Source organism: Azospirillum argentinense (genome assembly GCF_000632475.1).
Classification (GTDB): Bacteria; Pseudomonadota; Alphaproteobacteria; order Azospirillales; family Azospirillaceae; genus Azospirillum; species Azospirillum baldaniorum.
Map to the genome: position 1 here is coordinate 113,926 of NZ_CP007795.1, position 112,350 is coordinate 226,275.

At 68.9% G+C, this 112,350-nt stretch carries 99 protein-coding genes (2 of these 99 cut by a window edge); 33 read left to right on the plus strand and 66 right to left on the minus strand.

The genetic code is table 11. From position 1 onward, the window contains the following. The 4 genes from ABAZ39_RS23075 to ABAZ39_RS23090 all read left to right on the plus strand — a co-directional run. Nucleotides 1-156: the 3' end of an ATP-binding protein gene (locus ABAZ39_RS23075; RefSeq protein WP_040136124.1), read on the plus strand. Its footprint begins 1,119 nt before the window's first position; 156 of the gene's 1,275 nt are visible here — the last part of the coding sequence; the start codon falls outside the window, past its left edge; the stop codon is at nucleotides 154-156. Next, nucleotides 146-679: a response regulator transcription factor gene (locus tag ABAZ39_RS23080; protein WP_040136126.1), complete on the plus strand. Its 534-nt coding sequence runs from the start codon at nucleotides 146-148 to the stop codon at nucleotides 677-679. The genes ABAZ39_RS23075 and ABAZ39_RS23080 overlap by 11 nt, the downstream gene beginning before the upstream one ends. A 126-nt stretch (nucleotides 680-805) precedes the next feature. Then, nucleotides 806-1,159 (plus strand): hypothetical protein, encoded by a 354-nt coding sequence (locus tag ABAZ39_RS23085; RefSeq protein WP_014241891.1) that lies wholly within the window; start codon nucleotides 806-808, stop codon nucleotides 1,157-1,159. Between the two features lie 205 nt (nucleotides 1,160-1,364). Then, the gene (locus ABAZ39_RS23090; protein WP_014241890.1) at nucleotides 1,365-1,649 is read left to right on the plus strand and encodes an HU family DNA-binding protein; all 285 of its coding nucleotides are present in this window, start codon (nucleotides 1,365-1,367) and stop codon (nucleotides 1,647-1,649) included. A 93-nt stretch (nucleotides 1,650-1,742) separates the two neighbouring features. Here the strand turns inward: ABAZ39_RS23090 and ABAZ39_RS23095 are convergent, their stop codons facing one another. From ABAZ39_RS23095 to napE, 6 genes are read right to left on the minus strand one after another with little or no spacing between them, the layout of a single operon-like run. After that, on the minus strand, nucleotides 1,743-2,429 hold the full coding sequence (locus ABAZ39_RS23095; protein ID WP_040136129.1) for a cytochrome c3 family protein: 687 nt from the start codon (nucleotides 2,427-2,429) through the stop codon (nucleotides 1,743-1,745). Further along, nucleotides 2,426-2,908, minus strand: a complete 483-nt coding sequence (locus ABAZ39_RS23100) for a nitrate reductase cytochrome c-type subunit (RefSeq protein ID WP_014241888.1) — start codon at nucleotides 2,906-2,908, stop codon at nucleotides 2,426-2,428. The genes ABAZ39_RS23095 and ABAZ39_RS23100 overlap by 4 nt, the downstream gene beginning before the upstream one ends. 15 nt (nucleotides 2,909-2,923) lie before the next feature. After that, complete coding sequence (gene napA, locus ABAZ39_RS23105) at nucleotides 2,924-5,416, minus strand: periplasmic nitrate reductase subunit alpha (protein ID WP_040136131.1); 2,493 nt, start codon at nucleotides 5,414-5,416, stop codon at nucleotides 2,924-2,926. Nucleotides 5,417-5,460: 44 nt separating this feature from the next. Further along, nucleotides 5,461-5,775, minus strand: coding sequence for a chaperone NapD (locus ABAZ39_RS23110; protein WP_040136132.1), 315 nt, complete (start codon nucleotides 5,773-5,775; stop codon nucleotides 5,461-5,463). Beyond that, the gene (gene napF / locus ABAZ39_RS23115) at nucleotides 5,765-6,277 is read right to left on the minus strand and encodes a ferredoxin-type protein NapF (protein WP_040136134.1); all 513 of its coding nucleotides are present in this window, start codon (nucleotides 6,275-6,277) and stop codon (nucleotides 5,765-5,767) included. The genes ABAZ39_RS23110 and napF overlap by 11 nt, the downstream gene beginning before the upstream one ends. A 13-nt stretch (nucleotides 6,278-6,290) precedes the next feature. Beyond that, nucleotides 6,291-6,524 (minus strand): periplasmic nitrate reductase, NapE protein, encoded by a 234-nt coding sequence (gene napE, locus ABAZ39_RS23120; RefSeq protein ID WP_081863273.1) that lies wholly within the window; start codon nucleotides 6,522-6,524, stop codon nucleotides 6,291-6,293. Nucleotides 6,525-7,298: 774 nt separating this feature from the next. Between napE and oxlT the strand changes: the two genes are divergently transcribed. Further along, on the plus strand, nucleotides 7,299-8,627 hold the full coding sequence (gene oxlT / locus ABAZ39_RS23125; RefSeq protein WP_014241882.1) for an oxalate/formate MFS antiporter: 1,329 nt from the start codon (nucleotides 7,299-7,301) through the stop codon (nucleotides 8,625-8,627). Nucleotides 8,628-8,768: 141 nt separating this feature from the next. Further along, nucleotides 8,769-9,269 carry a hypothetical protein gene (locus ABAZ39_RS23130; protein WP_040136136.1) on the plus strand — a complete coding sequence of 167 codons (501 nt, stop codon included), beginning with the start codon at nucleotides 8,769-8,771 and terminating at the stop codon, nucleotides 9,267-9,269. Nucleotides 9,270-9,341: 72 nt separating this feature from the next. Here the strand turns inward: ABAZ39_RS23130 and ABAZ39_RS23135 are convergent, their stop codons facing one another. The 3 genes from ABAZ39_RS23135 to ABAZ39_RS23145 all read right to left on the minus strand — a co-directional run bounded on the left by ABAZ39_RS23135 (nucleotide 9,342) and on the right by ABAZ39_RS23145 (nucleotide 11,564). After that, nucleotides 9,342-10,064 carry a Bax inhibitor-1/YccA family protein gene (locus ABAZ39_RS23135; protein ID WP_040136137.1) on the minus strand — a complete coding sequence of 241 codons (723 nt, stop codon included), beginning with the start codon at nucleotides 10,062-10,064 and terminating at the stop codon, nucleotides 9,342-9,344. Nucleotides 10,065-10,124: 60 nt separating this feature from the next. Next, on the minus strand, nucleotides 10,125-10,589 hold the full coding sequence (locus tag ABAZ39_RS23140) for a hypothetical protein (RefSeq protein ID WP_040136139.1): 465 nt from the start codon (nucleotides 10,587-10,589) through the stop codon (nucleotides 10,125-10,127). A 426-nt stretch (nucleotides 10,590-11,015) separates the two neighbouring features. Continuing rightward, nucleotides 11,016-11,564: a sigma-70 family RNA polymerase sigma factor gene (locus tag ABAZ39_RS23145; protein ID WP_040137136.1), complete on the minus strand. Its 549-nt coding sequence runs from the start codon at nucleotides 11,562-11,564 to the stop codon at nucleotides 11,016-11,018. Between the two features lie 177 nt (nucleotides 11,565-11,741). Between ABAZ39_RS23145 and ABAZ39_RS23150 the strand changes: the two genes are divergently transcribed. Together ABAZ39_RS23150 and ABAZ39_RS23155 are read left to right on the plus strand one after the other, a co-directional pair. Further along, entirely contained in the window at nucleotides 11,742-12,026 is a 285-nt protein-coding gene (locus tag ABAZ39_RS23150; protein ID WP_014241890.1) for an HU family DNA-binding protein, read from the plus strand. An 86-nt stretch (nucleotides 12,027-12,112) separates the two neighbouring features. Then, nucleotides 12,113-12,301, plus strand: coding sequence for a hypothetical protein (locus tag ABAZ39_RS23155; protein WP_040136140.1), 189 nt, complete (start codon nucleotides 12,113-12,115; stop codon nucleotides 12,299-12,301). Between the two features lie 15 nt (nucleotides 12,302-12,316). On the opposite strand, the gene ABAZ39_RS23160 is transcribed toward ABAZ39_RS23155, so the two are convergent. The 7 genes from ABAZ39_RS23160 to ABAZ39_RS23190 form a co-directional block, all read right to left on the minus strand. After that, nucleotides 12,317-12,691 carry a response regulator gene (locus ABAZ39_RS23160; RefSeq protein WP_040136142.1) on the minus strand — a complete coding sequence of 125 codons (375 nt, stop codon included), beginning with the start codon at nucleotides 12,689-12,691 and terminating at the stop codon, nucleotides 12,317-12,319. Nucleotides 12,692-12,789: 98 nt separating this feature from the next. After that, nucleotides 12,790-13,521 (minus strand): helix-turn-helix domain-containing protein, encoded by a 732-nt coding sequence (locus ABAZ39_RS23165; protein WP_014241879.1) that lies wholly within the window; start codon nucleotides 13,519-13,521, stop codon nucleotides 12,790-12,792. 148 nt (nucleotides 13,522-13,669) lie between these two features. Further along, nucleotides 13,670-14,989: a four-carbon acid sugar kinase family protein gene (locus ABAZ39_RS23170; protein ID WP_040136144.1), complete on the minus strand. Its 1,320-nt coding sequence runs from the start codon at nucleotides 14,987-14,989 to the stop codon at nucleotides 13,670-13,672. Next, nucleotides 14,986-16,257, minus strand: coding sequence for a ribulose-bisphosphate carboxylase large subunit family protein (locus ABAZ39_RS23175; protein WP_040136146.1), 1,272 nt, complete (start codon nucleotides 16,255-16,257; stop codon nucleotides 14,986-14,988). The genes ABAZ39_RS23170 and ABAZ39_RS23175 overlap by 4 nt, the downstream gene beginning before the upstream one ends. An 8-nt stretch (nucleotides 16,258-16,265) precedes the next feature. Then, the gene (locus ABAZ39_RS23180; RefSeq protein ID WP_040136148.1) at nucleotides 16,266-16,805 is read right to left on the minus strand and encodes a VOC family protein; all 540 of its coding nucleotides are present in this window, start codon (nucleotides 16,803-16,805) and stop codon (nucleotides 16,266-16,268) included. A 44-nt stretch (nucleotides 16,806-16,849) separates the two neighbouring features. Continuing rightward, nucleotides 16,850-18,700 carry a TRAP transporter large permease gene (locus ABAZ39_RS23185; protein WP_051658581.1) on the minus strand — a complete coding sequence of 617 codons (1,851 nt, stop codon included), beginning with the start codon at nucleotides 18,698-18,700 and terminating at the stop codon, nucleotides 16,850-16,852. Nucleotides 18,701-18,778: 78 nt separating this feature from the next. Continuing rightward, nucleotides 18,779-19,834, minus strand: a complete 1,056-nt coding sequence (locus ABAZ39_RS23190; RefSeq protein ID WP_014241875.1) for a TRAP transporter substrate-binding protein — start codon at nucleotides 19,832-19,834, stop codon at nucleotides 18,779-18,781. A gap of 134 nt (nucleotides 19,835-19,968) precedes the next feature. On the opposite strand from ABAZ39_RS23190, the gene ABAZ39_RS23195 reads away from it, so the two are divergent. Then, nucleotides 19,969-21,054 carry a LacI family DNA-binding transcriptional regulator gene (locus ABAZ39_RS23195; RefSeq protein WP_040136152.1) on the plus strand — a complete coding sequence of 362 codons (1,086 nt, stop codon included), beginning with the start codon at nucleotides 19,969-19,971 and terminating at the stop codon, nucleotides 21,052-21,054. Here the strand turns inward: ABAZ39_RS23195 and ABAZ39_RS23200 are convergent. The 11 genes from ABAZ39_RS23200 to ABAZ39_RS23250 all read right to left on the minus strand — a co-directional run bounded on the left by ABAZ39_RS23200 (nucleotide 21,020) and on the right by ABAZ39_RS23250 (nucleotide 34,714). Next, the gene (locus ABAZ39_RS23200) at nucleotides 21,020-21,958 is read right to left on the minus strand and encodes a DMT family transporter (protein ID WP_063922713.1); all 939 of its coding nucleotides are present in this window, start codon (nucleotides 21,956-21,958) and stop codon (nucleotides 21,020-21,022) included. The genes ABAZ39_RS23195 and ABAZ39_RS23200 overlap by 35 nt on opposite strands. A gap of 196 nt (nucleotides 21,959-22,154) precedes the next feature. Beyond that, nucleotides 22,155-23,099, minus strand: a complete 945-nt coding sequence (gene kce / locus ABAZ39_RS23205) for a 3,5-dioxohexanoate:acetyl-CoA acetone transferase (RefSeq protein WP_040136154.1) — start codon at nucleotides 23,097-23,099, stop codon at nucleotides 22,155-22,157. Between the two features lie 57 nt (nucleotides 23,100-23,156). Continuing rightward, nucleotides 23,157-24,719: an acetolactate synthase large subunit gene (locus ABAZ39_RS23210; RefSeq protein ID WP_040136156.1), complete on the minus strand. Its 1,563-nt coding sequence runs from the start codon at nucleotides 24,717-24,719 to the stop codon at nucleotides 23,157-23,159. Continuing rightward, nucleotides 24,716-25,777, minus strand: a complete 1,062-nt coding sequence (locus ABAZ39_RS23215; protein ID WP_040136159.1) for a histone deacetylase family protein — start codon at nucleotides 25,775-25,777, stop codon at nucleotides 24,716-24,718. Before ABAZ39_RS23215 ends, ABAZ39_RS23210 begins: the two co-directional genes overlap by 4 nt. 147 nt (nucleotides 25,778-25,924) lie before the next feature. Then, a complete protein-coding gene (locus tag ABAZ39_RS23220) occupies nucleotides 25,925-27,154 on the minus strand; it encodes a Zn-dependent hydrolase (protein WP_040136161.1) in 1,230 nt (409 codons plus the stop codon). 27 nt (nucleotides 27,155-27,181) lie between these two features. Then, nucleotides 27,182-28,132 carry a ketopantoate reductase family protein gene (locus ABAZ39_RS23225; RefSeq protein WP_040136163.1) on the minus strand — a complete coding sequence of 317 codons (951 nt, stop codon included), beginning with the start codon at nucleotides 28,130-28,132 and terminating at the stop codon, nucleotides 27,182-27,184. Between the two features lie 10 nt (nucleotides 28,133-28,142). After that, the gene (locus ABAZ39_RS23230) at nucleotides 28,143-29,807 is read right to left on the minus strand and encodes an ABC transporter ATP-binding protein (RefSeq protein WP_040136165.1); all 1,665 of its coding nucleotides are present in this window, start codon (nucleotides 29,805-29,807) and stop codon (nucleotides 28,143-28,145) included. Beyond that, nucleotides 29,807-30,679 carry an ABC transporter permease gene (locus ABAZ39_RS23235; protein ID WP_051658434.1) on the minus strand — a complete coding sequence of 291 codons (873 nt, stop codon included), beginning with the start codon at nucleotides 30,677-30,679 and terminating at the stop codon, nucleotides 29,807-29,809. Before ABAZ39_RS23235 ends, ABAZ39_RS23230 begins: the two co-directional genes overlap by 1 nt. Beyond that, complete coding sequence (locus ABAZ39_RS23240; RefSeq protein ID WP_040136167.1) at nucleotides 30,676-31,656, minus strand: ABC transporter permease; 981 nt, start codon at nucleotides 31,654-31,656, stop codon at nucleotides 30,676-30,678. Before ABAZ39_RS23240 ends, ABAZ39_RS23235 begins: the two co-directional genes overlap by 4 nt. A 132-nt stretch (nucleotides 31,657-31,788) precedes the next feature. After that, nucleotides 31,789-33,399: an ABC transporter substrate-binding protein gene (locus ABAZ39_RS23245; RefSeq protein ID WP_040136170.1), complete on the minus strand. Its 1,611-nt coding sequence runs from the start codon at nucleotides 33,397-33,399 to the stop codon at nucleotides 31,789-31,791. Between the two features lie 40 nt (nucleotides 33,400-33,439). Next, nucleotides 33,440-34,714: a M20 family metallopeptidase gene (locus ABAZ39_RS23250; protein ID WP_081863276.1), complete on the minus strand. Its 1,275-nt coding sequence runs from the start codon at nucleotides 34,712-34,714 to the stop codon at nucleotides 33,440-33,442. A 275-nt stretch (nucleotides 34,715-34,989) separates the two neighbouring features. On the opposite strand from ABAZ39_RS23250, the gene ABAZ39_RS23255 reads away from it, so the two are divergent. Further along, nucleotides 34,990-35,988 (plus strand): LysR family transcriptional regulator, encoded by a 999-nt coding sequence (locus ABAZ39_RS23255; protein WP_040136172.1) that lies wholly within the window; start codon nucleotides 34,990-34,992, stop codon nucleotides 35,986-35,988. A 306-nt stretch (nucleotides 35,989-36,294) separates the two neighbouring features. Further along, nucleotides 36,295-39,129 carry a carbohydrate-binding domain-containing protein gene (locus tag ABAZ39_RS33325; protein ID WP_051658436.1) on the plus strand — a complete coding sequence of 945 codons (2,835 nt, stop codon included), beginning with the start codon at nucleotides 36,295-36,297 and terminating at the stop codon, nucleotides 39,127-39,129. A 76-nt stretch (nucleotides 39,130-39,205) separates the two neighbouring features. Here ABAZ39_RS33325 and ABAZ39_RS23270 read toward each other — a convergent pair whose 3' ends face one another. The 5 genes from ABAZ39_RS23270 to ABAZ39_RS23290 form a co-directional block, all read right to left on the minus strand. Continuing rightward, on the minus strand, nucleotides 39,206-40,546 hold the full coding sequence (locus ABAZ39_RS23270; RefSeq protein ID WP_051658437.1) for an O-antigen ligase family protein: 1,341 nt from the start codon (nucleotides 40,544-40,546) through the stop codon (nucleotides 39,206-39,208). Further along, the gene (locus ABAZ39_RS23275) at nucleotides 40,543-41,769 is read right to left on the minus strand and encodes a glycosyltransferase family 4 protein (protein WP_051658438.1); all 1,227 of its coding nucleotides are present in this window, start codon (nucleotides 41,767-41,769) and stop codon (nucleotides 40,543-40,545) included. Before ABAZ39_RS23275 ends, ABAZ39_RS23270 begins: the two co-directional genes overlap by 4 nt. Next, a complete protein-coding gene (locus tag ABAZ39_RS23280) occupies nucleotides 41,756-43,021 on the minus strand; it encodes a lipopolysaccharide biosynthesis protein (RefSeq protein WP_081863277.1) in 1,266 nt (421 codons plus the stop codon). The genes ABAZ39_RS23275 and ABAZ39_RS23280 overlap by 14 nt, the downstream gene beginning before the upstream one ends. Then, complete coding sequence (locus ABAZ39_RS23285; RefSeq protein WP_051658440.1) at nucleotides 43,018-45,312, minus strand: NAD-dependent epimerase/dehydratase family protein; 2,295 nt, start codon at nucleotides 45,310-45,312, stop codon at nucleotides 43,018-43,020. Before ABAZ39_RS23285 ends, ABAZ39_RS23280 begins: the two co-directional genes overlap by 4 nt. Before the next feature lie 131 nt (nucleotides 45,313-45,443). Then, entirely contained in the window at nucleotides 45,444-47,795 is a 2,352-nt protein-coding gene (locus ABAZ39_RS23290) for a GumC family protein (protein WP_040136174.1), read from the minus strand. Between the two features lie 549 nt (nucleotides 47,796-48,344). On the opposite strand from ABAZ39_RS23290, the gene ABAZ39_RS23295 reads away from it, so the two are divergent. The 9 genes from ABAZ39_RS23295 to ABAZ39_RS23335 all read left to right on the plus strand — a co-directional run bounded on the left by ABAZ39_RS23295 (nucleotide 48,345) and on the right by ABAZ39_RS23335 (nucleotide 58,739). After that, nucleotides 48,345-49,292, plus strand: a complete 948-nt coding sequence (locus ABAZ39_RS23295) for a UDP-glucuronic acid decarboxylase family protein (RefSeq protein WP_040136176.1) — start codon at nucleotides 48,345-48,347, stop codon at nucleotides 49,290-49,292. 76 nt (nucleotides 49,293-49,368) lie between these two features. Next, on the plus strand, nucleotides 49,369-50,967 hold the full coding sequence (locus tag ABAZ39_RS23300; RefSeq protein WP_051658441.1) for an undecaprenyl-phosphate glucose phosphotransferase: 1,599 nt from the start codon (nucleotides 49,369-49,371) through the stop codon (nucleotides 50,965-50,967). A gap of 49 nt (nucleotides 50,968-51,016) precedes the next feature. Continuing rightward, entirely contained in the window at nucleotides 51,017-52,096 is a 1,080-nt protein-coding gene (locus tag ABAZ39_RS23305; protein WP_040136178.1) for an NAD-dependent epimerase/dehydratase family protein, read from the plus strand. Further along, nucleotides 52,093-52,899, plus strand: coding sequence for a WecB/TagA/CpsF family glycosyltransferase (locus ABAZ39_RS23310; RefSeq protein WP_040136180.1), 807 nt, complete (start codon nucleotides 52,093-52,095; stop codon nucleotides 52,897-52,899). The genes ABAZ39_RS23305 and ABAZ39_RS23310 overlap by 4 nt, the downstream gene beginning before the upstream one ends. A 199-nt stretch (nucleotides 52,900-53,098) precedes the next feature. Further along, the gene (locus ABAZ39_RS33330) at nucleotides 53,099-54,343 is read left to right on the plus strand and encodes a glycosyltransferase family 4 protein (RefSeq protein ID WP_081863279.1); all 1,245 of its coding nucleotides are present in this window, start codon (nucleotides 53,099-53,101) and stop codon (nucleotides 54,341-54,343) included. Between the two features lie 86 nt (nucleotides 54,344-54,429). Next, nucleotides 54,430-55,509 carry a GDP-mannose 4,6-dehydratase gene (locus ABAZ39_RS23320; protein ID WP_063922714.1) on the plus strand — a complete coding sequence of 360 codons (1,080 nt, stop codon included), beginning with the start codon at nucleotides 54,430-54,432 and terminating at the stop codon, nucleotides 55,507-55,509. 27 nt (nucleotides 55,510-55,536) lie between these two features. Further along, nucleotides 55,537-56,544: an SDR family NAD(P)-dependent oxidoreductase gene (locus ABAZ39_RS23325; protein WP_051658442.1), complete on the plus strand. Its 1,008-nt coding sequence runs from the start codon at nucleotides 55,537-55,539 to the stop codon at nucleotides 56,542-56,544. Nucleotides 56,545-56,650: 106 nt separating this feature from the next. Beyond that, on the plus strand, nucleotides 56,651-58,087 hold the full coding sequence (locus tag ABAZ39_RS23330) for a UDP-glucose dehydrogenase family protein (protein ID WP_063922715.1): 1,437 nt from the start codon (nucleotides 56,651-56,653) through the stop codon (nucleotides 58,085-58,087). Between the two features lie 121 nt (nucleotides 58,088-58,208). Further along, entirely contained in the window at nucleotides 58,209-58,739 is a 531-nt protein-coding gene (locus tag ABAZ39_RS23335; RefSeq protein ID WP_081863280.1) for a helix-turn-helix domain-containing protein, read from the plus strand. Here ABAZ39_RS23335 and ABAZ39_RS33335 read toward each other — a convergent pair. Next, nucleotides 58,708-59,283, minus strand: a complete 576-nt coding sequence (locus ABAZ39_RS33335; RefSeq protein ID WP_247881755.1) for a response regulator transcription factor — start codon at nucleotides 59,281-59,283, stop codon at nucleotides 58,708-58,710. The genes ABAZ39_RS23335 and ABAZ39_RS33335 overlap by 32 nt on opposite strands. 986 nt (nucleotides 59,284-60,269) lie before the next feature. On the opposite strand from ABAZ39_RS33335, the gene ABAZ39_RS23345 reads away from it, so the two are divergent. Further along, nucleotides 60,270-60,965: a response regulator transcription factor gene (locus ABAZ39_RS23345; protein ID WP_051658444.1), complete on the plus strand. Its 696-nt coding sequence runs from the start codon at nucleotides 60,270-60,272 to the stop codon at nucleotides 60,963-60,965. A gap of 75 nt (nucleotides 60,966-61,040) precedes the next feature. Here ABAZ39_RS23345 and ABAZ39_RS33340 read toward each other — a convergent pair whose 3' ends face one another. Together ABAZ39_RS33340 and ABAZ39_RS23355 are read right to left on the minus strand one after the other, a co-directional pair. Beyond that, the gene (locus tag ABAZ39_RS33340) at nucleotides 61,041-61,799 is read right to left on the minus strand and encodes a response regulator transcription factor (protein ID WP_051658445.1); all 759 of its coding nucleotides are present in this window, start codon (nucleotides 61,797-61,799) and stop codon (nucleotides 61,041-61,043) included. 468 nt (nucleotides 61,800-62,267) lie between these two features. After that, nucleotides 62,268-63,782 (minus strand): right-handed parallel beta-helix repeat-containing protein, encoded by a 1,515-nt coding sequence (locus ABAZ39_RS23355; RefSeq protein WP_051658446.1) that lies wholly within the window; start codon nucleotides 63,780-63,782, stop codon nucleotides 62,268-62,270. Nucleotides 63,783-63,984: 202 nt separating this feature from the next. On the opposite strand from ABAZ39_RS23355, the gene ABAZ39_RS23360 reads away from it, so the two are divergent. Further along, nucleotides 63,985-65,781 carry a glycoside hydrolase family 15 protein gene (locus ABAZ39_RS23360; RefSeq protein WP_040136186.1) on the plus strand — a complete coding sequence of 599 codons (1,797 nt, stop codon included), beginning with the start codon at nucleotides 63,985-63,987 and terminating at the stop codon, nucleotides 65,779-65,781. Nucleotides 65,782-65,837: 56 nt separating this feature from the next. Here the strand turns inward: ABAZ39_RS23360 and ABAZ39_RS33345 are convergent, their stop codons facing one another. Continuing rightward, a complete protein-coding gene (locus tag ABAZ39_RS33345; protein WP_051658447.1) occupies nucleotides 65,838-67,133 on the minus strand; it encodes a BON domain-containing protein in 1,296 nt (431 codons plus the stop codon). Nucleotides 67,134-67,598: 465 nt separating this feature from the next. Between ABAZ39_RS33345 and ABAZ39_RS23370 the strand changes: the two genes are divergently transcribed. Both ABAZ39_RS23370 and ABAZ39_RS23375 read left to right on the plus strand, forming a co-directional pair. Further along, nucleotides 67,599-69,209 (plus strand): ribonuclease J, encoded by a 1,611-nt coding sequence (locus tag ABAZ39_RS23370; RefSeq protein WP_247881756.1) that lies wholly within the window; start codon nucleotides 67,599-67,601, stop codon nucleotides 69,207-69,209. Nucleotides 69,210-69,334: 125 nt separating this feature from the next. After that, nucleotides 69,335-69,664, plus strand: a complete 330-nt coding sequence (locus ABAZ39_RS23375; RefSeq protein ID WP_040136188.1) for a hypothetical protein — start codon at nucleotides 69,335-69,337, stop codon at nucleotides 69,662-69,664. Between the two features lie 30 nt (nucleotides 69,665-69,694). Here ABAZ39_RS23375 and ABAZ39_RS23380 read toward each other — a convergent pair whose 3' ends face one another. Then, nucleotides 69,695-70,024, minus strand: coding sequence for a hypothetical protein (locus ABAZ39_RS23380; RefSeq protein WP_014241827.1), 330 nt, complete (start codon nucleotides 70,022-70,024; stop codon nucleotides 69,695-69,697). 158 nt (nucleotides 70,025-70,182) lie between these two features. Between ABAZ39_RS23380 and ABAZ39_RS23385 the strand changes: the two genes are divergently transcribed. After that, the gene (locus ABAZ39_RS23385) at nucleotides 70,183-70,815 is read left to right on the plus strand and encodes a class I SAM-dependent methyltransferase (RefSeq protein ID WP_051658448.1); all 633 of its coding nucleotides are present in this window, start codon (nucleotides 70,183-70,185) and stop codon (nucleotides 70,813-70,815) included. A 40-nt stretch (nucleotides 70,816-70,855) separates the two neighbouring features. On the opposite strand, the gene ABAZ39_RS23390 is transcribed toward ABAZ39_RS23385, so the two are convergent. From ABAZ39_RS23390 to ABAZ39_RS34650, 3 genes are all read right to left on the minus strand, one after another. After that, the gene (locus ABAZ39_RS23390) at nucleotides 70,856-71,833 is read right to left on the minus strand and encodes a hypothetical protein (RefSeq protein WP_051658449.1); all 978 of its coding nucleotides are present in this window, start codon (nucleotides 71,831-71,833) and stop codon (nucleotides 70,856-70,858) included. Between the two features lie 156 nt (nucleotides 71,834-71,989). After that, a complete protein-coding gene (locus tag ABAZ39_RS23395) occupies nucleotides 71,990-72,178 on the minus strand; it encodes a hypothetical protein (RefSeq protein ID WP_040136190.1) in 189 nt (62 codons plus the stop codon). Between the two features lie 146 nt (nucleotides 72,179-72,324). Beyond that, on the minus strand, nucleotides 72,325-75,390 hold the full coding sequence (locus tag ABAZ39_RS34650; RefSeq protein WP_505436648.1) for a PAS domain-containing protein: 3,066 nt from the start codon (nucleotides 75,388-75,390) through the stop codon (nucleotides 72,325-72,327). Between ABAZ39_RS34650 and ABAZ39_RS36265 the strand changes: the two genes are divergently transcribed. After that, nucleotides 75,331-75,468, plus strand: coding sequence for a hypothetical protein (locus ABAZ39_RS36265; RefSeq protein ID WP_160174856.1), 138 nt, complete (start codon nucleotides 75,331-75,333; stop codon nucleotides 75,466-75,468). The two genes, ABAZ39_RS34650 and ABAZ39_RS36265, sit on opposite strands and share 60 nt — an antisense overlap. A 190-nt stretch (nucleotides 75,469-75,658) precedes the next feature. Here the strand turns inward: ABAZ39_RS36265 and ABAZ39_RS23405 are convergent, their stop codons facing one another. Continuing rightward, nucleotides 75,659-77,059 (minus strand): amidase, encoded by a 1,401-nt coding sequence (locus tag ABAZ39_RS23405; RefSeq protein ID WP_040136192.1) that lies wholly within the window; start codon nucleotides 77,057-77,059, stop codon nucleotides 75,659-75,661. Further along, entirely contained in the window at nucleotides 77,050-78,279 is a 1,230-nt protein-coding gene (locus tag ABAZ39_RS23410) for an MFS transporter (RefSeq protein ID WP_051658450.1), read from the minus strand. Before ABAZ39_RS23410 ends, ABAZ39_RS23405 begins: the two co-directional genes overlap by 10 nt. A gap of 29 nt (nucleotides 78,280-78,308) precedes the next feature. On the opposite strand from ABAZ39_RS23410, the gene ABAZ39_RS23415 reads away from it, so the two are divergent. Next, nucleotides 78,309-78,665, plus strand: a complete 357-nt coding sequence (locus tag ABAZ39_RS23415) for a hydroxyisourate hydrolase (protein WP_040136194.1) — start codon at nucleotides 78,309-78,311, stop codon at nucleotides 78,663-78,665. A 16-nt stretch (nucleotides 78,666-78,681) separates the two neighbouring features. Here the strand turns inward: ABAZ39_RS23415 and ABAZ39_RS23420 are convergent, their stop codons facing one another. The 5 genes from ABAZ39_RS23420 to ABAZ39_RS34655 all read right to left on the minus strand — a co-directional run bounded on the left by ABAZ39_RS23420 (nucleotide 78,682) and on the right by ABAZ39_RS34655 (nucleotide 85,569). Further along, nucleotides 78,682-79,497, minus strand: coding sequence for an ABC transporter permease (locus tag ABAZ39_RS23420; protein WP_040136197.1), 816 nt, complete (start codon nucleotides 79,495-79,497; stop codon nucleotides 78,682-78,684). Beyond that, nucleotides 79,490-80,380 (minus strand): ABC transporter permease, encoded by an 891-nt coding sequence (locus ABAZ39_RS23425; protein ID WP_040136199.1) that lies wholly within the window; start codon nucleotides 80,378-80,380, stop codon nucleotides 79,490-79,492. Before ABAZ39_RS23425 ends, ABAZ39_RS23420 begins: the two co-directional genes overlap by 8 nt. A gap of 268 nt (nucleotides 80,381-80,648) precedes the next feature. Further along, nucleotides 80,649-81,695 (minus strand): ABC transporter substrate-binding protein, encoded by a 1,047-nt coding sequence (locus tag ABAZ39_RS23430; protein ID WP_035679667.1) that lies wholly within the window; start codon nucleotides 81,693-81,695, stop codon nucleotides 80,649-80,651. A 43-nt stretch (nucleotides 81,696-81,738) separates the two neighbouring features. Beyond that, a complete protein-coding gene (locus tag ABAZ39_RS23435) occupies nucleotides 81,739-82,902 on the minus strand; it encodes an ABC transporter ATP-binding protein (protein ID WP_144243618.1) in 1,164 nt (387 codons plus the stop codon). Nucleotides 82,903-83,166: 264 nt separating this feature from the next. Further along, on the minus strand, nucleotides 83,167-85,569 hold the full coding sequence (locus ABAZ39_RS34655; protein ID WP_051658451.1) for a protein arginine N-methyltransferase: 2,403 nt from the start codon (nucleotides 85,567-85,569) through the stop codon (nucleotides 83,167-83,169). Nucleotides 85,570-85,778: 209 nt separating this feature from the next. On the opposite strand from ABAZ39_RS34655, the gene ABAZ39_RS23450 reads away from it, so the two are divergent. The 3 genes from ABAZ39_RS23450 to ABAZ39_RS23460 are packed head-to-tail and all read left to right on the plus strand — an operon-like array spanning nucleotide 85,779 to nucleotide 88,527. Then, nucleotides 85,779-86,957, plus strand: coding sequence for an OpgC family protein (locus tag ABAZ39_RS23450; protein WP_051658452.1), 1,179 nt, complete (start codon nucleotides 85,779-85,781; stop codon nucleotides 86,955-86,957). Beyond that, nucleotides 86,954-87,715 (plus strand): SGNH/GDSL hydrolase family protein, encoded by a 762-nt coding sequence (locus ABAZ39_RS33355; RefSeq protein ID WP_051658453.1) that lies wholly within the window; start codon nucleotides 86,954-86,956, stop codon nucleotides 87,713-87,715. The genes ABAZ39_RS23450 and ABAZ39_RS33355 overlap by 4 nt, the downstream gene beginning before the upstream one ends. Beyond that, on the plus strand, nucleotides 87,712-88,527 hold the full coding sequence (locus ABAZ39_RS23460) for an SGNH/GDSL hydrolase family protein (RefSeq protein ID WP_040136215.1): 816 nt from the start codon (nucleotides 87,712-87,714) through the stop codon (nucleotides 88,525-88,527). Before ABAZ39_RS33355 ends, ABAZ39_RS23460 begins: the two co-directional genes overlap by 4 nt. A 24-nt stretch (nucleotides 88,528-88,551) precedes the next feature. On the opposite strand, the gene ABAZ39_RS23465 is transcribed toward ABAZ39_RS23460, so the two are convergent. The 7 genes from ABAZ39_RS23465 to ABAZ39_RS23495 all read right to left on the minus strand — a co-directional run bounded on the left by ABAZ39_RS23465 (nucleotide 88,552) and on the right by ABAZ39_RS23495 (nucleotide 96,434). Continuing rightward, nucleotides 88,552-89,967 (minus strand): amidase, encoded by a 1,416-nt coding sequence (locus ABAZ39_RS23465; protein ID WP_040136218.1) that lies wholly within the window; start codon nucleotides 89,965-89,967, stop codon nucleotides 88,552-88,554. A gap of 31 nt (nucleotides 89,968-89,998) precedes the next feature. Beyond that, complete coding sequence (gene hydA, locus ABAZ39_RS23470; protein ID WP_040136220.1) at nucleotides 89,999-91,435, minus strand: dihydropyrimidinase; 1,437 nt, start codon at nucleotides 91,433-91,435, stop codon at nucleotides 89,999-90,001. A 157-nt stretch (nucleotides 91,436-91,592) separates the two neighbouring features. Continuing rightward, nucleotides 91,593-92,324 carry a maleate cis-trans isomerase family protein gene (locus ABAZ39_RS23475; RefSeq protein WP_040136222.1) on the minus strand — a complete coding sequence of 244 codons (732 nt, stop codon included), beginning with the start codon at nucleotides 92,322-92,324 and terminating at the stop codon, nucleotides 91,593-91,595. Nucleotides 92,325-92,341: 17 nt separating this feature from the next. Further along, the gene (locus tag ABAZ39_RS23480) at nucleotides 92,342-93,673 is read right to left on the minus strand and encodes an amidohydrolase family protein (RefSeq protein WP_040136224.1); all 1,332 of its coding nucleotides are present in this window, start codon (nucleotides 93,671-93,673) and stop codon (nucleotides 92,342-92,344) included. After that, nucleotides 93,670-94,452, minus strand: coding sequence for an ABC transporter ATP-binding protein (locus ABAZ39_RS23485; RefSeq protein WP_040136226.1), 783 nt, complete (start codon nucleotides 94,450-94,452; stop codon nucleotides 93,670-93,672). Before ABAZ39_RS23485 ends, ABAZ39_RS23480 begins: the two co-directional genes overlap by 4 nt. Nucleotides 94,453-94,455: 3 nt before the next feature. Beyond that, nucleotides 94,456-95,262: an ABC transporter permease gene (locus ABAZ39_RS23490; protein ID WP_040136228.1), complete on the minus strand. Its 807-nt coding sequence runs from the start codon at nucleotides 95,260-95,262 to the stop codon at nucleotides 94,456-94,458. Nucleotides 95,263-95,420: 158 nt separating this feature from the next. Further along, nucleotides 95,421-96,434 carry an ABC transporter substrate-binding protein gene (locus ABAZ39_RS23495; RefSeq protein WP_014241810.1) on the minus strand — a complete coding sequence of 338 codons (1,014 nt, stop codon included), beginning with the start codon at nucleotides 96,432-96,434 and terminating at the stop codon, nucleotides 95,421-95,423. Between the two features lie 224 nt (nucleotides 96,435-96,658). Between ABAZ39_RS23495 and ABAZ39_RS23500 the strand changes: the two genes are divergently transcribed. From ABAZ39_RS23500 to ABAZ39_RS23505, 3 genes are all read left to right on the plus strand, one after another. Further along, nucleotides 96,659-97,393: a GntR family transcriptional regulator gene (locus ABAZ39_RS23500; RefSeq protein WP_247881757.1), complete on the plus strand. Its 735-nt coding sequence runs from the start codon at nucleotides 96,659-96,661 to the stop codon at nucleotides 97,391-97,393. 581 nt (nucleotides 97,394-97,974) lie between these two features. Next, a complete protein-coding gene (locus ABAZ39_RS36610) occupies nucleotides 97,975-98,142 on the plus strand; it encodes a hypothetical protein (protein ID WP_175428837.1) in 168 nt (55 codons plus the stop codon). 161 nt (nucleotides 98,143-98,303) lie between these two features. Next, nucleotides 98,304-99,038: a proteasome-type protease gene (locus tag ABAZ39_RS23505; RefSeq protein WP_040136233.1), complete on the plus strand. Its 735-nt coding sequence runs from the start codon at nucleotides 98,304-98,306 to the stop codon at nucleotides 99,036-99,038. Here ABAZ39_RS23505 and ABAZ39_RS23510 read toward each other — a convergent pair. From ABAZ39_RS23510 to ABAZ39_RS23570, 12 genes are all read right to left on the minus strand, one after another. After that, nucleotides 99,035-101,152, minus strand: a complete 2,118-nt coding sequence (locus tag ABAZ39_RS23510) for a molybdopterin-containing oxidoreductase family protein (protein ID WP_040136236.1) — start codon at nucleotides 101,150-101,152, stop codon at nucleotides 99,035-99,037. The genes ABAZ39_RS23505 and ABAZ39_RS23510 overlap by 4 nt on opposite strands. Before the next feature lie 27 nt (nucleotides 101,153-101,179). Further along, the gene (locus ABAZ39_RS23515) at nucleotides 101,180-102,322 is read right to left on the minus strand and encodes a THUMP domain-containing class I SAM-dependent RNA methyltransferase (RefSeq protein WP_040136238.1); all 1,143 of its coding nucleotides are present in this window, start codon (nucleotides 102,320-102,322) and stop codon (nucleotides 101,180-101,182) included. A 203-nt stretch (nucleotides 102,323-102,525) separates the two neighbouring features. Further along, nucleotides 102,526-103,206, minus strand: a complete 681-nt coding sequence (locus tag ABAZ39_RS23520) for a GDSL-type esterase/lipase family protein (protein ID WP_040136240.1) — start codon at nucleotides 103,204-103,206, stop codon at nucleotides 102,526-102,528. Then, on the minus strand, nucleotides 103,203-104,414 hold the full coding sequence (locus ABAZ39_RS23525; protein WP_040136242.1) for a hypothetical protein: 1,212 nt from the start codon (nucleotides 104,412-104,414) through the stop codon (nucleotides 103,203-103,205). The genes ABAZ39_RS23520 and ABAZ39_RS23525 overlap by 4 nt, the downstream gene beginning before the upstream one ends. A gap of 120 nt (nucleotides 104,415-104,534) precedes the next feature. Further along, nucleotides 104,535-105,575, minus strand: coding sequence for an SIS domain-containing protein (locus ABAZ39_RS23530; protein ID WP_040136244.1), 1,041 nt, complete (start codon nucleotides 105,573-105,575; stop codon nucleotides 104,535-104,537). 49 nt (nucleotides 105,576-105,624) lie between these two features. Further along, on the minus strand, nucleotides 105,625-106,824 hold the full coding sequence (locus ABAZ39_RS23535; RefSeq protein WP_040136246.1) for a lipid II:glycine glycyltransferase FemX: 1,200 nt from the start codon (nucleotides 106,822-106,824) through the stop codon (nucleotides 105,625-105,627). Between the two features lie 70 nt (nucleotides 106,825-106,894). Further along, nucleotides 106,895-108,070, minus strand: coding sequence for an acyltransferase family protein (locus tag ABAZ39_RS23540; RefSeq protein WP_040136248.1), 1,176 nt, complete (start codon nucleotides 108,068-108,070; stop codon nucleotides 106,895-106,897). Between the two features lie 380 nt (nucleotides 108,071-108,450). Continuing rightward, a complete protein-coding gene (locus tag ABAZ39_RS23545; RefSeq protein ID WP_040136250.1) occupies nucleotides 108,451-109,191 on the minus strand; it encodes a beta-ketoacyl-ACP reductase in 741 nt (246 codons plus the stop codon). A 291-nt stretch (nucleotides 109,192-109,482) separates the two neighbouring features. Then, the gene (locus ABAZ39_RS33360) at nucleotides 109,483-110,061 is read right to left on the minus strand and encodes a hypothetical protein (protein ID WP_051658454.1); all 579 of its coding nucleotides are present in this window, start codon (nucleotides 110,059-110,061) and stop codon (nucleotides 109,483-109,485) included. Nucleotides 110,062-110,131: 70 nt separating this feature from the next. Continuing rightward, complete coding sequence (locus ABAZ39_RS23560; protein WP_040136256.1) at nucleotides 110,132-110,983, minus strand: DUF8581 family protein; 852 nt, start codon at nucleotides 110,981-110,983, stop codon at nucleotides 110,132-110,134. 96 nt (nucleotides 110,984-111,079) lie between these two features. Beyond that, the gene (locus tag ABAZ39_RS23565; protein ID WP_040136259.1) at nucleotides 111,080-111,541 is read right to left on the minus strand and encodes a hypothetical protein; all 462 of its coding nucleotides are present in this window, start codon (nucleotides 111,539-111,541) and stop codon (nucleotides 111,080-111,082) included. Between the two features lie 133 nt (nucleotides 111,542-111,674). Further along, nucleotides 111,675-112,350, minus strand: the 3' portion of a protein-coding gene (locus ABAZ39_RS23570; protein ID WP_051658455.1) for a ParB/RepB/Spo0J family partition protein. 182 nt of this gene lie beyond the right edge of the window; 676 of the gene's 858 nt are visible here — the last part of the coding sequence; the start codon falls outside the window, past its right edge; its stop codon occupies nucleotides 111,675-111,677.

Sequence of the window (112,350 nt, forward strand, 5' to 3'; positions counted from 1 at the left end):
CGGCCCGGCGGCGGGCTTGGCCTCTTCCTGGTGGTCAACGTGGTGCGCAAGCTGGGCGGCTCGGTCGCCGCGCGCAACCGCCCCGGCGGCGGCGCGTCCGTCACCATGACCCTGCCGCTCGCCGCCCTGTCCGCGGGAGAGAGCCATGGAGACTGACCGTTCCCTCGTGCTGGTGGAGGACGACGCCGCCTTCGCCAAGGTCCTGCGCCGTTCCTTCGAGCGCCGGGGCTATCAGGTCTACTGGTGTGACAGCCTGGACGGGTTGCGGGCTCTGCTGGAGACGGTGCCCTTCGCCTACGCGGTGGTGGACCTGAAGCTGGGCAACGGCTCCGGCCTGGAGTGCGTGCGTGAGCTGCACGACAACGACCCTGAGACGCGGATCGTCGTCCTGACCGGCTTCGCCAGCATCGCCACGGCGGTCGAGGCGATCAAGCTCGGCGCCTGCCATTACCTCGCCAAGCCGTCCAACACCGACGACATCGAGGCGGCCTTCGAGCGCACGGAGGGCGATCCCTCCATCGCGCTGGGGGCGCGGGCGACCTCGCTGAAGACGCTGGAGTGGGAGCGCATCCACGAAACCCTGGCGGAAACCGGCTTCAACATCTCCGAAACCGCCCGCCGCCTGGGCATGCACCGGCGCACCCTGGCCCGCAAGCTGGAGAAGAAACAGGTGCCCTGAACCGGCTTTCCCCTGTCCAGTCGGTCAAAGGATGCGCATGGCCGCTGGACAATGGCGGCCAGTCCGCCCATTTTTCACGGCCTGTTACAGTCGTGTGTCATACGCAGCAGCAAGGAGCAGTGTGAAGTGTCTCTTTCCACGTCGAGCAGCAGCCCCTCCGATCCGCGGACCGAGGCCCGCCGTCTTCTGACGGACGCCATCTCCACGTACCTCCAGTCGTGCAAGGATCTGGCTGCTGCGACCGAACGCGCGACCGAGACGAGCGGCAGCATCGACACCCAGGCTCGCCGCAAGGCTTACCAGACGCTGACCGAGCTGGGCGATCAGGTCCGTCTCGCGCAGCGCCGCCTCGTCACCGCGGCCAAGCAGGCCCGCCGGGTCATGCCGGTCGCCGAGATCGAGGAGGTCGCCAAGAAGCTGGACAAGCGCGACACCACGGAAAGCGCCGCCGTTCTGGTCAAGGCCGCCCTCGTCAACTGACATCGGGTGGGGAAGGGCTCGCCTGTTCGGCATAGACGAATCCGCCGGATTGGCGGGAATCGCCGACTTTTTGCGGGTCACAGCGTCGCGCCCGGTCGATTCCGATCGGGAGCATCTTGCGCGCCGCCGTCCGTCAGGGTACGTCAGAGGCGCCTGGAGCCCTGGAACATGCTGGGGTTCCGCCACGAACAAGGGGAATTTGGGAATGACGAAGGCCGATCTCATCGACGCGATCGCCGGCAAGCTGGGCGGCACGAAGGCCGACGCCGGCAAGGCGCTGGACGCGGTTCTGGAGAGCTTGCAGGACGCGCTGGTCAAGGGGGAGACGGTCAAGCTGCCGGGCTTCGGCCAGTTCGAGATCGCCGAGCGCGGCGAGCGCACGGGCCGCAACCCGCAGACCGGTGCGGAGATCAAGATCGCCGCCTCCAAGGCGCCGAAGTTCTCCGCCGGCAAGGCCCTCAAGGACGCCGTCAACGGCAAGGCCGAGTAAAGCGACGTTCCTCCCTCTCCCGCCCCGGGAGAGGGAGGGGCCCGTTGCACGGACACCCTCCCCCGGGAAGGGAGAGGGTGTTTCATCATCCGCTCAATGCGGGTTTGCCGGCCCCGGTGTGGCGTCGGCCAGCCAGCGGCCGAGCGGGTCGTCCGTTTCGCTGCCCGTATCGTTTGACGCCTCGCTCCAGCCCGGCGGGACGCCGTCCATGTTCGGAAGGCGGTGGGCGATGCCCTTATGGCAGTCGATGCAGGTGCGCTGCCCGCTGAACAGATATTGCTGATGGATGCGCGCCGCCCGCGCTCCCTGCTTGGTGATGTCCATCGATTCCGCGCTGTGGCAGTTGCGGCATTCCAGGGAATTGTTGGCCTTCAGCCGCGCCCATTCATGCTCGGCCAGCTCGCGCCGCTTCTCCACGAACTTGTCGCGGGTGTCGATGGTGCCGAAGATCTTGCCCCAGACCTCCTTTGACGCCTGCATCTTGCGGGCGATCTTGTCGGTCCAGTTGTGCGGGACGTGGCAGTCCGGACAGGTCGCCCGCACGCCGGAGCGGTTGGTGAAGTGGATGGTGGTCTTCAGCTCCTCGAACACGTTGTCCCGCATCTCGTGGCAGCTCGTGCAGAATTTCTCGGTGTTGGTGACCTCCAGGGCGGTGTTGAAGCCGCCCCAGAACATCACGCCGGCCAGGAAACCGCCCAGCGTCAGGAAGCCGAGGCTGAGGTAACGGCTCGGCCCCGCGATGATCCGCCAGGGCCGCAGCAGAAAATCGGGCAGCTTCATCGCCGGTCACCCCCGTCCGACGGGCGGCTGATGAGGCTGTCCATGTCCTTGAAGGTGTTCGGGACGATGGGCTGCGCCACGGTCTGGGGGACGTGGCACTGCGTGCAGAAATAGCGCCGCGGCGCCACCGCGCCCAGGGTCTGGCCCTCGCGGTCCACATAATGGGTGATGCTGATCATCGGCGCCTGGGTGGCCCCGGTGAACTGGCGGCTGTGGCAGGTCAGGCACTGGTTGTTGTTCAGGCTGATCTGATAATCGCGGATGTTGTGCGGGATGACCGGCGGCTGTTCCGGATAATTGCGGGCGACCCGCCGGTCGTCGGTGACGTCGGCGGGGATCGGCGGGGCCGGGTCCTCGTCGGTGAACTGGATCGGCGGACGGAAGGGCTCCCGGACCTGTCCGGTTCCCTGGGCGGCGAGCAGTGCCGGCACGAGGCAGGGCAAAGCCGCGGCCAGCGCGAGCATGAGATGGCGGCGCATGGTTGCGGTCCTCCCTCAGACGGCCACGATCTTGACGGCGCACTTCTTGAAGTCCGTCTGCTTGCTGATCGGGTCGGTGGCGTCGAGCGTGCATTTGTTGATGAGGCGCGCCGAATCGAACCAGGGCACGAAGACCACCCCGCGCGGCGGCCGGTTGCGCCCGCGCGTTTCGACCCGCGTGCGCATCTCGCCGCGCCGCGACATCACCTTGACCTCCGACCCGCGGCGCAGGCCGCGCGCCTGCGCGTCGTCCGGGTGCATGTAGACCAGCGCCATCGGCATGGCCTTGTAGAGTTCGGGAACCCGCATGGTCATGGAGCCGGAGTGCCAATGCTCCAGCACGCGCCCCGTGACCAGCCACAGGTCGAAGTCCTTGTCGGGCGATTCCGCCGGGGGTTCGTAGGGGAAGGCGAACAGGTTGGCCTTGCCGTCCGGGTTTCCGTAGAAGCGCACCCCCTCGCCCTTCGGGACGTAGGGGTCGAGCCCCTCCCGGTAACGCCACTTCGTTTCCTTGCCCTCGACCACCGGCCAGCGCAGCCCGCGCACCTCGTGATAGGTGTCGAAGGGCGCCAGATCGTGGCCGTGGCCGCGCCCGAAGGCGGCGTATTCCTCGAACAGCCCCTTCTGCACGTAGAAGCCGAACTCCTTCGACTCCCGGTTCTCGTAGGCGGGGTCCAGTTCCGACACGGGGAAGCGGTCGACGTTGCCGTTGCGGAACAGCACGTCGAACAGGCTCTTGCCGCGGAAGTCGGGGTTGGCGTCGAGAATTTCCTTCGGCCACACCTCGTCGGTGGTGAAGCGCTTGGAGAATTCCATGAGCTGCCAGAGGTCGGAGCGCGCCTCGCCCGGCGCGTTGACGAGCTGGTGCCAGACCTGGGTCCGCCGTTCCGCGTTGCCGTAGGCGCCCTCCTTCTCCACCCACATGGCGGCGGGCAGGATCAGGTCGGCGGCGGCGGCGGTCACCGTCGGATAGGCGTCCGACACGACGATGAAATTCTCCGGGTTGCGGTAGCCGGGGTAGGTCTCGTTGTCGCTGTTCGGCGCCGCCTGGAGGTTGTTGTTGACCATGATCCAGTAGGCGTTGAGCTTGCCGTCCTTCAGCATCCGGTCCTGTAGGACGGCGTGATAGCCGATCTTGCCGGGCAGCAGGCCCTTGGGGATCTTCCAGCCCTCTTCGACGTGGGAGCGGTGGGTGGGGTTGGTCACCTGCATGTCGGCGGGCAGCCGGTGGGCGAAGGTGCCGACCTCGCGCGCCGTGCCGCAGGCCGAGGGCTGGCCGGTCAGCGAGAAGGGGCTGTTCCCCGGCTCCGAAATTTTGCCGGTGAGAAGGTGGATGTTGTAGACCATGTGGTTCACCCACACGCCGCGGACGTGCTGGTTGAAGCCCATGGTCCAGAGCGACATGACCTTGACCTTCGGGTCGGCGTACATCTCGGCGAGCGCCAGCAGCCGTTCCTTCGGCACCTTGCTCAGTTCCGCCACCTTGTCCAGCGTGTAGTCGCTGACGAAGGCGGCGAACTCGTCGAAGCTCATGGGCTTGGAATCGGTCGGGTCCTTGGCGTTCGCGGCGCGCACCTCCAGCACGCTTTCGGGTCGCAACCCATAGCCGATGTCCTTCTGCCCCAGGCGGAAGCTGCAATGCTTCTCGACGAACTCCTTGTTCACCCGTCCGGTCTGGATGATGTGGTTGGCGATGTAGTTCAGGATGGCCAGATCGGTCCCCGGTTCGAAGATCATCGGGATGTCGGCCAGTTCGAAGCTGCGGTGCTCGAAGGTCGAGAGGACGGCCACCTTCACATGGATGTGGGCAAGCCGCCGGTCGGTGATGCGCGTCCACAGGATGGGGTGCATCTCCGCCATGTTCGAACCCCAGAGCACGAAGGCGTCGGCGTGCTCGAAATCGTCGTAGCAGCCCATCGGCTCGTCCATGCCGAAGGTGCGGATGAAGGCCACCGCGGCCGACGCCATGCAGTGGCGGGCGTTGGGGTCGAGGTTGTTGGTGCGGAAGCCGGCGCGCATCAGCTTGGACGCGGCGTAGCCCTCCCAGATCGTCCATTGGCCGGACCCGAACATGCCGACGGCGTCCGGCCCCTTCTCCTTCAGCACCCGCTTCCATTGGCGGGCCATCTCGTCGAAGGCTTCGTCCCAGGAGACCGGGCGAAACTCCCCGTCCTTGTGATACTTGCCGTCGCGCATGCGCAGCAGCGGCTGGGTCAGCCGGTCCTGCCCGTACATGATCTTGGACAGGAAATAGCCCTTCACGCAGTTCAGGCCGCGGTTGACCTCCGCCTGCATATCGCCATGGGTGGCGACGACGCGGTTGTCCTTGGTGGCGACCATGACGCTGCATCCGGTGCCGCAGAAGCGGCAGGGCGCCTTCGACCAGGTAAGCTGGGCGTCCTCGCCCGCCACCATGGATTGCTGGGCCATGGCGGGCAGGCTGATGCCCCCCGCCGTCGCGGCGGCCGCGACCGCCTGCGCCTTGATGAAATCCCGCCGGTCAAGCATGGGTTCCTCCCCCCTTTTTCTTGACGAATGTGAAATCTGGCGCGTCAACGCCGCGCCGTAGCGACCTCCTCCGCGGTCCGGGCCGCCATCGGCTCGGCGTGGTGGAAGACCATGACCGCCGACATCACGCCGGGCATCAGGTGGATCGCGGTCATGCGGTCGGCGATGCGGCCCTCGTGGGGGCCTTCCACGGTCACCACCATCCGGCCCCGCTCCTCCGCATGGACCTCCACGTCGCCCAGCGCGGCGACGGCGGCCCGCACGTCGGGGCTTCGCTCCGGCCGCAGATGGACGAGGATGGAGGCGATGTGCCATTCCACCGGTGCTTCGGCCGGCCGGTCTCGGGCTTCAGGGTGCATGGGCGGTCTCCGGTCCGGGTTGCAACGTGACGGCGTCGGCGGGGCAGGCGGCCAGGCAGGCGCCGCAGCCGGTGCAGGCGTTGTTTTCGACCACGGGGACCGCCACGCCGCCGGGCGCCAGGGCGAAGCGGATGGCCGATTCCGGGCAGGCGTCGCGGCAGCTTCGGCAGACGACGCGGTTTATGGCGAGGCAGGACGGTCCGATGCGCACAGCCAGTGTCCAAGGGCTGGCGGCGGCACGGTCGAAGACTGGTTCGGGGCAGGAATCGGCACAGGCCGCGCAGAAGCTGCACTCGCTCCGCCGGAAGTCGACCTCGGGAAAACCGCCGTCCCCCCGGCGGATGATCCCCTCGGGGCAGGCGTCAGCGCAGGCGCCGCAGCGTGTGCACAGGTCGGTGAAGCGTTCCGTCCGGGCCCAGGGCAGGCGCAACGGCGCCGGCTCGGCGCGCCGCCGTCCGCGAAGGAAGCCTCGTCTCCCTAAGTCGACCGATTCATCGGCCATGGCGCCGTCCCCCTCAGACCGGGGGCGGACCGGGCGGACCCATGATGAGTTGCGACATCCAGACCAGGAAGCCGTAGCCGCCCACGACGGCGACCGACAGGATTGGCCAGATCACCACCGCCAGAACAAGGAACATGGCGATTTCCCGCCGCTTCGCGCCGGGATCGGGCAGGGGCGGGCTGGCAGCGGCGCGCGAGGGGAAGCGGGCTGGGTCCGGTGACGAGTCCGGAGAATGGCGACGGCTCATGGTGGCTCCCGTTTTTGGCGGGCGATGGCGTTGCCGACAGCCGGGGAGACGGTCGGACACCCCAACAACAGGTTGAGCGTCGCTTCTGTTCCATGCGGCGGAGCGTGCGATGGGCACCGCCCTAGCGTGCCGTGGCCATGGCTTCGACATGGCGTCGCGGACGGATGATTCGCGATGCGAACATTTTTTTGAGGGGCCCCGGGATTAAGCGGGGCGCGGGATCGTAAACTGAGTGAAGAGGGGATAAGGAGGTCGGACGGCCTTGGTGTGATTTGGCTCTCCGGATTGTTTATTTCCGATTCGTACAGGGCATACAGATTGGATCGACTACGAGGTTGCTGATGATCTGAAGTTCTGTAAGATTGGAACAGCCGTTCTTGGTGTAACGGCTTCTCCACTGTTGTGATCGTAAGTGAAGCGAACTCATTCAGAGGCCGCGCCTGCTTTGGCGCGGCCTTTTTTTTGCTTTTTCAAAGTCATAGTACGAAAGATCGGCCCTGGGGATACTGGTTCTTCGCAGGGCATACCTGCAACGATAGTTGCAACAGCGAGGATTAATTGTGCTGTGATTCCTGAAACGGATGTTGTGTTCCGCTGATTGTGTGGTATACCAAGTACGAAATGCGGAACACCAAGCCTCTCCCAACGGTGGCGGTGGTGCTCCTGCCAAGATGCGAAGGGCACGCAAGCCCCAAAGAAAGGCAATGCGACAACAACCATCGGCCCCGCCCGGCTGAGTTGAGTGTTCGATCACCGCATTGGGGAGGAAGAGTAATGAGTCAGTCCATCGCTGCACCGCCTGGCGGCTCGCAGGCGCCCATTTCCGAAGGCGCGCGCTGGATGCAGATCGTCGTCGGCATCGTCTGTATGGTCGCCGCGGCAAACATTCAGTACGCCTGGACGCTCTTCGTGCCGGAAATCCAGGCCACCCATGGCTGGACCCGCGCTTCGATCCAGACCGCCTTCACCGTCTTCGTCGTCGTCCAGACCTGGCTGACCCCCATCGAAGGCTACTTCATCGACCGCTACGGCCCCCGCGTCATCGTCGCCTTCGGCGGCGTGATGACCGGCCTCTCCTGGATCATCGACAGCTACGCCGGCTCGCTCGGCATGCTCTATGTCGGTTCGGCCATCGGCGGCATCGGCGTCGGCTGCGTCTACGCCACCTGCGTCAACAGCGCCATCAAGTGGTTCCCGGACAAGCGCGGCCTCGCCGTCGGCCTGACCGCGGGCGGCTACGGCGCCGGTTCGGCCCTGACCATCCTGCCGATCGCCAACATGATCCATTCGTCCGGCTATCAGGCGGCCTTCTTCTGGTTCGGCCTGCTGCAGGGCACGATCATCCTCATCGCCGCCTTCTTCCTGCGCGCCCCGCAGAAGGATCAGGTGAAGGCCTCGACCAAGGTCCTGCAGTCCCGCCGCGACTATACGCTCAAGGAAGCGCTGCAGACGCCGGTCTTCTGGGTCATGATGGTCATGTTCATCTGCACCGTCTCGGGCGGTCTGATGGCGGTGGCCCAGCTCGGCGTGATCGCCCACGATCTGGGCGTGAAGGAAGCCCCGATCAGCCTGTTCGGCATCACCATGGCGGCTCTGCCCTTCGCGCTGATGCTCGACCGCGTGATGAACGGCATCTCCCGTCCGCTGTTCGGCTTCATCTCCGACCACATCGGCCGTGAAGCGACGATGTTCATCGCCTTCACCTTCGAAGGCATCGGCATCCTGATGCTCAGCCGCTTCGGCCACGACCCGATCATGTTCCTGATCCTGTCGGGCATGGTGTTCCTGGCCTGGGGCGAAGTGTACAGCCTGTTCAGCGCCACCTCGGCGGACACCTTCGGCACCAAGCATGCGGCGAAGATCTACGGCGTGCTGTACTGCGCCAAGGGCGTCGCGGCCCTGCTGGTCCCGCTGGGCAACCTGCTGATGGAAGCCACCGGCACCTGGGCGACCGTGCTCTACATCTGCGCCACCATGGACCTCATCGCGGCCTTCTGCGCCCTCGCGGTCCTGCGGCCCATGTTGCGCAAGCACCACGCCCGCAACGCCGAACTCGCCGCCCAGCAGGGCAGGGGTCCGGTCACGGCGGCGGCCAGCCCGTAACCTCCGCTTCAGCGGATCGACTGGAAGGGGACCACGCGCGTGGTCCCCTTTTCGGCGTTCCGGGCCGGCCTTGCGGAGCGGAACACAAACGTGAGGCGTGTCGATGGAGGGGGCATGGACAATCGACGGCGGGGGCAAGGAATGGCAAAGGACGACGGCAGTTTCCGGCTGGTGATCGCCTGCTCGCTGGGCGGGGTGGCGGTCAGCGTGGCCCTCGGCTCGCTGCTGCTGTCGCGTTGGACGCCCCGGACGGAGAACACGGTGGTCGAACGGGCGATCCACAACATGGACCGGGAGACCTGCGAGCGGGTGCTGCACTCCTTCACGCAGCCGCAGCCGGTGGGCACCCGCGTGCTGTGGCTGTGGGCGGAGGAATCGACGCCGGGCGTCTTCACCGGTGCGCCCTGGACGTCGCGGGTGACCGGGCCGGGCGTGCAGACGGCGGCGGCCGGGGCCGGGGCCGGGGCCGGGGCCGGGACGGGGGGAACGTCCGCCGGCCGCTCCCCCCGTCCCTACGCCTTCGACCCGGCGTCCCAGGTGGCGCCGGACGCGGCCTGCTCCTTCCCGAACAACTCCCTGCACATCGTGTCGGTGGAGTATCCGCCCAAGCCGGACGCCGCGCCGGCAACGGGCAAGCCGTAAAAAAGAAAAGGGCCGGCCGCGGGAAGCGGTCGGCCCTTTCTGGCAGGCGGTGCGCCGGATGGAAGCGCCGCCTTACTCCTCGCGGTTGCCCATGAGCTGGAGGAGCATCTGGAAGAGGTTGATGAAGTTGAGGTAGAGCGAGAGGGCGCCCATGACGGCGAGCTTGGTGTTGCCCTCGTGGCCGTGGCCCTCGGCGTACTCCTCCTTGATGCGCTGGGTGTCGTAGGCGGTCAGGCCGGTGAAGATGACCACGCCGATCACCGAGATCGCGAACTGCAGGGCGCTGGAGCCGACGAAGATGTTGACGAGGCTGGCGATGACGATGCCGATCAGGCCCATCATCAGGAACGAGCCCATCTTCGACAGGTCGGCCTTGGTGGTGTAGCCCCACAGGCTCATCGCCGCGAACATCGCCGCGGTGATGAAGAACACCCGCGCCACGCTGGCCCCGGTGAAGACCAGGAAGATCGACGCCATCGACACGCCCATCACCGCGCAGAAGGCCCAGAACAGCCCCTGCAGCGCGGCCGCCGACATCGCGTGGAAGCGGAAGGACAGCACCATGATGAAGGCCAGCGGCGCCAGCATCACCACCCACTTCAGCGGGGTCGTGAAGATCGGAACGTACAGCGCCGGCGTGCTCGCCACGAACAGCGCCACAAGCCCCGTCACGCCAAGGCCGAGCATCATGAAGTTGTAGACCCGCAGCATGTGCTTGCGCAGGCCCTCGTCGAACGCCGCGCCGTAAGCCGGCGCCGCGCTGCCGAATTGGTTGCCGTAGAAGGGTCCGCTCATTGTCTCACCATGTCCTTCGGATGCTTATCGTTCGGATGCTTGTCGTTCAGTGCGTCTGCTTCAGAACCAGGCCATGCGGGCGTCGCGGGCATGGGCCAGGATTTCCTTTTCCGGCTGCTCGCCGCACAGCGCGTAGACCGTCGTCCCGACCTGCCAGTAGGCGACCGAGACGTTGCCGATCCGCTCCGCCTGGGGTTCGGTGACGGCGAAGCGGTCGACCTCGCTGGCGAACAGCGTGATCAACTGCGACCCGCCGTGGCGGTAGGCCGCCTGCACCGCGACCCCGCCGTCCCAGGCCACCGTGCGCAGCCCGTCCGGCGCCTGCCCGATATCGAGCTGCGGGATCGGCACCGCGACCTCCGGGTTGGCGGGGGCGAGCCGGTTGACCAGGGATTGGGCGGCGTCGGCGAAGGGCTTGAAGTCGATCCCGCTGTGCAGCGCCTGCTGGTGGGTCTGCGCCGCGATGGTGATGTAGTGGGTGGCCGCGTGCGCCGTGGCGACGGGGTTGACCGACAGGGACGACACCGCGCTGTGCGCCGTCCAGCCGAGCCCGACGAGGCAGAGCGCCGCGACGGCCCGCCGTCCGCGGCCCGAGCCGTTGGTCGGCCCGCGCCCGCGCCCGGTTCATCAGCTCCGCCGCCGGGCGGCGCCACAGCGCGCCCCACTGCTTGCGCCGCGGCAGCGGCGCGCCGGCGCCGACCGCCGGCTGGGCCGCGGCGGGAGCCGGGGAAGCAACCGGTTCGGGCGCGGCCATCTCCGGCTCCGCTTTCTCAACGGCCGGGCCGGCTATGAACAGGCGGATTTCGTCGCGCACCCGCATGTCGTGCATGACGCGGGCGGCCTCGTCCGGATTGGCCTCCAGGTAGGCTTCGACCTCGATGCGGCGCTGCGCGTCGAGTTCGCCGTCCACATAGGCGTTCAGGTCGATGTCGCTGATCGGTTCGTTCATCGTCATTTCACCACGCGCAACGGGGGGCGCTGGACCCGGTCTGATGGGTTGCGGTCGGACTGGTCTGACGCTGGCTGGCGCCCGCCGCCCGTCTTGGCCCGCAGCGCGTCGCGCGCACGGCCCAGGCGGGACATCAGGGTGCCCACGGGGATGCCCAGGCACTCCGCGGCGTCCCGGTAGGACATGCCGTCGAGCGCCACGAGCACCAGGGCCTCCCGCTGTTCGACCGGCAGGGTCATCAGGGCCGCGATGGTCTGGCCCAGATGAACGTGGCTCAACTGCGCGGGCGGGGAGCCTTCCTCCGCCATCGAGCTGAGCTCGCCGGTCGCCTGGCGTTCGGCCTGCTGGCGCCGCCAGCGGTCCACGAAGGTGTTGTGGACGATGGCGAGCAGCCACTTGCGCAGGTCGCGCCCGTCCGTGAAGGACGACGCCCCCTCGATGGCCTTGACGAGCGCCTCCTGGACGAGGTCCTCGGCCTGATCGGGGTCGCGCATCAGGACCAGGGCGTAGCGCCTCAGAACGTCCAGATGCTGTCCCAACTCGTCTTTCATCACCGTCCCGGATTGGTTCTTCACACTCGGCATACGGATCATGCCGTGGCTTAATCCGCTCCGGGGGAAAAAATCGCCACGGGATTGGCTTGCGCGCGGACGCAGGGCGGAGTAGGTCAGAAGCGCCTGGAGCCCTGGAGAATGCTGGGGTTCCTCCATGAACAAGGGGAGTAGGGAATGACGAAGGCCGATCTCATCGACGCGATCGCCGGCAAGCTGGGCGGCACCAAGGCCGACGCCGGCAAGGCGCTGGACGCGGTTCTGGAAAGCCTGCAGGACGCGCTGGTCAAGGGGGAGACGGTCAAGCTGCCGGGCTTCGGCCAGTTCGAGATCGCCGAGCGCGGCGAGCGCACGGGCCGCAACCCGCAGACCGGTGCGGAGATCAAGATCGCCGCCTCCAAGGCGCCGAAGTTCTCCGCCGGCAAGGCCCTCAAGGACGCCGTCAACGGCAAGGCCGAGTAAGCCTTCCGCAAGGACGATCCTTGTATCGGATGAAGGGGCGGCGGCAACGCCGCCCCTTTCGTCTTTCCAAATTTCTTGGTGACGACATGAGCAGCAACAACGTCTATCGCTGGATCAAGGTCGAAGGACAGTGGGAGCCGGCGCAGCAACTGGCCGATGGCTCCTATATGCCGATCGGCGACATCGTGCCGCTGTCCGCCCGCAGCGTGAAGGTCGGCCCGGTGATCGAGCCGCCGCCCCGCAACGCCGCCCCCAAGGACGACGTCGGCGAATAGGGCTGACGCCCGGTCCTACCCGGTCGTCCCGACCTGGTCGAGCATGGCGCGGACAGCGCCGATCGCCGCCTGGAAGCTGAAGGGCTTGTGCAGGACGCGCAGGCGGTCCGACTCCGGGTGACAGAGGGCGCCGCTGTCGGCGGTCATGACGATCACCGGCAGGGCGGGCCGCCGCGCCCGCGTCCGGCGAATCAGTTCGTTGCCATCCATCACCGGCATGCGCAGGTCGGTCATCAGCAGCGACGCCGGGCCGCTTTCCAGGGCGGTGATGGCTTCCAACCCGTTGTGGGTCAGCGTGACGCGCAGCCCCTGGCCTTCCAGCGTGTCGGCAAGGGCCAGGGCTTCGAGGCGCTCATCCTCGGCGACGAGGATGTGGGGAACGGACTCCATGGTTCGGCCTGACAATGCAACGCAAAGGGAGTAAGGGGTACGTTGCGGCCGGCCGAATGGATTTCCCTTGATTGCGGAGGGGGATCAGGCGTCGTGGTTCAAGCGCACTCGGCCAGCTCGGCCAGGGCTTCCGCGTCCAGCAGCTCGACCCGGCCGCCATCCAGGATGCGGATCAGGCGCGAGGTCTTGAGCTTGGTGAAGCCGCGGGACACGGTCTCCGTGGTCAGCCCCAGATGGTCGGCGATGTCGCAACGGCTCATCGGCAGGGCGATGGCCCGGCCGGCACCGGCTCGGCGGCTCAGCGCCAGCAGGAAGCTGGCCAGTTTCTCCAGCGCCGACTTGCGGCCCAGCAGCAGCATCTGGTCCTGCGCCGCCACCAGCTCGGAGGTGGTGACCGACAGCAGCCGGCGGGCCAGGGCGGGCTGGGAGTCCAGCAGGGCGTCGAGCTGGCAGCGCGGGATGCGCTGGACGGTGGAGGCGGTGATCGCCTCGGCGGAATAGAGATAGCGGTCGGCGAAGGCCAGCCCGACCATGTCGCCGGCCTGGAGGAAACCGATGATCTGGCGGCGCCCGTCCGGCAGCAGCTTGTAGAGGCGGATCATGCCGTCGACCACCCGGAAGACGGCGTCGGCGGCCTCGCCCTCGGCGAAGATGGACTGCTCGCGGTCGAACACCCGGAACTGGGCGATGGCGGCCAGCGGGTCGATGTCGTTGGCGGCGAAGCCAGCGGCGGGACGGGAGGGGGCGACACGCGGCATCGCCATCACGGCGGCCTGATGGCCGTGCGGAACACGCGTCGGCTGGGCGGCGATGGCGGTGTGAGCGTGCATGTCGGGCCCCTCGGCGTTCGTGGAAGCGGCCCGTCCCCGTGGGGCAACCGCTCGATGAGCCGAAGTTATGCGCTGCGGGGTACCCTGTGCAGTTCGGTCTTGTACCTAAGGGGCTTTGCGTACGTAAGACTACCTAGGGGGCGGACGTTCACCCCCCACCCACCAGCCGTTCGAACAGATCCTCCGATCCCATCTGCCCGCCCTTGAGCATCAGTTCGACGCCGTCGGTGGGCGGGTGGGCGCTGTGGGTCAGGCTGACCGTCACGCCGGGGCTGAGCGCCGTCCGGTAGGACAGGCCCCACAGGCCCAGCGCCTTCACCGCCTTGCTGGAGGTGTCGCCCCCGGCGATGCCCATACGGCGCAGCGGCACCGCGCGGGCGACCGAAGCCACGAAGTCCGCGGTGGCGTCGGCGATGGCGGCGGACTGGGCGGTGTCGGGTGTCTCGCCCTCCGCCGGGGCGGTCCACACCAACACGTTCCGCCCCTGGCCCAGGAGGCTCGCGATCTCGCTCCGCAGCCGCTCGCGGTAGGCGTCGTCGTGGCAGAGGGCGCCCGCATCCGCCGGCATCCGGTGGAAGGAGGAGGCCGCGGCGATCTGCTTGCGCGTGACCGGCGACAGGCTGCCGGCCAGCACGAAAACCGGCCCCTCGGCCGGGGCAAGGGGCGCGTCGCCGACCGCCTCGTCGCGCTGCCATTGGGTGGCCAGCGCCTGGACCACGCCGCTCGGCCCGACCGCCAAAAGGGGCGAACGCCGCGCCCGCTCCCAGATCAGCCGCCCGACGGGCGCCAGATCGGCCGGCTGGGCGATGTCCAGCAGGACGGCGGGCGCGCCGCCCGCCACCATCCGGTCGAGCTTTTCGTCCAGCGTTCCGGCGTCCAGCCCGTAATCCGGGTAGTGCAGGGCGCCCATCCCCTCCAGCCCCTGCGCGGAGAGGTGGAGGCGCAGGTCGGCCTCCGTCATCGGCGTCACCGGATGGGCCTTCATCGTCGGGTGGCGGTCGATGCGGTGGACCGTCCCGCCGGTGCCCGCCGCGGCGAACAGCGTGCTGAACAGGCAATAGCGCCCGATGTTTGGCTGGCCGCCGACCACCGGCAGGAAGCGGTTGGGGAAGAAGGGCCGCAGGGCCGCCACCGCCGCGCCGATGCTGCCGATCTGCGGCGCGCTGTCGAAGGTCGAGCAGCATTTGTAATGCATCACCGGTACGCCGAGCCCGGCGAAGAAGCGCCCCACCGGCTCCAGCTCCGCCCGCAGGGCCTCCGGGTCCATGGTGCGCGACGCCCCGGCGATCCCCAGCGCGTCCAGCGGGCCGAGCCCGGCCAGCCGTTCCGCGTCGGGGATTTCCAGAAGCAGCACCGCCCGCTGCCCGGCCTTCGCCAGCGTGGCCAGCGTGTCGGTGGCCCCGGTGAAGTCGTCTCCGTACCAGCCCAGCCGGGGGCCGAGCCGGGGCAGCGGGTGCGCCACGGTCATTTGGGCGCTCCGAAGAACTCCAGGGCGCGCTTCAGCTCCGGCCGGGTCGCGGCGGCGTCGGGCAGGGTGACGCCCTCGCGCACCGCGGTCCAGGCTTGGCGGATGCTCGTCACGCCGGCGGCGGGGCCGTCCGGGTGGGCCATGATGCCGCCGCCGGACATGAACAGCAGGTCGTCCGTCCCCATCGCATCCCAGGTGACGGGGACGGTCCCCGCCCACTGGCCGGAGGAGAAGGCCGGCATCACCGCGTCGTCGCAGCCCTCGGCCAGCGGGGCGAGGCAGGACTTGGCGCCGTCGATCACCTCGGCGTCGGGCTGGGCGAACTTGCCCTGAAGGCCGTGGACGTGCATGTGGTCCACCCCGGCGAGCCGCCACAGCGTCTGGTAGGCGTCGAAGCCGATGCCCAGGCTGGGGTGACGCGACAGGGCGCCGAAGCCGTTGCGGTGCCCGTGCAGCACCAGCCCGCTGTGGCGGCGCAGCGTCTGCACGGCGGAGAAGCCGCACCAGTTCAGGCTGACCATCACGCAGCTTCCGCCCTCGCGCTCCACCAGATCGGCATGGCGGCGCATGGCGTCCGTCTCGTCGCTGATGTTGAAGGCGACCATGACGTGCTTGCCGGTGCGGTCCTGGTGGCGGCGCACCCGGTCCATCACCGCCGGCACGCGCTGGGCCAGCGGGGCGTGGATCGGATCGGCGCAGATCTCGTCGTCCTTGATGAAGTCCAGCCCGGCGGCGCAGAGCGTGCCGACCAGTTCGCCGGTCTCTTCCGCCGACAAGCCGAGGTTCGGCTTGATGATGGAGCCGACCAGCGCCCCGCGCTCCACCCCGGTCAGCCGCCGCGTGCCGGCCACGCCGTGCCGCGGCGCGTCGAAGCGATTGCGGTACGCGGCGGGGAGGCGGACGGAGTCGAGCCGCAGGCCGGTAACCTCGCCGAGGTCGAACAGGTTGCCGGCCACCGTCGCGGCCAGCGTCGGCAGGTTGGCGCCGACGTTGCCGGTGGGGAAGCTGATGGTGATGCGGGCGCGCCGCCACGGTCCGGGCCGCTTCTGCCGCTCCAGCCACGTGTTCGGCAGGCTGGGGGAGGCGACGGGTTCCAACTCCTCCACCCGCTCCACCACGGCGCGGGCGCGGGCGCGCAGGTCGTCCGTCTCGCCGTGGACGCGGGTGAAGGTGCCGCAGGACTGCTCCCCCGCCATGACCTCCGCCACCTTGGCGGGGTCCAGCGGGGTTTCGATCAGGTAGGTCGCCTCGAAGCGGTCGGAGTGCATGGCGAGACTCACAGCCGGCTGAGGTCGGGGAAGGGCCGGACCGGATCGCGGCCGTCCCAGTCAAGGGAGGCGTTGCGGATCAGGTCGAACATCTTGCCCTTCGGCCCGGCGACCTCCGACAGCTCGATCACCGTGCCGGGATGGTACTCAGTGTCGAAATAGACGAAGCGGCCCTTCTCGCCGACCTCGCCGCTCATCACCGGTTTGAAGCCCTGGCCGGTCAGCCGCTCCAGGTCGGCGTCGTAATTCTCGGTCCAGTAGGCGACGTGCTGGAGACCGGTGCGGCCCGCCTTCAGGAAGTCGCGGTACATGGACGGCGCGTCGTTGCGGGTCTGGATCAGCTCCATCTGGAGCGGGCCGGAGTTGGCGAGCGCCACCGAGTTGTGAACCTCGTACCGCTCCCCGCGGTAGGTGTAGTTCCTGATCGGAACCCGCTCGTTGTAGAACCACGGGCCGATGCCCAGGGTGCTGCTCCAGTAATCCATGGCGGCTTCGATGTCGTCGACGACGTAGCCAGCCTGCCGGATCTGGCCGAAGAATCGGCTCATGAAGGAACTCCTGATTTTATCGTTATGAGGGGACCGGCGGGGCTTCAATAGGGAAGGAAGCCGGTGGAAATCCACGGAATGGCGGCGACCACGATCAGGCCCACGAGAAGGGCGGCGACGTAGCCCCAGATGTGCTTCAGACCTTCGTCCGGGCTGACCTTGCTGATGGCGCAGGCGCCGTAGTAGCCGACGCCGAAGGGCGGGGCGAACAGGCCGATGCCCATGGCGAAGATCACGACCATCGCGTAATGCACCTCGTGCACCCCGGCGTCGCGGGCGATGGGGAACAGCAGCGGGCCGAACAGCACGATGGCGGGAATGCCCTCCAGAACGCTGCCCAGGATGATGAAGGCGACGATGGAGATGGCGAGGAAGCCGTAGCCGCCGCCGGGGATGTCGGCCATCCACAGGGCCAGCGCGCGGGAGAAGCCGGACTGGGTCAGGCCCCAGGCCATGGCGGTGGCGCAGCCGACGATGAAGATGATCGCCCCGGTCAGCGACGCCGTCTCGATCAGCATCGGCTTCAGCCGCGCCCAGTCGAACTGGCGGTAGACCAGCAGCCCCATGAGGGTGGAGTAGGCGATGCCGATGGTCGACACCTCGGTCGCCGTCGCCACACCTTCCACCACCGCGGCGCGGATGACGAAGGGCAGCAGGATGGCCGGCAGGGCGGCCACGGCCAGCCGGGCGATCTCCGACGCCGGCGGGCGGCGGATGTGGCTCAGATCCTCATGGCGGTAGCGCCACCAGACGACGGCGCAGAGCGCCGCACCCAGCACCACCGCCGGCAGCAGGCCGCCCGCGAACAGAGCCGCGATGGACACGCCGGTGACCGAACCGATGGTGATGAGGACGATGGAGGGCGGAATGGTCTCGGTCTGCGCGCCGGTCGCCGACAGCAGGGCCACGAGGTCGCCCGGAGGTGCGCCGCGCTTCTTCATTTCCGGGAACAGCACCGGCGCGATGGCCGCCATGTCGGCGATCTTCGACCCGGAGATGCCCGACACCAGATACATCGCCCCGATCAGCACGTAGGACAGGCCGCCGCGCACATGGCCGAGCAGGCTGGCGAGGAACTGGATCATGGCCCGGGCCATGCCGGTCATCTCGATCAGCAGGCCGAGGAAGACAAACAGCGGCACGGCCAGCAGGATCAGGTGCGACATGCCCTCGTCCAGCCGCCCGACCATGACGAGCAGCGGGGTCGAGGTGGTCAGCGCCAGATAGCCGAAGGTGGCCAGCGCGAAGGAGAAGGCGATGGGAACGCCGCCGAACACGCAGGCGGCGACCACGCCGACGAAGAAGATGACGAGGTTGGCTTGCCCCAACGGCTTCAGCACCGGACCGGCCAGCCAGAAGGCCAGGGTCACCGCCGCGGTCAGCGCGACCGCCGCCAGGGTGATCCGGAGGTTGCGCATCCGCATCAGCCGGATCAGCGCGACCACGGCCATCAGCCCCAGCCCGGTCGGCAGGGCCGCCGCGCGCCAAGCGTTGCTGATCTCCAGCGCCGGGGTGACGATGAACTGCTCCTCCATGGCGTAGTCCAGGGCGGGGTGCAGGATCATCGCCAGGAAGGCGATAGGGGCCGTGATCGCCAGCGTCTCCAGCAGGGCGCGCGGCGTCGGGCCGACGCGGCTGACCAGACCGGTCATCCGCATGTGCTCGCCACGGCGCAGCGCCACCACGGCGCCCAGCATGGACAGCCACAGGAAGAGGATGGAGGCCAGCTCGTCCGACCACACCAGCGGCGCGTGGAAGACGTAGCGCGCCGTCACCCCGGCCAGCAGGATGGCGATCTCGGCCAGAACGATGAGGGCGGCCACACCCTCCACCGTCGCGGCGAGGCCGCGGTCGAGCCGATCGGTCCAAGAACCGCCGGACGCGGCCCCTGGCATGGCGCCGCCCTCGTCGAGCGCCGTCGCGTGGTGAGACAAAGCCGCACCCTCCCTTCCCGTGTTGTCCACAGCCGTTCGTTAGGCGAGCTTGCCGACGGCGCCTTCCAGCAGCGCCCAGGCCTCATCGCCGAAGCGGCCCTTCCATTCGCCGTAGAAGCCGCTGTCGCGGAGCTTGGCGCGGAAGCTGTCGGGGGACGGCTGGTTGAAGGCCAGGCCCTTGGACTGGAGGTCGGCCTGCACCGACTGGTTCAGCGCCTTGATGTCCTCGCGCTGCTGGACGCCGGCGTCGTTGATCGCGGTGGAGACGATCTTCTGCAGGTCGGGGGGCAGGCCGCGCCACGCGCGCCCGTTGGCGATGAACCAGAAGCCGTCCCAGATGTGGTTGGACAGGGCGCAGTACTTCTGCACCTCGTACAGCTTGGCGACCTGGATGATCGGCAGCGGGTTCTCCTGCGCGTCGACGATGCGCGTCTGGAGCGAGGAGTAGACCTCCGAGAACTGCAGGCTGGCCGGGGCGGCGGACAGCGACTTGAACATGGCGATGCTGAGCGGGCTGACCGGGACGCGGATCTTCAGCCCGTCCATGTCGGCGGCGGTCTGGATCGGCTTGGCCCCGCTGGTCATCTGGCGGAAGCCGTTGTCCCACATCTTCTCGAAGGCGTGCAGGCCGACCTTGGAGATGGCGCCGCGCACATGCTCGCCCAGCTTGCCGTCCATGGCGGACCAGACCTGCCCGTAATCGGCGAAGGCGAAGCCGACGGCGTTGATGGCGGCCACCGGGACCAGCGTGGCGATGACCAGCGCCGAGGGCGTGAAGAAGGTGATGCCGCCGCTGCGCACCTGCGACAGCATGTCGGTGTCGCCGCCGAGCTGGTTGTTCGGGAAGATCTGGATGTCGACGCGGCCGTTCGTCTCGCGGCGGATGCGCTCCGCCGCCTCGTGCGAGCGGACGTTCAGCGGATGGGTCAGCGGCAGGTTGTTGCCGTACTTGAAATCGAACTCGGCGGCGCGGGCGATGCGCGGCGCGCCGATCAGGGTGGCGGTGCCGGCCCCCGCGGCCAACCCGGCAACCATTCCGGCGGCCGGAGTGGCGGCCAACGCCTTGAGCATCGTGCGGCGCGAGAGCGGGTTCATGCTTTCCTCCCAGGAAACGTTGATGTAGTTTGATGTTCGACGGTGATTGTTGGTTGGACGGTATGTGCGCGAATGGCCTGTGTCAAACGCGAATGATGATGTGATTTGATGGGATCGGAGGGTTTTGAGCCGTGATGCAGGATGATGCGGACGCCGTCGCCGCGCCCCCCGAAAACTCCCGCGGGCTGCCGCGGATCGCCGACATCGCCCGGCTGTCCGGAGTCTCGACGGCCACCGTGGACCGTGTGCTGAACCACCGCCCCGGCGTGCGCCCGGCGACCGTGCAGCGCGTGATGAAGGCGGCGGCGGAGCTGGACTACATCCCGGAATCGGACCTCGGCGCGGCGCTCGGGCCGAAGCCGGTGCGGCTGGCCTTCCTGCTGCCGGACGGGACGAACCGCTACCTGACGCGGCTCGGCCAGCTCATCCGCCAGTCGGAGGCGGCGCTGGCCCCGCTGGGCATCCGCGCGCAGGTGGAGTTCATCAAGAGCTTCAACCCCGACCTGCTGGCGCGCAGCCTGCTCCAGCACTGGCGCAAGGTCGACGGGGTGGCTTTCATGGCGCTGGAGCATCCGGCGGTGCGCGAGGCGGTGAACGAGCTGGCGGCGCGCAACGTGCCGACCGTGACGCTGATTTCCGACGTGCAGAATTGTCGGCGGGCCGCCTATGTCGGGCTCGACAACCGGGCGGCGGGGCGGACGGCGGGCTACCTGTTCGCGCGCTTTCTCGGCGGGCGCGTGGGCAAGGTCGCGATGATCGCCGGCAGCCTCAGCTACCGCGCGCACGAGGACCGTGAGCTGGGATTCTTGAACGTCCTAAAGGAGATGGCCCCGGCCATCGAGGTGGTGGGGCTGCGCGAGGCCCACGACGACGAGGCCAAGAGCTACCGGCAGACGCGTACCCTGCTCAGCCACCACCCCGACCTCGCCGGCATCTACACCATCGGCGGCGGGGCGGAGGGCGTGGCCCGCGCGCTGAAGGAGGCGCGGCGGGAGCGCGAGGTGGTCTTCATCGGCCACGGCTTCACGCCGGAGACGCGCGCGCTGCTGATCGACGGCACGATGGAGGCGGTGATCACCCAGGACCCGCGCAGCGCCCTGATGAGCTGCGCCGCCGTCTTCGCCAACCTGCGCGCCGGCCGGGAGGCGATGCACGGCGTGGAGCCGCCGCGCATCGAGGTCATTTTCAGGGAGAACCTGCCCCCCGCGGCTCCGCCGTGACCGGCGCCGGGGTGGGCACGGGCCGCTTGTCGCGCACCATGACGACCAGCAGGACGGCGCAGAGGATCAGCGCCAGCGCGGCGTAGGTGCGCAGCGGCGGCGTCTCGCCCAGCACGACGATGGCGCCGGTCACGCCGATCACCGGCACGATCAGCGAGCTGACCGAGGCCTGCGCGACGCTCAGCCGCCGCACGATGGCGAACCACAGCAGATAGCCGCCGACCATCGCCACCAGGATGTGGAAGACCAGCGCCACCAGCACGCGGGGCTCCAGCGCCAGCGTCGGGGCGGGGTCGAGCGCCAGCGCGAAGGGCAGCACCACCGGCAGGGAGATGGCGAACTGCCAGCCGGTGATGGCGTTCGGCCCCATGGTCCAGGCCGTCCGCTTGATGAGGACGTTTCCCAGCGCCCAGCTCAGCGCGCCGGTCAGCATGAAGGCGGGGCCGAGCGGCAGGGCGCCCAGCCGCAGCAGGTCGGGGCCGAGCAGAACGGCCAAGCCCGTCAGCCCGCAGGCCAGCCCCATCCACTGGCGCGGCCCCGGACGTTCGCCCAGGATCGGAATGGCCAGCAGCGTCGCCCACGCCGGCATGGTGTAGGCGATGATGGCGGCGCCCGAGGTCGCCATGTTCATCTGCCCGAAGGCGGAGCAGATGTTGAAGCCCGCCATGTTCAGCAGGGCGACGGCGGCCAGCGGCCAGCGCTGCCCGCGCGGCACGGCCAGCGATTCCCCGCGCGACCGCGCGTAGGCGAACAGCACCGCCGCTCCCACGGCGAAGCCCAGGCTGCGTAGCGTCCAGGGCTGGATCTGGGTGAGGATGATCTTGACGGCGGGCCAGTTCAGGCCCCAGCAGACGCTGATGAGACCCACCAGCGACAGATCCAGCGCCCGAGCGCGGCTTATCATGGCATGGGATTCCGGGTGTGGGGTGGATGCACGACTTTCACGATTGAAATTCCCTCTCCCCTCTGGGGAGAGGGTTAGGGTGAGGGGGATGCGCGTGGCGGAACGTCCGGCAAAAGCGCAACCCCCTCACCGGCCCTGCGGGCCACCCTCTCCCCGGAGGGGAGAGGGTTAAACGGGGCGGATGTGAAAACCCCGGTCAGAACGTCACCGCGTCGCCACCCTTCAGCGACAGCATGGCGCGGGCCTCGTCCGGCGTGGCGACCTCAAGGGCCAGCCCCTCGATCAGCTTGCGGACCATGGCGACCTGCTCGGCGTTGGAGGTGGCGAGCCGGCCCGGACCGGCCCACAGATTGTCCTCCAGCCCGACGCGCACGTTGCCGCCCAGGGCCAGCGACTGCGTGGCGATGGGCATCTGGTTGCGCCCGGCGCCCAGCACCGACCACACATACTGGTCGCCGAACAGCCGGTCGGCGGTGCGCTTCATGTGCATCACGTCTTCCGGATGCGGGCCGATGCCGCCCAGGATGCCGAACACCGACTGCACGAACAGCGGCGGCGTCACCAGCTTGCGGTCCAGGAAATGGGCCAGCGTGTAGAGGTGGGAGATGTCGTAGCACTCGAACTCGAAGCGCGTCCCGTTGCCGGAGCAGGTCTTCAGGATGTGCTCGATGTCCTTGAAGGTGTTCTTGAAGACGAGGTCCCGGCTGTTCTCCAGATAGGTGCGCTCCCAGTCGTGCTGGAACACGCTGAAGCGGTTCAGCATGGGGAAAAGGCCGAAATTCATCGAGCCCATGTTGAGCGACGCGACCTCCGGCTGGAATTGCGCGGCGGGGCGCAGCCGGTCCTCCACCGTCATGGCGGCGCTGCCGCCGGTGGTGATGTTCACCACGGCCTTCGTCGCCTGCTTGATGCGCGGCAGGAAGCGCTGGAACAGCTCCGGGTCCTGGGTCGGGCGGCCGGTGTCCGGGTCGCGAGCGTGCAGGTGGACGATGGCCGCGCCGGCCTCCACCGCGGCGATGGCCTCCGCCGCGATCTGGTCCGGCGTCACCGGCAGGTGCGGCGACATGCTGGGCGTGTGGATGGAGCCGGTCACCGCGCAGGTGATAATGACTTTGCGCGCGCTCTTCTTGGGCGTCGTCATGCTGTCCTCCCTTATCTCCCTCGCCCCTTGAGGGGGCGAGGGAAGTGTTGTTGTTCGTCAGATCACCGCTTCGATCAGGAAAGGGCCTTTGCGGGCGAAGGCGGTCGTCAGCAGGCGGTTGAAGCTCTCCGCGTCGGCGGCCTGTCCACCCTCCACCCCCATGCCGCGGGCGAGCGCCACCCAGTCGAGGTCCGGGCGGCCCAGCTCCGTGCAGTTGCGGGCGTTCGGCCCCATGTCGCGGAAACCGAGGTTGCCGAGCTCCCATTGCAGGATGCCGTAGCGGCGGTTGGCGAAGATGATGGTCACCACGTCGGCCCGCTCGCGCGCCTGGCTCCACAGGGCCTGGAGCGTGTACATGCCGCTGCCGTCCGCCTGGACCGTCACCACCTTGCGCTCGGGGCAGGCGATGGCCGCACCGAGCGCCAGCGGCATGCCGATGCCGATGGCCCCGCCGGTGATGGTCAGCCAGTCGTGCGGGCGCGCCCCGGCGCAGGCCGTGTAGACCATCGGGCTGGAGGAAATGCCCTCGTCCACCACGATGGCGCCCTCCGGCAGCAGGGCCGCCAGGGACTGCCCGACGCTGTCGGCGGTGAGATCGTCGGTCGCCGGTTCGGGCAGGGCGAGGGGCTGTACCGGAACGGGCGTCCCGGCGGCGCCCACCGCCTCGACCAGCCAGCGCAGGGCGGCCAGGGCGTCGGCGCCCGGCGGGGCGACGGTGTGGATGCGGCAATCCTCCGGCGCCAGACGGCTGGGCTTGTCCGGGTAGCCGAAGAAGCCGACCGGCTCGCCCGAGCCGATCAGGACGACGTGCTTCGCCCCGGCCAGCGCGGCGATGCCGAGGTCGATGGGGTAGGGGAAGCGCTCCACCGTCACGCGGCCTGCCCCCCGCTCGATGCGGGTGGCGCCGGTGTGGGCGTAGAGTTTGGCGCCGGTCGCGGTGGCGATCTGCCCAGCCAGGGCGAGCCCCTCCGCCCGCGTGGCGCGGCCGTTCAGCAGGATGACCACCCGCTCGCCGCTCCGCAGGGCGTTGGCGGCGGCGCGCAGGGCGTCGGCATCCGGGGCGGCGGGGGCGGGCGGCGCCACGATGATCGGGTCCGCCGGCGCCGTGTCGTCCCAGGAGGAGTCCGACGGCAGGATCAGCGTCGATACGCCACCCGGCGGGGTCAGCGCGGCGCGGATGGCCTCCGCCGTGTCCGCGGCGACCGAGGCCGCGTCCGGCACCGTGCGCACCCAGGCCGACATGGGCGTCGCCAAGCCCTCCACGTCGGAGGTCAGCGGCGCGTCGACGCCGCGGTGCCACGTCGCGTGGTCGCCGACGATGTTGACCATCGGCACGCAGGCGCGCCGGGCGTTGTGCAGGTTGGCGAGACCGTTCGCCAGCCCCGGCCCGAGATGCAGCAGCGTCGCCGCCGGACGGTCGGTCATGCGGGCGTAGCCGTCCGCCGCCCCCGTCGCCACCCCTTCGAACAGCGTCGGGACGCAGCGCGCGCCGGGCATCGAGTCGAAGGCGGCGAGCGCGTGCAGCTCCGACGTGCCGGGGTTGGCGAAGCAGGTGTCGACGCCGTTCGCCACCAGCGTCCGGACCAGAATTTCCGCGCCCGGGATTTCCGCGCCGATCATCGTGCCGCCTCCGTGAGCCCGCCTTCGAAACCGTCCAGGAAGCTGGCGAGATTCACCGCCAGCGCGTCGCAATCGTAACCGCCTTCCTGCACAACCACGGTCGGCAGGCCGGCGCCGGCGATCTTGCGGCCCAGCGTGGCGAAGCCCGGCGTCGTCACTTTGAAGAAGGCCAGCGGGTCGCCGACGTAGGTGTCGAAGCCCAGCGACAGCACCAGCGCCTCCGGCCCGAAGGCGGCGATGTGGGTCAGCGCTCCGTCCACCGCGTCGAGGAAGGTGGACTCTTCGGTGCCCATGGGCAGGGGGATGTTCAGGTTGCTGCCCAGCCCGCGGCCCTTGCCGCGCTCGTGCGCGTAGCCGGCGAACCAGGGGTAGAAGTTGTTGGGATCGCCGTGGATCGACACGACCAGCACGTCGTCGCGCTCGTAGAAGATGGCCTGCGTGCCGTTGCCGTGATGGACGTCCACGTCGAAGACGGCGACGCGCGGCGCGCGGCCCTGCTGGGCCAGCACCGGCAGCATCGCCTGGGCGGCGACGGCGGCGTTGTTGATGTAGCAGAAGCCCCCGGCCATGTCGCGCGAGGCATGGTGCCCCGGTGGACGGCACAGGGCGTAGGCCGCGCGCTCCCGACCGCTCGCCACCATCAGCGCCGCGTGGACCGCCGTGTCGGCGCCGCCGCAGACCGCTTCCCAAGTGCCGGCGCCGATCGGGCAGGCGGTGTCCGCCATGTGCCAGCCCGCCTGACCGACGATGCCCGTGGGATACTCGGCCATGTCGGTGTTGCGGTGGACGTTGGGAACGATGACCTCCGACGCGTCGGGGAGGGCCGACCAGCGGGCGTGGGCGGTTTCCAGGAAGCGCAGGTAATCGGCGGAATGGACCGCCGCGCGCGGGCCGGCGCCGTAGGACGGCGGCTCCTCCACCGTCGCGCCGCGCGCGCGTAGGGAGCCGACGAGCGCCTCCGCCCGTTCCGCCTTCTCCGGCGAGGGCTTCGGCTGGCCGCGCACCAGGAAGGTCGGCGGACGATGGCGCAACTGGGCCTCGGCAAAGACGTAGCGCATGGACAGGCTCCCGGAGTGAATTGATCCCCTCTCCCCTCTGGGGAGAGGGTTAGGGTGAGGGGGATGTGCGTGTCGGACCGTTCGGCAAAAGCGCAACTCCCTCACCCCGGCCCTCTCCCCAGAGGGGAGAGGGGGAAAAGACAGATGTTACCCAGCTGTCGCCAGAACCGCGTCGGCCAGCACCGCGCAGCCGGACGCGGCGTGTTCGGGCTTGATGTTCTCCGCCTCATTGTGGCTGAGGCCATTCTCGCAGGGGATGAAGATCATCGCCGTCGGCACCTTGCGCGCGACATAGACCGCGTCATGGCCGGCCCCGGACACGATGTCGCGGTGGCTGAGGCCGCGCCGCTCCACCGAGCGGCGGACGTGGCCGACCAGCTCCGGCGCGAAGGGCGTGGTCGGGAAGGCCCAGAAGTCGGTCAGTTCCAGAGTCAGGCCGCGCTTGTCTGCGATGGCGGCCAGCCGCTCGCGCAGCATGGCGTCCATACGGGCCAGCGCGTCGGGGTCCGGGTTGCGCAGGTCGATGGTGAACCAGACGCGGCCGGGAATGACGTTGCGGGAGTCCGGGTGGACCTGGACGCGCCCGATGGTCGAGCAGGCGTCGCCGCCAACCTCCAGCGCGATGGCCTCCACCGCCTCCATCATCACGGCGGCGCCGGCCAGCGCGTCGCGGCGCAGGCGCATCGGCGTCGGCCCGGCGTGGGATTCGCGGCCCGTCACCGTCGCCTCGTACCAGCGCTGGCCCTGCGCGCCGGTCACTACCCCGATCTCGACGTCCTCGGCCTCCAGCACCGGGCCCTGCTCGATGTGCGCCTCGAAATAGGCGCCCATGGCGTGGCCGGTGACCGGGACCTCGCCCTTGTAGCCGATGCGCGCCAACTCGTCGCCCAGGCGGACGCCGTCGGTGTCGCGGATGTCCAGCACATGGTCGAGCGTGAAGACGCCCATCGCCACGCCCGACCCCAGCATCGGCGGGGAGAAGCGCGCGCCCTCCTCGTTGGTCCAGACGATCAGGTCGATGGGGGCGTCCGTTTCGATGCCCTGGTCGTTGAAGCTGCGGATGACCTCCAGCCCGGCCAGCACGCCGTAGATGCCGTCGAAGCGGCCGCCGGTCGGCTGGGTGTCCAGATGACTGCCCATGCAGACGGCGGGACGGTCGGGGTTGCGGCCCGGACGGCGGGCGAAGATGTTGCCCACCTCGTCCACCGTCACGGTGCAGCCGGCCTCCTCGCACCAGCGCACGAAGAGGTCGCGCCCTTCCTTGTCGAGGTCGGTCAGCGCCAGACGGCACAGACCGCCCTTCGGCGTCGCGCCGATCTTCGCCAAGTCCATCAGGGTCCGCCACAGGCGGTCGCCGTCGATGCGCAGGTCAGACATGGTCCCTATCCCGATCCCAATTCCGAATTATTGTTGAGTCTCAGCGCGAACCGCGGTCAGCAGCCCGGTCACCGTGGGCAGGCTCAACCCCGCCCTGTTTGCCAATTCCAGCGGTGCGTCCAGCACCGCTTCGATCTCCGCCCGCCGGCCCGCCGCCACGTCGGCGCGCAGCGCCGGACGGATGCGGCCCGGATGCTGGGCCATGGTCCACACATCCTCGACCTTCGCCGTCGCCGGGTGGCCGAGCGCCGCCGACAAGGCCAGCACTTCCTCCACCACCGCCGCGAAGCCGGGCTGAAGGGCGTCGTCGTGGGCGATCTCCTGCGCCGTCTTCCCAGTGGCGAGGCCGAGCAGGCCGAAGGCGAAGGGCGCCAGCAGCGCCGTCCACACCTCCGCCCGGATGTCCGGCACGGCCAGCGCGTTGAAGCCGCCCGCCCCGAACAGAGCCGCCAGATCACGGACTCCTTCGTTCCCCGTTGCCGGTCCGAGGGCGAGCCGCAGCCCGCCGAGATGCCGCAGATAGCCGGGGGTCCGCCGCTCCACCGCCACGCGGGCGACGGCACCGACGATGCGGTCCGCCGGAATGGCGTCCGACAGCAGCCCCATTGGATCGACCACAGCCAACGGGCCGCCGATGGCCTCATCCGCCGGATACCACCAGGGAATGCCGCCGACCACCGGCACCAATCGCGTCTTCGGCCCCAGCAGGGGAAGCAGCAGGTCCAAAACCTCGGTCAGCAGGGGGGAGGGCACCGCCAGCACGACCACGTCCTGCGGGCCGAGGGCCAGCGTGTCGTCGGTCACCAGGGGCCGCACCGTCACCGGACGTCCCGAGGGGCCTTCGACCGTCAGCCCGTCGCGCCGTAGCGTGTCGAGCGTCCGCCGCCGGGCGACCAGCGCGGCCGGCAGCCCGGCGGCGGTCAGCCGCGCGGCGATCAAGCCGCCGACCGCCCCGGCCCCGATGACGGCGACCTTCATGCCCGCCCCGTCAGGCGCTGGTGCGCAGGGCGGCCGACCGCCGCGTCACCGGAACCACGTCCTCCGGGATGGTCCAGCCCTTGCCGGGGATGGCGTCCAGCAGAGTGCGGGTGTAGCTGTGCTGCGGGTTGCCGAACACCTCCTTCGCCGGGCCGATCTCGACGATGCGGCCTTTCTGCATGACCGCGATGGTGTCGCAGATCTGGGCGGCGATGCGCAGGTCGTGGGTGATGAACAGCATCGACAGGTTCAGCCGGTGCCGCAGATCCTCCAGCAGGTCGAGCACCTGCGCCTGCACCGACACGTCGAGCGCCGACACCGGCTCGTCGGCGATCAGCAGCTTCGGCTCCAGCGCCAGGGCGCGGGCGATGGAGATGCGCTGGCGCTGCCCGCCGGAGAACTCATGCGGGAAGCGTTCCGCCGCCGAGGCGTCGAGCCCGACGAGTTTGAGCAGCGCCTTCGCCTTCTCAAGCGCCTTGTGGCGGTCCTCGCCGAAGGCCACCGGCCCCTGGGTGATGATGTCGCCCACAGTGTGGCGCGGGTTCAGCGAGGCGTAGGGGTCCTGGAAGACCATCTGCACATGCCGCCGGTAAGGCCGGAAGGCCGGGCGCGACAGCGACAGCAGGTCGACCCCTTCGAACAGGATCCTGCCCGAATCCGGCTTGATGAGGCCGACGATGGAGCGGCCCAGCGTCGACTTGCCGGAGCCGGATTCGCCGACCAGCCCGACCGTCTCGCCCTGGTGGATGGTCAGCGACAGGTCGTCGCCCGCCACCACCTTGCGCCCCGGCGTGAAGAAGCCGCCACCGAGGTGGAAGGTCTTGCACACCTTCTCCGCCGTCAGCACCGGCTGGCGCGCGCGGGTGAAATCCTCGCGGTGCTCGATCAGGTGCGGAACGGCGGCGATGAGCTGGCGGGTGTAGGGGTGCCGCGGGTGGTTCAGCACCTCCTCGGCGGTGCCGATCTCGACGATCTGGCCGCGCTGCATCACCGCCACGCGGTGGGCGATCTCCGCCACCACGCCGAAGTCGTGGGTGATGAACATCACGCCCATGCGGCGCTTGGCCTGGATGTCCTGGATCAGCTCCAGGATCTGCTTCTGGGTGGTGACGTCGAGCGCGGTCGTCGGCTCGTCGGCGATCAGGATGTCCGGCTCCACCGCCAGCGCCATGGCGATCATCACGCGCTGGCGCTGGCCGCCCGACAGGCGGAACGGGTAGCTGCGGCGCAGATGGTCCGGCTCCGGCAGGCCGACCGAGGCGAGAAGCTCCACCACGCGCGCCCGGCGGGCGGCGCGGTCGAGCGTGGTGTGGTAGCGCAGGACCTCGTCGATCTGGTCGCCGACCCGCATCAGCGGGTTCAGCGCCGTCATCGGCTCTTGGAAGATCATGGCGATGCGGCCGCCGCGCAAGCTCCGCTGGTCGCGCTCCGGCAAGCTGAACACGTTGGTGCCCTGGTGACGGATCTCGCCGGAGGAGACTTTTACCGCCTTGGGCAGCAGGCCCAGCACGGCGTGCGCGGTCATCGACTTGCCCGACCCGGACTCGCCGACCACGCAGAGGATTTCCCCGGGCTCCAGCGTGAAGGTCAGGTCCTGGACCGCGTGCGGTCGGTCGGCGCCGCGCGGCAGGTCGATGGTCAGGTTGCGGACGTCGAGGAGAGGCGTCTCGGTCATCAGGAACGGCCCTTTCGCGCCAGCTTGGGATTCAGCGCGTCGTTAAGCCCCTCACCCACCAGGTTGAGGGCAAGCACGGTCAGAAGGATCGCGATGCCGGGGAAGAAGCTCATCCACCAGGCCTGACGGATCACGGTACGGGCCGCACCCACCATGTAGCCCCAGCTCATCAGGTTCGGATCGCCAAGCCCGAGGAAGGAGAGGGAGCTTTCCAGCAGGATCGCCGTCGCCACCATCAGCGACGCCGACACGATGATCGGGGACAGGCTGTTGGGCAGGATCTGGCGCCAGATGATCGTCATGTTCGACTGGCCGGTGGTCACCGCGGCGTGCACGAACTCGCGCGAGCGCAGGCTCATGAACTCGCCGCGCGCCAGCCGGGCCAGCGGCGGCCAGGACACGATGGCGATGGCCAGCACGATGGAGGTCAGCGACGGCGTGAAGATCGCCACCAGCACGACGGCCAGCACGAAGTTCGGGATGGTCTGGAACAGCTCGGTGAAGCGCATCACCAGATCGTCCACGCGTCCGCCGTAGAAGCCGGAAACGGCCCCCAGGAACACACCGATCAGCACGGCGACGGCGGTCGAGGTCAGCCCGATCAGCAGCGACACCCGCGCCCCGTGGGCGATGCCCGCCGCGATGTCGCGGCCCAGCGTGTCGGAGCCGAGCAGCGCGTCCTCCGACAGCGGCGGCTGGAAGGGCATCGCCGTCATGTCCCACGGGCTGTCCGGGTACAGCACGTCGGCGAAGGCCGCCATGAGGACGATCAGGGTCAGGAAGGCCAGCCCGATCACCGCGCCCTTGTTGCGGGCGAAGGCGCTCCAGAAGCCGGACCCCTTGCGGGCGGGGGTGATGGCCGCGGCGGTCATGGCGCCACCTCGATGCGCGGATCGACGAGGGAATAGATCAGGTCGGTCAGCAGGTTGAACACCACCACCACCACCGAGGTCAGAAGGAAGATGCCGAGCAGGACCTGATAGTCGCGCTGCAACACGGCCTCGAAGGCGAGGCGCCCGATGCCGGGGAGCGCGAAGACGGTCTCGATCAGGATGGAGCCGCCGATCAGGTGGCCCGCCTGGAACCCCGCCACCGTGATGACGGGCAGGATGGCGTTGCGCAGGATGTGCACCGACACGATGCGCCATTCCGGCAGGCCCTTGGCCCGCGCCGTCTTGACGAAGTCCATGTCGCGCACCTCCAGGATCGAGGCGCGGGTCAGCCGGGTGTAGACGGCCATGTAGAAGAGGCCGAGCGTGGTCACCGGCAGCACGAGGTGTTTCGCCCGGTCGACGAAGGCGTCCCAGCCGGTGTAGCCGGCGCCGATGCTCTCCGTGCCGAAGGCGGGCAGCCAGCCGAGATTGACCGAGAAGAGGAGGATCAGCATCAGGCCGATCCAGAAGATCGGCGTCGCGTAGGCGGTCAGCCCGACCACGGTGATGGCGGTGTCCGACCAGGTGCCGGCGCGCATCGCCGCCAGCGTGCCGAGCGCTACGCCGCCCAGCAGGGCCAGCACGAAGGCGGTCAGCGTCAGCGACAGGGTGACGGGCAGGCGGTCCATCAGCAGGTCGAAGACGGGGCGCTGCTGGCGGTAGGAATAGCCGAGGTCGGCCTGCACCACCTTGGACATGTAGGTGCCGAGCTGCTCGTACAGGGGGCGGTCGAGGCCGAACTGCTGGCGGAGCTGTTCGACGAACTTGGCATCGGCGGCCCCGGCCTCGCCCGCCATCACCGCGGCGGGATCGCCGGGCGCTGCGTGGACCAGGAAGAAGTTGAACACGGCGATCGCCAGAATGACGAAGACCGCCTTCACCAGCCTCTGTGAGATGAATAGGGCGATGCGGGGCATACTCTAAATCTCCCTCTCCCCTCCGGGGAGAGGGTCGGGGTGAGGGGGTTCGGCAATTGCCGAACTCTCCTGTGTCCCCACGACCCCCTCACCCTAACCCTCTCCCCAGAGGGGAGAGGGGACTGAGGGACGTTACTTCTTGACCATGTAGACGCTGTCGTAGCTCTCGTTCACGCCGATGGCGGTCGTGACGGCGTTCTTGAAGCGCTTGTCCACAAAGGTCGGGAACTCCATCTCCAGCAGCCAGGCCACCGGCACGTCCTCGACCAGGATCTTCTGGACGGCGGAGTAGAGCTGCTGGCGCTCCTCGTCCTTGTTGGTCTGGGCGGCCTGGGCGAACAGCTTGTCCACCTCGGGGTTGGAGTAGCCCATGGTGTTGGAGAACATCACGCCCTTGCGGATGTTGTCCGAGATGTAGGTGCGCGACACGCCGAGCGCCGGGTCGCCGTACTGGTAGACGAAGTTGAAGGTCAGATCGTAGTTCCAGTTGGACACGCGGTCGTTCCAGCCGGCGACGTCGGTGGTCTCCAGCGTCACGTCGACGCCGACGCGCTTCATCGCCTGCTTCACATACTCGCCGAGGCGGGTCCAGGTCTCGCCGTAGGGCATGACGAGCAGGCGGACCTTGGCGCGCGTGCCGTCGGCGCCCTTCTTGTAGCCGGCCTCCTCAAGCAGCGCCTCGGCCTTCTTCGGGTCGAAGTCGTACTTCTTGACGTTGGCCTCGTGGAAGCGGGTGACCGAGTTCACCGGGCCGGTGGCCGGGCGGCCGAGGCCGAACCAGATCTTGTCGCGGATGAACTTGCGGTCGATGGCGTGCATCATCGCCTGCCGGAAGCGCTTGTCGTCCAGCGGCTTGTTGCGCGTGTTGATCTCGATCCAGGACAGCGGCGCGAAGAACTCGTAGCCCTTGGTCGTCATCTCGACGTTGGGCAGGCCCTTCAGGCGCGGGACGTCGAAGCTCTCGATGTCGTTGAACTGGGTCTGCTGGACGGTGCCCTGCTCCAGCGCGACGGCGCGCGAGGCGGCGTCGGGGATCACGCGGAAATAGATGTCGTCCAGATAGGGCTTGCCGGCCTTCCAATACTCGTCGTTGCGGACGAGATGGATGTAGGAGCCCTTGACCCATTCCTTGAACTTGAAGGGGCCGGTGCCGATCGGGGCGGCGTTGGCCGGGTTGGCCTTGAAGTCGGTGCCTTCATAGATGTGCTTCGGCATCATCGGGGCCGACGACACCTCGAAGCCCTGAAGGAACGGGCCGAACGGCTCCTTCAGCGTGAACTGGACGGTGTAATCGTCCAGCGCCTCGATCTTCTCGCACTTGGAGAAGGTGGCGCGGGCGCGCGGGTGGGTCTCCATCAGGAACTTGGAGGTGGAGAAGACCACGTCGTGGGCGGTGAAGGGCTTGCCGTCGTGCCACTTGGCGTTCTTCACCAGCTTGAAGGTGTAGACCTTGCCGTCGGGCGAGACTTCCCAGCTTTCCGCCAGTTCCGGCTGCGGCTTCAGGTCGAAGCTGAAGGTCAGCAGGCCCTGGTAGATCTTGCCGGCGACCGTCTGCGTCGGACCCTGCTGGTTGAGGCCCAGCACCAGGATCGGCGGTTCCGGCTGGACGATGATGTTCATCGTGCCGCCGCGCTCCTGCGCCGCGGCGACGCCGGGCACGGTCAGCGCCAGCGGCGCCGCCAAGGCGGCGGCCAGCGCCGCGGCGGTCAGGGTTTGGCGAAAATGACGCAAACGATTGCTCATGTCTGAAGCCCCCTTATTGTTGATTCTCGGCACGCGACCGTTATGGATCGATGGATTCGAGGCCGCACCAGTCGGCCATGAACAGGGCGAGCACGGCGGTCACCTTCGCCACGCTGTCGAGCGAGACGGACTCGTCGATGCCGTGGATGCGCTCCGCCTCCGGGCCGTAGCAGGTGGCCGGCGTGTCGCCATAGAGCAGGAAGTTGCGGACGTCGGTGGTGCAGGTCTGGGCCAGCTTCGGCGCCGGGGTCCCGAAGATCGACCGGTGGGCGGCGTCCAGCGCCTCCAGCATCGGGTGATCGGGGTCCAGCGTGCAGCCCTCGGCCTGGAAGCCGCGGAAGATGACGCGCGCGTCGATCCCTTTGAGGTCGGAGTCGCCGCGGCAGGCCTCGGCCACCGCGCGCTCGATCTCGGCGCTGACCTCGGCGGCGGCGCGGCCGGGCGGGAAGCCGAAGCGCAGCTCCATCCGGCAGCGGGTGGGGACGGAAGACGCCCACTCGCCGCCCTCGACGTGCCCGACGTTCAGGGTGTAGGGGTGGTGATGGTGCGCGTAGGCGGGATGCCGCCCGTCCGGGTGGTTCCAGGCCGACTCCAGCGCCTTCAGATGCTTCAGCACGCGGAAGGCCGCCTCGATGGCGTTCAGCCCGGCGCCGGTGTCCAGCACATGGGCGGGGCGGCCGGTCACCTCCAGCTCGCAGCGGATCACGCCGATCTGGGCGATCTGGAGCGTGTGGTTGAAGGGTTCCGGGATCACCGCGGCGTCGGCCTTGTAGCCGCGGACGACGCAGGCGAGCGCGCCGTTGCCGGTGCATTCCTCCTCGACCACCGACTGCAGATAGACCGGGGCGGCGGGCTGGACGCCCAGGCTCTGCAGCGCCTTGAAGGCCATCACGTAGGCGGCGATGCCCGCCTTCATGTCGCCGGCGCCGCGCCCGTAGAGGCGGCCGTCGCGGACCACCGGCTCGAAGGGCGGGGCGGACCACAGCTCCTCCGGTCCGGTCGGCACCACGTCGATGTGGCCGTTCAGGATCAGCGACTTGCCGGTCGCCCGCCGGGGCTTGTGGACGCCGACGACGTTCTCGCGGCCTTCGTAGGAGATCAGCGAGGGGGACCAGCCGGGCTGGGCCTTCAGCGCCTCCTCGTCGATGGCGAAGCGGTCCACCTCCAGGCCCATGTCCCGGAAGACCCGTTCCATCAGATCCTGCGCCGGGCCCTCCTGCCCCAGCAGGCTGGGGCTCCGGACCAGATCGGACAGCAGGCTCACTCCGTCCTCGCGCAGCTTCGCCACCGCGCCCAGGATCGCATCCCGGTCCACGGCTGCAATGCTCCGCCCACCTTCGTGGGATGCGGGCATGACGACTCCGTTCTTACCACTCCGCCGCGCAGTCGTCCGTGTGGGTCGGCAAATCACCGGGAAGAAACCGGGATGATTTCGACTTTCGGACTATGACCCTGGTTTTGCCCGGTTGGGCGAAGCCGGGGATCGACCGCTGACGACAGGCGTATTACAATTCAGCTTCTCATCCTCCGCCAAATCGATAATCCTCATTGCCGACATAAGCAGGATTTATGGCGATGGGTTTTCCCCCGATGACGGCGCGCGACCTGGAACGGCTGGGCCACCAGTTGGACTGGAACCTGCTGCGCACCTTCATGGTGATCGTGCAGGAGCAGGGGCTGACCCGCGCGGCGCAGCGCCTGGGACTGACCCAGCCGGCGGTGTCCCAGGCCCTGAAGCGGCTGGAGGACCAGATGGGCCGCTCCCTGATCGAGCGCGGGCAGGGGCGCTTTCGGGTGACCGAGGCCGGCGAGATCATCTACGCCGAGGTGCTGGAGATCTACGGCAACATCTCGCGCTTCGCCGTCCTGATGCGCGACATCCGCGAGGAGATTTCCGGCCACATCCGAATCCTGCTAGCCAGCCGAATCCAGTCGCTGCTCTTCGACGCCCTGCTGGAGCGCTTCCACGCCACCCACCCGCAGGTGACCTTCCGGCTGGACGTGATGGCGAGCGCCGACGTCCACATGGCGATCCAGCAAAAGACCGGCTCGCTCGGCCTCTGCCTGATGCGGGAGCCGCCCCCGCTGGTCGAGCACGCGCTGTTCGCCCGCCAGATCTACCGCCTCTATTGCGGGCCGCGGCACCATCTGTTCGGCCGCACCGGTCTGACGCTGGGCGATCTGCGCAGCGAGGGGTTTGTCTCCTTCACCTCTGACCAGATCGGCGGGGTGCTGTCGCCGCTGGCCGTCTTCCGCGCGCAGGAGGGGATCGAGAGCCGGATCGTCGGCGCCTCGGTCAATCTGGACGAGGTGCGGCGCATGATCTCCGTCGGGCTGGGCATCGGGCCGCTGCCCCGCCATGTGGCGGAGCGCGACGTGCGCGACGGCCTGCTCTGGCCCCTGCCGCCGGAGGAGGGGGTGGCGCCGGTGGACATCCATCTGCTGTGGAACCCCGCCGCCAAGATGAACCGGGCGGAGCGCGCCTTCATCGAGCATTGCCGCGCCGCCGTTGCCGCCATCCCGCTCAACCTGCGTTTCGATCCGGTGGCGGTGAGCGAGTGGGTCGACCGCCAGTTCGGCGGCGACTGATCCTTCCGCGTTTTTGATATTCCCAGGGGCTTGCGCCATCATCCAGCGGATAACGCGGCGCGGCGCTTGCGAGCTTGCAAGCGGTCGCAAGCAAAAATTCCCATTGTCTTCTCCGCTCTTCGATAAACGGAAGATTCCTTTTTGAAAAACAGAGACTTCCTGGAGTCTTCGCAAAAAGATGCCGGGAATCTCACAAAAATGCCCCGCCAGGAACATTCCTCGAATTGGTAGTAGGTGCATATGCCAAAGGGCGAAACCGCCAAAAAACTCATATCAGCAGATAACACCTCAAGAGAGCATTGACATATGGCCAACCTGTACGGACCGAAGACGCTGACGGCCCCCGCTGGTGCGATCGTCATAGCACCCGGCGCCAACATCCAGTCCATCGTCAATGGTGCTCCCGCTGGCGCGACCTTCTGGTTGCAGCCGGGCGAGTACCGTCTCCAGTCGATCACCCCCAAGGACAACCAGACCTTCATCGGGGCCGAGGGCGCCGTACTGAACGGGTCGAAGCTGCTGACCGGCTTCACCCAGGAGAGTGCCGGACGCTGGGTCATCGGTGGGCAGACGCAGCAGGGCGAGCGCCGTGAAACGGACAAGGCCAGCCCCGATGCGATGCGTGGCGGCTACCCGGACACCGTCTATGTCGACGACAAGCCGCTGACCCCCGTTGACGCGTTGTCGAAGCTGAAGGCGGGAACCTTCTACTTCGATTACAACGCCGACAAGATCTACATCGGCGACAACCCGGCGGGGCACAAGGTCGAGGCCGGAGTGACGGCCCATGCCTTCAGCGGCACCGCCGACAACGTGACGATCAAGAACCTCGTCATCGAGAAATACGCTCCGCCGGTGCAGCACGGCGCCATCCAGGGCGACGTGGGCTGGACCATCCAAGACAACGAGCTGCGGCTGAACTACGCGGTCGGCGCCACGGCGCAGGACGGCAGCAAGTTCATCGGCAACTATGTCCACGACAACGGCGAGATGGGCCTGGGCGGCGCCGGGGCCAAGATCCTGGTCGAAGGCAACGAGGTCGCGCGCAACGGCGCCTGGTCCGGCATCGACGTGTTCTGGGAGGGTGGCGGCACCAAGTTCGCCTACACCACCGACCTCGTGGTCCGCGGCAACTATTCGCACGACAACACGGGCTTCGGTCTGTGGACCGACATCGACAACGTCGGCGCGCTCTATGAAAACAACGTCGTGGTCGGAAACAGCGGCGGCGGCATCACGCACGAGATCAGCTACGACGCCGTCATCCGCAACAACGTTCTGGTCGGGAACGGATTCAAGCCGCAGGCCGAGGGCTGGCTGTGGGGGGGCTCGATCCAGATCCAGAATTCCCAGAAGGTCGAGGCCTACGGCAACAAGATCGACATCACCGGGGTCAAGGGCGCCAACGGCATCGTGATGATCCAGCAGGATCGCGGCGCCGGGGAATTCGGCACCTACACCACCACGAACAACAAGATCCACGACAACATCACCGTTTCCAAGGACGGCAACGGCCAGTCGGGCGGCGTGGCGGACCACAACGAAGCCGGCATGCTCAATGGCGGCAACGTGTGGGACAACAACACCTACTACATGCCGGACGGCGACCGCTGGCGCTGGGGCGACTTCCCGGAAGGCGACAACTGGTCCGCCTACATGAACGCGACCACGCAGGACGAGCATTCGACCCTGTCCCAGGCCTACCCCTCCACCGCCGGCTGGACGACCGTCACGCCCACCAGCCCGACCAACCCGCCGGCTCCGACGCCGCCCCCTGCCGCAGCCGACACCACGCCGCCCACGGTCAAGGTGACCATCGCCGACACCAGCGTGACCAAGGGTGAGGCGCCGCTCGTCACCTTCGCCTTCAGCGAGGCGGTGAAGGATTTCGCGCTGGCCGACACCACGGTGAAGGGCGGCACGCTGAGCGGCTTCAAGACGGTGGACACCTCCACCTACACCGCCGTCTTCACCCCGTCCTCGGACACGAAGATCACCGACGCCAACGTGGCGGTGAAGGCCGGCAGCTACACCGATCTCGCCGGCAACGCAGGCAAGGCCGGGGCATCCGCCGGCTTCGCGGTGGACACCACGACGACCACGCCCACCGTCCCGACGACGCCCACGGCCAGCGTCACGACGATCAAGGTCAACGCCTCCGGCTCCGCCGCGGGCGGGGTGAACGCGCATTTCAAGCTGCTGGTGGACGGCAAGGCCATCGGTGACGCCACGGTCGGCACGGCGGCGAAGGATTACAGCTTCACCACCAACCTGACCGCCGGGCAGCCGCACAAGGTGCAGATCCAGTACGACAACGACGGCTTCGTGAATGGCCAGGACCGCAACCTGTTCGTCAACAAGATCACCATCAACGGCACCGCCCACAACCCGACCGACGGCATCGTCACCTACGACAAGGGCGCCTTGGACGGCAAGGACGTGGTCAAGGGCCAGTCGTCCATGTGGTGGGGCGGCACGCTGGTGGTCGATGCCCCCGCCAAGGAGTTCCCCGCGGGCGGCACGCTGGCGCAGAGCGGTCCCAGCACGACGACGATCACCGTCAACGCCTCCGGTGCGGCGGCCGGCGGGGTGAACGCCCACTTCAACCTGCTGGTCGATGGCCAGAAGGTCGGCGAGGGCGTGGCCGGCACCGCGGCGAAGGACTACAGCTTCACCACCAGCCTGTCCGCCGACCAGGCGCACAAGGTGCAGATCCAGTACGACAACGATGCCGTGGTGAACGGGCAGGACCGCAGCCTGTTCGTCAACAAGGTCACCATCAACGGCAAGGCGGTCCTGCCCACCGACGGCATCGTCACCTACGACAAGGGCGCCTTGGACGGCAAGGACGTGGTCAAGGGCCAGTCGTCGATGTGGTGGGGCGGCACGCTGGTGGTCGACGCCGACAAGAGCTTCTTCCCCTCGGCCACCCCGGTCGGCGAGGCCGCGCCCCTGGCGCTCGACGCGGGAATGGACAGCGTGTGGAGCCACGTCGCGGCCCAGCAGGCGGCGGCCACCGCTCCGGCGGCCGTGGCCGACATGCCGGTCGCCGCGAACAGCCTGTACGGCGTCGCCCTGGCCGATGCCGGCTACGACCCGCTGCTCGACCACGCCGACCCGTCGCTGCTGCACGCGGCGTAAAGCGCTGATCCGATCCAAGGGACGGATGGGAAGGGGCGGGGGCCGCAGGCTCCCGCCCTTTTCACGCTCAGGAGAGTCATGGCGGCGCCCGTCCGCCCGTCCGGCCTTCGATTTCCGTGCGGTGGATCAGACCGGCGGCGATGCCCGTCCCGAACAGGACCCAGAACCAGATGCCCAGCATCGGGCCTTCCAGCGCCACGTCGAAGGACGCGTTGATGACGATGGACAGCCAGTAGCAGAGCAGGAAGACGAACAGCCGTGCCCAGGCGCGGTCGCCGTGCCGGCGGGCCAGCAGGAACGCGCGGACCATGAAGGCCACCCAGCTTCCCAGCATGGCCACCCACAGCAGGAAGCCGGGAACGCCGGACCGTGCGAGAATCGTCATGTGCGCGTTGTGCGGGCTGCGCAGCACCTGCGCCTCCTCCTCGTCGATGACCTGGAAGCCGTCATCGTCGGCCAGATTGATGCCGAACCCCTTGCCGTTCCAGAAATAGTCGCCGTGAACGGTGTAGTTGACGATCTTGTCCCACCACATGATGCGCCATTGCTTGGTGCCGTCCAGACCGGCGGTCTCGGCGGAGCCCGCGATGCTCATCAGGTTGGTGGCGATCTGGTCGACCGACAATTTCCGCGACGACACCTCGATTTCCACATTCAGCAGGGCCGCGATGGTCACGATGGCCGCGGCGATCATCAGCAGCGGGGCGAGCTGGCGGCTGCGCGGCACCATGGCCAGGGCGATGCACAGCGGCACGACGATGGCGAGCGTCCCGCCACGGCTGTGCGCGGCGACCATCGCGATCCCGACCACCAGCAACGCCAGCTGCACCGGGCCGAGGCGGCGGAATCCGAGCAGGACGAACAGCGCGATCCCGGCGAAATGCACGCCGACCTCGCCCGGACGCAGGCTGATCAGCGGGACGTTGTAGCGCGGCCAGATGGGAATCTGCGACTGGAGCAGCTGGTAGCCCGGATAGACGATCGGCATGATCGACACGAACAGCACCGCGAAGCTGCCATAGGCCAGCACGAGGCGGCGCAAACGCTCCGGCTCGTCGTACAGCACGACGACAATGATGAAGGCGAACAGGCCGTACATGACGATCACGCTGTCGCGCAGGGCGTCGAAGCTGTAGAGGCCGAGGAACGGGATGGTGCGCGCCAGGACCCAGACGATCAGGATCGCCAGCAGCGTTCCCGGCAGGCTGGACAGCGTTGCGACGATGCCGCCGGTCCGCAGCATGACCAGCAGGCCGGTCAGCAGAAGGATCTCTCCGATGAAGAGGGGCGGCATCCCGATGTAGGCGAATCCGCGCCCGGCCAGGGTGTAGCCGAGAAGGACCACCATCAGGAAGCCCAGATAGAGGTCCGCCGCCCGTGTCCGGCTGCGCTTGGGGGTGGAGAGGACGGCGCTCATGACGGGCGTCCATAGCCGGCGGCGCGCAGCCGGGCGGCGATCCGCCCCCAGTCGCCGATCGCCACGACCATGCGGTGCGCGTTGGCCGCCATGTCCAGCCAGATGCCGGGGCCAGCCCGCTCGGCCTGCGCCAGCGCGTCGGCCACCGCCCCGGCCGTCAGGTCCGGGATGCCGAAACCGGCGCGGTGACCGTCCACATAGGGGACGAGACCGGTTTCCCGCGTCACGATCAGCGGCAGGCCGGACAGGGCAGCCTCCAGGCAGCCGGTGGGCATCACGTCGTAGCGCGAGGTCAGGACGAAGTAGTGCCAGCCCGCCATCATCGCTGCCTTCTCCGGCCCGAAGACCGGCCCGTGGATGCGGATGTCGGTGCCGAGGCCGTGGGCCTGTGCGCGCCGCTCCAGCTCGGCGCGGGCTGGGCCGGACCCTGCCAGCTCCAGCACCCCGCGCCCGCCGGCCCGGCGGTAGGCGGCGAAGCCGTCGATCAGCAGGTCCACGCCCTTGTGGTCGATCTCGTAGCGCGCGCAATAGCCGAAGGTCAGCCGGTTCCCGTCCGGGGCGGCGCGCGGAACGGCGGCGGGAAGGCCGCCGCGCCGCGCCGACCAGGCGGTGTTGGGCAGGAGGCGGACGGCGGCGCCGGGGGCCACCCGGCGGACGATGGCCGCCTCGTCCTCCGTGATGGCGTGGACGAAGCGGGCGCGGGCGAGGGCGGGGCCGTCGACGACGCGCAGCCACGCGGCGGGCAGGCGCCGACGCACCCGGCCCGCGCCGTCATAGACGTGGGAGCACTGGCCGTGCAGCGTCACGCCATAGGCGACGCCGCGCCGGTGGAGCCCGCGGGCGAGCGCCGCGAACAGAGGCTTCACGGCGCCGTGGATGTGCACCACCGTGTCCGGCCCGGCGCCGTCCAGCAGGCGGTCCAGCGTCGCCCCCGCGATGGTAAGCGACCGTCCGGACAGCCGCGGTCCGCCGAGGGGGAAGCGCTGCGCAGGACAGTCCGCCGGAATGCCGGTCAGGGCGTCCGGATCGTCGGAGAACAGGAACAGCCGGGCGTCGTCGCCCATGGCGCGCTGCTCCGCGATCAGGCAGCGCACCACGTTGTGCAGCCCGTTCGCCGAGGAGGGGTGGGCGATGGCCGGCTGGATCACGACGTGCCGGAGGTCGAGCGGGCGCAGTCCGGTATCCTCGAAGGCCAGTCCGGCGCTGCCGTCAGCGGGCGACATGGGCGGTCCTCGTCTTGGAGAGGTAGTATTGGGCCGCGCCGACGCGCAGCACGCTGGAGAAGAGCAGGGCCATGCACACCCCGGCGACGCCGTACATCGCCGCCAGCGGCCCGACCGCCGCGAACACGGCCAGCGTCCCGACGACGTTCACCACGAGCGCGAACTGGCTGCGCTGCACGCCGTAGAAGTAGGAGCAGACCATCTCCGCCAGATAGCCGGTCAGCGCCCCGATGGAGAGCAGGCGCAGCGGCAGTTCCTGGTCCGCGTAGGGCGAGGCCGTGCCATAGACGATGTGCAGCACCTGATCGGGGATCAGCAGGGCGAGGCTGTAATAGACCAGCAGCGGTGCCGCGCCGATGACGACGTAGCCGCGGATCGCCAGCCACGCCTTCTCGTCCGGATGAGGGGCGCCGCCGCCGTCCGGCATGGCGCTTCGTCCCCTTGCGGCAACCTGCGGGACGAGGTTGCCCATGCCGATGATGATCGGGTTGGCGATGTTCACCAGATTGACCACCGCCTGGAACGCGGCGGTGGAGGCCATGCCGTCCATCGCCGCCATCAGCCAGACGAGGCTCTGCACCCGCAGCATCAGGAACAGGTTGTTGGCGAGCGCCCAATGCCCGATGGACCAGAAACGGCGGCACACCGCGGGCAGATCCGAGAGGCCGCCGAAGCCGGGGCGCAGTATGGAGAAATGCACGACCGCCCCGGCCAGCGCCGGTCCCGTCATGGCGACGAACACGCGCTCCAGCGTCAGATGGCCGCCGAGCGCCATCAGGTTCAGCACCACCACCTGGCCCAGATAGGTCAGGCTGTCGCCCCACAACGCCTGATCGTGCTTCAGCCCGGCCATCAGCCCGCGCCGCCCGATCTCCTGCACCTGCCAGACGATGAAATAGAGCACGGTCGGGCCGATCATCTCCGGCATGCCGAGCCCATAGCCGACCAGGGCCAGCAGCCCGGACAGGGGCAGCAGCGATCCGGCGGTGAGCAGCACGGCGCTTCCCGCCAGGGTCCGGCGTTTGGTCGGGTCCAGCACGGTGCCGTCCACCGAGAGCGGGTATTGGATCAGGCTGACGTTGACGACCTGAAGCGCCAGCAGGACCGACAGGAAGAAGACGAAGGTCCCGTATTCCTGCGACGGGAAGGTCCGGGCGAGCTGGATGTTGATGGCGAACATGCCCAGGCTGACCACGCCCTGGTCGGCGAGGGTCCAGAAGCTGCGGACGAGTGACGCCGGGATCATCCTCATGCGCTGCCGACCCGTGTCGTCTCGGTGGGGGCGGGCAGGGGAGCGGGCTGACGGTCTTCATTGGCGGGCCGTGCGGCGGCTGGTGCGGCTGGGGCGGTGCGCGGCACGTCGCGGTAGGCCCAGCGCAGATAGTCCGCGGTCAGCGCCATGCCGTCCTCGAAGGTGAAGCGGGGCTCGTAACCGAGCAGGCGCCGCGCCTTGGTCAGGTCGATGAGCGCCTTGGCCTGATAGAGCGCCAGCTTCTGCGCGTCGGGCAGCCAGAGCTGGTTGCGGCTGACCTTCTTCTTCAGGAAGTAGTGGACCATCACGAAATGGCGCAGCCGCGGCGGCAGGCTGTCGAACCCGCCCTGAAGCACCCGGCGGGCCGGGCGCCAACGCACGATGATCTGGATGATCTTCTTGGGGTCCTGAAGCACCATGGCGATGTCGCGCCGCAGGCTCTTCATCTCCTTGCGGATGACCGCGGCGGGTTGGAAGCGCAGGCTGTCCACGCCCAGCGCCTCCTGGAAGCGTCCGAAGACGGCGGCCCAGGGCGGGGCGTCGGGGCCGGAGATCACGAAGCGCTCCCCGATGGCCTGGGGGCTGCGGGTCGCCGCGATCATCGCGTCCACCAGATCGTCGATGTAGACGGCGTTGCACAGCCCGCCTTCCTGCGGCAGCACCACCGTGCCGCTGAGCAGCATCTCGGCGGGGGCGTTCGTCCAGGGCTTGCAGAAGGGGCCATAGACGATGGAGGGCTGGAGCACCACCCCCGGCAGGCCGCGCTTGTGCGCCGCGTCGAGCACCATCTTCTCCAGGTCGAGCTTGTTCTGGACATAGCTCCAGGCCCGGTCGCCGTCGCGCGTCTCCTCCGACAGCGGGCCGTCCGGCAGCGGTTCGTAGACCGAGAAGGTGCTGAGATGGACGAAGCTCTCCACCCCGTTGGCGAGGCTGGCGTCGATCAGCGCGTTCATCCCGTCGATGTTCTGGCGGCGCGACCGCACGTCGTAGGCGCAGTGGAAGACCCAGTCGGCGCCGGCCACCGCCTTGCCGATGGCCTCGCGGTCCAGCAGGTCGGCGCGGACGATCTCCACCGGGAAGCGGGCCAGACGCACCGCCTGCGCGATGTCGCGGACGATGCAGCGGACCTTGGCGCCATGCTCCAGGCACAGCCGCTCGACCAGCCGCCCGCCGATGAAGCCGGCGGCGCCCGTCACCACCACGGTCGGGCCATCGGTGCGGGGACCATCGGTGCGGGTAGCGGTGGCGGGCGCCGGACCGTCCACCCAGGGCAAGGCCAGCGGCTTGCGACTGGCGTAGCAGCGCTCGATCAAGGCGGTGGAGGGCAGGGCGTCGCGCCCGCCGACGGCGGCCGGGCGCCCGTCGCGGATGGCGTCGGCGAAATCCTTCAGCTCCGCCTGGAACAGGTCGCCGAAGATCTGCGGCGGGATGTGGTTGGCCGAGAAGCCGTCATGGACGAAATCGAGGATCTGCGGCACGTCCGAGGCGATCTGGTTCTCGTAGAGATGGACCTCGACGCTGCCCTTGGTGCCGTGGACGCGGATGGTGTTGCGCAGGGCGCGGGTGCGGCTCAGCTCCAGCGTTCCGGTGGCGCCGGACGCCATGGTCAGGGACAGCCGGCAGTCGGATTCCAGCCCGCCGTGGCTGTCGTCGCTGTAATCGACCTCCGCCGCCGCCCCGAACCACCACAGCAGCAGGTCCAGCGTGTGCGACCCGGTGTCGAGCAGCACGCCGCCGCCCGCCCCGTCGCGGCGCAGCATGGCCGGCGAGCTGATGCCCCAGTTGTAGACGAAGCCCTCCCGCGCCTCGAAGCGCAGGACACGGCCGAGCTGGCCGGTGTCGATCAGCGCCTTCAGCCAACGGACGCCGTTGACGTAGCGGCGCATCAGCCCGACCGCGAGCACGCGCCGGCGCTCCTCCGCGGTTTGCACCATGCGCTCGGCGTCGGCCAGCGTGACGGCCAGCGGCTTTTCCATGAAGACGTGCTTCCCGGCCTCCAGCAGGCACTGGCCGACCGGCGCGTGGACCATCGGCGGGGCCGCCACCAGCGCCGCGTCGAACTGGTCCGCCGCCTCCCGCCAGTCGGCCACGGCGACGGGGGCGCGGCTGCGGCCGAGCATGGCCTGCACCGCCTCCAGCCGCCCCGGCGTGGGATCGACGAGCACGCTTGGCCGCCAGCCCAGGCGGAGCAGCGCCGGCAACAGGTGATGGCTCACGATGCTGCCGCAGCCGATGATGGCAAGCCGCGGGAACTCGGCGTTGGTCATGGAATCCTCGCTTTTGGCTGACATCCCCTCTCCCCTCCGGGGAGAGGGTCAGGGTGAGGAGGATGCGCGTGTCGGAGCGTTCAGCAGCGGCGCACCCCCATCACCGGCCCATCGGGCCACCCTCGCCCCGGAGGGGAGCGGGCTGAAATGGAGGGCTAGGAATGCCGCGCAGGCGCGTGCAGGGCGTAGTAGTAGGTGTCGTCCTTGTGGCCGTACTTGACGTGCTTGGACGCCACAACCCGCGACAGCACGACGCCGCCGACCGCGCTGTCGACCGACTTCAGCTTGTTGAAGCCGGCGGTCACGGTGTCGAGCGGGGTGTGCTGCCAGCGGACGACGTAGATCACGCTGTCGGCCAGGAAGGACAGGGCCAGCGCGTCGGAGAACAGCATCACCGGGGCTGAGTCGATCACCACCACGTCGTAGTTGTGGCGCGCCCATTGGATCAGGTCGCTCATCGCCTGGGAGCTGATGCGGTCGTGCGCGTCGGGGGTGCCGACGGCGTTGCCCAGGACGCCGAGGTTGGTGGTCTCCTGATGGATCAGGTCGTCGATGCCGACGCGGCCGTCCAGCAGGTCGGCGACGCTGCCTTGCGGCTGGTAGCCCAGCAGCTTCGCGATGGAGGGGCGGCGGAAGTCCGCGTCGATCAGCAGCGTGTTGAGCCCCAGCCCGGCCAGCGACCGCGCCAGATTGGCCGCCAGCACCGACTTGCCTTCCTTGGGAATGGAGGAGGTGACGAGCAGCACCTTGGGCGGCGTTCCCCGCTTGCGCGGCATGCAGGCCATGGTGCGCACGGTCTGGATCGCCTCGCGGAAGGCCCCGATCTCGCGGGCACGGCGGCTGTCGGGGTGAAGCGGCAGGTTCCACGTCGCCTCGTTGCGGGGAAGCGACGGGACCATGCCGAGGCAGGGCACGCCGGTCGCCCGCTCCACCTGGGAGGGCGTGCGCAGGCCGGAACTGAGCCGCTCCAGCAGCAGCACCAGCGCCACCGCCAGCGCCGTGGAGCCGACCAGCCCGACGCCCAGCGACATGCGGAACTGCGGGAAGGCCGGGCGGATCGGCGGCAGGGCCGGAGCGCTGAGATGCGCGTCCAGCGCGCCGGTGTTCTTCAGCGCCATCGTCTGCTCGTAGCGTTCGGCGAGGCTGCGGTAGAGCGTGCGGTGGGCGTCGGCGGCGCGCTCCAGGTCGCGGAGCTGGATGCCGGTCGCCTCGATGCCCTTCTGCTGCTCCTGCAGGTCGGCGATGCTCTTGAGCAGCGTGGCCTCGCGGATGCGCGCCACCTCCAGATCGGCGTCCAGGCCCTTCTGGATCTTGCCCACCTCGTCGCGGATGCGCGCCTTCAGCTCGCCGATGCCGCGGCGGAGATTCACGATGTCCTGATGCTTGTCGCCATAGACCTGCTGGAGTTCGGCCAGCCGGCGCTCCAGCATCGCCTCGGCCTCGCGCAGCTTCTGGATCAGCGGGGAGGCCAGCACCTCCGGGATCGCCGCGGCGTTGTTGGCGGCGGTCTGCTCGCGGGCCTGGCGCACGCGGGCCTCGGCCGCCGCCTTCTGCGCCTGCGCGGCGGTCAGCTGGGTGGCGAGTTCGTTCATCTGCTGCTGGACCATGTTGCGGCCGTCCGGCGGCAGTTCCAGCAGGCTGTTCTCCTTGCGGAAGCTGCGGATGGCCTCCTCCGCGCCGCGCACCGCCTCGCGCGCCTCGATGAGCCGCCCGCCGAGCCACTGGTTGACCCGCTCGGTCAGGTCGCGGTTCATCTCCGTCCGGTAGTCCAGATAGGCTTGGCCGAAGGCGTTGGCGATGGCGGCGGCCTTGGCGGGATCGACCGACGACGCCTCGATGATGATGGTGAAGGACCGGTCGTCGTTGCGCGCCTCGATCCGGCGCAGCAGCGTGTCGATGGTCAGCAGGCGGGCTTGGTTCGGGTCGCCGGCGTTGGGGCTTTCCTCGGCGCGGAACAGGGCGGTCGCCTGCTGCACGATCTGGCGCAGCACGTCGTTGCCCTCCGGCGGCAGCGCGCCGACGCCGGCCTTGGTGACCCGCTTCAGCCAGTGGTCGTCCGCGCCGTCCGCCGCCTTGAGCGTCGGGTTGAATTCGGGGTCGTTGATCAGGCGGAGCTTCTCCACCACCCGCTCCGCCAGGGCGCGCGAGCCGACGATGGACACCTCGCTGCGCACCGCCGGCGCCTCGGGCGTCAGGTTGGACACCACCGACTTGAACTCCGCCAGCTCGACCCGCCGGGAATCGAGCTGCACCATCGCCGTGGCCCGGTACATCGGCTTCAGCGACTGCATGACGTAGGTGATGGTCGCCGTCCCCAGCAGGATGATGGTGAGCAGCAGCAGCTTGCGCCGCCACAGCACGGCCAGCGAGGCGAAGACGGTCGCCTCCTGCCGGCTGCGGACGTCGGAGGACTCTGCCGCGCCCGATTGCAGAAGACTGTCCGGAAGGACGCTGGCGTGCGCTTCGTGGCCTGGAAGCGTCCCGCCTTTGCCGATCGAAGAATTCACGTCGTCGCCCCTTTCGTCTTGCTGGCTGGCGGTCCGGCCCGGGATGGGCGTGGCGGATGGCTGCAAAAGGACGCGCTGCGGCCTTTTGTTTTCTTTGGAGATAACCGAGAATCCGGCTGTCTTTTAAAGACCAGGGCCGAATGGGCCGTGATGTTCCGCTGCTGCGACCGTTGTCGGACAGACTTCGAGTACCGTGAATGGCGCCGCGCAACAATTGAAAAAAAGAAGGCCCATCCGTCTCTGTGCTTACGACGGCGACCGTCATAAATAATCATACCCTGTACCCCGTCCGCGTGTTTGACGGTCAACTCCGCGCCGGTCACAGTTTGCCGGGTGCAGCGGAGCCGGCTCAGGCTTCAAAAACGCCGCGCATTTCCAGACATGATCGTCCATTTCCGCTTAAAGCCGGAGTGTCCATCCGCTTTTCATGGCGACATGCGGCGCTTCGTCTCTGGATTTTAAAATATTCGCGGAAGCGGATCGGCGCGCTATCTCCGCGTGCCGCCGCCGTCTGGGCGAATTCCCCGGTCAACTCCATGGAGAGGCTCAATGACGTCTACGACTGAGCGCGTTCTTGTGACAGGCGGCGCCGGGTTCATCGGATCGCACCTGTGCGAGCGTCTTCTGGCCGCCGGGAAAGAGGTCCTGTGCGTCGACAACTATTTCACGGGTGCGCGTTCGAATATTGCGCATCTGCTGGACAACCCGAGGTTCGAGGCGGCGCGCCACGACATCACCTTCCCCCTCTATGTCGAGGTGGACGAGATCTACAACCTCGCCTGCCCGGCTTCGCCGGTGCATTACCAGTTCGACCCGGTGCAGACCACCAAGACCAGCGTGCACGGCGCCATCAATATGCTGGGGCTGGCCAAGCGGGTGAAGGCGACGATCCTGCAGGCCTCGACCAGCGAGGTCTACGGCGACCCCTTCGTCCACCCGCAGCGCGAGGATTATTGGGGCAACGTGAATCCCATCGGCCCGCGCGCCTGCTACGACGAGGGCAAGCGCTGCGCCGAGACGCTGTTCTTCGACTACAACCGGCAGCACAAGGTCGCCATCAAGGTCGCGCGCATCTTCAACACCTACGGGCCGCGGATGAATCCGAACGACGGGCGCGTGGTGTCGAACTTCATCGTCCAGGCGCTCAAGGGCGATCCGATCACCATCTACGGCGACGGGTCGCAGACGCGGTCCTTCTGCTACGTCGACGATCTGGTCGAGGGTCTGCACCGGCTGATGGAAACGGACGGGACGGTGACCGGCCCGATCAACCTCGGCAATCCCGGCGAATTCACCATCCTGGAGCTGGCGGAGACCGTCATCCGGATGACCGGATCGCGCTCGCGGATCGAGCGGCACCCGCTGCCCCAGGACGATCCGCGGCAGCGCAAGCCGGACATCACCAAAGCCCACGCCTACCTGAAATGGATGCCGCACGTGCCGCTCGAAGAGGGGCTGGAGCGCACCATCGCCTATTTCGCCAAGACCTATTTCTGAGCGCGGCGACGCAGCCGGCAGCGCCGCCGCATCGCTGGGGTGCGGCGGCAGGGAATGGGCCAACAGGGAACGGCGGATGTTCGAACTCCCTTCACGAGACAGCTCGGCGAAGCCGGATTACGGCACGCGCGTGGGGATGGCCTTCCAAGGCCCGCGCCCGGAATCCGCCTCGCCGGTCGCCGCGGCGGCCTCCGCCCCCGCCCTGCTGTGCGGGCTGGTGGCCGCGGACGCGCTGATGGTCGTCGGGACGGGGCTGGCGGCGGAGAGCATCGCCGCCCGTCTGTTGCGGGCCGCCCCGGCCGATCCGGCGCTGTTCGCAGACGCGGTTCATGCTTCCGCGGGCGTCTTCAACGCCGCGGTCGGTCCATTGGCGGTGCTGTCGCTGATGTGCTTCTACAGCGCGGGCTGCTACCGCAGCCTGCGTCCAAAGGCGATGCGGCGGACCATCGGTTCGCACGCCGGGCCGCTGTTCGGGGCCTGGACGGCAGCCTTCCTGGTGCTCGTCCTGATGCTTGGCGTGACGGGGGATCTGCGGCGGCTGGACACGGCGGCGGCGGGGACGCTGTGGCTGTGGTACGGGCTCGGCCTGTTCGGGCTGACCGCGCTGCGCAGCCTGCTCCTCCGCATGGCGCGCGACTGGAATCTGGCCGGCGGCTTGCGGCAAAGGACCCTGCTGGTCGGCACCAACGATCTGGCCTTCGAGTGGCTGGACCGGCTCCAGCGCGCGGAGGGGGCGGGCTATCAGGTGATCGGCGCGGTGTCCACCGCGGCGGACCGGCCGTCATCCGTGAACGCTCCGCCCCTGGCCACTGCCCGGTTGGCCGGGGTGCCAGTGCTGGGTAGCGTGACCGGGTTGGTCGAGCAGGTGCGCAAGAACCGCATCGACCTCGTGGTGGTGGCCCTGCCCTGGAGCGCCGAGGCCGAGATCACCGACATCCTGGAACGGCTGCGCGTCCTCGCGGTGGACGTCCGTCTGCTGCCGCACCGGCTGATCGCCCGCACCGCCGGCCTGTCGGTCGATGCGACGGCGGGCATACCGCTGCTGGGCGTCATCCATCACCCGCTGGCCGGCTGGCGCGGCGTGCTGAAGCGGTCGGAGGACCTGCTGATCGGCGGCGCGGCGCTGGCCGCGCTGGCGCCGGTGCTTCTGCTGGCCGCGGCGGCGATCAAGCTGGAAAGCCCCGGCCCGGTGCTGTTCCGCCAGAAGCGCTTCGGCTTCAACAACGAGGAATTCGAGATCTGGAAGTTCCGCACGATGCACACCGACCGCGGCGACCAGTCGGGCGCGCAGCGGACGGTGCGCAACGATCCGCGGGTGACGCGCGTCGGGCGCTTCCTGCGCCGCACCAGCATCGACGAGCTTCCGCAGCTCTTCAACGTGCTGCGCGGCGACATGTCCATCGTCGGGCCGCGGCCCCATCCCGTCGCCATGAAGGCCGGGGACGTGCTGTACCACGAGGCGGTGGAGAACTACGCCTGCCGCCACCGCGTCCGTCCCGGAATCACCGGATGGGCGCAGGTGAACGGGCTGCGTGGCGAGATCGACAACCTCCACACCGCCGCCCGCCGCGTCGAACACGACCTCTACTACGTCGACAACTGGTCCCTGGGGCTGGACGCCGAGATCATGGTGCGCACCGCCCTCCTCCTTTTCTGGGACCGCAACGCCTACTGACGAACCTCCCTGCTGAACCAACAAACAAACCGCGAAGGAGTTTGACGTCATGTCCGTCGCCCTTGTCACCGGTTCCTGCGGATTGATCGGGTCGGAGAGTTGCCTGCATTTCGGTGCGCTGGGAATGGACGTCGTCGGCATCGACAACGACATGCGGCGCACCTTCTTCGGCGACGAGGCCTCGACCGCGTGGCAGCGCCAGACCCTGGAGCAGACGCTGCGCCAGCGCTACCGCCACCACGCCATCGACATCCGCGACGCCGCGGCCATCGATGCGCTGTTCGAGCGGCACGCTTCGGCCATCTCCCTGATCATCCACACGGCGGCCCAGCCCTCGCACGATTGGGCGGCGCGCGACCCGCAGATGGATTTCTCGGTGAACGCCAACGGCACGCTGAACATGCTGGAGGCTGCGCGGCGCCATTGCCCGGACGCGGTGTTCATCTTCACCTCGACCAACAAGGTCTACGGCGACACGCCGAACCGCCTGCCGCTGATCGAGACGGAGACGCGCTACGAGATCGACCCGGCGCACCGCTACGCCGGCGGCATCGCCGAGGACATGTCGATCGACGCCACCCTGCACAGCCTGTTCGGCGCCTCCAAGGTGGCCGCCGACGTGCTGGTCCAGGAGTTCGGCCGCTATTTCGGGATGAAGACGGTGTGCTTCCGCGGCGGTTGCCTGACCGGGCCGAACCATTCGCCGACGCAGCTTCACGGCTTCCTGGCCTATCTGATGCGCTGCGCCGTCACCGGAACCCGCTACGACGTGATCGGCTACAAGGGCAAGCAGGTGCGCGACAACATCCACAGCAACGACCTGATCGCCGCCTTCCAGGCGTTCTACGACGCGCCGCGCAGCGCCGAGGTCTACAACATCGGCGGCGGACGGGCGAGCAACTGCTCCATCCTGGAAGCGGTGGCGCTGTGCGAGGAGATCACCGGGCGCCCGATGGATCTGGCCTTCAAGGAGGCCAACCGCATCGGCGACCACATCTGGTGGGTCAGTTCGCTCGACCGGTTCCGCTCCCATTACCCGTCCTGGGACATCCGGCACGACGTGCGCAACATCCTCACCGACATTCATGACAGCAATCGGCGCCGCTGGCGCGTGGAGGCCGTGGCATGATCGACCATGGGAAAAAGGAAGTGCTCGGCGTCTACGTCAACGCCGTCGATTACGAGGCCGGCGTGCGCGCCATCATCGACGCGGCGGAACAGCAAAAGCCCTTCGCGGTCAGCGCGCTCGCCGTTCATGGGGTGATGACGGGGGCGCTCGATCCGGAGCACCGCTACCGCCTGAACGCCATCGACCTCGTGACGCCGGACGGCCAGCCGGTGCGCTGGGCGCTGAACCGGCTGCACGGCGCCGCCCTGCCGGACCGCGTCTACGGCCCGAACCTGATGCTGCGCACCTGCGCGGCGGCGGCGGCGAAGGGCCTTCCCATCTACCTCTACGGCGCCACGGCGGGGCTGCTCGACACGCTGACCACGGCGCTGACGGAGCGCTTCCCCGGTCTGATCATCGCCGGCGCCCGCCCGTCCGCCTTCCGCACGCTGAGCGCCGAGGAGCGCGCGGCGGTGGACCGCGAGATCATCGACTCCGGCGCCCGCATCGTCTTCGTCGGGCTGGGCTGCCCGCGCCAGGAGACCTGGGTCTACGAGCACAAGGCGGCGCTGTCGATGCCGCTGATCGCGGTCGGCGCCGCCTTCGACTTCATCGCCGGGAAACAGCCGCAGGCGCCGATGTGGATGCAGAATAACGGCCTGGAATGGCTGTTCCGGCTGTCCACCGAGCCACGGCGGCTGTGGCGGCGCTACGTCATGCTGAATCCGGCCTTCCTGTTCCTGCTGGCCTGCCAGGCGGTGCAGATGCCGCTGGTCCGCAGCGGCCAGGCGCGCCGTCCGAAAGGAGAGCTTCGATTTGGCTAGACGGTGATGGTTGTTTGGTGGTTGCCAAATAAAAGAGCCGTTATTAAAAATGAAACTTCTTCCGATGCTGTGATTGTGTGGCGCCGTTTTTAAAATGAAACGGCCTTGCGTCGGCGGATTTTCCTGAACGACCTCGGAACAGCGCCGTGAACCGCGACCGATGCGGCCCGCGCTTCCATGACAGTCGAGGATTCCTGCGATGAGCCTGAAGATCCTGTCGGCGATCGTCGTGCCGCCGCATCTGGCGGTCAGCGGCGCCAGCAAGGCGGCGGAGAAGCTGAGCGTCGCGCTGCAGGCGCACGACCGCATCGACATCGCGAACATGGGCATGGCGAGCCGGGTCCCGATGGACCTGAGCAAGCCGGGCGAGCGGATCGAGGTGCGGACCTCCAGCCCCTTCGCCGGGCTCGATTCCGTCCTGCCCAACCGCGCGAAGACCTTGTTCTACCAGTCGAGCATCCCGGCGCTGATCCGCCACGGCTCCTACGATCTGGTGCACATCCACAACCCGATCCCGGCGCTGGAGATGATGCGGGTGGCCCGCGCCTGCGTGGCGAAGGGCGTGCCCTACGTGGTGTCCACCCACGGCTTCGTGGAGATCGGCAACCCGGCGGCCTTCCGGCGCATGGACGCGGCGCGGCGGCTGGCCTGGGACCTGCTGATCGACCGCCCGGTGCGCTACGTGGTGCGCAACGCCGCGGCGATCTGCGCGATCTCGCCCGTCGATCTGCCCATCGTCCGGGGCTTCGGCTTCACCGGGGACGACATCGCCGTCATTCCCTACGGCGTGGACCGCCCGAACGACTGGGGCACGCCGATCGCGGCGGACCAGGACATCCACCGCAAATTCGGCATTCCGGAGCGGGAGGAGGACGGCGGCCCCGTCACCGCCTTCTTCCTGGCCAACCACACGGCCAACAAGGGGCTGGCCGTGCTGCTCGACGCCTTCGTGGGGCTCTCGATGCCGTTCCGCCTGATCGTCGGCGGCGAGAAGCGGGACTTCGTCGATTACGAGGCGTACCAGCGCCGCTGCGGCCCGGGCCAGACCATCCACCTCACCGGCAATCTGGCCGAGGCGGAGGTCGCCGCCATGTTCCGCCGCTCCGACCTGTTCGTCTTCCCGACCCTGGCCGACACCTTCCCCAACGTGATCCTGGAGGCGATGGCCTTCGGCGTCCCGGTGGTGACGACCCGGGTCGGCGGCATCCCGCATCAGATCGATGACGGCTGCGCGGTGATCGTCGAACCGGGCGACCCGCTGGCCCTGCGCGCCGCCGTCGAGGAATTGGCCGCCGACCCCGAGCGGCGGGCGCGGATGGGCCGCCATGGCCGCCTGCGCGCCACCCAGCGCTTCGACTGGGCCGCCGCTGCCGCCGACACCCACCGGCTCTACGAGGCGGTGATCCGCCGCCCGGCGGGCGCCGCCGTCCTCAAGGCCGCCTGAACCCCGTCCAACGCCCTTTGTCCAACGCCCTTTGCCCAACACCCCCTGCCCAACCGGTAAAAGCCGCAGCAATGGAGAAGACACCTATGGAAGGCAAAACGCTCGTGACCGGCGGGGCCGGCTTCGTCGGCTGCAATCTGGTCAAGAACCTGCTGGAGGACGGTCGCGACGTCGTCGTCCTGGACGCCCTGCTGCGGCCGGGCAGCGAGCGGAACGCGGCGTGGCTGCAAACCCTCAACGCCGGGTCCCGCCTGACCTTCATGAAGGCCGACGTGCGCGACTTCGCCGCCGTCAAATCCTGCATGGCCGGGGCGGAGGAGGTCTACCACCTCGCCGGGCAGGTGGCGGTGACCTCCTCGCTGGACGATCCGCGCACCGACTTCGACATCAACGCGCTCGGCACCTTCAACGTGCTGGAGGCGGCGCGCCGCATGAAGACCCCGCCGAAGGTGGTCTTCACCTCGACCAACAAGGTCTACGGCGGGCTGGAGCATGTGGCGGTGGAGCAGACCGGCAGCCGCTACCGCTTCGTCGACCGCCCGCTCGGCGTTTCGGAGGCGGAGCCGCTGGACTTCCACTCGCCCTACGGCTGCTCCAAGGGGGCGGCGGACCAGTATGTGCGCGACTACGCCCGCATCTACGACCTGCCGACCGTCGTCTTCCGGATGAGCTGCATCTATGGCCCGCGCCAGTTCGGCAACGAGGACCAGGGCTGGGTCGCGCATTTCATCATCTCGGCGCTGGCCGGGCGGCCCATCCACATCTACGGCGACGGCATGCAGGTGCGCGACGTGCTGTTCGTGGAAGACCTCGTGCGCGCCTTCCGCCTCGCCACCGAGAAGATCGAGGTCAGCCGTGGGCAGGTCTTCAACATCGGCGGCGGGCCGGAGAACACCATCTCGGTCTGGCGCGAATTCGGGGAGATGCTGTCCACCCTGCGCGGCGAACCGGTGGAGGCCGACTTCTCCGACTGGCGGCCCGGCGACCAGCCCTGCTATGTCAGCGACATCCGCAAGGCGGAGCAGGTCCTCGGCTGGCGCCCGCAGGTGGACCGCGACACCGGCATCCGCCGCCTGTGGGACTGGGCGGAGCGCTATCTCGCGCAGAATGGCCTGCCCACGGACCAGAGCCAGGTGGAACCGGGCCGCATCGCCCTCAGCGCGTAACCCGATCCCTGTGCGGTGGAGGAACCAATGAACGTTCTTGTAACGGGCGGGGCCGGCTTCATCGGCTCCCACATCACGCACCGCCTCGTGTCGCTCGGCCACCGGGTGACGGTGATCGACAACGAGTCCACCGGGCTGCGCTCGAACGTGCCGGCGGAGGTCCGCTACATCCGCGGCGACGTCACCAACCCCGCCGACCTCGACAAGGCGTTCGAGGAGGTGCCCGACGCGGTGATCCACATCGCCGGGCAGGTGTCGATCATCCGCGCCTTCAGCAACCCGGTCGGCGACCTGCGCACCAACGTGGAGGGGACGGTGAACGTCCTCCAGCAATGCGTGGAGCGCGGGGTGAAGCGCCTTCTCTACGCCAGCTCGATGAGCGCCTACGGCAACGCCGAGGTGGTCCCGACGCCGGAGGACACGCCCTGCTCCCCGGTGTCCTACTACGGGGTGACGAAATACGCGGGCGAGCGCTACGTGCATCTGACGGCGGCGCGGAACGACCTGCCGGGCGGTCTGGCCGTCACGTCGTTCCGCATGTACAACGTCTACGGGCCGCGGCAGGCGGTGGACAACCCCTACCAGGGGGTGCTGGGCATCTTCCTGGGCAACATCATCCGCGGCGAGCCGATCCACATCTACGGCGACGGCAAGCAGACCCGCGATTTCGTCTTCATCGACGACGTGGTGGACGCCTGGGTCGGCGCGCTCGACAACCCGGCCAGCCACGGGAAGATCTTCAACCTCGGCAGCGGGCGGCAGACCAGCATCAGCGAGCTGGCCGACCTCGCGCTGGGGGCGCTCGGCCGGACGCGGGCGGACCATCCCGTGCTCCACCACCCCGAGCGTCCGGGCGAGCAGCGCAGCGTGCAGGCGGACGTGACCTACGCCGGGTCGGTGCTCGGCTGGGCGCCGCGCACCCGGCTGGAGCAGGGGCTGGCCGAGACCGTGCGCTGGGCGCTGCGCGAGAACGGCCGTGAGGACGGGCTGGAAAGCGGACCGGGTAACGGCGTGGCGGAGCGTGCCGTGGCCTGACGGCCGATTTTCAAGTCGGCCATTTTCGAGCCGGCCAGGGATGGCTTCGGCAACGCCATTGACAGGGATGGCTTCGGCAACGCCATTGAGAAACAGGAGCGGAACAATGCGGATCGCGGTTGTGGGGACCGGCTATGTCGGCCTCGTGTCCGGCGCCTGCTTTGCCGAATTCGGCATCGATGTGTGCTGTGTGGACAAGGACGAAACGAAAATCCAGCGCCTGAGGGGCGGCGAAATCCCCATCTACGAACCCGGCCTCGACGTCCTTGTGGCGCGCAACATGGCGGCGGACCGTCTGTCCTTCACCTCCGACCTCGCGGTCGCCATGGAGGGGGCGGACGTGGTGCTGATCGCGGTCGGCACCCCCTCCCGTCCCGGCGACGGCGGGGCCGACCTGACCTACGTCCACGCGGCGGCGGCGGAGATCGCGCGGACCATGTCCCGCTACACCGTCATCGTGACCAAATCGACCGTGCCGGTCGGCACCGGGCGCCAGATCGCCGCCATCGTGCGGGACATCAACCCGCGCGCCGAGTTCGACGTGGTGTCCAATCCGGAATTCCTGCGCGAAGGCTCGGCCATCGGGGACTTCATGCAGCCCGACCGCGTGGTGATCGGCGCCGAGTCCGACCGGGCGCGGGCGGTGATGGATGCCCTTTACCAGCCGCTGATCCGCGCCGGGACGCCCTTCGTGCGCACCGGCATCGAGACGGCAGAGCTGACGAAATACTCGGCCAACGCCTTCCTGGCCTTCAAGATCACCTTCATCAACGAGGTGGCCGACCTGTGCGAGCGGGTGGGGGCCGACGTCCAGGACGTGGCGGCGGGCATGGGGATGGACGGACGCATCGGGCGCCCGTTCCTGAACGCCGGGCCGGGCTTCGGCGGCTCCTGCTTCCCCAAGGACACGGAGGCGCTGGTGCGCACCGGGCGGCAGCACGGCGCGCCGGTCCGGCTGATCGAAACGGTGGTGGACGTGAACCGGGCGCGCAAGCGGCTGATGGCCGGACGGATTCTCCAGGCCTGCGGGCCGGACGCGGCGGGAAAGCGGATTGCCGTGCTGGGCATCACCTTCAAGCCCGACACCAACGACATGCGCGAGGCGGCGAGCCTGGAGATCATCCCGCTGCTTCAGGAGGCCGGCGCCACGGTCCATGCCTACGACCCCGCCGGCATGGAGGAGGGGCGCCATCTGCTGCCGGACGTGGTCTGGCACGATGATGCCTATGGCCCCCTCGCGGAGGCGGACTGCGTCGCCATCCTGACGGAATGGAACGAGTTCCGCGCGCTGGATCTGGGCCGCGTGCGCAGCCTGATGCACCGTCCGGTGATGGTCGATCTGCGCAACGTCTATGCCCCGGCGGCCATGGCGGCGGCAGGGTTCCATTACTGCTCCGTCGGGCGGCGCGACGTGCGTCCCGATGCGGCGAAGCGGCGCAAGGCGGCGGAGGCCATGCTGCTCAGCAACGGTTTCGCGGGCGACGCCTGTGTCCTGCCCTTCTCCGGACAGCTTGCGGCAGCCGCATCCGACCTCGCGGATTGACGCGGGCGCGACGCCCGCCGACTCCGGCCACGCACCGGTGCCTTGAACGGACCGTCTCCACCCCGGCGGCGGTCCGGCACGGGATGCCGGTTGGGATCTCCCGATTCCGAAAGACGCAGCCATGATTGGCTTGGACGCGCTGGCCGACAACCGACGAGACGTCATGCCCCGTGTGCCCCCCGGCGCACGGGGCGGCTCCCGTTCTCCCCGTCCGGATGTGCGGACCGGCGGGCGGGCGCCGATCACGGTGTTGCTGATCGACGACCGCTCCCTGTTCGGCGAAAGCCTCGCCGCCGCCATCAACGCCTTCGCGCCGGACGTGGCGGTCAGCCATCAGCGCAGCGCCGCGGCCCTGGCCGATCTTCCCGCCGTCTTGCGCGGCGCCGACGTGGTGCTGGTGAGCATTGGACGCGCCGATCCGGCCAAGGGCGGCATCGGCCAGCTTCTCGGAGCGCTGGCGGGGGGCGGTTCCCATCCTCCCGTCGCGATCCTTGCCGACCGGCCCGGTGCGGCGGTGGCCGACACCGCGGCGCGTCTCGGGCTGCGCGGGGTGCTGAGCGGACGGATGCCGCTGGCCGAGGTGATCGCCGCCCTGCGGCTGATCCACAGCGGCGGTACGGTCAGTCCCGATCCCGGCCGCAATCCCGGCTGAGCGCTTGCGGAACGGTGGGGTCGGCCAGCCGCCAGGCCTTGCGCACGGCCTCGGCGCGGTTGGAGGCGCCAAGGGCCCGCAGGATGCCGCGCACATGGACCTTCGCGGTGTTCTCGCTGATCCCCAGCTCCTGCGCGATGACGCGGTTCGATTTCCCTTCGCGAAGCCGTTGCAGCACCCCGCGCTGACGCGCGGTCAGCGCCGCGCCGCCGGATGGCGTGGGCGGATCGTCCTCCGTGGCCTCGCGATTCTGAAGCAGGCGGTGCAGGAAAGGGGAGGGGAAGAAGGTGCCGCCACCCGCGACCAGGCGCAGCGCTTCCCGGGCGACGGCGAGGCCGACGCTGGTCGGCAGACACCCCCGGACGCCCAGCCGGCTGGCTTCCAGCGGCAGGTCCGCATCCTCCCCGTCGGATAGGACGAGCAGCGGCGTGCCGCCGAAGGCGCCGGCGAGGCCGCGCAGCGTCGTCAGGACGCTGCCCCCGGGCGGGGTCAGGCTGGCGACGTTGCACAGCACGACGGCGGGTGCGGAATCTTCGGCGAGCACCGCCTTGGCCTCGTTCAAGGACGCCGCGGTTCGCACGCATAGGGACGGGTCGCGCAGCCTGAGGCCGGCGGACAGGCTTTCACGGGTCAGAGGTGTTTCATCCAGCAACAGGGCCGCGATGCCCCGGTGCCCGTTGCTTGCCGGACCGAGAGCGTATGCAGCGCCACAGGACGATGGAGCCGCCTGCCCGTTCGATGCCATGAAGCCTGTCTCCCGACCCGATTTCCAAGTCTGATGCTGCACTGCACCCTTGATGGCGTCAACGTCAATCCCGTGTTCAAGTAACCACGTCGGCCTGCCCTTTTACCTCCTATTTGACATGTTTCCTTTCGGTTTCCGTGTATTCGGGAGAGGGGACGGTGGCGGACATCCGGAAGCGCACTGTCCTGCTTCGATGGACTTCCTATTGGTCAGAGCGTGCCGCGTTCCGACTTGCGCCATTCGGGCCTGTTCTTTCGGTGCAAAGGAGAGGGCGGGGCGCTGGCGATCGTACCCGGCGTGGCGGCGGGACGAGGTGAAACATGCGCTCTACTCCGCCCCCATCCTCACAAAGGTGTACGAAACCTGCGAAGCAGGGCGTTACGGGCGCCGGAATGGGTACGGAATAAAACGCCGACCCGCCGCAACCTTGCATCGAAGTGCGTATTTACCGGGCCGACTGTTCTGGTAACGTTGAAAACATCAAATGCAAACTGCGCAAGCATTCCTGATGATCTTCCAACACAAACAATCCATGTGGTCGGCAGGGAAAGGCGCTGAAAATGAAAAAAGTGAAATCTTCCCGAGTATCCGCGAGTGGACGCGCTCACCCGAAAATTGAACTTCCTCTCATCGGCGATGACGGATTGCGGTCCGCAGTCCCGGTTTGAAGAGATGAGAAGAATGGACGTTTGACCGAAAGGGGAATGCGGATGACGACGGACATCAAACAGCAATCTGAGGTTGCTGCGCGGGGGGTTGCTCCAGGGATTGCCACAGGCATCGCCGTGGTCCTGGCGGACCCGAACAGCCTGACGCGGGACTGCTTCTCGCTTGGCCTCGGCACGCTGTGCCAGGACATGACCGTGCGGTCGGTGGCTTCGCTGAGGGACGCCGCCGGCGTGCTGGCGCGGGACGGGCGGACCGAGGTCGTGTTGTGCAACATCGGTGCGCAGGCGGGTTTGAACGACGTGATGTGCGCGTCCATCCGCGACGCCGTTTCGGCCTGTCTGCCGGTGCCACTGGTGATCATCTCGGACCGCGACGACGGCGGGATGATCCTGGAAAGCCTGCGCCTCGGGGTGCGCGGCTACATCGTGCCCAGCCTCGGGCTGGGGGTCATGCTGGAGGCGATCCGGCTGGTCGCCGCCGGAGGGACCTTCGTGCCCGCCACCTCCCTGCAATCGCTGATCGCGCCGGTCCCGGGCGGCATCGCCGTTCCGCAGACGCCGCCAGGCGCCTCCATGCCGGTGACCGACCGGATCGGCGGGCTGACGCCGCGGGAAATGGCCGTGCTGACCTGCATGCGCGAGGGCAAGTCGAACAAGCTCATCGCCTACATGCTGGGCATGTGCGAGAACACCGCCAAGGCCCATGTGCGCAACGTTCTGAAGAAGCTGGGCGCCACCAACCGGACGGAGGCCGCCTTCATGGCGCACGCCCATCTGTCCCGCGGCGCGGCCCTGGAATCGAACCAGCCCTGACCGGTTGATTCCGTGATGGAGCGGTGCGGGAACCAGCCGCGCCGTTCTTTTGCGCGCCGTTCTTTTGCGTTGGGCTCAGTTGTCCTCGCGCATGACGCGGCACACCGCTTCCGTCCGGTTGGTGGCGCCGAGCCGCCGCAGGATGTTCCGGACATGCACTTTGACGGTGCTTTCCCGCATTCCCAGCTCGTGGGCGATGACCTTGTTCGGCTTGCCCTCCTGGAGGCACTCCAGAACGGCAATCTGGCGCGGGGTCAGTTGGGTCAAGTGAGGCTTGCCGTTGACCTCCGGCGCCGGGACGGAAAAGGCGGCGTGGAGCGCCGGGTCTGGCACCCCGGTCTGCTCGATGATCAACCGGTGCAGGATGGGTGCCGGAACGAAGATGCCTCCCGCCGCGACCATACGGATCGCCTCCAGCGCCATGGTCAGGCCGACGGTGGTCGAGATGTAGCCTTGGGCGCCCTGGCGGATGGCTTCCAAAGCGGTCACCGTCTCGTCGGAATCCGACAGCATGATGAGCGGAATGCCGTCCAGCACATCCAGAAGTTCGGCCAGCCTCGGCCGGAATTCCGGATCGGAGGCGAGCCGTCCGCTGAAATTGGCCAGCGCCACGTCCGGTGCCCCATCCTGCCGCACCACACTTTCCAGGTCGGCGACGGACGCCGCCGTCAGCACCCGCACCCCCCGTCCGCACAGGTTCAGGCTGGTGGACAGGCTTTCCCGTGTCAGCGGCGTTTCGTCGTGCAGGATGGCGGTAACGACCGGATCCTCACCCAGGGGCCGCGCGCCTCCGGACATCCGGTAATAGGACCCGAACGAGCCAGGATCGTTCATCGGGGCAGCGGTCAAGGGATTGGCGGCCAGAAGGTGATTGGAGGCGTAGGATGTGACCGATGGAGCGCGGCGGAAGGCGTTAGGCAGGCGCGTTCCGTCTTTGCACGGCAACATACAAATCTCCCTCAGCCATACGCCATGGACACGCCGTCCCGTCGAACCGCCCAGGATCGTCGCAAAGGCCGCCGCGGGCCTCGCCGGATGCGGAGACCTTGGCCCTATTCGATCAAGTGAACCGGATCAAGTGGGAAGGCGATGCTGCAAGAGGTCTGTACGACCGCTTCGAGCCTATAACATCGCAGCCTGTTTTGACGGTCAATCGCAAACAAGATCATAATACTGTGCGCGGATATCCGCAAAGTACCTCCAAATTAGTAACTTTTTCAAAACTGTAACAGTGATGAGAAACCTGTGCGTGATGGCTTGATTGCCTCTTTCTCTTTATGGAAGAATTGGCGGAAGGAAAGATCATCGAGCATTGTCCATAGGAGCCATGGAAGGGCAGCTCAGCGGCGTCTTCTGTGGAATGCCGGCGTTGACGACACCGCCCACTTCCTGGCCTTGGGCGCGGATGGCGTTCCAGTCGGCCTCCGCGTCGTTCCAGAACCAGACGCGCTCCCCCAGTTCCACCAGATGGTAGCGGTTGCCGTAGAGCCGGTTGCCGGCGGCGACCACGGCGTTGTCGGCGTTCACGTCGGTGACGGCGCCGATGCGCGCGTTGGTGTTGCGGATGACGATGCGGTTGTCGAAGATCTCGTTGCCGACGGCGGGGGTGTAGGGCGCGCGGTCCTGGGACACCACCGTCACCGCGTTGCCGTATCCGCCCGGCACGTCGATGTCGTTGCCATAGACCTTCACGCCCCGCGCGCTGGAGATCAGGATCTGCGCACCCCAGAACCAGCCCTGGCCGCGCTGCCCGTTGTCGGCGACCCGGTTGTTGCGGATCACCCCGTCGTAGCTGATTTCGTAGGTGATGCCGTTGTCGGCGTTGCCGAAGACCAGATTGTCCTCAATCACCAGTTGGTGCACGTCGATGTCGGCCCAGATCCCGGCGCCGATATTGTCGTGGACGCAATTGCCGCGGATCAGTCCGCCGCCGCCGGATTCGGTGATCTTGCCGCCGCCGCCCTCCCAATAGAAATCGACCCCGGCATAGCCGTTGCGGGCGATCTCGTTGCCGGCGATCAGAAAGTTCGTCCCGGACCCGGAAAAGCCGGCATGTCCATTGTCGAGGAGGCGGTTGTCGAGGATGCGGCTGCCGTTGCCGGCGTTGACGCCGACACCGTGGTTCAGGCGCAGGACGCTGTTGCGGACGGTCCAGCCGGGGCCGAACTCCGCGTCCACAGCGGCGGCCTGGACGGGCGCGGCGTATTTCTCGATGGTCAGCGCCTGGATGACGACGCCGGACGCCGTGCCGCCGAAGGCGCGGGGGGTGACGCTGGTCTCGACGATGCGCCCGGTGGGATCGTCGCCGATCACGATCTCGTCGGCGTCATAGTCGAAGAACCAGCGCCCCGGCCCGACGGCGGACCGGCTGCCCACATGCAGCATCGGCGCGTCGTCGATGAACAGATCCTCCGGATGGGCGCAACGGGGAAAGCCGGAGCGGCAGAACTCCGCCGCGTTGACCCGGCCCTTCTGGGTCTGCCCGCGGGCGATCCAGACGGGGCCGCGGTGGACGAAGGCGCGGTGGACGAAGGCGGTGAGCCGCCGCGCTCCGCTCAGCACGGCGCCGGGGGCGCCCTCGAACCGGTTGTCGTTCTTCGGAACGATGGACTGCAAACGATGGATGCCGGCCTCCAGCCGGAAGCGCGTGCCGGGGGGATGGCGCTCCACCGCCGCCTGGATGTCGGTGCCCGGCCGCAGGGAGACGGTGGGAGGCTCTGCCCCCGTTGCCGTCATCGGAAGGCAGGTCAGGAGAATCGCCGCGAGGCGGGCGGGGCGGGGGGCATGCCGCCGGGGCGTGGCGCGTCCTGTGTCCATGATGGCCTCGATGCGTCGTCCTGCGGCAGGGGGTTGCGGCGTCGTCCTGCGGCGGCGGACGGAAACGCTACCACGCTGGTCCGGCGGCCAGAATCGTCAAACCGGACGATCGACCTTCGTCAGCCCGGCGACGCGGACGGAGGGAACCGGAGCGGGCGCAGGCCGTTGCCAAAGGGCACCCCCAATCGTTCGAGAGCGTGCCATGGCCTCCCGCATCGAGGATTACGCCCTTCTGGGAGACTGCGAGACCGCAGCCCTGTTGTCCGTCGAAGGTTCCATCGACTGGCTGTGCTGGCCGCGCTTCGATTCCGACGCCTGCTTCGCAGCACTCCTGGGCACGCCGGAGAACGGGCGCTGGCTGCTGCGCCCGAGCGACCCCGACGCCCGCACGACCCGGCGCTACCGTGGCGACAGCCTGATCCTGGAGACGGAGTTTGAGACGGCGGAGGGTGCCGTCACCATGATCGACTTCATGCCGCCGCGCGGGGAGGCGTCGGACATCGTGCGCATCCTGCGCGGGCGGCGCGGGCGCGTCGCCATGCGGATGGACCTGACGCTGCGCTTCGGCTACGGGCACGTCGTGCCATGGGTGACGCGGATCGGCCCGAACACGCTGCGCGCCATTGCCGGGCCGGACATGGTCGTCCTGCACACCAGCGCCCCGATCCATGGCGAGGACATGAGCACCGTCGCCGACTTCACCGTGGCGGAGGGCGAGAGCGTCAGCTTCGTGATGATTTATTCCCCCTCCCACCTGCCGCTGCCGGAGCCGGTCGATGCCGAGCAGGCGCTGGCCGAGACCGAGCGCTTCTGGGCGGAATGGAGCGGGCGCTGCACCTACAGCGGTCTCTGGCGGGACGCGGTGATGCGCTCGCTGGTCACCCTGAAGGCGCTGACCTACCGGCCGACCGGCGGCATCGTCGCGGCGCCGACCACCTCGCTTCCCGAACAGCTCGGCGGGGTGCGGAACTGGGACTACCGCTACTGCTGGCTGCGCGACGCCACCCTGACCCTGCTGGCGCTGATGAACGCCGGCTATCTGCAGGAGGCGCGGGACTGGCGCGACTGGGGCCTGCGCACCATCGCCGGCAGCCCCCAACAGATCCAGATCATGTACGGCATCGCCGGGGAGCGCCGTATGCTGGAATGGGAGGTGCCCTGGCTGCCGGGCTACGAGGGGGCGAGCCCGGTCCGGGTCGGCAACGCCGCGGCCCCCCAGCTCCAGCTCGACGTCTATGGCGAAATGATGGACGCGGCGCATCAGGCGCGGATGCGCGGCATCGAGATCAGGCCGGAAGGTTGGCAGGTCCAGTGCGCCCTGCTCGATCACATGGAATCGGTGTGGGACCAGCCCGACGAAGGCATCTGGGAGGTGCGCGGCGGCGCAAAGCACTTCACCCATTCCAAGGTGATGGCCTGGGTCGCCGTGGACCGCATGGTGAAGAGCGCGGAGAAGTTCGGCCTGGACGCGCCTTTGGACCGCTGGAAAGCGTTGCGCCAAGCCATTTTCGACGATGTCTGCGCCAAGGGCTATTCGAAGGAGCGGAACAGTTTCGTCCAGCATTACGGCGCCAGCCACGTCGACGCGGCTCTGCTGATGCTGCCGATGCTCGGTTTCCTGCCGGTGGACGATCCCCGCATCCAGGGCACCGTCGCCGCCATCGAGCGGGAACTGCTTCAGGACGGGCTCGTCATGCGCTACCGGACGGAGAGGACCGACGACGGGCTTCCCGACGGGGAGGGGGTGTTCCTCGCCTGCTCCTTCTGGCTGGCCGACATCTATGTGCTCCAGGGGCGGCAGGCGGAGGCCGAGGCGCTGTTCAACAGGCTGCTCGCCCTGCGCAACGATCTGGGCCTGCTGTCTGAGGAGTACGACACGACGGCGAAGCGGCTGGTCGGCAACTTTCCGCAGGCCTTCTCGCACATCGCGCTGATCAACACCGCCTTCAACCTGACCCGCGTGGAGAAGCCGGCGGAGCAGCGGCGGGACGGGGACTGACGGAACAAAGAAAAACCCTCCCGCCGGTGAGGGCGGGAGGGGCGCGTTGGTCACGGTCAGCGGGTGGTGCTGCCGGAGGTGCTGGTGCGGCTGGTGCTGTCCGTGGTTCCGGAGGTTCCGCTCATGCCGGTCCCGGAGGTGCTGGAGGTTCCGGACGTGCCCGTCGTGGACCCGCTCATGCCGGTGCTGCCCATCCCCGAGCCGCTCATGCCAGTGCCGGAAGACCCGGTGCCGCCGAGCCCGGCCATCGCCGACGCCCCGGCCGTGGTGCCGGTGCCGCCGAAGGTCCGCTCACGGACGCGCAGGTTGTTCTGAACGTGGCGGACGCCGGAGATGGTCTCGGCCATGTCCTCGGCGCGGCGCTTGGTCCGGCGGTCGCCCACCGTTCCGCTCAGCGTGACCTCGCTGTTGCTGACGGTCACGTCGATCTCCGACGCGTCGATGTAGGGATCGTCGGTCAGCCGGTCGTTCACATCCTCGCGGATGCGGTCGTCGGAGCGGGTGTAGCCGCGCGGCCCGCGGCCCCGATGGTGCTGGGCGCCGGGATCGTCGTTGCGGGCGTCCATGCGGCGGCGGCGTTCGGCGTCCTCGTCGCCGAACCAGGAGGCCATCTCGTCGCCCGCCCGTTCGAAGAAGCCGCGCTCCTCGTTGCGGCCGGAGCCGCTGCCGCCGCCATAGCCCATCCGGCCGTAGTCGCGGTTGCCGTAGTCACGGCTGCTGTAGTCCCGGTTTCCATAGCCGCGGGAGCCGGACCCGTACTCCATGCCGCCGTAATCGCGGCTGCCATAGTCCCGGCCGCCGTAAGCTCCGCTGCCGTAATCGGAGCGGCCGAAGCCGCCGCGGTAGCCGAAGTCCTGGCCGTAGTCGCCACGGTCCTCATAATTCTGGCGATCATCGCGGGAGCGCCAGTCGCGCTGTCCCTGGCCGAAGGAGCCGCGGGACCCGTAATCGCGGCCGTAATCGGAGCGGCCGTAGTCGCGGCTGCCGGAGCCTTGGCCGTAGTTCTGACCGTAGGAGCCTTGACCGTAATCGCCCCTGCCTTCCTGTTGGCGCCAATAGTCACGGCCATAGTCATAGCCTTCGCGGCCCTGACCCTCGTAGCCGTAGCCGGGCTGGCGGCCACCGCCGCCCATCATGCCGGAGCGGCCGGACTGACCGGATCCGAATTGGCTCGAGCCGGACTGGCCCCAATTCGACGGACCGAACTCGTCACGGTCACGGTTCTGGCCACGGTTCTGATACGAACCGGCGCCCCACTCGCGGCTTTCGCCGCGTTGGCGGTCGCGCTCCCACCGGTCGTCGTCGCGGCGGGCGCCCTGGTCGTTCCTCCACCTGGATTCATAGTCGGACATGGGATGCTCCCCATTTGGACAGTGCCCGTTCGCCGGGCGTCCGCAAACAACAGGGAAGGCGGCGAAGGATCGCGGGCCGGCGGTGGCTTTGCCATGTCTTTGGCGATGCCTTTTGCCATGCGCCCCGCACAGGCCAGCCAACCGGGGCGTCATCGGGCGCCCCCTTGAACGCCGCGGCGAAGGAAACATATGTGCAACACCGCCGGCGGTTGGCCGTAACCTTCGGGTGACCGACCGGCGAACCCCCTTCCGGGTCGTGATTCAGCGGTTGACCAGCGTCGTCATCTGGATTACTGGCTCGAACACCGCTCTCCCTGGCCGGTTCGGCCGGCTGCCTCGACCCGTCCCCACGGTCCTGGCGCCGCCGATGGCCGGGGAGACCCCCGAGATCCGCATCGACACGCGATGCACGCCCGTCCGGCAGCGTTGAATGCCGGCTGAGATGTTGTGAAGCAAGAAGGACGTATGACGTTTGATAACAAGCGCCGCCGCGCGGCGCCCAAGGGCGGCAACCGCCCGAACTCGAATTTTGGCGGCAACCGCCCGAACACGATTGTTGGCGATGTGCGCAGCGGCAAGTCCGGCGGCCCGCGTTTCCAGAAGAACCAGAACCCCAAGCCCTACGAGCGCCCCAAGGTGACCCGTCCGCCGGGCGCGCCGGTCCCCGGTCCGGTGCCGGGCCATGATGAAATTCTGTTCATCCCGCTCGGCGGCTGCTCGCGCATCGGCATGAACATGGCGCTCTACGGCCATGCCGGGAAGTGGCTGATCGTGGACGCCGGCGTCGCCTTCATGGGCGACGAGGCGCCGGGCGTCGACAGCCTGATGGCCGATCCCTCCTTCATCGAGGAGCGGATGGACGAGGTGGTCGGGCTGGTCGTCACCCACGCCCACGAAGACCACATCGGCGCCATCCACCATCTGTGGCCGGGGCTGGAATGCCCGATCTACGCGACCCCCTTCGCCGCCCACGTCATCCGTGAACGGCTGAAGGAGTCCGGCGGCCTGCGCCACGCCCGCATCCGGGTGTTCGAGCCGGGCGCCTCCTTCGAGATCGGTCCTTTCGGCATCGAGACCATCACCGTCACCCACTCGATCCCCGAGCCGGTGTCGGTGGCGATCCACACCAAGGCCGGCACGGTCCTGCACACCGGCGACTGGAAGTTCGACCCGCACCCGCTGGTCGGCCCGACCATGGACCTGGACGCGCTGAAGCGGCTGGGCGATCGCGGCGTGCTGGCGATGATGTGCGACAGCACCAACGCCAACGTCGACGGCACCACGGGGTCGGAGGCGAACGCCCGCGCCGGCCTGATCGAGGCCTTCGCCGGGCGCAAGGGCGCCATCGCGGTGACCGGCTTCGCGTCCAACGTCGCCCGCATGCAGGCGGTGGCGGAGGCTGCGGCGGCCCACGACCGCAAGGTGGTGCTGGTCGGCCGGTCGATGCTGCGCATGGAGAAGGCGGCCCGCGCCAGCGGCTATTTGGAGAAGGCTCCGGAGTTCATCTCCATCATGGAAGCCTCCTGGACGCCGCGCCGGAACCTCGTCTTCCTGTGCACCGGCAGCCAGGGCGAAGAACGGGCGGCGCTCAGCCGGCTCGCCCGCGACGGCCACCGCGACCTGTGGCTGGAGAGCGGCGACACGGTGATCTTCTCCGCCCGCGCCATCCCCGGCAACGAGGTGGTGCTGGCCGACGTGCAGGACCATCTGAAGGCCAAGGGCGTGACGGTGGTGACCCCCGCCGACGCGCCGGTGCATGTGTCGGGCCACCCGAAGCGGGACGACCTGATCCGCATGTACGACCTGATCCGCCCGCGCTTCTCCGTGCCGGTGCACGGCACCATCGAGCATCTGGAGGCCCACGCCCGTCTCGCCCGCGCCTGCGGCGTGGAACGGGCGCTGGTTCCGGAGGATGGCGACATCCTGCGGATCGCGCGGGAAGGCACCGCGGTGATCGGCCATATGGAGGCCAAGCGCCTCGCCAACACCGGGCGGGAACTGATCCCCTGGACGGGCCTGCCCGTCGCGGAGGATGCGGACGCTCTGACCGAAGCCGTGGAATCGATGGCCGCCTGACGCGGCCATCCTTCCTCACCGCCACCATTCATCGGGCCACGAATCACCAGAAGGGGGATATCCGCCCTCCGTTCGCGCGCACCAGGGGCCGGTTCACGGCCCTGTTTTTTCTTGGAGAGTTGCCCATGGCTGGCTATCCCGCCGACCGGCTTTCCTTTCCCGACATCCTCGACCCGGTGCTGGAAGCGCCGGAGGGGGACGACACCGCCCTCGACCGCGCCATCAACGAGGTGGCCGAGGCGCTGGCCGACAGCGGGACCCTGATCGTCGATGCCCTGGGCCAAGCGGCCTATGGCGTGACCGACGAGGAGGCCGTCCTCGGCCTGATCGACACCTACATCCGCGTCCTCCTGCATCTCGGCGAGGTGGAGGAGGCGGCGGACATGGGCGAGGTGATCGAACGCATCCAGAGTTTCCAGCGCCGCCGCAAGCGCCGCGGATCGCGCGCCTCCTGACGCCACCCTTTTCTCAGACGGGCTCTTTCCTCAGGTCGGCGGGACGGTTCCGCCGGTCAGCCAGCGGGTCGCCAGGGCGCGCAGCCGCGCGGTCTGCTGCCGCTGGCGGTAGACGGACACGGCGTAGCCGATCCCGATGAAGCCGACGATCACCACCCAGAAGCCGAACAGATAGCGCCAGTCCGCCCCGGCGGTCAGCAGGACCAGCAGGACCAGCGTCACCACCCCCGCCACCACCCCGCCGATGATGCGCATCCGCAGGAAGGCGGCCTCGTCGCTCTGTTCGAAATCCTCGGCCAGCGCCTGGATTTCCAGTCCGGCCTGACGGCGAGCCTCCGCCGCCGGGTTCAGCGCATCCATGCCATCTCCATTCCGTTTGTCGGGCCGTCTATGGGCTTCGAACCCCAGGCGCGATGATCCGTCACATTCGCCTGCTATGAAAGGAAGAACAGGCGAAACGCGCTTCCGGCCATCGGCGCTCACGGCGCTTGCGGGCCGCTTCGGGGGAGTCTCGAACCATGCAGACCGGCCCAACCGTGCAGACCGGCTATGTGCGCACCTACGAACGCATCGCCCCGCTCTACGACGCGCTGGATCTCGGTTACGAGGTGATGTGGAAGCGGCGGCTGCGCCGGGGCACCTTTCACGGCCTGTCCGGGCGCATCCTCGACGCCGGGGCGGGCACCGGCTGCAACATCCCCTTCTACCCCGCCGGCGTCCGCGTGACCGCGGTGGACGCCAGCCAAGCCATGCTGGCCCGCGCCGCCAAGCGGGCAGAGAAGCTGGGACGGGCGGTGGATTTCCAGGTGCTGGATCTGGCCGCCACCGGCTTCCCCGACGGCCATTTCGACCATGTGGTGGCGACCTTCGTCTTCTGCGTCCTGCCGGAGGAGCTTCAGCTGCCGGTGCTGCGCGAGATGCGGCGCATCCTGAAGCCGGAGGGAACGCTGCGCATCCTCGACTACACCCAGTCGGAGCGCTCGGCGGCCCGGCTGTGGATGCGCGTGGTGTCGCCCTGGCTGAGCTTTGCCTTCGCGGCCCGCTACACCGCCGGCTACGAGGGTCATCTGCCGCAGGCCGGCCTGGGGGCGGTGGACAGCCGCTTCGTGATGGGCGATTGCGTGAAGCTGGTGGAGGCCCGCGCGGCCTGAACCGGCGGGCCGTCCGTCACCCGGTCAACAGATCAGTCGGTCAGCCGGCGCGCCGCTGCGTGTGGGCCTGCTTATGGGCCGGGCCGCTGCCGAAATGGTCGAGGGCCTGGGCAAGCGCGTCGTCGAACACCTCCGCCTTCTCCGTGAAATAGTCGAAGTAGCCGTAATGGCGGCGCAGCGGCAGTTCGGTCAACGAGCGGATGCGGTAGGCCGGGTCGTTGAGCGTGCCGCGCTCCATCAGCTCGATCACCCGGCGCAGCCGCGCGACCTCCGCCTTGTAGGAGTTGGCGAACCACTGGCGGATCTTCCAGTTCTCCACCTCCAGCTGGTTGCGCGGCACCGGCCCGATCCAGGAAACCGGGAAGGGCGCGGCCACCGTCACCTCGTCGAAGCCGTGCAGTTCCGACAGGATGATGCTGCGGTGATAGGCCCCGTCGATCAGCCCGCCGGGGGCCTCCTCGAAGCCATAGAGATAGAGCCAGAGGGCGCTTTCCACCGCATCCGCGGTGATGTCCTCAAGCCCGACCTCCCCGGCCATCAGGCGGCGGGCGGCGGCGTTGCCGTGCAGCAGCCCGTTGCCGGAGCGGAAGTCGTAGGTGTTGAAGACGACGCCGACCTCGGCCTCGTTCAGGGTGCGGGCGATCTCGGCCACGGTGTCGCGGTCGCGCACCGGGGCGTATTGGCGGGCCGGCATCAGCCGCTCCAGCACCGCCGAGGGCGACAGCGGGACATCCAGCCAGCGCCGCGCGTTCTCGCCCAGCACCGGGCGGAACACGCCCTTGTGCCCGAACAGGGCGGTCTGCCAGGCCTGGAGCAGCCCGCCGGACGCCCCCCGGTGTTCGAGAAGCAGGCGGCGCACGTCCTCGCCGCGCAGCCAGGCGGCCAGCACGACGATCTGCCCGGAGGTCACCGTAAACAGGTCGGGCATCCGCTCCAGGCGGTCGAGCGCCGTCAGCACGCCCGCGCCGTGCAGGTTGAATCCACCGAAGCCGCCCAGAGCGACCGCTTGTTTCCGCATGTTATAAAACTCCAACCAAAGAACAATCGGCCCGCACGGCGCCGCTGTCGCGGACCGCCGCCGGGCGAGCCCCGCTGCCGCATCCCGCAGACGGTCTGCCGGGGGCGGCGGGGCGTTGCTGCCGCTGTGTCAGGGAAAAACGAAGGCCGTCCGTCGTCAGCCGGCGGCGCGGCCACCGTCCAGGCGGTGGGGATCGAGGTCAGCCGTCCGCCCCTTCAGAAACGCGGCCAGCCGGCCCAGCAGGGACCGGAGATGGTCGGCGCGCATTTGTGCGGCCTTGCGGCGGATGAGCTGCAGGTCGCGTTCGGAGGGAAGGGCGGACGCGAAAGTCGAAGGCGTGTTCATAAGGGACCTCCTCAAAGGATTGAGAAGGCGTCTCCCCCTCGGGAAAGGGCTTATCGTTATGTTGCAGTGCACAATATGGGGCAGGGCCACTGCCCCGTCAAGGCTGGTCCGCTTTTTGTCCACCGTCCCCCGGTCTCCGCAGGCGCTCAGTCCCCGGTCTGGCTCAGCGGATCGTGGTTCAGAAGGTCCTGGATGGCGCTTTGCAGCTGCCGTGGCGTGATCGGCTTGCGCACCACGGCGAGCCCAAGCGCCGCCGCGTCGCGGTCGCAGTCGGTGCCGATCTCGCCGGTCAGGATGATGGCGGGGACGGGCGATCCGACCAGCCCACGGATCTGCACGATGGCGTCCGTTCCGATCCGGCCGTTGCGCAGCCGGTAATCGGCGATGATCAGATCGGGCCGGCGGTCCAGCCCGCGCAGCCGTTCCAACGCCTGCTCCGCGGAGCCGGCCACCACGACCTCGTACCCCCATTCCTGGAAGATGGTCCGCAATCCCATCAGGACGATCACGTCGTCCTCGACCAGAACGGCCAGACGTCCATCACCGGACGGGGCGGCCTCGGCTTCGGGAACGGGAAGGGAGACGGCCGGGGCGGCGGCGCGCGGCGCCTCGATGGAGAAGACCGAGCCATGGGCCGGTTCGGAGCGGACCGACACCGGATGGTTCAGCAGCCGTGAGAGCCGTTGCACGATGGCCAGCCCGAGCCCGAGCCCCTGGCTGCGGTCGCGTTCCGGGTTGGCGACCTGATGGAACTCCTCGAAGACCTTGGTCTGCTGCTCCGCGGAGATGCCGATGCCGCTGTCCTGCACGGTGATGCGGACGCTGCCGTTCGACGCCTGGCAGGACACGCGGACATAGCCCGTCTCGGTGTAGCGGATGGCGTTCTCCACCAGATTGCGGAGCATCCGGCCGAGCAGCAGCCGGTCGCTGCGCACCGCCAGCTCCGGGGCAGGGTGGACGACGGCGAATTCCAGCCCTTTGCTGGAGGCGATGGGGGCGTAGGCCGCCTCGATCTCCTCCAGCATCGGGCGCAGGGGCAGTGTGACGATCTGCGGGGTGATGACACCGGCATCCAGACGCGATACGTCCAGCAGGCTGTCGAGAAGGTTCTTCAACGTCTCCAGCGCGCGTTCCAGCGAGGCCAGCGGGCTGCGGCCCTTGTCGGGATCGACGTGGCGTTGCAGGACACCGGCGAACAGCAGGGCGGATTGCAGTGGCTGGCGCAGGTCGTGGCTGGCCGCGGCCAGGAACTTCGATTTTGAGACGTTGGCTTCGTCGGCCTTGGCCTTGGCGTCGCGCAGGGCCTCCTCCATCGCCTTGCGCCCGGTGATGTCGATGTTCAATCCGCTGAGCCGGACCAGACGGCCACCTTCGTAGACGGGGCGCCCGATCGCCATGATCCAACGAACCCCGCCGCGCGGATGGAGGATGCGGAACTCCCCCCGGTAGTCGGAGCGCCGGGATTCCAGCACGTCCTCCGTGACCCGGCGCACCAAGTCCCGGTCGGCCGGGTGGACCAGTTCGAAGAAGCTGTCCTCGCCGGGCCTGAAGTTGTCCGGAGTGACGCCGTACAGCCGATACATGCCGTCCGACCAGGCCAGCGTGCGGTCACGCAGGTCGAAATCCCAGATGCCGGCCTCCGACGCGGCCAGCGCGATGGTCAGCCGCTCCTCGCTGCGGCGCAGCGCCTCTTCCAGCGCCTTGCGTTCGGTGATGTCGAGGTTCAGGCCGCTGAAATGCAGCGGCACGCCGTCCGGGCCATAGCTGACGCGCCCGATCGACGAGACCCAACGGACGGCGCCGCCGGGCTGAATGATGCGGTATTCAAGCCGGATGTAGGCACGCCGTTCGGCGAGCATTTCCGTCTGGGCCCTCAGCGTAGCAATGTCGAAATCGTCGGGATGGACCACAGACCGCCAAACGGCGCTGGTCGCCTCGTGCACGGCCGGGTCCAGGCCGAAGATGCGGAAGGTTTCCTCCGACCAGTGCCCCCGGCCGGTCGTCAGATTCCAGTCGAAGGAGCCCGCCATGGCCGATTCCAGGGCGAGGCTCAGCCGATCCTTGCTCTTGCGCAGATCGTCTTCGGCTTGGCGCCGCCGCGTGATGTCGAGAAGATAGACCGACATGCCGTCCGCGTTGGGAAAGGCCCGCATCCAGAACCAGCGTCCGGTGCGCGCACCCTGGAACTCGGCGTCGGTGGGCATCTGCTCAGCCATCGCCTGATGGGCCTGATGCCACAGCGGCGTGTCCATCAGTTCCGGAAAGGCGTCCCACAGCGACTGGCCGCGCAGGTCGCGTCCCTGGGCGACCAGGGAAACCGCCTTGTCGTTCAGGTAGGTGAAACGCCAGTCACGATCCAGCTCAATCACGCCATCCACCGTGCTGCCAAGCACCGCCGCCATGCGCAGCGCGTTGCTGCGCGCCAGCTCATGCGCGCGCAGGAAGCGCCACAGGCTCCAGCCCGCGATCAGTCCGGCAAACAGAAAAAGCCCGGCGAAGATGACGAGCGTGCGCCGTGCCGCCGCGTTCACCGGCCGCATGGATTCGTCCTTGTCCAAGCTGACATGGACGTAGAGGTTGGGGACACCGGCGGCCAGCGGGGACACCGCCGTGATCCGCATCCGGCCATCCGGCCCGGGTTCCTCGACCACTCGCCGCTCCCCCCGGTCCAGCAGGGCCCGATAGGGCGTGTGCAGCGGTTTGCCGACGGTGTCCGGCATTTCGGGCTGGTGTGCCAGGACGATGCCGGAGCGGTCGGCGATCACCACCTCCGCGTCGTCCGGCAGGCTCTTTTCACGAAGGAACAGAGTCAGCCAAGTGGTGTCGAGGAGCACCGCGACCACCCCCGTCGGAACGCCGTTCTCGTCCTTGTAGGCCAAGGCGAAGGGGATGGAGGGGCGTCCCGTGGTGCGCGAAGTCAGGGTGGCTCCGTTGGTCTGCTCCTCCGTGGCCAGTGCCTCCTGCCAATAGCTGCGGTCGGCGACCGAGAAGCCGCGCGCCTGCGGTTCGGTGGAACACCAGATGGTCCCGGACCGGTTGCTGACGCTCACCGCCAGATACGGGGGAAACTTCGCCTTGATCCGAAGAAGTGTGTCCTGGCAGGCCGCTGGAGACAGTTGCCCTATCCCCATCTCTGTAAGAGCAACCAAAACGTGTTCGATGTCGTCGGCGATGCGCTGCTGCTCGGATTCGACCTGATCCAGAAGCTGCATCGACTCCGTGCGGATTTCCGCTTCCCGGGACTTGCGCAATTCCAGGATGTTGTGCACTTCAAAGGCGATCAGCGGTAATGCAACCACAAGGAAAAGAATCGACAACCGACGCGCCGACCATCCAGGCCGCTGGTCCGGCTCGCTGGTCTTCACCCGTATCTCCCTACTCCACCCTTCTGCGGGGAAAGACTGCCAGAATACGATGGTAATTGAAACAGGCTGTCCGTTCTATCCCGGTGCCCAGTTCTCTTTTTCTTGAAAAAGGCTGTTACAGCATGGGTGGCGTGTAACCGCAGGTGGCCTCCACCGCGGCGGCCAGCCGCAGCACCGCCGCGTCGGACAGGCGCGGGCCGGCGATCTGGAGCCCCACCGGAAGCCCGCCGCTCTCCGTCAGCCCGCAGGGGACGGAGCAGGCCGGCGCGTAGCAGTGGTTGAACAGCGGCGTGAAGACGGCGTGGCCCCGCGGCGTCACCGGGCGCCCGTCGATGGTGGCGGGGCCGAGCCGGTCGAACGGCCATGCGGTGACCGGAGTCGTCGGGCAGACCAGCAGGTCGTACCGCGCGAACAGGGCGGCCAGCGCGCGGTATGCCTCCTCCCGCAGATGCAGGGCGCGGGCGACCTCCGCGCCGCTGGTGCGCAGGCCGGCGTCGATCTGCTGCCCGATGTCCGGGTCGAACAGGTCCGGAGTCGCGCGGAAGCGCTCGCCGTAGAGCGCGGCGAGGCCGGCGAACTGGAGGGGCATCAGACCGCTTTCCCCGGCCCCGGCGGGCCAGACCGGGTCGGCCTCCTCGACGATGGCCCCGGCGTCGGCGAGGCGGTGGACGGCGCGCTCGACGCAGGCGGCGACCTCCGGATCGACCGGGGCGTCCAGACCCAGCCGCCGGCTGTAGGCGATGCGCAGGCCCGCCGGGTCGGGATCGGCGGCGGCGCGGGCGAGGGAGCCGGAAAGGACCACCGATTGCGGGTCGCGCGGGTCCGGCCCGGCCAGCGCGTCGAGCATCAGCGCCACGTCGGCGACGGAGCGGGCCATCTGGCCGATCACCGAGTTGCCGAACACCGGCTCGGCGAAGCCGACGGGGTGGGGGACGACTCCGGCCGAGGGCTTCATGCCGACCACCCCGACATGGGCCGCCGGCCGGCGGGTGGAACCGCCGCCGTCGGTGCACAGCGCCAGGGGTGCCAAGCCCGCCGCCACCGCGCTGGCCGCCCCGCCGGAGGAGCCGCCGGGCGTCAGCGCCACGTCCCAGGGATTGCGGGTCGGGCCGTGCAGCAGATTTGTCGTCACCCCCTTGCAGGCGAACTCGGAGCAGTTGGTGATTCCCGCGAAGACGGCGCCTGCGGCGCGCAGCCGGGCCACCGCCACCGCGTCTTCGGGTGCCACGAAGTCCTCGAACAGCCGCGATCCCTGGCGGACCGGCTGGCCGCGCACCCAGATGTTGTCCTTCACCGTGAAGGGCACGCCGAGCAGGGGCAGCGCCTCGCCCCGCGCGGCGCGTTCGTCGGCGGCCCGCGCCTCCGCCCGCCCGGCCTCCGGGTCGAGATGGACGATGGCGTTCAGCCGCGGATTCTCCGCCGCGATCCGCTCCAGCAGATCGTCGTAGAGGGCGACGGCGCTGACCTCGCGGGTGGCGACCTGTTCGGCGGTCCGGCGGGCGCTCATCATGCGCATGGGGTATCCTTGGCGGCGGTGGCAAGGTCCGGGGTGGGGGCCGGCGGCAGGGGGATGACCAGCGCCGCGGTGCCGGCCAGCGCGGCGGCGGCGGCGGCCAGATAGCCGGCGGAATAGCCGAAGCCTCCGGCGACCAGCAGGCTGAACAGCGCCGGCCCGGCGACCAGCCCGGCGTAGGCGATGGCGAGCATGCCGCCCGTCGCCTCGCCCGCCCGGCCCGGCGGGGCGAGACGGGCGACCTCCGAGACGAACAGGCCGTTCCAGCCGCTCGCCGACAGGCCGAAGGCCGCGCAGACGGCCAGGAAGGCGGGCACCGGCCAGCCGGGGGAAGCGATGGCGACGAGGGCGGCGGCCACGCTCATGGCGACGCCCAGCCCGGCGAGGATGACGCGGGGCGGCGCCCAGCGCGTCGCCACGAGGCCCCAGCCGACACGCCCGACCAGCCCGGCGCCCTGCGCCACCGCCAGCGCCGTTCCGGCCAGCGGCAGGCTCCAGCCCAGGCCGGTCACCGCGAAGCTGACCAGGAAACCGTTCAGGCAGAGCTGCATGGCGGAGAAGGCGCAGACCGCCATGGCCAGCCGGCGCAGCGCCGGTTCCCCGGCGACCAGATCGAGCGCGCGCTTCAGCGTGCCGCGGCCGGCGGGGCGGGGAGCGGCGCGGTCGTCGCCGTCGTGGCGGCGGGCCAGCGGCTCCAGGACGAGCGCCAGAACGGCGGTGGCCCCCGCCACGACCAGCAGGCTGGCTTGCCAGCCGACGGACAGGACCAGCAGCGGCACGGCGAATCCCGCGGCCATGCCGCCGAACTGGTTGCCGGTCTGGCGCAGCGAGAAGACCAGCGGGCGTTTCTCCGGCGGGGTCAGACGGGACAGCAGCTGCGTGCTGGCCGGCGTCTCCGGCCCGAAGGCGAAGCCCAGCGCCAGCGCCCCCAGCAGGAAGGCGACGGGAAGGGCGCTGGCCGACAGCAGCGCGGCTCCGGCGGCGGCGAGCAGGCAGGCCTGGCAGGTGCGGATCGCCCCCCAGCGCGCGATCAGCCCGCCCGCCCCCAGCGACGCGGGGATGGCGGCGGTGAAGACGACCGCGGTATAAAGGCCGAGAAGCCCCGGATCGACCCCAAGGTCGGACGCCGCCTGCGGCGCGATCACCGGGATGGCGAAGAGACACAGCCCGACGAACGCCTGAACCGCCGCCATGGCGATCAGAGGCAGCAACCAGACGTTCATGGGGACTCCAAAAGGAAAGGGACGGGCCGATGGCGGGCGGGATTTCGTTGCATGCGGTGGATGTGGCGCGCGGGGTGCCCGCCGAGGGGATGCGGGTGGAACTCTATGCTTTGCGGGACGGACAGCGGGACAGGCTAGCGGAAAGCCGTTTGTGTGCCAATGGCGCGCTTGACCATCCGGTGGTCGGCGGCGCGGGCGTGACGGCGGGCGTCTACGAGGCGGTGTTCCACATCGGCTCCTGGCTGCGCGCGCAAGGCGTGGGTGCGGCGGAACCGGCCTTCATGGAGGAGGCGCCGTTCCGCTTCACCGTCACCGACGTGGCGCAGCACTATCATCTGCCGCTGAAGTTCACCCCCTGGGGCTATTCCCTGTTCCGGGGAGCATAAGTTTCGGGTCTTGGGCTTAGCGGAGCTGGCGCGACAGGCCGGCGACGCGTTCCATCACCACCATCGCCAGGACGGTGACGGCGATCAGCACGCCGGACACCGCCGCGGCGCGGACGTCCAGGCTGTTCTCCAGGATCTGCCACATGCGGATGGGCAGCACCTCGTTGCGGGCGTCGGCCATGAACAGCGACACCGGGATGTTGTCGAAGCTCGACATGAAGGCGATGAAGGCCCCGGCGCCGATGCCGTTGCGGATGGTCGGCAGCGTCACCCGGCGGAAGGTGTAGAGCCGCCCGGCCCCCAGGCTCTCCGAGCTTTCCAGGAGCGCCGGGTCGAGCTGGGCGAGGCTTGCCAGCGTGGTGCGCAGGACGTAGGGCACGCTGACCACGATGTGGCCGATCGCCAGCGTCAGGAAGGACAGCTCCACCCCCGCCGTGCTGAAGAACACCAGCGAGGCGAGGCCGAAGGCCAAAGCCGGCAGGACCAGCGGCGACATGAACAGCGCGTCCAGCCCACGCGCCCACGCCCGCCGGCTGCGCCCGATGGCGAGTGCGGCGGCGGTGCCCAGCACCACCGACACGGCGGTCACGACGGCGCCCAGCTTCAGGCTGACCAGCGCGGCGTCCTGGAGCTGCCACGCGTCGATCAGCGAGGCGTACCAGCGCAGGCTGTAGGACGGCGGCGGGAACTTCAGCGAGTAGCCGTCGGTGAAGGAGGTGACGAGCACCACCAGCGTCGGCGCCGCCAGCAGCAGCAGCGCCGCACCGGCGAGCGTGCCCATGACGAGTCCGAAGGAGGCGCTTCCGAGGGTCGGACGCTGCATGTCAGGCATGGACGTACCCCTTGCTGGCGCGGCCCAGCAGGTTGAACAGCATCACCACCCCCAGCACCGACACCATGAAGACGATGGAGATGGCGGCGGCGAAGGGCCAGTTGTGGAGCGTGATCGTCTGTTGATAGATGTATTGCGGCATGAACAGCATCTGCCCGCCGCCGACCAGCGACTGGGTGATGAAGGCGGTGACCGCGGCGGCGTAGGTCAGCAGGCACCCTGCGACGATCCCCGGCAGGCTCAGCGGCAGCGTTACCTTGAGGAAGCCCCGCCACGGCCCGGCGCCCAGCGCCGCCGAGGCGTCGAGCAGGTTGGGGTCGAGCCGCGACAGGGTGGTGATGAGCGGTAGCACCATCAGCGGCATCTGCACCTGCACCAGCGCGGCGACCAGACCGCCTTCGGTGTAGAGCAGGCGCAGCGGCGTCTCCGCCAGACCCAGCGACAGCAGCAGGTTGTTGACGATTCCGTCGCGCCCCAGAATGACGATCCAGGCGAAGGTGCGGACAACGACCGAGGTCAGCAGCGGCAGGATGATGACGAGGATCAGCGCCGACTGCATCCGCGGCCCGCTGCGCGTGTAGAGCCAGGCCAGCGGATAGCCGAACAGCAGCGTCAGCGCCGTGACCTTCACCCCCAGCAGCAGCGTGCTGCCGAGCACGGCCAGATTGAAGGCGTCGCTGAAGAGGCGGATGTACTGGTCCAGCCCGAACCGCGTCATCTCCGCGTCGGCGTAGAGGCTGACGGCGACCAGCAGGAGCAGCGGCGTTACGAAGAACACCGCGAAGAAGGCGGCCAGCGGCAGCGCCAGCGTCCATTCCCGCCCGATGCGGGGCCGTGCGGCGGTCGCGGGTCCGGCAAGGCCGGGGGCGGTGATGGCGGTCATGGGGTGAAGTCCTGTGGGGGCAACTGCAGTCTTAGTCCCCTCTCCCCTCCGGGGAGAGGGTTAGGGTGAGGGGGTTGCGCATGGGGGTATGTCCGGCAAAGGCGCAACCCCCTCACCGGCTCTCAGCGGATGCCGTAGGCATCCGCCTGCCGCCGTCAGCGCTGGCTTTCAGCCAGCGCGAGAGGCCCTGCGGGCCACCCTCTCCCCAGAGGGGAGAGGGCTAAGATGGTCAGCAAGGGGGAGGCCGGGAGGGGGCCCGTTTCCCCCCTTACACCTTGATCTCCTTGTTGAACCGCTCGATCCAGCCGGCGCGGTTCTGGTTGATCACCGACCAGTCGTGGAACACGAAGGACGCCTTCAGCTCCTCCTGGTCCTTGGCGATCATGCGGGCGATGTCGCCGTCCATCTGCACCTTGGAATTCGTCGGGATGACGTAGAAGGGCGCCTGCATCAGCTTGGTCTGGACCTCCGGCGCCATGGCCGATTCGATCAACGCCGCCGCCAGCTTGGCGTTGGGCGAGTTCTTGGTGATGTGGGCGGTGGTCAGGAAGGCGATGGTGCCGGTCTTCGGCTTGGCGAATTCCACCGGCACGCCGCGGGCGCGCAGGATCTGGATGGCGTTGAAGTTGCCCGGCGAGATGTCGATCTGGCCCTGCTGGAACAGGGTGGCGAGCGCGCCGGGGTTGGGTGCCACGGCGCCGAGATTCGGCTGAAGCTCCTTGAGCGCGGCGAAGGCCGGCTCGATGTCGTTCTCGCCGCCGCCGCGGGTCTTGGCCAGCTCGACCATGAAGGCGGTGCCGAGCGTGGAGTTCATGTTGGTGATGCCGACGCGGCCCTTGTACTCCGGCTTCCACAGGTCGTCCCAGCTCGTCGGCGGGGTCTTGACCTTCTCCGGGTTGTAGGTGATGCCGACCGCCTGGAAGAAGATGCCCGGCCCTTCGGGAAGCTGCGCCACTGGCAGCAGATCCTGGTAGTTCTTGCTGTCCGCGACGGGGAAGGGGGCGGCCAGATCCTGGCCGATCACCGACAGGCGCGGGCCGGGGTCCATCAGCATTACGTCGATCGGCGGGTTCGCCTTCGCGGCGGACACCTTGGCGATCATGTCCACCGACAGCATCGGGTCCAGCGCGATGTCGGCGTTGCCCGTGGCCTTGCGGAAATGCGGGACGATGACGTCGCGGTGGGCTTCCTCCCAGCTTCCGGTGAAGGTGGCGAACACCAGCTTGCGCGCCTGCGCCCAGCTCATGCCGGGGAACAGGGACATGGCGCCGAGCGTGAGGCCGGCGGCGAGAATCTGGCGGCGGTCGAGGGTCATCGGCAGGCACTCCAGGGGGGAGGAGGAGAAGAGGGGGAATGGATCAGGCGCCCGCGGGAACGGCGAAGGCGCGGCAGGTCTGGGGGGAGACGGGTTGCAGCCGGACCGGCGTGCCGGGGGCACGCAGCGCGGCGCCGGCCACGCGCGGCTCGGTCACCTTCACCTGCCCGCCGTCGGCGGTGCGCACCTCGTAGACGACCACGGGGCCGAGCGGCAGGGCGAGTTCCACGGTGCCGGCGATCTGCTGGGGCGCCGCCTCGGTGGCGAGCCGCAGGTTTTCCGGACGCACGCAGAGGATGGCCGGGTCGCCGGCGGCCAGCGCGGCGTCGGGCGTGACGGCGGTCAGAACGGTGCCGGCCTCCAGCGCCACCTCGGCGACGCTGCCGGAGGCGCGGACGACGCGGCCCCGCAACTGGTTGGCGCTGCCGACGAAGCCGTTGACGAACAGCGTGCCGGGACGGTCGTAGACGTCTTCCGGTGTGCCGAACTGCTCCAGCTTGCCCCGGCTCAGCACGGCGATGCGGTCGGCCATGCTCAGCGCCTCCTCCTGGTCGTGGGTGACCATGATGGTGGTGATGCCGAAGCGGCGCTGGAGCTGCTTGATCTCGATCTGCATGTCCAGCCGCAGGTTCTTGTCGAGCGCGGCGAAGGGCTCGTCGAGCAGCAGAATGCTCGGCTGGATCGCCAGGGCGCGGGCCAGCGCCACGCGCTGCTGCTGCCCGCCGGACAGCTGCTTGGGGAAGCGGTCGCGCATGGCGTCCAGCTTCACCAGACTGAGCATCGCCTCCACCCGCGCCCGCACCGCGTCGCGGGCGGCCCCCCGCGCCTCCAGCCCGTAGGCGACGTTCTGCGCCACCGTCATGTGCGGGAAAAGGGCGTAGTTCTGGAAGACGATGCCGACGCCGCGCCCGGCGGGCGGCAGGCTGTCGACCACCCGGTCGCCGATGACGACGCGGCCCAGCGTCTGCGCCTGGAAACCGGCGAGGATGCGCAGCAGCGTGGTCTTCCCGCAGCCGGACGGCCCCAGCAGGGCCACCAGTTCGCCCGCCTTGATCTCCAGCGTCACGTTGTCCACGGCGGTCGAGGCGCCGAAGCGGTGGGTGATGCCGTCCAGCGTCACCGCGACGCCCGCGGGCTTCGCGGTGGCCTCCGTGGCGGGCTGCGGGGGCGGTTGGTGGTGCGAACGGGCGGATTGGAGTGCGGCCATGGGGCGTATCCTGGTGGGGCGCACCGGCGGGGACCCCCCGGTGGCGCAGCGCAGGACACAAGGAGAGCAACCCACGTGCCATTTCGGCCGATTCGAAGGTGAGCCGGACCCGAACCCCCGCATACCCTGGTGTTCGCCCGGAAAGGGCCGCTCGGGCACGGCGCAAAGCTGGGCAGACTGCCCGCTGAATATGCCTAAAATTTCAGCGAAGCCTTGGTCTTGACCATGGTGCCCGATGTCTGGGCAAAGAGGGCGCCGCCGGGATCAGACGAGTCGGGCGACCTCGCGCCAGGACTGACCGGGCCCGGTGACCGGCGGCAGGTCCGGCAACGGGCAGGGGCGCCCCTCCGGCAGACCGAGCAGATTCAGGGACACCACGCGGGGAAAGGCGTTGAACGGATTGCCCGCATGGTTGTCCGGGTCGTAGATCGGCACGAGGTGCCACCACAGCCGGTAGCCGAGGCCCTGAAGCGTGGCGATCAGATCGGCGGAATGCTCCTCCCAGTCGTTCTCCAGATAGAGCGCTGGGCGGAAACGGGCGATGCTTCGGGCCGCACCCTCGACCACCAGAGCCTCCATGCCCTCCACGTCGGCCTTCAGCAGGGCCAGCCGGTCGAGGCCGAGGCAGTCGATCGTCTCGACCGGCACCGGCTCGCCGCTGAGGGCGCCCAGGCTGACGGCGCCGAAGTTGCCGGACCGGCCATAGTCGGGGATCGGAACGGTGATCCGGCCGGGCGCGTTGCCGACCGCCGCCCGATGGAGGACGACGTTGTGGAGACCGTTGGCGGCGAGGTTGTGCGCCAGCAGCTCATGCACCACGCGCTGCGGCTCGAAGGCGTGGACGCATCCGGTGGGGCCGACCATCCGGGCCAGCGGGACGGTGTGTGCGCCGATGTTCGACCCCGCCTCGACCACCACGTCGCCGGATCCCACCAGCATCGCGGCGAGGCGAGGCTCGGCGTCCGAATATTCGCCGTAGAGGGCGAGGGAGCGCCCGATGTAGGTGTCCTTCGCGAAGAAGCGCATCATCCCGTGCCGTCCGGGCCGCTCGGCGAGCATGGGCCGCCCGGGCTGGGCCGGCAGGATGACGACCTCCGGCGGAAAGTCCGGCCGTTCCGCGGCCACATGGGCACCGTCGCCGGGCTGCAACTGCAGCACCTTCGCCCCGACGTGCGACGACACGGGATCGTCCGGGGCCGGCGGGAAAGGCTGTCCCACCCCCGGATGGACGCTGTCATGGACCAGCACGCGCCCCTGGATGCGCGGCCACACCCAGCCCGCCAGAAAGCGCTGGTCCTGCCAGCGGTCGGCCTTCCGGTCGGCGGCGGCGTCGATGGCCGGCGCCAGCGGCGGCAGCCGGCCGGCCATGCCGCCCCACATCCCGGCCAGGATCAGGTCGGTGTGCAGCACATGGTCGCGCATGATGTGGAAGGGCAGGCCGGACGCGATCCAGGCGTCCACGGCGGCCTTCTCCCGCGCGGTCGGGCGGGAATCGCAGTCGCGGCAGAGGAAACGCGCCACCGTCGGGTCGTCGGCGACGAGGAAGCGCCAGAACAGCCCGTGCGACGGGCCGCTGCCCGCCGGCATTTCGACCGTCTCGGCGCCGAGCCGCGCCAGTTCGGCCAGAACCGGGCGGGGAACCGAATCGTCGTGGTAGAAGCGGCAGGTCCAGCCGGGAAAGACCGCCGGCATCGCCCTGGCGTTGGCGAGCGCGCCCTGCGTGTAAATCTCCCGCGTCCCCCACAGGCTGAAGGCGACGATGTTGCGGGTCCGGGCGCCGTCGGGGCCGGGCGGGGTGTCGGGCGGCGGGACCTCGGCGGCGGCCCGCGCCAGCTTGAGGGCCAGAGCCTCGATGGACCACAGGGCAGCTTCCGTCGGGTCGCGCCGCTCCAACACCTGGACGAGGGCGTCGCGCACCGTGACATGAGCGGGGTCCAGACGGGCGCCGCGGCGGAGAACGGTCAGCGCCTCGTCCGTGCGGCCGCTGCGGCTCAGGGTGATGCCCAGATTGTGCAGGGCGAACCCCTCCGCCGGGGCGAGGCTCAGCGCCCGGCGGTACATGTCGGCCGCCGCCTCGAAGCGGTTGGAATCCAGAAGCGCGGTGGCGAGCAGGAAGGCCGGTTCGGACTCCGCCGGGCTCAGAGCGACGGCGCTCTGGAAATCGGCGAGGGCGAGACTTTGCCGGAACTGCCGCAGATGGTCCTGCCCGCGCTGCTGATGGAGCAGGGCGAGCCGCCCGGTCAGGTCATCCCGCTCCGGGGCCAGGGCGCAGGCGTGCCGCAGGGCCGCGATGGCGGCGTCCGTATCGCCGGTGTGATGCCTGGCCATGGAAAGGAAGTACCAGGGGTCGGCGGCGTCGGGCGCTAGGGCCAGGGCCGGACGCAGGATCGCCCCGACCGTGACCCACTGCTTCGCCGCGATCAGCGCCTTGGCATGGTCGATGCGGTAGGCCGCGGTGCCGGGAGCCTCCCGGACCGCGCGGTGCAACCGGTCGAGCGCGGTGTCGAGACGGTTCGTCTGGCAGGCGAGCACCCCCGCCAGATGCAAGGCCGCCGCGCATCGCGGGTCGACCTCCAGGATGCGGCTGTAGATGATCTCGGCTTCGGCGAGGCGACCGGACGCATGGTGATCGACCGCGATGTCGAGCGCTTCTTCGATGGTCGCCATTCTGGGTCCTTCGCTTGACCGGCAGCGGACTGGTGCGGTGGGACGGAACCGGTTGCGCGCGGTGATAGCACAACATGCGGTGTTGCGCATGGGGCGTTCGCCCGGGGTTCTTCCGATGGCCGCCGTGCCGATTGCCAAAAGCGGACCGCCCATGCCACGTTGCGGCGCATGCGAAACAAGGGCGGGGTCGGGCGGTGGCGTCGGGCGGGATGCGCGATCTTCGGTTGGACTTTTTCCGCGGGCTGGCCCTGTGGTTCATCTTCGTGGACCACATTCCGGGCAACCAGATCGCCTGGGTGACGATGCGCAACTTCGGTCTCAGCGACGCGACCGAGGTGTTCGTGTTCATTTCCGGCTACACCTCGTCGCTGGTCTATTCGCGGATACTGGAGCAGCACGGCTGGCGGTTCGCCGCGGCCAAGGTGCTCGACCGCTGCTGGACGCTCTACATCGCCTATCTCTTCCTGTTCATTGCCTTCACGGCGCAGGTCGCCTACACCGCGCGGGTCTTCGACAACCCGCTGTTCACCGAGGAAATGGGGATCGCCGGCTTCTTCGCCGATCCCGCGGTGTCGCTGGTCCAAGCGCTGGCGTTGAAGTTCCGTCCGGCCAACCTGGACATCCTGCCGCTCTACATCGTGCTGCTGCTGTCCCTGCCGGTCGTTCTGCCGGTGCTGAGGCGCTGGCCGCTGGCCCTGCTGGCCGGGTCGGTGACCCTCTACGCGGCGGCGCGCCTCCTGGATTGGAACCTGCCGACCTACCCGGACGGCGGCGTCTGGTTCTTCAACCCCTTCGCCTGGCAGCTCCTGTTCGTGCTGGGGGCGACCATGCAGCGGCTGCCCAAGGTGGCGGCGGCGCTGACGACGCGGCGGACGGCGCTGCTGTGGTTGGCGGGCGGCTATCTCTTCGCCGCGCTGCTGCTGGTGATCTCCTGGCAGGTCGCGCCGATGGCCGCGCTGATGCCGGTGTGGCTGGCGGAAATCCTCTACCCGATCAGCAAGACCGACCTCGACCTGCTGCGGCTTGCGCATTTCTGCGCGCTGGCCTACGTCGTCCTGCAGATCGCGCGGTTCGACAGCGCGTGGCTGCGCTGGCCGGCGCTGGCGCCGGTGATCCTGTGCGGACGGCAGTCGCTTCAGGTCTTCTGCCTGGGCATCTTCCTGTCCTTCGCCGGCCAGACCGTTCTGAACCACTGGTCCGCCTCGCTTTTTGCCCAGTTTTCGGTCACACTTGCCGGCATCGCCGTGATGGTGGCGGCCGCACGGGTGCTGACCTGGTATCAGTCCGTGGGACGGCCGCCGCGTCCATCGGCGTCCGCCCCGCCCGCGGCCCCCGCCGCTCCACTGGCCCCTGCCGCCAAAGCCCCAGCCAAGGACCCGAGCGCATGAAGCGCGCGACCGTCTTGACCCTGGCCGTCCTTGCGGGACTGACCGCATCCACCGCCATGGGCGTCGCGCAGGCGGCTTCGCAGACGCCCGGCGATCCCTGCGCCGTTCCGGAATCCGTCTACACCGTCGACGGCGCCCTGCCGCGCGCCTGGGAGCGGCTGAAGCGCGGCGGCGCGCTGCCCATCCTGGTGCTGAACTCGGCCAGTTCGCGCCCCGACACCGCCTATCCGGCGCTGCTGGAGAAGGAGCTGGCGGCGCGGCTGCCCGACCGCAAGGTCAGCGTGACCGTCCGCAACGCGCCGGGGGCGACCGCGCAGGAGATGCTGCCGATCCTGAACCGGGAACTGGCCGCCTCCGCGGCTTCTCTGCTGGTCTGGCAGGTGGGGACGGCGGACGCCATGCGGAACATTGGGCCCGACAGCTTCGGGGAGGCGCTGGGCCGCGGCATCGCGGCGGCCCAGGGGCGCGGCGCCGACGTGATCCTGATGGATATGCAGTACAGCCCGCAGACCTCCCAGCTCATCACCTTCCAGCCCTACCTGGACTATATGGAGTGGGTGTCGCAGGACAGCGACGTGGTCCATTTCCCCCGTTTCGAGATGATGCGGCATTGGTTCGAAGAGGGCCGCGTCGGCTTCGCCCCCGACTCCAAGGAGGAAAAGCTGCAGGCCTATCAGTTCGTCCACCGCTGCCTCGGCCGCATTCTGGCCGACACCGTGTCCACCATGATCGACCACGCCGGGAGACCCGCTCCGTGACAGGCACGCCCGCCCCCCGGACCCGTGGCCGGAGGGCCGCCGTCCTCTCCGCCGCCCTGCTGTCCCTCGTCCCTTTCCTCGCCGGCCTGACCGCCACGCCCGATCCGGTGAAGGCGGCGGCCTGCGCCGTGTCCGTGCAGACCGCCGACCTCGCCGTGCCGCTGCCGCGCAGCGCGCGGGCGCTGACCACCGGCGGACCGCTGCGCATCGTCGCCATCGGTTCCTCCTCCACCGCCGGGGCGGGGGCCAGCAAAGCGGAGCACAGCTATCCCGCGCGGCTGGCCGAGCATCTGGGCGCGCGTTACCCCGGCCTCGCTTTGACCGTCCTCAACAAGGGCGCCAACGGGGAGACCGGTCCCGACATGCTGAAGCGGTTCCGGCGCGACGTGCTGGACGAGGCGCCCGATCTGGTGATCTGGCAGGTGGCGGCCAACACCGTCCTGCGCGGCGACGATCCCGACGCGGCGGAACAGGTGATCCGCAGCGGCGTGCGGACGCTGAAGGACGCCGGGCTGGACGTCGTGCTGATGGACCTGCAATACGCCCCGGCCATGCTGGCGAAGCCCCGGCACGAGGAGATGGAGGAACGCATCGCCCGCGTCGCGGCGGAGGAGGGGGTGGGCCTGTTCCACCGCTACGCGGTGATGCGCCAGTGGGTGGAAACGCGGCAGGCCGCCATGGGCGATCTGGTCGGGCCGGACGGCATCCACCAGAACGACTTCGGCTATGACTGCGTCGCCCGCACGCTGGCGGCCTCGCTGCACGACGCTTTCAGTTTGCGGACCGCGGGGACGGTGACCGCGCGTCCGTGAGGGCCGGGGTGGGGGCCGCGGCCTTTACAGCCCCTCCGGCCAGCGGTGGCGGAACCCCATCTCCCGTTCCAGGAAACGGGCGCAGCGCAGCAGCCGGTCCTCCTCGTAGGGGCGGGCGATCAGTTGCAGGCCGATGGGCAGGCCGTCGGCCGTCCAGCCGCAGGGGATCGACAGGCAGGGGAAGCCGATCAGCGACACCGTGTAGGTGATCGCCAGATAGTCGATGATGGTGGACAGGCGGAAGCCGTTGATCTCCGTCACGTCGCCCTGGGTGTTGGGGAAGGGCGGCACGCTGGCGCTCAGCGTCATCAGGATGTCGTGGTCGCGGAAGAAGACGGCGAAGCGGCGGTAGAGGGCGCTGCGCTGGGCCTCCGCCCGCAGATAGTCGGCGGCGGTCAGCCCCTTGCCCCGCGCGATGTTCCAGGCGACCGACGGGCTCAGCCGGTCGCCGTCCTGCTCCAGCGTCCGGCCGTAGGTGTGGAAGATGTGCGCGGCGCGCAGCGTGCCGAAGGCGGCGCTGGCCTCCCGGCAGTCGGGCGTGGCCTCCACGAAGTGCCCGAAGCGGCCATCCAGCCCGCGCATCACCGCCTCGAACCGCTCGGCCAGCCCGAGGTCGATCAGGGCGGAGCCGAGGTCGGTGCTCCAGGCCACCCGTAGTGACATCGGGTCGAGCGCGTCGAGGTCCGGCACCGTCCAAGCGGGCACGGGAAGGGAGGTCGGGTCGCGGGGGTCCGGCCCGCTGACCGCGGCCAGAGCCAGCGCCGCGTCGGCCACGTCGCGGGCGAGGAAGCCCTGCGTGGCCAGCCCGTCCCAGGCCAGCGCGCGACCCGGGCTGGGGATGCGTCCCGGCGTCGGGCGCAGCCCGACCACCCCGCAGAAGCTGGCCGGCGTGCGCACCGAGCCGCCGAAGTCGGTGCCCTGGGCCAGCGGCACCAGCCCGGCGGCCACCGCCGCGGCGCTCCCCCCGCTCGACCCGCCGCTGGTCTTGTCGAGGTCGTAGGGGTTGGCGGTCGGCCCGCACAGCTCGTTGCCGGTGATGGCGCCGAAGCCGAACTCTGGCGTGTTGGTCTTGCCCACGATGATGGCGCCCGCCGCCTTCAGCCGGGCGACGCTGAGGTCGTCGGTGTCGGGGATCAGGTCGGCGTAGAGGGTGGAACCGTAGGTGGTGCGCAGCCCCGCCGTCAGCGTCAGATCCTTGACGCCCACCGGCACGCCGTGCAGCGGGCCGAGAGGCGACCCCGCCTCGACTTGCCGGTCGGCCATCTCGGCGGCAGCCAACGCGGCGTCGGGCGCCACGGTGATGAAGGATTTCAGCCCGCCGTCCAGCGCCGCGATGCGCTCCAGGCTCGCCGCCACGAGGTCGCGCGCCCGGAAGCGGCGGGTGCGCACGCCTTCCGCCATCTCGGTGGCGCTGAGGCGGAACAGGTCGGGTGTGCTCACGGGCAAGGTCTCCGGTTGCGGCGGGCCGAGTTTAGAACGGGAGGACCGGGGCGGGCGAGCCCTTGGGCCGCGCCGGGGCGGGCAGGCCGCAGGGCAGGAATTTGCCGCGCCCCGGCTCGGCCAGCAAGGTATCGTCGCGGCAGATCACCTCGCCACGGGACAGCGTGACGACCGGCCAGCCGGTGACCTCGATCCCTTCATAGGGCGTGTAGTCGACATTGTGGTGCAGGATGCCGTTGGTGATGGTGACCTTGCGGGACGGGTCCCACAAGGCGATGTCGGCGTCCGCCCCCACGGCGATGGTGCCCTTGCGCGGGTGCAGGCCGTACATGCGGGCGGGATTGGCGGCGGTCAGCTCGACGAACTTGGTCAGCTCCATCCGGCCCTTCATCACGCCCTCGGAGAACAGCAGCGGCAGGCGCGTCTCGACGCCGGGGATGCCGTTGGGGACGCAGCGGAAGGGCGCCTGTTCGCCATGCACCTTCTTGCCGCCCGGCCCGTCGAAGCGGAAGGGCGCGTGGTCGGAGGAGAAGACCTGGAAGGCGCCGCCGGTCAGCCCGTCCCAGATCACCTTCTGGTTCGCGGCGTCGCGCGGCGGCGGCGAGCAGACGCACTTGGCGCCCTCGAACCCCTCCCCGCCCAGATCGTCGGCGGTCAGGAACAGGTACTGCGGGCAGGTCTCGGCGTAGATGCGCAGGCCGCGCCCCTGCGCCCAGCGGATCTGCTCCACCGCGTCGGCCCCGGAGACGTGAACGATCAGGATCGGCACGTCCACCAGCTCCGCCAGGGAGATGGCCCGGTGGGTGGCCTCGCGTTCGGCCACGCGGGGGCGGGAGACGCCGTGGAAATAGGGGGCGGTCTGGCCGGCGCGCTCCAGCTTCTCGGTCAGCCAGGCGATGCAGTCGGCGTTCTCCGCGTGCATCATGACCATGGCGCCCTCGGACCGGGCGATGTCCAGCACCTCCAGGATCTGGCGGTCGTTCAGCTTCAGCGCGTCGTAGGTCATGTAGATCTTGAAGGACGTGTAACCCTCGCGGATCAGCGCCGGCAGCTCCTGCCCCAGCACCTGCTCGGTAGGGTCGGTGACGATGAGGTGGAAGGCGTAGTCGATCAGCGGCTTCCCGGCGGCGCGGCGGTGATAGTCGTCCACCGCGGCGCGCAGCGTCTTGCCCTTCTCCTGGCAGGCGAAGGGCAGCACCGTCGTGGTGCCGCCGAAGGCCGCGGAGCGGGTGCCGGTCAGGAAATCGTCGGCCATGACGGAGTCATCGCCGGTCGGCTGGTCGAAATGGACGTGCCCGTCCACCCCGCCCGGCAGGACGAGCAGACCGGCGGCGTCGATCTCCTCCCGCCCGGTGGCCAGCCCCTCACCGAGCGCGGCGATCCGCCCGCCGCGCACGCCGACGTCGGCCTTGAACACGTCCGACGCGGTGGCGACCGTGCCGTTGCGGATGACCAGATCGAAGTTCATCGTCGTTTCTCCCATCGTGACGCATTTGCCCCGCGTGACGTACCGGCCCCCTCCCTAACCCTCCCCCGCTGTCGCAGGGGAGGGAACTGCCGCCGCTTCGCAGAAGGCACCCTCTCCCGCGAAGCGGGGGAGGGCCGGGGTGGGGGCAATACTCCCCTCAGCCATGCAACTCGCGGAACAGGCTGCCCCAGCCTTCGACGCGGCGGGTGTCCACGCCGGTCATGCGCAGCGCCTTCCACACCACCGTGGACACCGTGTCGTAGACGGGGATGCCCAGCGCCTTCTCCATGCGCTCGGCCACCGGGGCACCGCGCATGTTGGTGCAGATGATGGCGATGGCCTCCGGCTTGGACTCCGCGACCTCCATGCACATCCGCTCGATGGTCTCCTCGGTGACCTCGGAGAAGGAGAAATTGCCGCGGTCGTTCAGGTGGCGTTCCGCCACCACCTCGAAGCCGGCGGCGTTGTAGTTGGCGACCATCTTGTCCTGGATCTCGTCCAGATAGGGGCTGACGATGGCGAAGCGCTTGCGCCCGGTCGTCTCCAGAATCTCGTTCAGCGCGAGCATGGAGGTGCAGGCGGGAATGCCCGTCTCCGCTTCGATGGAGGCGCAGAGCTTCTCGTCCGCCGCGAAGCCCAGCCAGCCGGCCGAGGTGCCGTTCCAGCCGATCACGTTCAGCCGGGCGTCGGCCAGCAGCCGGGCGGCGTCCAGGAAGGGCGTGTCGGTGAACTGGTCCAGCGCGGCGGCGCGCAGGGAAATCTCCTTCACGGTGAAGCGCCCGAAATGGGCGGTCACCTCCGGCAGGCCGCTCAGCATCGCGGAGGTGACGGGCTCCAGCACCGTGTTGGAGGAGGGGGTCAGCATGCCCAGAAGGACGCGGTTGCTCATATCCATGGTTCTTTCGGTCAGGCGCGCGCCCACAGCGCGCGGGCGGCCTTGTCGGCCTCGGTGCAGATCTCGTTCAGGTCGGCGCGGACGGGGCGCCCGTCCTCGACCAGCGTTTCGCCGTCCACCAGCACCATCTCCACGTCGCGCCCTTGCGCGGTGTGGACGAGCGTGCCCAGCGGGTTCATCAGCGGGCGCAGATGCGGACGTCGGGCGTCGAAGACCACGAGGTCGGCCAGCTTCCCCAGGGCCAGCGTGCCGATCTCGTCGGCCATGCCCACCGCCTGCGCGCCGCCCAGCGTCGCCATGCGGAACACGTCGGCGGGCTGCCAAGCGGCGGTGACCCCACCCTGCTGGATGCGCGCGGTGGCGAGCGCCCAGCGCATCGCCTCCACCATGTCGCCGTGCTGGGTGTCGGTGCACAGCGCCAGATTGACGCCCGCCTCCTTCAGCTTCGGCGTCGGCGCCAACCGGCCCGATGCGGCGTTGCATTTCGGCACATGGACCGCGTGCGCCCCGGCGCGGGCGAGCCGCGCGACGTCGGGGTCCTCGACATAGAGGCAGTGGGTGGCGAGCAGCCGGTCGTTCATCAGCCCGCACTCGTCCAGCAGTTCCGCCGGGGTCAGGCCGGTGGACGCCTTCACCCGCTCCACCTCCACCCGGCTCTGCGCCAGATGGGTGTTCACGTGCATGGAGCGCTTCGCGGACTCGTCGGCGAGGGTGCGCAGGAAGGCGGGGGAGCAGGTGTCCGGCGCGTGGGCGGCCATCTGCACGCGGATGCGCCCATTGTTGGCGCCGTTCCAGCGGTCGTGCAGGTCCAGCGTCCGCAGCAGCAGGTCGCTGCCGATGGCTGCGTCGAAGCGCCATTCGCCCTGGGCCACGCGGGCGAAATCCACGTCGTGGACGCGCCAGCTCGCATGGACGCGCAGCCCGAGGTCGGCGATGGCGTCCAGCGTCGCGTCGGCGTGGACGAAATGGTCGCAGATCAGCGTGGAGCCGGCGAGCAGCGCCTCCACCGCGCCCAGCCGGGCCAGCGCGCGGGCCTCCTCCGGCGTGGCGTCGGTGCCCTTGGGCACACCCGGCGTGTAGGAGGGGGCGAAGCCGAGATCGGCGGCGACGCCGCGCACCATGACCAGGACGGCGTGCAGGTGCGCATTGACGAAGCCCGGCGTGACCACCCGCTCCGGCAGATGCCGGACCTCGGCGGCGGCGGGAAGCCCCTGCGATGCCGGGGCGAGATGGACGATGCGCCCGTCGCGGATGCCGATGGCGGCGTCGTCCACGACGCTGCCGACGGCCTCCCCGGTCAGGGCGGTGACGCCGGTCAGCAGCAGGTCGAGCCGGCCGGTCACGCGACGGCGGCCTGCCGTTGCTGCATGCCCTCCTCACGGATCAGGTTGAGGATGTGGCGCTTGTGGTCGTTGAAGCGCGGTCCGGTGGTGTCGCGCGGGCGCGGCAGGTCGAGCGCGATCAGCTCGCGGATGCGGCCCGGACGGCTGGTCATCACGGCGACGCGGGTGCCGAGCACCAGCGCCTCGTCCACGCTGTGGGTGACGAAGACGACGGTGCAGCGCTGCTTCTGCCAGATGGCGACCAGCTCCTCCTGCATGTTCATCTTGGTCTGGGCGTCGAGCGCGGCGAAGGGCTCGTCCATCAGGATGACCTGCGGGTTGAGCAGGAGGGCGCGGGCGATGCCGACGCGCTGGCTCATGCCGCCCGACAGCTCCGCCGGGAAGTGGTTCTCGAAGCCGCGCAGACCGACCATGTCGATGTATTCCTGGGCGGCGTCGCGCCGGTCGGCCTTGCGCCAGCCCTTCAGCCGCAGGTGGAAGGCGACGTTCTCCCACACCGGCAGCCAGGGCATCAGGTTGGCCTGCTGGAAGACCATGCCGCGGTCGGCGCCGGGGCCGTCCACCAGCTTGCCGCCCACCGTCACGGTGCCCCCGGTCGGCTTCTCGAAGCCGGCGATCATGTTCAGCAGCGTGGACTTGCCGCAGCCCGACGAGCCGAGCAGGCAAAGGAACTCGTTCTTCTCCACCGACAGGCTGACGTTGTCGATGGCCAGCAGGTCGCGCTTGCGCTTGGCGTCGCGGAAGATCTTCGTGATGTTCTGAAGGTCGATGGAAGCCATCGCTCAGCCCTCCCGGCTCTGGAGCGTGGAGCCGTGCTGCCAGTGCAGCGCGGCGGACATCAGGACTTTGATGAGCGCGTCGGTCGCGTAGCCGAGCAGGCCGATGCTGGCCATGGCGGCGAGCACGAGGTCGTAGCGTAGGAAGTAGTAGCTGTCCCACAGCACGTAGCCGAGGCCGCTCTTCACCGCGACCATCTCCGCCGTCACCGTCAGCATCCAGGCGGCGCCGATGCCGATGCGCAGGCCGGCGAAGATGCTGGGCAGGGCCGCCGGGAACACGACGTGGCGCAGCAGCTGCTGCTCCGTGGCGCCCATCATCGAGGCGGCGCGGATCAGGTTGCGGTCGGCGGTCTTCACCCCGTGGATGGTGTTCATCAGGATCGGGAAGAAGGCGCCGAGGAAGACCAGGAAGATGGCCGGCTTGTTGGCGATGCCGAACCAGATGATCGCCAGCGGGATCCACGACACCGGCGGCACCGGGCGGAGCATCTGGATGGTCGGCTCCACCGTCCGCTCGACCCAGCGCCACCAGCCGATGGCGATGCCCAGCAACACGCCGCTGACCACCGCGATGCCGTAGCCGGCGGCGACGCGTGTGGCGCTGGACAGGGCATCGGCGAACCAGCGGCCGGTGTTGCCTTGCGAGGTCTCGTCGAAGCCGAAGATCCAGTCGCCCCAGGTGTGCAGAACCACCGACGGGGCCGGCAGCAGGGCCGCCGGCAGGAATCCGGACCGGGAGAACACCTCCCAGGCGGCGAGGATGAAGAGGGGAACGACGGCGCGCTCCCAGGATTTCGACAATGCCGTCATGGCCCGGTTTTCCCTATCCCGTCATGTTCATAGCCCTCTCCCCTCCGGGGAGAGGGTGGCCCGTAGGGCCGGTGAGGGGGGGTGCGCATGGCGGAACGTCCGGCATAAGCGCAACCCCCTCACCCTGACCCTCTCCCCGGAGGGGAGAGGGGAAATTCTTAGAAGCCCAGCTCGCTCTTCGGCTTCTTGGTGACGGCTTCGAGGAACGTGTAATCCAGGTTCTTCTCCGCGGCGGCGGTGACGTCGTTGGAGATGTATTTCAGCTCGCGCATCATTGTGGCGATGGCCAGCGTGCTGTCCTTGTGGATGGCGTAATCCGGGGAGGCGTTCTTCAGCGCCTCGGTGGCGACGGCCTTGTCCATGCCGGTGTATTTGTTGATGACGTCCACCCACACGGTCTGGTCGGACTTCAGCTTGTCGACCAGGGCGACGACCGAGCCGACGGTGGCCTCGACCGCCTTCGGATGCTCCTTGATGACGTCGGAGCGGGTGACGATCAGGTTGGTCAGGTTGCCGGCGGCCTGGTCATAGGGCAGCGCGAAATGCGTGCCGACGCCGGTCTGGCGGATCTGGGAGGCGAAGGGTTCCACCGTGCAGATCACGTCGACCTCGCCGCGCTGGAGGGCGGCGGCGTGGTCGGACGGGTTCGGGATGTTGATGAACTGCACGTCCTTGTTGACGTTGATTCCGTGCTTCTGGAGGGCGCCACGCATGTGGATGTCCTGCGCGTTGCCGCGGGACGCCGCGACGCGCAGCGGCTCGCCCTTCTCCTTGCGCTCGGCGATCAGCTTTTTCAGCCCGTCCCAATCATCGGCCTTCAGGGTGATGCCCTTGCCGACGACGATCTCCGACCCACCGTTCACCTGACCGGACACGGCCACCACGTCGAAGCCCTTATCGAGCGCCGTGATGTAGTGCAGGTAGGTCACCTGGGCCATGTCGATGCTCTTCGACACCAGCGCGGTCAGCACGTCGTTGCCGGAATTGAAGTTGATCGCCTCGATCTCCACGCCCTTGGCAAGTTCCGGGGTCAGCGCCATCGGCAGGCAATGGGCGCATTTGGCGAAGCCCAGCTTCAGCTTCTCCGCGTCGGCCGCCTGTGCGGTGGCAGCGGCGGAGAGGGCGAGGAAGGCGGCGGTGACGGTCGTCAGGGTGAGGGACCGGAACGTCATGAAAGGAGTGCTCCCGATGCGGTTGCGTCCCTCCTCCTTTCGCAAGGCGCGTGCCAAATTGTATACAATATTATGATAGCCATTTTGTTGGCTGTTTTCAGCCGTTTAGAGCATATTGGAGGAAGCTGGCCGCGCGAGAGCGGCCTTGCCTGAATTTTGGGCATGACGCATCATTTCGGTATGCATGCCCAAGTATGCAGCACTTTCGGGGGTGGTGGGTCAGGATGGACAGGATCAAGACCATGAAGGCGCCGGCCCGGCCGATCCGCCGCGCGACGCTGCACCATTCCGCGGTGGAGGAACTGCGGGCGATGATCCTCGACGGCGAGCTGCCGCCGGGCGTCCGCGTGCCGGAGGTGCAGTTGTGCGAGCAGTTGGGAATCTCCCGCACGCCGCTGCGCGAGGCGCTGCGGGTCCTGTCGTCGGAAGGGCTGGTGGAGCTTCGCCCGCACCGCGGCGCCATCGTCGCGCCCGTGGACCCCGGCGAGATCGGCGCGATCTTCGAGGTGATGGACGCGCTGGAACGGCTGGCCGGGACGCTCGCCTGCCGCAATGGCTCGGACGCGGAGTTCACGAAGCTCGACCGGATGCACGACCAGCTGGTCGCCCAGCACGAGGCGGGAGAGCGCGCCGCCTACTTCCTGACCAACCGGCAGATCCACACCCAGATCGTCGCCATGGCCCGCAACCCGGCGCTGGAAGCGACCTACGCCGGCTTCGCCGCCAAGATCCTGCGCGCCCGCTCCCTCGCCAATTACGACACGGGCCGCTGGCAGGAGTCGGTGGACGAGCATGAGGGCTTCATGACGGCGTTCCGCCGCCGCGACGCCGAGGAGGCCGGTGCCCTGCTGGCCGACCACAGCCGCCGCACCGCGGTGGCGGTCATCCAAGCGTTGCGCCCTGCGGCGGCTCAAGGGGAAAAGGCGGCCACCGATCCCACACCGATGGACGTGGAATGATTCGTTCGATTAAGGCTTGAATTATGCTGCGCTGCGGAATATATTAGTTTCACTGACGCCTTTTCGGGCGTTTCCTCCCTAGACTCAGGCCGCCGGAGCAATCCTGGCGGCCTTTTTCTTTGCGCGCCGCGCGGCCTCTGTTCTTGTGCGCCGCAGCAGAAAATCGACAATGTCTGGTGGAAAGCAAGGCCCTGAAAGTGAAACACGCTGCCGCCGTCAAAGCCCTGCGGGGGTGCGGGGGCTTGAGGCATGCAGCGTGTCGCATTGTGTGCGCGCCTTTGTTTTTATGCGGCGCGCCCCTGCTTTCACGGACTACCGAGTCCTCCCTAGACTCCGGCCTGACGCTGTTCGCAGCGCTACGAAAGATAGACCATACGTACCCGCATGATGTCAATGGGCACAGCGGCCGGGGGAGTATGTTTTTTAGCCTATGACCTTGCGCCGCAACCCGAGGGTTCCAAGCGAATCGGGACATGACCGCCTGCCAAGATAGGATCGGGCCGAGCGCAGCGCGTACCATCGCCCTCTTGGTTCACGTCATGCCCGCCGGGCATCGGAACCGACAATGCGGAGGAAGCACCATGGCCGACGAGCGGAACCCGAACCAGATGGGCAGCCAGGACGAGCGGAAGCAGGGGCAGCAGACCCAGGACAACCCGAAGAACCGGCAGCAGGGGCAGGACCAGGCGAACCGGCAGCAGCAGGGCATGGACCGCGACCAGGACGAGAAGGGCGGGCAGCAGCGCTGAGCGGAGGCCGCAAGGGACGTCGCAGGGACGGGACATGATGTCCCGTGTCCCGCGATGGGTTTGCGGCATGCTGGTTTTTTCGGCATACACTGGGGCGGCCAGCCGGCCGCCCCTTTTCGCGTGGGCGGTCCGGCTTCCGCTGGGAGGAGAGAGGACGGACCATGACCTACTGCGTCGCCCTGTATCTGAAGGACGGCTTGGTGATGCTGTCGGACACGCGCACCAACGCGGGGGTGGATCACATCTCCATCTTCAGCAAGATGCACGTCTTCGAAGAGCCGGGCGACCGCATGATCGCCCTGATGACCGCCGGCAACCTGTCGCTCACCCAATCGGTGATCGCGCTGATTCAGGAAGGGGTGGAGCTGGACGGCGAGATCCGGACCATCTCCAGCGTGAACGGCATGTTCCAGGCGGCCCAGCTCGTCGGCGCCGCCGTCCGTCAGGTGTGGAAGCGGGACGGCCACGCGCTGAAGGAGCAGCGGGTGGATTTCGACCTGTCCATCATCCTGGGCGGCCAGATCCGCGGCGACCGGGTGCGGCTGTTCCACGTCTACGCCGCCGGCAACTTCATCGAGGCGACCGCCGACAACGCCTTCTTCCAGATCGGCGAGCACAAATACGGCAAGCCGATCCTCGACCGCGCGTTGAACCACAACACGCCGCTGGAGGAGGGGATGAAGCTGGTGCTGATCTCCATGGACAGCACGCTGCGCTCCAACCTGACGGTCGGTCTGCCGCTCGACCTGATCGCCTACCGCCGCGATTCGCTGAAGCTGGAGACGCGGCGGCGGATCGGTGAGGACGACCCCTGCTTCAAGGAGATCAGCGACGGCTGGTCCCAGGCGCTCCGCGAGGCCTTCCGCTCCCTGCCGCCGCCCAAATGGGCTGATTAAGCGGGTTCCGCCGCCTTCCGCACCCGCACATGGCTGTCGTGGAAGGCGGCCCCGCCGAAGGGCGCCACCGGGTCGGCGCCGGTCAGGCTGTTGATGCCGCGCCCGCCCTCGTGCGCGGCGTTGGGCCAGATGGATTCGGCGATGACCACGCCGCGCCGCACCCCGTCGAACAGCCGGGCGTGCAGGAGCACCGCGCCGCGCCCGTTGGCGGCCTCCACCCGGTCGCCCTCGGCGATGCCCAGCGCCGCCGCGTCGTCGGGGTGCAGCATCAGGCTGGGGCGGCGCTCCCGCCCCGCCGACGTCGGGGTTTCGGTGAAGCTGCTGTTCAGGAAGTTGCGGGCCGGCGCGGTGACCAGCCGGAAGGGATGCTCGTCGTCGGCCTCCTCCGTCACCGCCCAATGGTCGGGGAAGGTTGGCATGGCATCGACCGGGCCGAAGGTCGACGGCGCGGCGTAGGGCACCTTGGGCCAATCCGGCTTCAGGCGGAACTTGCCATCGGGCCAGCGGAAGCCTTTCACGAAATGGGCCTCCTCGAAGTCCGGCTGCACGTCGAGGAAGCGCTGGGATTCCAGCGTCTCCAGCGTGCCGTGGCCGGACGCGCGCAGCGTGGCGTCGATCAGCTCCCGCTCGGTCATGGCGAAGCCGGGGTGAGAGTCGCTGCCCAGCCGCCGCGCCAGCTCGCCGATGACGGCGTGGTTGGGCCGGCAGTCGCCGGGCGGATCGACCAGCTTGGGCCCGAGCAGGATGTGCTGGTTGCCGCCCGCCTGATAGAGGTCGTCGTGCTCCAGGAACATGGTGGCGGGCAGCACGATGTCGGCCATGCGGGCCGTCTCGGTCATGAACTGCTCGTGCACGCAGACGAACAGGTCGTCACGGGCGAAGCCGCGGCGCACGCGCGCCTGATCGGGGGCGATGGTGACCGGGTTGGTGTTCTGGATCAGCAGCGCCGTCACCGGCGGGCCGCCGGCCAGCGTCTCCGGGTCACCCTCCAGGATCGGGCCGATGCGCGACTGGTCGAGCATGCGCACGGTCGGGTCGCGCAGGTCCAGCCCCTCGATCAGCGTCTTGTTCCAGCCGTAGATGCCGCTGTTGGAGTGGAAGGCCCCGCCGCCCTCGACCTGCCAAGCGCCGCTGACCACCGGGATGCAGGAGGCGGCGTGCATGTTCACCGCCCCGTTGCGCGAGCGGGTGAAGCCGTAGCCCAGCCGGAAATAGCTGCGCGGCGTCCGCCCGACCAGCCGGGCGAATGCCTCGATCTCCGCCGCCGGCAAGCCGGTGATCGCCTCGGCCCATTCCGGGGTGCGGCTGGCGAGATGCGCCTCCAGTCCGTCGGGGTCGTCGGCGTGGCTGGCGAGATAGGCGCGGTCGGCCAGCCCGTCGCGGAACAGCACATGCATCACCGCGCAGGCCAGCGCCCCGTCGCTGCCCGGACGGATCAGCAGGGGAATGTCCGCCTGTTCCATGGTCGGGGTGCGGTAGACGTCGACCACGGCGATCTTGGCCCCGCGTTCCTTGCGGGCGCGGACGGCGTGGGTCATCACGTTGACCTGGGTGGAGACGGCGTTGGTCCCCCAGATCACCACGAGGTCGGACTTGGCCATCTCGCGCGGGTCGGCCCCGGCCAGCTTGCCGGCGCCGGCCAGCCAGCCGGCCCAGGCCGGGTTGGTGCAGATGGTGGCGAAAAAGCCCGACCAGCGCCGGGCGTGGCGCAGCCGGTTGATGCCGTCGCGCTGCACCAGCCCCATGGTGCCCGCGTAGTAGTAGGGCCACACCGTCTCTGGCCCGTGCCGGCGCTCGGCCTCCAGGAACTGGTCGGCGACGATGTCCAGCGCCTCGTCCCAGGAGATCGGCGCGAACTGGCCGGAGCCCTTGGGGCCGGTACGCTGCAGTGGCTGGGTCAGCCGGTCGGGGTGGTGCACCCGCTCGGCATAGCGGGCGACCTTCGCGCAGATCACCCCGGCGGTGTAGCTGTTGTCGGCGGCGCCACGGATGCGCCCGATGCGGCGCTCGTCCAGCACCTCGACCTCCAGCGCGCAGGTGGACGGGCAATCGTGCGGGCAGGCCGAAGCGTGCAGGCGGGGGGCGTGCAGGCGGGGAGCGGTGCGGTTGGACATGGTTCTACAGATGGGTGCTGGAAGGGGTCAGGGAAGGGCAGCGGTGCTGTGCAGCGTCACGCGCAGGCCGCCGTGTGACACCGACGGGCCGGACGGCTGAAAGGGCAGGCCGGTCGCCTGGGCCAGCGACGCCTCGTTGGTGACGAGGCCGACCCGCCAGCCGGAAAAGCGCGACAGCAACGTCTGGCCCAGCGCGCCGTAGAGGGCGAACAGCGGCTTCTTCTCGCCGATCCGCGCGCCGTAGGGCGGGTTGACGATGACGAGGCCCGGCGGCCCCTCCGGCGGCATCAGGTCGCTGACCGCGTGCTTCTGGAAGTCCGTCAGGGCGGCGACGCCCGCCCGCTCGGCGTTGGCGCGGCTCATGGCGATGGCCCCGCCGTCGCGGTCGCTGCCGTAGAAGCGGACGGCGGGCGCGGCGCCCGTGCCGCCCGCGGAGCGCATCGCCTGCCACGCCGCGTCGTCGAAGGAGGCGAGCTGCTCGAAGGCGAAGCGGCGCGTGCGTCCGGGGTGCAGGCCGGCGGCGATCTCCGCCGCCTCGATGACGAAGGTGCCGGACCCGCACATGGGATCGACCACCGGCTCCGTCCCCTCGTAGCCGCAATGGTGCAGGAAGAGGGCGGCCAGCGTCTCGCGCAGCGGGGCCTTGTGGATCTCTTCCTTGTGGCCGCGCTTGTGCAGGGACTCGCCCGACGCGTCGACGCTGATGGTGCAGAGGTCGTCGTCGATGCGGGCCTTGATGGAGACCTCCGCCTCGGCGGAGATGGGGGCGCCCAACTCTTCGGTGATGGCGCGCTCGATGCGCTGGGCGGTCGCCCCGGCGTGGTAGATGCGCGAGCCCTTGCAGGACGCCTCGACGCGGACCGGCACGTCGGGGCGCAGGAACTCCGCCCAGGGCACCCGGCGCGCCCTCTTGTCGAGCTGGGCGAGGTGGAAGGCGCGGAAGGAGGCGACGCGGGCCAGCACGCGGGTCGCCCCGCGCAGTTCCAGGTTCGCCCGCCAAACCTCCGGCCAGCCGCCGCGGACGGTGACGCCGCCCTTGATGGCGGTGGCATCGCGGAAGCCCTTGGCCTTCACCTCCGCGCAGAGCACGGATTCCAGGCCCGGCGCAGTGACGATGAAGATCTCGAAATCGGTGCCGGTACGGTCGGCGGCGGCGGTGTCGCTGGTCATGGCCCCTAGATACCGCCATGGCAATCGCTTTTGAAGTCCCCTCTCCCCTCTGGGGAGAGGGTTAGGGTGAGGGGGTTGCGCTTTTGCCGGACATTCCGTTACGCGCATCCCCCTCACTGGCCCTCCGGGTCACCCTCTCCCCAGAGGGGAGAGGGCTTAATTGGCAGCAATGACTGGCCAGCAGATATTGCGAGGCGCTCCTCTTATTCACAACCCGCCTTGGCGACAGCGGCGGCCAGACGCTCGTAGCCGGCGCGTGTGAGATGCACCGGGTCCTTGTAGAGCGGACAGGCGCCCTCCGCCGGGCAGGCGTCGCGCAGCGGGGTGTTGGCGTCCACCACGCGCAGGCCGGGAGCGGCGAGGGCGGCCAGCCGCCGGTTCACCTCGGCGATGCGTTCGGCGAAGGCGGCGTTGCCGTCGCGCCGCGGCAGCAGGGCGAGCAGCGTGATGCAGGCGCCGGGCGCGGACCGCTTCACGTCGGTGGCGATGGCCTCGATGGTGCCAGCGATCTCCGCGGCGGAGCGGTTCGGCAGGTCGTTCGTCCCGACCAGGATCAGCGCGGACCTCAGCCCCATGCCCGGCCCGAAGGACTGCCGCACCCGCCACAGCAGGTTTCCCGCGGTGTCGCCCCCGGCCCCGAAATTCATCGGCTCCGCGTCGAACAGCCGGCGGGCAAGGTCGGGCGGCCAGCCGGCGATCAGGGAATCCCCCAGCAGCATCGCCTTAGGGTCCTGATGCCGCAGCGTCTCCATGCGCGTGGTCAGCCAGTCCGGATAGGGCGGCTGCGTGCGCGGCCCGATGGTCGTGTCGCTCTGCGCCGGGACGGCCAGGAACGCCAGCAGTGTGGCGACCCCAGCCCAGCCCGCTTTGATGATCCGACTCACGCCGCCTTCGCCGGCAGGGCAACGGCCGGGACCTGCTCCGGATGCAGGGCGGGCGGCGAGAGGTCCAGCACGGCGCGCTCCCCCTCGGCCAGCGGGCGCACGGCGTTCACGGTCAACGCGACGGTCAGCGAGCCCTTCGCGGCAGGGGCGTCCAGCACGAGGTCGGTGGTCCGGCCGGGATGCACCTCGAACCGCTCCTCGGCCAGCGTCGTGCCGTCCTCCGCGGCGATGGAAACCGCGACGCGGAGCGGGATCGAGTCCCGCAGCGGGCAGCGCAGGGTGGCGCCGAGATGGAAGGGACCGGGCGCGTGCACCCCGGTCCAGCGCAGCGTGGTGCCGGGCCGCTCCGGATCGGGGCCGTGCAGGCGGAACAGGCCCTCGTAAGGGCGGCACCAGCTGTTGCCGTTCAGCAGACGGACTGTCCCGGCGCGCAGGTCGCCCGCGATGGGCTTGCTCATGTCCTGATCGGGGCCGAAGGGGAAGCGGAGCTGGACCAGCGCGTCCGGCGTGCCGATGCGCAAGGCGGCGTGGCGCTGCATCCAGTCATGGCAGGGGAACAGGCGCAGTGCGCCCTGGACGATGGAGAACCACGCCACGGCGTCGATGTCGTCCGCCTGATGATAGGGGGCGAAGCGGGTGACGTAGCCACGCATCAGGCCGGGCCGCTGCCAATCCACGCGGCCGATGCGGGCGGGATCGTCCGATTCCTGCACCTCCAGCAGGGCGAAGTCGTCGTGGCCGGCCAGGGCGGCCAGCGCCTCGTACAGCCCATCGATGGTGGCGGGGGCGATGCCGGGGTTCGACTTCACGACGAAGATCACCCCGCCCATCACCGCCCGCGCGGTGAACTTGGCCTGGAGATACTGGATCTTGCGCGTTTCCCGGCGGTGCAGGGCGCGCCGCGTCGCCTCGTCGTCGCGGAAGACCAGCCGCCCGCCGGTGACGTCGGACTTCATGTCGCTGTGCCAGCCGATGCCGTAGGCGGAATCCAGCACCATGCCGGTGCGCAGCGGTGACAGGTTCTCGAACCGGTACATGCCTTCGAAATTGGCGCGCAGCTTGGCCAGAAGCTGGTCGGGCTTCATGGAGGCCCAGCGGAACAGGCTCCCCGCCTCGCAGGACAACCGGCGCAGGACGAAGCCGAATTCGCAGTTGTCGCCCAGACTTTCAAACCGCAGAAGGTCGTCCGCGCCGATGCCGATGGTCATGCTGCTGTCCCATTTCGCTGCCAAGCCGTGGTTTCGGCAAGCCTAGCGCGAGCCGGTCGGGCCGCGTCAACGGGCGGTGGCGGCGGCGCCGAAAAGATCACCGCGAATTCGAGGTAATTCCTAAACCGTCCGGGTGACCTTGCGCAGATGGCGGGGACGGTCGGGATCGAAGCCGCGCGCCACCGCCAGCCGGGCCATGAAGGGGTAGAAGGCCTGGATCGCCGTGATGGGGTCCAGCACCGGGTGCAGCGGCGGCGGCAGGGGCAAAGGCGTGTCGGCCAGAGCGAGCGCCCGCCCCTCGGCGGAGGCAACCAGCAGATGGGCGCCGGCCTCCTTCAATGCGCGGGCGGTGTCCAGCACACCGTCCAGCGTCTCGTCCCGCACCGCCACCACCAGCACGGGGAAGCCCGGCTCGACCAGCGCCATGGGGCCGTGCATCACCTCCGCCGCGCTGAAGGGTTCGGCGTGGGTGGCGGCGGTTTCCTTGAACTTCAGCGCCATTTCCTGGGCGATGGGATAGCTGCGGCCCCGCGCGACGATCAGCAGGCTGGATACAGGCTCCAGCACCGGCTGCGCCGCCGACCAGTCCGCAGCACCGGCCCGTTCCAGTTCTTGGGGCAGCCGTGAAAGCGCGTCGAGAAGCGTCCGGTTATCCGTCCAGACGGCGGCCAGTCGGGCGATGGCGGCGAGGCTGGCGACGAAGCTCTTGGTCGCGGCGACGCTGCGTTCCGGTCCGGCGTGCAGGGGCAGGGGATGGGCGACCCGCTCCGCCAGCGGCGAGTCCTCCGCGTTGACCAACGCCGCCGTCAGGGCGCCGCCGGCCCGCGCCGCGTCCGCGACGCGCAGCAGGTCGGGGCTCTGGCCCGATTGGGAAATGGCCAGGACGAAGGCGTCCTTGACCCGCAAACCGGCGCCGTAGGCCGTGACCACCGACGGCGCCGCGGAGGCGGTGACCAGCCCCAGCGCCGTCTCGAACAGGTAGCGGGCGTAGCCGGCGGCGTGGTCGCTGCTGCCCCGCGCGATGGTCATCGCGAAGGGCGGCGGCACGGCCCGCAGCCGGTCGGCGAGGGCCGCCACCGCTTCGGCGTCGGAATCGAGCAGGCGCCGCACCGCCGCCGGGGCGGTGGCGGCCTCCTGCATCATCAGGGGAGCGCTGGTCATGGGTCGGCCTCCGTTCCAGGCCGATCATAACACAGCGGTGCCGCTTACCTCACGCCGGGCCGGTCGGCGCCTTCGCCAGCACGGCGGCGTCGGAGGCGTCCATCTCCTCCGCCGGGGCGGGCTCGGCCTGGGGCGGTTTCCAGTTGCGCAGCCGGTTCACCATGGCGCCGGCCTGGGTCTTCCAGCGGTCGGCGTGGATGCGCATCGATTCGCCACTCTGGACCAGCAGGCGGCTGGGCAGCGGGCCGGGCGTCTCGAAGGTGCCGATGTGAAGCGTCTCGACCGGATGCTTGCCGGCGAGGCCGCGTTTGAACTGGTAGACGCCGGGGTTGGTCTGGGCGTTTACCCCGTGCAGGTCGTAGCGCAGCCCGCCGTTTGCCTTGATCCACAGCAGCGCCCGCCATTGCAGCAGATAGGCGGCGTTGACCCGCAGCCCGGCCTCCAGCGTCGCGGAATTCTGCATCTGCCCGGTGGTGCCGAACAGCGATACGACGACCCCGGCCACCGGCCGCCCCTCATGCATGGCGAGGAAGGCGCGCATCTTCCGCCGCGTCGGCAGCGCCTCGTTGATGCGGGTGAAGGTGCGGCTGTCGTAGGCCTTGAAGCCCTTGCGGCGCTGCGTCTCGACGAAGATGTCGTCGATGGTCTCCAGCAATTCGGCGTGGGAGCCTTCGACGACCTCGATCCCCATCCGCTCGGCCTTGTTCAACCCGCGCCGCCAGTGGTGCGACAGGTTGGAGCGCAGGCCGGCCTCGTCGGCGTTCAGGTCGGTGATGAAGGTGCGGTAGGGGGCCTTCTCCTCCCGGAACCGCATCCCCAGCGAGGCCAGCGCCGCCGTCACCGCCTCCCCGTCCGCCTGCGAGACATGGGGCAGCAGGCGCAGCATCAGGCCGCGCCGATCCGTGTATTCCGCCTTCAGCGCATGCAGAGCGGTCATCAGGGCGGCATGGTCCGGCCCCTGGCCGCGCGGGTGCCACATCGGCCCCCACATGACCAGCGCCAGGCCGCCGATGCCCGGCACGCGGCGCAGCAGCACCTGCACCGCGGCCACCGGGCGCCCGTCGCGCCGCACAACGAGGTGGCTCAACTCCCGCCCGGCGTGGGCGATGCGGCCATAATCCCAGGTCTGGAAGATGTTGGCGTCATCGAAGCCATCGAGAATGGCGTACCAGCCGCTGCGGTCGACCCGGTCGATCTCGATGGAGGACGCGGGGCACAGGACATCGCCACCAAGCGCGTCGGTGTACATTCAGGATTCTCCCCTGGAATTCACGGCGATCGTTTTTTGTGGAAGCGTTTGGTAACGGTCAGATGATTGGTCACACGGTTCCGCCGGAGCGGTAGAAGGTGCTGAAGGCGGGGCGGGCCGAGAAGGCAGCCTGCGGGATGTCGAGCAGACGGCGCAGCCGGTCGCGCACCGCCGGTTCCAGGACCGCGGCGACCAGCAGGGCCACGGCAATGGACAGCGCACCGCCCGTCACCGCACCGGCCATCGAGGAGGCCCCGGCCTGCATCGCCAGCGCCTTGGCCGAGCCGCCGATCACCTCGTGCAGCAGGTAGAGCGGATAAGTGGCGAGCCCGATCACGCGCAGCAGGGCCAGAAGGGATGGCGGCAGCGTGGCGATCTCCGCCCGCCAGCGCGCCGAGGCGACGATGGCGAGAAGCGACGCGCCCCAGATCAGCAGCGGGTTCACCCACAGATCGGCGAGATTCAACGGAACCGGCGAGCGTTCCACGAACTCCACCGACCGGGCGGTGATCTCCAGCGGCGCGGCGATCAGGGCCAGCAGGGCGGCGGCCATGCCCGTCCGGGTCAGCTTGCCGCGCGACCACAGCCACAGGAAGATCCCCAGCGCGAAGAACACGCCGTGGCGCAGCAGCGTCATGTTCAGCATGCCGTACTCGAACTCCAGGAACGGCATGTTGACGACGCCGAAGACGTGCAGGCTGTAGACGCCGAGATAGGCCGAGCTGGCGGCGGTCAGCGCCAGGGCGAACAGCGGCAGCCGGTGGAAATTCCCGCTGAAAAGCAGCAGGAACACCGCGCCGTAGAAGGCGATCTCGACCGGCAGCGTCCAATAGGCCGACGCGATGTAGGGGCCGGCGGGCGCCAGCGTGAAGGAGGCGATGAAGCGCCGCGCCAGATCCGGGTCTGGGCCGGGCATCAGCACCAGGGCGACGAGGCACAGGATGGAGCAGACCCAGGCCGCCGGATAGAGGCGCAGCAGACGCGAGCGGATGAAGGCGACCGGGGTGGCGTTGTTGGCCGAATTCGCGATGACGAAGCCCGACACCACGAAGAAGACCTGCACCCCGGCCCAGCCCGACCACATGACGTCGGCGACCGCCGGGTCGCGCCAGGTCAGGTGAAAGCCGGTGACCAGCAAAGCCGCGGCGAACCGCACCATGTCGATCCCGTAGACGTAATCGGCCCCGGACCTGTGGCGGGCAGGCCCGCCCCCCGGCAGAGTGTGCTTTATCGGCGTTTCAGGCACGATTCCTCCCTTCCTGCATGGGACGTGCCCATGTGCAGGTTCTCGACGTCTGTTGATTCCGGAAGACGAGCGCGGTGCGGTCTCAGGACGCAACTTGCGTGCTGCTGGGGAGCATACTCGCTGGGACGCGCGGGTACAGGCGCCCGAACGGATTCAACAGGAAATCTGCGGGAGTATACTGTTCAGATGATCGGCCGTTACCGAAGCCATGGCACAAAGGGGAGGTGCGCGGCGCGAACGGTCCACCCGATCCCGGGCGTTTTACTTTGAAGGGATGCTCCGAAGAGCGAAAGGCACACGGCCTGCCCCCGGTCAGGCCGGGAACGGGCCGTGTGCTTGCCGGCTGGCCGGTTTGCCGCCGGTGCCTTGCTGCCAGTGGCTTACTGGTAGTTCAGGCCGCCGTTGATGTTCAGGGTCGAGCCGGTGATGTAGCCGGCGATTTCCGACGCGAGGTAGGACACCGCGCCGCCGATCTCGTCCGGACGGCCCAGACGCTTCATCGGGACGCTGTCGGTGATGGCCTGGCGGATGTCCTCGCGGATCGCCATGACCATGTCGGTGCCGATGTAGCCCGGCGCGATGGCGTTGACGGTGACGCCCTTGGTCGCCAGCTCGGCGGCCAGCGCCTTGGTGAAGCCGATCACGCCGGCCTTGGCGGCCGAGTAGTTGGTCTGGCCGGCCTGGCCCTTCACGCCGTTCACCGAGGAGATGTTGATGATGCGGCCCCAGCCGCGCTCGGCCATCTTCGCCGACACCTGCTGGGTGACGTTGAACAGGCTGCTCAGGTTGGTGGCGATGACCGCATCCCACTGAGCCTTTTCCATCTTCGCGAAGAACTTGTCGCGGGTGATGCCGGCGTTGTTCACCAGGATGTCCACCGGACCCAGGTCGGCCTCGATCTTGGCGACCATCGCCTTGCAGCTTTCGAAGTCGGAAACGTCGCCTTCCGCCACGTAGAACTTGAAGCCGAGGGCTTCCTGCTGGCCCAGCCAGGCGGCGGCCGGCTCGAAGTTCGGCAGGCAGTTCGCCGCCACGATGTAGCCGTCCTTGGCCAGGGCCTGGCAGATGGCGGTGCCGAGACCGCCCATGGCACCGGTGACGAGCGCGATCTTCTGAGACATTACAATCGCTCCAGTAATAGAAACGGCCAGCTCCTGGAGAGGCAAGCCCGCTGGTGAACCGCAGAAGCAAAGGGGTTGCTTCTTGTTACGGATGCTGTCGTGCCGATGGTCCTTATGGGGGAGCCATCAACCGCGGCGGCAGGCATAACATAGAACAAGTCCGGCTCCGGGCCAATGCGCTGCAACATCGCAGATGTATGCGAGTGCGATTTTTCACAGCTATGTCAACAAGAAGTGAATTTTCAGAGCCTTACTGCACCGCACCAAGTGGTGCGACCGGTTGGATTCGGCTCAAATCCGTACGATTCGTTCGCCGGCCTTGAGCGCGAGCGGAAACAGCTTGGGCGCCACCGCCCCCAGCAGCCAGGGCCGCAGCTTCGCCAGAGCGGCGGGCGCGGCCAGCAGGACGAGCGTCGCGCCGCTGTGCGCCCATTGGCCGGCGCTCATCCGCTCGAACCCGTTCCACAGCAGAACGACGCCGCTGCACAGCCCGGCCACTGCGGTGACCGCCTCCCCCAGCGCCTGGACCGCGTCGATCCCCCACAGCGGGTTCGCCATGGTGACCCGCGCCACCAGCCGCCGCAGCCGCGCGGTCAGGCGCGCCGCTGACACGGCGTCGAACCGGCCGTCCTCGACCGCGGCGCGGGGCAGGGCGACCAGGACGTCGCCGTCGGGTTGGATCGACACGCGGACCGGAACGGTGCGCAGGCCGCTGCCGCTGCCGCTGCTATTGTCGGGTGACGGCGAGGCCACCGGCACGCGCAGGCTGATCGTCCGCCCGCCCTGGGCGAAGAACTGAAGCGCCAGGGCGATGCCGTGCCCTCGCCGCGGAAGCAGGCCGGCCTTGCCGCGGCGCAAGCGCCCGACCATCTCGGCCAGGGCGTCGCGCCTCCAGGTGAAGCCGTGCGGCAGGTCGCTGAGGAAGCGCCGGCGCAGCGGGCTACCCCGTGTCTCCCACCAGGGTGTTCACGGCTTTTCCGGCAAACCGCCCCAACGCGTCGATCAGAAAGCTCCAATAGCGGAAGGAGACGTCCACCGCGTCCTTGTGGACGCCGATCATGACGCTGTTGCCGGCGGTGTCCCTGCCCTTCAGCAGGCGGGTGACCACGTCGCCGTCGATCTGGATGGTCGACTGCATGACCACCAGCTCGGTCCCCACGTCCCACGCCTTGCGGATGGTCACCACATCCGCGGTCTTCAGCGCCGGCATGCGGCGGACCTCCTCGTCCATACCGCGCAGATAGCTGACGGTGTCCAGCCCGCGCCGCCGCAGCACGTCGTTGATCTGGTCGGAGTTGCGCTGGATGCGCATCAGGATCGGCAACGTGTCCCGGTCGATCAATGCTGCGGCGGACACCACGTCGGCGGTGGCGCCGGGTTGCCGGGCGGCGTCCAGGGTGCGGTCGGTCATCTCGCGCAGCCAGCTCGCCACCTCGCGCAGGTCGTCGAAGACCTTCAGCGTGGTGCCGCGGGCGGGGTCGTTGCCGGGCAGGTCGCGGCTGAAGAAGAACGGGTCGTAGCGGTTGGGCCGGGCGGCGTCGGACGGCGGGACGAACGGCGCCAGCCCCCAATGGAAGGATTCCGATATCTGTCCGGCCCAGGGGGCGAGGATCGCCGTCTCGCGGCTGCCGAAGACCTCCAGCGGCTCGCACAGGAAGACATAATACTCTTGCGCCAGATCGATCAGCGCGTCGCCCGCCATCGGCATCTTCTCCGCCGAGATGCCGGTTTTCAGCACGGTGTTGATTTCGAGCGCGAGAAGGTTGCGCGCCAGATCGACGAACTGGGACATCGGCCACCTTGCTGGGTTGGGGGCGCTGAGTTGTGGGGGCGCTGAGTTGGGGAGGCGGCGGGGAGAGGAAAGACTCCCCGCCGTTCCGGAGGCGCGTCAGCTCGGGCGGCCGGAGATCTGGACGGCCAGATCGCGGATCGCCTTCAGGTTGGTGCTGACGATGTCGCTGCTCTTGGTGACCTGGGCGAGATGGAACTCGGTCAGGCTGTGGTAGGCGGTGTTGGTCGCGAAATCGCGGCTGATCAGGTTCTCGATGTCGCCGGTGACCAGATTCACCTGGGTCTGGAACGCCTCGATGGTCGTTCCGGACTTCGGACGGCAGGTGAAGCCGACCTGATTGGGATCGTCCTGGACCACGTCGATGTCGGCGATCGCGGTCACCACGGTCAGCGTGACCAGCCGGTCCAGCTTGTCCGCGATGGTGTTCAGCAGGGAGTTCGCCTTGCCCTGCTCGTTCTGGATGACGGCGGCGCCGCTCGGCGGCGGCGCTGCGGGCGCCTGAACGGCCGGCAATTGGCTGGTGGAAGCGGTCGGGTCGGCGACGGCGGTATCGGACATGGCTGCACCCTTCTGGGGACGGATGGCGTAACATCGCCAAGCATCGCGCAAGAGTCGAACTCTGTCCAATGACCGCTACCGACGAGGAGGCGTGATAAAAAAATTCCAGTTCTCGTAGTTTTTTTCCAGGATCTCACTCGCGCAAAAGCGCGTCGATGGCGTCGCGCAGAGCGCGCAACTCCTGCCGCTGGTCCTCGGCCAGCGCATGGCCCGACGCGCGGAGGCTGTGAATTTTGTCCACATTGCTGCGCAACGCCCGCAAAGCGGGTGCCGCGGACGGAGTGGCCGGGAGGGCCGCCTTGCGCTCCTGCTTGGCGTTGCGCACGTCCTTCACGGTCAGGCCGTCGCCGGCCCGTTTCCAGAGCGTGAGCTGAATCGCCTCGTCAGGCAGTTCGGCCAGTTCCATGAGAAGGGACACGGAGACGGCGGGCCGGTCCGGAGCCTCCTCCAGGATGCGGGCGGGCAGGCGCAGGATGCCCAGCAGGCGGGCCACATACTCCTGCGACTTGCCGATCAGGACGGCGGCCTGCTCCTGGGTCAGCCCCTTGTCGCCGATCAGCCGGGCGAGGGTCAAAGCGAGGTCGATGGGGTGCAGGTCGACGCGCTGGGCGTTCTCGATCAGGGCCAGCGCCTGCACGTCGTCGGTGTCGATGACCAGCGCTGGGATGGTCTCCCGCTCCAGGGTCCGGAAGGCCCAGTAGCGCCGTTCTCCGGCCACGATCTGGAAGCGGTCGGGGGCGACCTCCCGCACGTTGATCGGCTGCAGCAGCCCCCGCTCGCCGATCGAGGCGGCCAGTGCGGCGATGTCG

Bases quoted from the DNA above. Each gene is read 5' to 3' on its own strand.
- ABAZ39_RS23110 (WP_040136132.1), bottom strand. From the start codon at position 5,775: ATGCACCCTGAAGCCCGAGACCGGCCGGCCGAAGCACCGGTGGAATGG.
- ABAZ39_RS23405 (WP_040136192.1), bottom strand. From the start codon at position 77,059: ATGCGCATGATGAGCGCCCGCCGGACCGCCGAACAGGTCGCCACCCGC.
- ABAZ39_RS23185 (WP_051658581.1), bottom strand. From the start codon at position 18,700: ATGCCAGGGGCCGCGTCCGGCGGTTCTTGGACCGATCGGCTCGACCGC.
- ABAZ39_RS23370 (WP_247881756.1), top strand. From the start codon at position 67,599: ATGACGTTTGATAACAAGCGCCGCCGCGCGGCGCCCAAGGGCGGCAAC.
- ABAZ39_RS23410 (WP_051658450.1), bottom strand. From the start codon at position 78,279: ATGAACGTCTGGTTGCTGCCTCTGATCGCCATGGCGGCGGTTCAGGCG.
- ABAZ39_RS23450 (WP_051658452.1), top strand. From the start codon at position 85,779: ATGCGCGATCTTCGGTTGGACTTTTTCCGCGGGCTGGCCCTGTGGTTC.
- ABAZ39_RS33325 (WP_051658436.1), top strand. From the start codon at position 36,295: ATGGCCAACCTGTACGGACCGAAGACGCTGACGGCCCCCGCTGGTGCG.
- ABAZ39_RS23150 (WP_014241890.1), top strand. From the start codon at position 11,742: ATGACGAAGGCCGATCTCATCGACGCGATCGCCGGCAAGCTGGGCGGC.
- ABAZ39_RS23525 (WP_040136242.1), bottom strand. From the start codon at position 104,414: ATGACCATCGGCATCGGCGCGGACGACCTTCTGCGGTTTGAAAGTCTG.
- ABAZ39_RS23255 (WP_040136172.1), top strand. From the start codon at position 34,990: ATGACGGCGCGCGACCTGGAACGGCTGGGCCACCAGTTGGACTGGAAC.
- ABAZ39_RS23240 (WP_040136167.1), bottom strand. From the start codon at position 31,656: ATGCCCCGCATCGCCCTATTCATCTCACAGAGGCTGGTGAAGGCGGTC.
- ABAZ39_RS23415 (WP_040136194.1), top strand. From the start codon at position 78,309: ATGGCGGGCGGGATTTCGTTGCATGCGGTGGATGTGGCGCGCGGGGTG.
- ABAZ39_RS23170 (WP_040136144.1), bottom strand. From the start codon at position 14,989: ATGACCGTGGCGCACCCGCTGCCCCGGCTCGGCCCCCGGCTGGGCTGG.
- ABAZ39_RS23390 (WP_051658449.1), bottom strand. From the start codon at position 71,833: ATGCGGAAACAAGCGGTCGCTCTGGGCGGCTTCGGTGGATTCAACCTG.
- ABAZ39_RS23380 (WP_014241827.1), bottom strand. From the start codon at position 70,024: ATGGATGCGCTGAACCCGGCGGCGGAGGCTCGCCGTCAGGCCGGACTG.
- ABAZ39_RS23095 (WP_040136129.1), bottom strand. From the start codon at position 2,429: ATGAAGCTGCCCGATTTTCTGCTGCGGCCCTGGCGGATCATCGCGGGG.
- ABAZ39_RS23475 (WP_040136222.1), bottom strand. From the start codon at position 92,324: ATGAGCAACCGCGTCCTTCTGGGCATGCTGACCCCCTCCTCCAACACG.
- ABAZ39_RS33345 (WP_051658447.1), bottom strand. From the start codon at position 67,133: ATGTCCGACTATGAATCCAGGTGGAGGAACGACCAGGGCGCCCGCCGC.
- napF (WP_040136134.1), bottom strand. From the start codon at position 6,277: ATGGCCGATGAATCGGTCGACTTAGGGAGACGAGGCTTCCTTCGCGGA.
- ABAZ39_RS23275 (WP_051658438.1), bottom strand. From the start codon at position 41,769: ATGTCGCCCGCTGACGGCAGCGCCGGACTGGCCTTCGAGGATACCGGA.
- ABAZ39_RS23490 (WP_040136228.1), bottom strand. From the start codon at position 95,262: ATGACGGCATTGTCGAAATCCTGGGAGCGCGCCGTCGTTCCCCTCTTC.
- ABAZ39_RS23505 (WP_040136233.1), top strand. From the start codon at position 98,304: ATGACCTACTGCGTCGCCCTGTATCTGAAGGACGGCTTGGTGATGCTG.
- ABAZ39_RS23420 (WP_040136197.1), bottom strand. From the start codon at position 79,497: ATGCCTGACATGCAGCGTCCGACCCTCGGAAGCGCCTCCTTCGGACTC.
- ABAZ39_RS23165 (WP_014241879.1), bottom strand. From the start codon at position 13,521: ATGCACGCTCACACCGCCATCGCCGCCCAGCCGACGCGTGTTCCGCAC.
- ABAZ39_RS33355 (WP_051658453.1), top strand. From the start codon at position 86,954: ATGAAGCGCGCGACCGTCTTGACCCTGGCCGTCCTTGCGGGACTGACC.
- ABAZ39_RS23565 (WP_040136259.1), bottom strand. From the start codon at position 111,541: ATGTCCGATACCGCCGTCGCCGACCCGACCGCTTCCACCAGCCAATTG.
- ABAZ39_RS33330 (WP_081863279.1), top strand. From the start codon at position 53,099: ATGAGCCTGAAGATCCTGTCGGCGATCGTCGTGCCGCCGCATCTGGCG.
- ABAZ39_RS23385 (WP_051658448.1), top strand. From the start codon at position 70,183: ATGCAGACCGGCCCAACCGTGCAGACCGGCTATGTGCGCACCTACGAA.
- ABAZ39_RS23295 (WP_040136176.1), top strand. From the start codon at position 48,345: ATGACGTCTACGACTGAGCGCGTTCTTGTGACAGGCGGCGCCGGGTTC.
- napE (WP_081863273.1), bottom strand. From the start codon at position 6,524: ATGAGCCGTCGCCATTCTCCGGACTCGTCACCGGACCCAGCCCGCTTC.
- ABAZ39_RS23335 (WP_081863280.1), top strand. From the start codon at position 58,209: ATGATTGGCTTGGACGCGCTGGCCGACAACCGACGAGACGTCATGCCC.
- ABAZ39_RS23195 (WP_040136152.1), top strand. From the start codon at position 19,969: ATGCAGGATGATGCGGACGCCGTCGCCGCGCCCCCCGAAAACTCCCGC.
- ABAZ39_RS23300 (WP_051658441.1), top strand. From the start codon at position 49,369: ATGTTCGAACTCCCTTCACGAGACAGCTCGGCGAAGCCGGATTACGGC.
- ABAZ39_RS23180 (WP_040136148.1), bottom strand. From the start codon at position 16,805: ATGAGCCGATTCTTCGGCCAGATCCGGCAGGCTGGCTACGTCGTCGAC.
- ABAZ39_RS23510 (WP_040136236.1), bottom strand. From the start codon at position 101,152: ATGTCCAACCGCACCGCTCCCCGCCTGCACGCCCCCCGCCTGCACGCT.
- ABAZ39_RS23200 (WP_063922713.1), bottom strand. From the start codon at position 21,958: ATGATAAGCCGCGCTCGGGCGCTGGATCTGTCGCTGGTGGGTCTCATC.
- ABAZ39_RS23535 (WP_040136246.1), bottom strand. From the start codon at position 106,824: ATGTACACCGACGCGCTTGGTGGCGATGTCCTGTGCCCCGCGTCCTCC.
- ABAZ39_RS23560 (WP_040136256.1), bottom strand. From the start codon at position 110,983: ATGTCCCAGTTCGTCGATCTGGCGCGCAACCTTCTCGCGCTCGAAATC.
- oxlT (WP_014241882.1), top strand. From the start codon at position 7,299: ATGAGTCAGTCCATCGCTGCACCGCCTGGCGGCTCGCAGGCGCCCATT.
- ABAZ39_RS23545 (WP_040136250.1), bottom strand. From the start codon at position 109,191: ATGTCTCAGAAGATCGCGCTCGTCACCGGTGCCATGGGCGGTCTCGGC.
- ABAZ39_RS36610 (WP_175428837.1), top strand. From the start codon at position 97,975: ATGGCCGACGAGCGGAACCCGAACCAGATGGGCAGCCAGGACGAGCGG.
- ABAZ39_RS34655 (WP_051658451.1), bottom strand. From the start codon at position 85,569: ATGGCGACCATCGAAGAAGCGCTCGACATCGCGGTCGATCACCATGCG.
- ABAZ39_RS23135 (WP_040136137.1), bottom strand. From the start codon at position 10,064: ATGAGCGGACCCTTCTACGGCAACCAATTCGGCAGCGCGGCGCCGGCT.
- ABAZ39_RS23130 (WP_040136136.1), top strand. From the start codon at position 8,769: ATGGCAAAGGACGACGGCAGTTTCCGGCTGGTGATCGCCTGCTCGCTG.
- ABAZ39_RS23320 (WP_063922714.1), top strand. From the start codon at position 54,430: ATGGAAGGCAAAACGCTCGTGACCGGCGGGGCCGGCTTCGTCGGCTGC.
- ABAZ39_RS23435 (WP_144243618.1), bottom strand. From the start codon at position 82,902: ATGGCCGCACTCCAATCCGCCCGTTCGCACCACCAACCGCCCCCGCAG.
- hydA (WP_040136220.1), bottom strand. From the start codon at position 91,435: ATGAACTTCGATCTGGTCATCCGCAACGGCACGGTCGCCACCGCGTCG.
- ABAZ39_RS23530 (WP_040136244.1), bottom strand. From the start codon at position 105,575: ATGACCAGCGCTCCCCTGATGATGCAGGAGGCCGCCACCGCCCCGGCG.
- ABAZ39_RS23215 (WP_040136159.1), bottom strand. From the start codon at position 25,777: ATGCGCTACGTCTTTGCCGAGGCCCAGTTGCGCCATCGTCCGCCGACC.
- ABAZ39_RS23155 (WP_040136140.1), top strand. From the start codon at position 12,113: ATGAGCAGCAACAACGTCTATCGCTGGATCAAGGTCGAAGGACAGTGG.
- kce (WP_040136154.1), bottom strand. From the start codon at position 23,099: ATGACGACGCCCAAGAAGAGCGCGCGCAAAGTCATTATCACCTGCGCG.
- ABAZ39_RS33360 (WP_051658454.1), bottom strand. From the start codon at position 110,061: ATGGTCGGGCGCTTGCGCCGCGGCAAGGCCGGCCTGCTTCCGCGGCGA.
- ABAZ39_RS23220 (WP_040136161.1), bottom strand. From the start codon at position 27,154: ATGTCTGACCTGCGCATCGACGGCGACCGCCTGTGGCGGACCCTGATG.
- ABAZ39_RS23305 (WP_040136178.1), top strand. From the start codon at position 51,017: ATGTCCGTCGCCCTTGTCACCGGTTCCTGCGGATTGATCGGGTCGGAG.
- ABAZ39_RS23375 (WP_040136188.1), top strand. From the start codon at position 69,335: ATGGCTGGCTATCCCGCCGACCGGCTTTCCTTTCCCGACATCCTCGAC.
- ABAZ39_RS23515 (WP_040136238.1), bottom strand. From the start codon at position 102,322: ATGACCAGCGACACCGCCGCCGCCGACCGTACCGGCACCGATTTCGAG.
- ABAZ39_RS23270 (WP_051658437.1), bottom strand. From the start codon at position 40,546: ATGAGCGCCGTCCTCTCCACCCCCAAGCGCAGCCGGACACGGGCGGCG.
- ABAZ39_RS23175 (WP_040136146.1), bottom strand. From the start codon at position 16,257: ATGCACTCCGACCGCTTCGAGGCGACCTACCTGATCGAAACCCCGCTG.
- ABAZ39_RS23145 (WP_040137136.1), bottom strand. From the start codon at position 11,564: ATGAAAGACGAGTTGGGACAGCATCTGGACGTTCTGAGGCGCTACGCC.
- ABAZ39_RS23190 (WP_014241875.1), bottom strand. From the start codon at position 19,834: ATGAACCCGCTCTCGCGCCGCACGATGCTCAAGGCGTTGGCCGCCACT.
- napA (WP_040136131.1), bottom strand. From the start codon at position 5,416: ATGCTTGACCGGCGGGATTTCATCAAGGCGCAGGCGGTCGCGGCCGCC.
- ABAZ39_RS23425 (WP_040136199.1), bottom strand. From the start codon at position 80,380: ATGACCGCCATCACCGCCCCCGGCCTTGCCGGACCCGCGACCGCCGCA.
- ABAZ39_RS23495 (WP_014241810.1), bottom strand. From the start codon at position 96,434: ATGACGTTCCGGTCCCTCACCCTGACGACCGTCACCGCCGCCTTCCTC.
- ABAZ39_RS23325 (WP_051658442.1), top strand. From the start codon at position 55,537: ATGAACGTTCTTGTAACGGGCGGGGCCGGCTTCATCGGCTCCCACATC.
- ABAZ39_RS23310 (WP_040136180.1), top strand. From the start codon at position 52,093: ATGATCGACCATGGGAAAAAGGAAGTGCTCGGCGTCTACGTCAACGCC.
- ABAZ39_RS23160 (WP_040136142.1), bottom strand. From the start codon at position 12,691: ATGGAGTCCGTTCCCCACATCCTCGTCGCCGAGGATGAGCGCCTCGAA.
- ABAZ39_RS23235 (WP_051658434.1), bottom strand. From the start codon at position 30,679: ATGACCGCCGCGGCCATCACCCCCGCCCGCAAGGGGTCCGGCTTCTGG.
- ABAZ39_RS23355 (WP_051658446.1), bottom strand. From the start codon at position 63,782: ATGGACACAGGACGCGCCACGCCCCGGCGGCATGCCCCCCGCCCCGCC.
- ABAZ39_RS23245 (WP_040136170.1), bottom strand. From the start codon at position 33,399: ATGAGCAATCGTTTGCGTCATTTTCGCCAAACCCTGACCGCCGCGGCG.
- ABAZ39_RS23330 (WP_063922715.1), top strand. From the start codon at position 56,651: ATGCGGATCGCGGTTGTGGGGACCGGCTATGTCGGCCTCGTGTCCGGC.
- ABAZ39_RS23210 (WP_040136156.1), bottom strand. From the start codon at position 24,719: ATGATCGGCGCGGAAATCCCGGGCGCGGAAATTCTGGTCCGGACGCTG.
- ABAZ39_RS23500 (WP_247881757.1), top strand. From the start codon at position 96,659: ATGGACAGGATCAAGACCATGAAGGCGCCGGCCCGGCCGATCCGCCGC.
- ABAZ39_RS23280 (WP_081863277.1), bottom strand. From the start codon at position 43,021: ATGAGGATGATCCCGGCGTCACTCGTCCGCAGCTTCTGGACCCTCGCC.
- ABAZ39_RS23225 (WP_040136163.1), bottom strand. From the start codon at position 28,132: ATGAAGGTCGCCGTCATCGGGGCCGGGGCGGTCGGCGGCTTGATCGCC.
- ABAZ39_RS23080 (WP_040136126.1), top strand. From the start codon at position 146: ATGGAGACTGACCGTTCCCTCGTGCTGGTGGAGGACGACGCCGCCTTC.
- ABAZ39_RS23395 (WP_040136190.1), bottom strand. From the start codon at position 72,178: ATGAACACGCCTTCGACTTTCGCGTCCGCCCTTCCCTCCGAACGCGAC.
- ABAZ39_RS23430 (WP_035679667.1), bottom strand. From the start codon at position 81,695: ATGACCCTCGACCGCCGCCAGATTCTCGCCGCCGGCCTCACGCTCGGC.
- ABAZ39_RS23285 (WP_051658440.1), bottom strand. From the start codon at position 45,312: ATGTCAGCCAAAAGCGAGGATTCCATGACCAACGCCGAGTTCCCGCGG.
- ABAZ39_RS34650 (WP_505436648.1), bottom strand. From the start codon at position 75,390: ATGCAGCTTCTGGATCAGGTCGAATCCGAGCAGCAGCGCATCGCCGAC.
- ABAZ39_RS23230 (WP_040136165.1), bottom strand. From the start codon at position 29,807: ATGACCGAGACGCCTCTCCTCGACGTCCGCAACCTGACCATCGACCTG.
- ABAZ39_RS33340 (WP_051658445.1), bottom strand. From the start codon at position 61,799: ATGAACGATCCTGGCTCGTTCGGGTCCTATTACCGGATGTCCGGAGGC.
- ABAZ39_RS23090 (WP_014241890.1), top strand. From the start codon at position 1,365: ATGACGAAGGCCGATCTCATCGACGCGATCGCCGGCAAGCTGGGCGGC.
- ABAZ39_RS23485 (WP_040136226.1), bottom strand. From the start codon at position 94,452: ATGGCTTCCATCGACCTTCAGAACATCACGAAGATCTTCCGCGACGCC.
- ABAZ39_RS23360 (WP_040136186.1), top strand. From the start codon at position 63,985: ATGGCCTCCCGCATCGAGGATTACGCCCTTCTGGGAGACTGCGAGACC.
- ABAZ39_RS23100 (WP_014241888.1), bottom strand. From the start codon at position 2,908: ATGCGCCGCCATCTCATGCTCGCGCTGGCCGCGGCTTTGCCCTGCCTC.